At 57.6% G+C, this 114,423-nt stretch carries 106 protein-coding genes, 4 tRNA genes and 3 pseudogenes (2 of these 113 running past the window's edge); 35 read left to right on the top strand and 78 right to left on the bottom strand.

The window, feature by feature from the left end; genetic code table 11:
- The 5 genes from urtC to deoR all read left to right on the top strand — a co-directional run.
- Positions 1–456 carry the 3' end of an urea ABC transporter permease subunit UrtC gene (urtC, locus tag K6L24_RS18080; RefSeq protein WP_191927748.1) on the top strand. Its footprint begins 621 nt before the window's first position, so only the last 456 of its 1,077 coding nucleotides appear in the window; its start codon lies beyond the left edge, outside the window; its stop codon occupies positions 454–456.
- Entirely contained in the window at positions 449–1,240 is a 792-nt protein-coding gene (gene urtD, locus K6L24_RS18085; protein WP_062747383.1) for an urea ABC transporter ATP-binding protein UrtD, read from the top strand. The genes urtC and urtD overlap by 8 nt, the downstream gene beginning before the upstream one ends.
- A 1-nt stretch (position 1,241) precedes the next feature.
- Positions 1,242–1,940 (top strand): urea ABC transporter ATP-binding subunit UrtE, encoded by a 699-nt coding sequence (gene urtE, locus K6L24_RS18090; protein ID WP_062747381.1) that lies wholly within the window; start codon positions 1,242–1,244, stop codon positions 1,938–1,940.
- Between the two features lie 386 nt (positions 1,941–2,326).
- Complete coding sequence (locus K6L24_RS18095) at positions 2,327–6,265, top strand: non-ribosomal peptide synthetase (protein WP_222681696.1); 3,939 nt, start codon at positions 2,327–2,329, stop codon at positions 6,263–6,265.
- Between the two features lie 138 nt (positions 6,266–6,403).
- Entirely contained in the window at positions 6,404–7,147 is a 744-nt protein-coding gene (deoR, locus tag K6L24_RS18100; RefSeq protein ID WP_222681697.1) for a DNA-binding transcriptional repressor DeoR, read from the top strand.
- A 47-nt stretch (positions 7,148–7,194) separates the two neighbouring features.
- Here the strand turns inward: deoR and K6L24_RS18105 are convergent, their stop codons facing one another.
- Complete coding sequence (locus tag K6L24_RS18105; protein WP_118664700.1) at positions 7,195–8,139, bottom strand: 2-hydroxyacid dehydrogenase; 945 nt, start codon at positions 8,137–8,139, stop codon at positions 7,195–7,197.
- Positions 8,140–8,345: 206 nt separating this feature from the next.
- Here K6L24_RS18105 and ettA point away from each other — a divergent pair, with 206 nt between their 5' ends.
- The gene (gene ettA / locus K6L24_RS18110) at positions 8,346–10,013 is read left to right on the top strand and encodes an energy-dependent translational throttle protein EttA (RefSeq protein WP_062747373.1); all 1,668 of its coding nucleotides are present in this window, start codon (positions 8,346–8,348) and stop codon (positions 10,011–10,013) included.
- A gap of 59 nt (positions 10,014–10,072) precedes the next feature.
- Here ettA and K6L24_RS18115 read toward each other — a convergent pair whose 3' ends face one another.
- Entirely contained in the window at positions 10,073–10,969 is an 897-nt protein-coding gene (locus K6L24_RS18115) for a LysR family transcriptional regulator (RefSeq protein WP_062747370.1), read from the bottom strand.
- Between the two features lie 96 nt (positions 10,970–11,065).
- On the opposite strand from K6L24_RS18115, the gene K6L24_RS18120 reads away from it, so the two are divergent.
- Positions 11,066–12,067 (top strand): zinc-binding alcohol dehydrogenase family protein, encoded by a 1,002-nt coding sequence (locus K6L24_RS18120; protein ID WP_118664702.1) that lies wholly within the window; start codon positions 11,066–11,068, stop codon positions 12,065–12,067.
- Positions 12,068–12,185: 118 nt separating this feature from the next.
- Here the strand turns inward: K6L24_RS18120 and nadR are convergent, their stop codons facing one another.
- From nadR to serB, 3 genes are read right to left on the bottom strand one after another with little or no spacing between them, the layout of a single operon-like run.
- Positions 12,186–13,418, bottom strand: coding sequence for a multifunctional transcriptional regulator/nicotinamide-nucleotide adenylyltransferase/ribosylnicotinamide kinase NadR (nadR, locus tag K6L24_RS18125; protein WP_062747365.1), 1,233 nt, complete (start codon positions 13,416–13,418; stop codon positions 12,186–12,188).
- Positions 13,419–13,431: 13 nt separating this feature from the next.
- A complete protein-coding gene (gene radA, locus K6L24_RS18130) occupies positions 13,432–14,814 on the bottom strand; it encodes a DNA repair protein RadA (protein ID WP_062747363.1) in 1,383 nt (460 codons plus the stop codon).
- Positions 14,815–14,823: 9 nt separating this feature from the next.
- Positions 14,824–15,801 carry a phosphoserine phosphatase gene (gene serB / locus K6L24_RS18135; RefSeq protein WP_062747361.1) on the bottom strand — a complete coding sequence of 326 codons (978 nt, stop codon included), beginning with the start codon at positions 15,799–15,801 and terminating at the stop codon, positions 14,824–14,826.
- 134 nt (positions 15,802–15,935) lie between these two features.
- Here serB and K6L24_RS18140 point away from each other — a divergent pair, with 134 nt between their 5' ends.
- Both K6L24_RS18140 and K6L24_RS18145 read left to right on the top strand, forming a co-directional pair.
- On the top strand, positions 15,936–16,625 hold the full coding sequence (locus tag K6L24_RS18140) for a YtjB family periplasmic protein (protein WP_062747359.1): 690 nt from the start codon (positions 15,936–15,938) through the stop codon (positions 16,623–16,625).
- Between the two features lie 132 nt (positions 16,626–16,757).
- Positions 16,758–17,144 (top strand): DUF4354 family protein, encoded by a 387-nt coding sequence (locus K6L24_RS18145; RefSeq protein ID WP_062747357.1) that lies wholly within the window; start codon positions 16,758–16,760, stop codon positions 17,142–17,144.
- A 147-nt stretch (positions 17,145–17,291) separates the two neighbouring features.
- On the opposite strand, the gene deoD is transcribed toward K6L24_RS18145, so the two are convergent.
- The 10 genes from deoD to K6L24_RS18195 all read right to left on the bottom strand — a co-directional run bounded on the left by deoD (position 17,292) and on the right by K6L24_RS18195 (position 27,378).
- The gene (deoD, locus tag K6L24_RS18150) at positions 17,292–18,011 is read right to left on the bottom strand and encodes a purine-nucleoside phosphorylase (RefSeq protein ID WP_062747355.1); all 720 of its coding nucleotides are present in this window, start codon (positions 18,009–18,011) and stop codon (positions 17,292–17,294) included.
- A 42-nt stretch (positions 18,012–18,053) separates the two neighbouring features.
- The gene (gene deoB / locus K6L24_RS18155) at positions 18,054–19,277 is read right to left on the bottom strand and encodes a phosphopentomutase (RefSeq protein ID WP_062747353.1); all 1,224 of its coding nucleotides are present in this window, start codon (positions 19,275–19,277) and stop codon (positions 18,054–18,056) included.
- A 66-nt stretch (positions 19,278–19,343) separates the two neighbouring features.
- Complete coding sequence (gene deoA, locus K6L24_RS18160) at positions 19,344–20,663, bottom strand: thymidine phosphorylase (RefSeq protein ID WP_222681698.1); 1,320 nt, start codon at positions 20,661–20,663, stop codon at positions 19,344–19,346.
- 106 nt (positions 20,664–20,769) lie between these two features.
- A complete protein-coding gene (deoC, locus tag K6L24_RS18165) occupies positions 20,770–21,549 on the bottom strand; it encodes a deoxyribose-phosphate aldolase (protein WP_191934227.1) in 780 nt (259 codons plus the stop codon).
- A gap of 272 nt (positions 21,550–21,821) precedes the next feature.
- Positions 21,822–22,598, bottom strand: a complete 777-nt coding sequence (locus K6L24_RS18170; RefSeq protein WP_118664710.1) for a TatD family hydrolase — start codon at positions 22,596–22,598, stop codon at positions 21,822–21,824.
- A complete protein-coding gene (locus K6L24_RS18175; protein WP_062747342.1) occupies positions 22,595–23,647 on the bottom strand; it encodes a patatin-like phospholipase family protein in 1,053 nt (350 codons plus the stop codon). Before K6L24_RS18175 ends, K6L24_RS18170 begins: the two co-directional genes overlap by 4 nt.
- A 96-nt stretch (positions 23,648–23,743) precedes the next feature.
- On the bottom strand, positions 23,744–23,905 hold the full coding sequence (locus tag K6L24_RS18180; RefSeq protein ID WP_013200641.1) for a DUF1328 domain-containing protein: 162 nt from the start codon (positions 23,903–23,905) through the stop codon (positions 23,744–23,746).
- Between the two features lie 126 nt (positions 23,906–24,031).
- Positions 24,032–24,643 (bottom strand): molecular chaperone OsmY, encoded by a 612-nt coding sequence (osmY, locus tag K6L24_RS18185; RefSeq protein WP_062747340.1) that lies wholly within the window; start codon positions 24,641–24,643, stop codon positions 24,032–24,034.
- A gap of 328 nt (positions 24,644–24,971) precedes the next feature.
- Positions 24,972–26,561, bottom strand: coding sequence for a peptide chain release factor 3 (gene prfC, locus K6L24_RS18190; protein WP_062747338.1), 1,590 nt, complete (start codon positions 26,559–26,561; stop codon positions 24,972–24,974).
- 169 nt (positions 26,562–26,730) lie between these two features.
- Positions 26,731–27,378 carry a DNA-3-methyladenine glycosylase I gene (locus K6L24_RS18195; protein ID WP_062747336.1) on the bottom strand — a complete coding sequence of 216 codons (648 nt, stop codon included), beginning with the start codon at positions 27,376–27,378 and terminating at the stop codon, positions 26,731–26,733.
- Positions 27,379–27,521: 143 nt separating this feature from the next.
- Between K6L24_RS18195 and yghU the strand changes: the two genes are divergently transcribed.
- Positions 27,522–28,373, top strand: coding sequence for a glutathione-dependent disulfide-bond oxidoreductase (gene yghU / locus K6L24_RS18200; RefSeq protein WP_137269099.1), 852 nt, complete (start codon positions 27,522–27,524; stop codon positions 28,371–28,373).
- Between the two features lie 92 nt (positions 28,374–28,465).
- Here yghU and yjjG read toward each other — a convergent pair whose 3' ends face one another.
- From yjjG to K6L24_RS18215, 3 genes are all read right to left on the bottom strand, one after another.
- Positions 28,466–29,146, bottom strand: a complete 681-nt coding sequence (gene yjjG, locus K6L24_RS18205) for a pyrimidine 5'-nucleotidase (RefSeq protein ID WP_062747331.1) — start codon at positions 29,144–29,146, stop codon at positions 28,466–28,468.
- 112 nt (positions 29,147–29,258) lie between these two features.
- Positions 29,259–29,702, bottom strand: a complete 444-nt coding sequence (gene rimI, locus K6L24_RS18210; protein ID WP_062747329.1) for a ribosomal protein S18-alanine N-acetyltransferase — start codon at positions 29,700–29,702, stop codon at positions 29,259–29,261.
- Positions 29,665–30,084: a DNA polymerase III subunit psi gene (locus K6L24_RS18215; RefSeq protein ID WP_222681699.1), complete on the bottom strand. Its 420-nt coding sequence runs from the start codon at positions 30,082–30,084 to the stop codon at positions 29,665–29,667. The genes rimI and K6L24_RS18215 overlap by 38 nt, the downstream gene beginning before the upstream one ends.
- A gap of 142 nt (positions 30,085–30,226) precedes the next feature.
- Here K6L24_RS18215 and rsmC point away from each other — a divergent pair, with 142 nt between their 5' ends.
- The 4 genes from rsmC (at position 30,227) to K6L24_RS18235 (ending at position 31,759) form a co-directional block, all read left to right on the top strand.
- Entirely contained in the window at positions 30,227–31,255 is a 1,029-nt protein-coding gene (gene rsmC / locus K6L24_RS18220; RefSeq protein ID WP_062747325.1) for a 16S rRNA (guanine(1207)-N(2))-methyltransferase RsmC, read from the top strand.
- A gap of 175 nt (positions 31,256–31,430) precedes the next feature.
- Positions 31,431–31,517, top strand: a tRNA-Leu gene (locus tag K6L24_RS18225).
- Positions 31,518–31,550: 33 nt separating this feature from the next.
- Positions 31,551–31,637, top strand: a tRNA-Leu gene (locus K6L24_RS18230).
- 35 nt (positions 31,638–31,672) lie between these two features.
- Positions 31,673–31,759: transfer RNA gene (locus tag K6L24_RS18235), tRNA-Leu, on the top strand.
- Positions 31,760–31,870: 111 nt separating this feature from the next.
- On the opposite strand, the gene K6L24_RS18240 is transcribed toward K6L24_RS18235, so the two are convergent.
- Positions 31,871–32,107, bottom strand: coding sequence for a DUF1435 domain-containing protein (locus K6L24_RS18240; protein ID WP_072277449.1), 237 nt, complete (start codon positions 32,105–32,107; stop codon positions 31,871–31,873).
- A gap of 296 nt (positions 32,108–32,403) precedes the next feature.
- Here K6L24_RS18240 and K6L24_RS18245 point away from each other — a divergent pair, with 296 nt between their 5' ends.
- Positions 32,404–33,501 carry a diguanylate cyclase gene (locus K6L24_RS18245; protein WP_137269102.1) on the top strand — a complete coding sequence of 366 codons (1,098 nt, stop codon included), beginning with the start codon at positions 32,404–32,406 and terminating at the stop codon, positions 33,499–33,501.
- 224 nt (positions 33,502–33,725) lie between these two features.
- Positions 33,726–34,205: a YbaK/EbsC family protein gene (locus tag K6L24_RS18250; protein ID WP_062745398.1), complete on the top strand. Its 480-nt coding sequence runs from the start codon at positions 33,726–33,728 to the stop codon at positions 34,203–34,205.
- Between the two features lie 17 nt (positions 34,206–34,222).
- Here K6L24_RS18250 and K6L24_RS18255 read toward each other — a convergent pair whose 3' ends face one another.
- The 9 genes from K6L24_RS18255 to K6L24_RS18295 form a co-directional block, all read right to left on the bottom strand.
- On the bottom strand, positions 34,223–35,428 hold the full coding sequence (locus tag K6L24_RS18255) for an MFS transporter (protein WP_062745400.1): 1,206 nt from the start codon (positions 35,426–35,428) through the stop codon (positions 34,223–34,225).
- Positions 35,429–35,596: 168 nt separating this feature from the next.
- Positions 35,597–36,034 (bottom strand): VOC family protein, encoded by a 438-nt coding sequence (locus K6L24_RS18260; protein ID WP_222681700.1) that lies wholly within the window; start codon positions 36,032–36,034, stop codon positions 35,597–35,599.
- Between the two features lie 247 nt (positions 36,035–36,281).
- The gene (locus K6L24_RS18265; RefSeq protein WP_191927743.1) at positions 36,282–36,878 is read right to left on the bottom strand and encodes a hypothetical protein; all 597 of its coding nucleotides are present in this window, start codon (positions 36,876–36,878) and stop codon (positions 36,282–36,284) included.
- Positions 36,875–37,204 carry a hypothetical protein gene (locus K6L24_RS18270; protein WP_198427162.1) on the bottom strand — a complete coding sequence of 110 codons (330 nt, stop codon included), beginning with the start codon at positions 37,202–37,204 and terminating at the stop codon, positions 36,875–36,877. Before K6L24_RS18270 ends, K6L24_RS18265 begins: the two co-directional genes overlap by 4 nt.
- Complete coding sequence (locus K6L24_RS18275; RefSeq protein ID WP_137269105.1) at positions 37,188–37,754, bottom strand: hypothetical protein; 567 nt, start codon at positions 37,752–37,754, stop codon at positions 37,188–37,190. Before K6L24_RS18275 ends, K6L24_RS18270 begins: the two co-directional genes overlap by 17 nt.
- A 17-nt stretch (positions 37,755–37,771) precedes the next feature.
- Positions 37,772–38,134, bottom strand: a complete 363-nt coding sequence (locus K6L24_RS18280) for a DUF596 domain-containing protein (protein ID WP_240043779.1) — start codon at positions 38,132–38,134, stop codon at positions 37,772–37,774.
- Positions 38,131–46,107 carry a two-partner secretion domain-containing protein gene (locus K6L24_RS18285; protein WP_222681701.1) on the bottom strand — a complete coding sequence of 2,659 codons (7,977 nt, stop codon included), beginning with the start codon at positions 46,105–46,107 and terminating at the stop codon, positions 38,131–38,133. Before K6L24_RS18285 ends, K6L24_RS18280 begins: the two co-directional genes overlap by 4 nt.
- Positions 46,108–46,126: 19 nt before the next feature.
- Positions 46,127–46,645 carry a toxin-activating lysine-acyltransferase gene (locus tag K6L24_RS18290; RefSeq protein ID WP_062745415.1) on the bottom strand — a complete coding sequence of 173 codons (519 nt, stop codon included), beginning with the start codon at positions 46,643–46,645 and terminating at the stop codon, positions 46,127–46,129.
- 1 nt (position 46,646) lies between these two features.
- A complete protein-coding gene (locus K6L24_RS18295) occupies positions 46,647–48,350 on the bottom strand; it encodes a ShlB/FhaC/HecB family hemolysin secretion/activation protein (protein ID WP_222681702.1) in 1,704 nt (567 codons plus the stop codon).
- Between the two features lie 421 nt (positions 48,351–48,771).
- Between K6L24_RS18295 and K6L24_RS18300 the strand changes: the two genes are divergently transcribed.
- Both K6L24_RS18300 and K6L24_RS18305 read left to right on the top strand, forming a co-directional pair.
- Positions 48,772–49,212, top strand: a complete 441-nt coding sequence (locus K6L24_RS18300) for a DUF2946 family protein (protein ID WP_062745420.1) — start codon at positions 48,772–48,774, stop codon at positions 49,210–49,212.
- A gap of 51 nt (positions 49,213–49,263) precedes the next feature.
- Complete coding sequence (locus K6L24_RS18305) at positions 49,264–50,703, top strand: PepSY-associated TM helix domain-containing protein (protein WP_062745421.1); 1,440 nt, start codon at positions 49,264–49,266, stop codon at positions 50,701–50,703.
- Between the two features lie 86 nt (positions 50,704–50,789).
- Here K6L24_RS18305 and K6L24_RS18310 read toward each other — a convergent pair whose 3' ends face one another.
- The 3 genes and pseudogenes from K6L24_RS18310 to K6L24_RS18320 all read right to left on the bottom strand — a co-directional run bounded on the left by K6L24_RS18310 (position 50,790) and on the right by K6L24_RS18320 (position 54,304).
- On the bottom strand, positions 50,790–51,776 hold the full coding sequence (locus K6L24_RS18310) for a nucleoside hydrolase (RefSeq protein WP_191927739.1): 987 nt from the start codon (positions 51,774–51,776) through the stop codon (positions 50,790–50,792).
- Between the two features lie 12 nt (positions 51,777–51,788).
- Positions 51,789–52,783: pseudogene (locus K6L24_RS18315) on the bottom strand (LacI family DNA-binding transcriptional regulator).
- 126 nt (positions 52,784–52,909) lie between these two features.
- Positions 52,910–54,304, bottom strand: coding sequence for an MFS transporter (locus tag K6L24_RS18320; RefSeq protein ID WP_222681703.1), 1,395 nt, complete (start codon positions 54,302–54,304; stop codon positions 52,910–52,912).
- 650 nt (positions 54,305–54,954) lie between these two features.
- Here K6L24_RS18320 and K6L24_RS18325 point away from each other — a divergent pair.
- A complete protein-coding gene (locus K6L24_RS18325) occupies positions 54,955–55,509 on the top strand; it encodes a histidine phosphatase family protein (RefSeq protein WP_062745429.1) in 555 nt (184 codons plus the stop codon).
- A 172-nt stretch (positions 55,510–55,681) separates the two neighbouring features.
- Positions 55,682–55,758: transfer RNA gene (locus K6L24_RS18330), tRNA-Ile, on the top strand.
- Between the two features lie 485 nt (positions 55,759–56,243).
- On the opposite strand, the gene K6L24_RS18335 is transcribed toward K6L24_RS18330, so the two are convergent.
- A complete protein-coding gene (locus tag K6L24_RS18335) occupies positions 56,244–57,245 on the bottom strand; it encodes an NADP-dependent oxidoreductase (protein ID WP_222681704.1) in 1,002 nt (333 codons plus the stop codon).
- A gap of 81 nt (positions 57,246–57,326) precedes the next feature.
- Positions 57,327–58,139 (bottom strand): oxidoreductase, encoded by an 813-nt coding sequence (locus K6L24_RS18340; protein ID WP_222681705.1) that lies wholly within the window; start codon positions 58,137–58,139, stop codon positions 57,327–57,329.
- A gap of 180 nt (positions 58,140–58,319) precedes the next feature.
- Here K6L24_RS18340 and K6L24_RS18345 point away from each other — a divergent pair, with 180 nt between their 5' ends.
- Both K6L24_RS18345 and K6L24_RS18350 read left to right on the top strand, forming a co-directional pair.
- Positions 58,320–59,363: an aldo/keto reductase gene (locus tag K6L24_RS18345; RefSeq protein ID WP_222681706.1), complete on the top strand. Its 1,044-nt coding sequence runs from the start codon at positions 58,320–58,322 to the stop codon at positions 59,361–59,363.
- An 82-nt stretch (positions 59,364–59,445) separates the two neighbouring features.
- Positions 59,446–60,024 (top strand): TetR family transcriptional regulator, encoded by a 579-nt coding sequence (locus K6L24_RS18350; protein WP_222681707.1) that lies wholly within the window; start codon positions 59,446–59,448, stop codon positions 60,022–60,024.
- Positions 60,025–60,027: 3 nt separating this feature from the next.
- Here the strand turns inward: K6L24_RS18350 and pqqF are convergent, their stop codons facing one another.
- From pqqF to lysC, 23 genes and pseudogenes are all read right to left on the bottom strand, one after another.
- Positions 60,028–62,406: a pyrroloquinoline quinone biosynthesis protein PqqF gene (gene pqqF / locus K6L24_RS18355; RefSeq protein WP_222681708.1), complete on the bottom strand. Its 2,379-nt coding sequence runs from the start codon at positions 62,404–62,406 to the stop codon at positions 60,028–60,030.
- Positions 62,407–62,409: 3 nt separating this feature from the next.
- Positions 62,410–63,558 carry a pyrroloquinoline quinone biosynthesis protein PqqE gene (gene pqqE / locus K6L24_RS18360; RefSeq protein WP_062745442.1) on the bottom strand — a complete coding sequence of 383 codons (1,149 nt, stop codon included), beginning with the start codon at positions 63,556–63,558 and terminating at the stop codon, positions 62,410–62,412.
- A complete protein-coding gene (pqqD, locus tag K6L24_RS18365) occupies positions 63,545–63,802 on the bottom strand; it encodes a pyrroloquinoline quinone biosynthesis peptide chaperone PqqD (RefSeq protein ID WP_062745778.1) in 258 nt (85 codons plus the stop codon). Before pqqD ends, pqqE begins: the two co-directional genes overlap by 14 nt.
- A 20-nt stretch (positions 63,803–63,822) precedes the next feature.
- Positions 63,823–64,578: a pyrroloquinoline-quinone synthase PqqC gene (gene pqqC, locus K6L24_RS18370; RefSeq protein WP_062745444.1), complete on the bottom strand. Its 756-nt coding sequence runs from the start codon at positions 64,576–64,578 to the stop codon at positions 63,823–63,825.
- A complete protein-coding gene (gene pqqB / locus K6L24_RS18375; RefSeq protein ID WP_062745446.1) occupies positions 64,575–65,486 on the bottom strand; it encodes a pyrroloquinoline quinone biosynthesis protein PqqB in 912 nt (303 codons plus the stop codon). Before pqqB ends, pqqC begins: the two co-directional genes overlap by 4 nt.
- Positions 65,487–65,722: 236 nt before the next feature.
- Complete coding sequence (pqqA, locus tag K6L24_RS18380) at positions 65,723–65,794, bottom strand: pyrroloquinoline quinone precursor peptide PqqA (RefSeq protein ID WP_072166356.1); 72 nt, start codon at positions 65,792–65,794, stop codon at positions 65,723–65,725.
- Between the two features lie 181 nt (positions 65,795–65,975).
- On the bottom strand, positions 65,976–67,013 hold the full coding sequence (locus K6L24_RS18385) for a dipeptidase (protein WP_222681709.1): 1,038 nt from the start codon (positions 67,011–67,013) through the stop codon (positions 65,976–65,978).
- A gap of 100 nt (positions 67,014–67,113) precedes the next feature.
- The gene (locus K6L24_RS18390) at positions 67,114–67,332 is read right to left on the bottom strand and encodes an ogr/Delta-like zinc finger family protein (protein ID WP_062745453.1); all 219 of its coding nucleotides are present in this window, start codon (positions 67,330–67,332) and stop codon (positions 67,114–67,116) included.
- Positions 67,333–67,407: 75 nt separating this feature from the next.
- Positions 67,408–68,547, bottom strand: a complete 1,140-nt coding sequence (locus tag K6L24_RS18395) for a contractile injection system protein, VgrG/Pvc8 family (protein ID WP_062745457.1) — start codon at positions 68,545–68,547, stop codon at positions 67,408–67,410.
- On the bottom strand, positions 68,544–69,017 hold the full coding sequence (locus K6L24_RS18400) for a phage tail protein (RefSeq protein ID WP_222681710.1): 474 nt from the start codon (positions 69,015–69,017) through the stop codon (positions 68,544–68,546). Before K6L24_RS18400 ends, K6L24_RS18395 begins: the two co-directional genes overlap by 4 nt.
- A gap of 3 nt (positions 69,018–69,020) precedes the next feature.
- Positions 69,021–70,547: a phage tail tape measure protein gene (locus K6L24_RS18405; protein ID WP_222681711.1), complete on the bottom strand. Its 1,527-nt coding sequence runs from the start codon at positions 70,545–70,547 to the stop codon at positions 69,021–69,023.
- Positions 70,547–70,672, bottom strand: coding sequence for a GpE family phage tail protein (locus tag K6L24_RS18410; RefSeq protein WP_062745465.1), 126 nt, complete (start codon positions 70,670–70,672; stop codon positions 70,547–70,549). The genes K6L24_RS18405 and K6L24_RS18410 overlap by 1 nt, the downstream gene beginning before the upstream one ends.
- A gap of 14 nt (positions 70,673–70,686) precedes the next feature.
- Complete coding sequence (locus K6L24_RS18415) at positions 70,687–70,983, bottom strand: phage tail assembly protein (protein WP_062745467.1); 297 nt, start codon at positions 70,981–70,983, stop codon at positions 70,687–70,689.
- Positions 70,984–71,090: 107 nt separating this feature from the next.
- On the bottom strand, positions 71,091–71,600 hold the full coding sequence (locus K6L24_RS18420) for a phage major tail tube protein (RefSeq protein ID WP_062745469.1): 510 nt from the start codon (positions 71,598–71,600) through the stop codon (positions 71,091–71,093).
- Between the two features lie 12 nt (positions 71,601–71,612).
- Positions 71,613–72,782, bottom strand: coding sequence for a phage tail sheath protein (locus K6L24_RS18425; RefSeq protein ID WP_118664754.1), 1,170 nt, complete (start codon positions 72,780–72,782; stop codon positions 71,613–71,615).
- Positions 72,783–73,021: 239 nt separating this feature from the next.
- On the bottom strand, positions 73,022–73,579 hold the full coding sequence (locus K6L24_RS22505; RefSeq protein ID WP_425333076.1) for a phage baseplate protein: 558 nt from the start codon (positions 73,577–73,579) through the stop codon (positions 73,022–73,024).
- Positions 73,553–74,416, bottom strand: a pseudogene (locus K6L24_RS18430) (phage tail-collar fiber domain-containing protein); the annotation flags it as partial. The pseudogene K6L24_RS18430 and the gene K6L24_RS22505, both read right to left, overlap by 27 nt.
- Before the next feature lie 10 nt (positions 74,417–74,426).
- Positions 74,427–74,954: a phage tail protein I gene (locus K6L24_RS18435; protein WP_222681712.1), complete on the bottom strand. Its 528-nt coding sequence runs from the start codon at positions 74,952–74,954 to the stop codon at positions 74,427–74,429.
- A complete protein-coding gene (locus K6L24_RS18440; protein ID WP_222681713.1) occupies positions 74,947–75,855 on the bottom strand; it encodes a baseplate assembly protein in 909 nt (302 codons plus the stop codon). The genes K6L24_RS18435 and K6L24_RS18440 overlap by 8 nt, the downstream gene beginning before the upstream one ends.
- 5 nt (positions 75,856–75,860) lie before the next feature.
- Positions 75,861–76,205, bottom strand: a complete 345-nt coding sequence (locus tag K6L24_RS18445) for a GPW/gp25 family protein (RefSeq protein WP_062745478.1) — start codon at positions 76,203–76,205, stop codon at positions 75,861–75,863.
- Positions 76,205–76,795 carry a phage baseplate assembly protein V gene (locus K6L24_RS18450; protein ID WP_062745480.1) on the bottom strand — a complete coding sequence of 197 codons (591 nt, stop codon included), beginning with the start codon at positions 76,793–76,795 and terminating at the stop codon, positions 76,205–76,207. Before K6L24_RS18450 ends, K6L24_RS18445 begins: the two co-directional genes overlap by 1 nt.
- A gap of 19 nt (positions 76,796–76,814) precedes the next feature.
- Positions 76,815–77,273 carry a phage tail protein gene (locus K6L24_RS18455; protein WP_222682341.1) on the bottom strand — a complete coding sequence of 153 codons (459 nt, stop codon included), beginning with the start codon at positions 77,271–77,273 and terminating at the stop codon, positions 76,815–76,817.
- Positions 77,206–77,520, bottom strand: coding sequence for an Rz1-like lysis system protein LysC (gene lysC / locus K6L24_RS18460; RefSeq protein ID WP_222681714.1), 315 nt, complete (start codon positions 77,518–77,520; stop codon positions 77,206–77,208). Before lysC ends, K6L24_RS18455 begins: the two co-directional genes overlap by 68 nt.
- Before the next feature lie 4 nt (positions 77,521–77,524).
- On the opposite strand from lysC, the gene K6L24_RS18465 reads away from it, so the two are divergent.
- Positions 77,525–77,788, top strand: coding sequence for a hypothetical protein (locus K6L24_RS18465; protein WP_137269144.1), 264 nt, complete (start codon positions 77,525–77,527; stop codon positions 77,786–77,788).
- 5 nt (positions 77,789–77,793) lie between these two features.
- Here K6L24_RS18465 and K6L24_RS18470 read toward each other — a convergent pair whose 3' ends face one another.
- The 4 genes from K6L24_RS18470 to K6L24_RS18485 all read right to left on the bottom strand — a co-directional run bounded on the left by K6L24_RS18470 (position 77,794) and on the right by K6L24_RS18485 (position 79,268).
- Positions 77,794–78,303 carry a lysozyme gene (locus K6L24_RS18470; protein ID WP_118664768.1) on the bottom strand — a complete coding sequence of 170 codons (510 nt, stop codon included), beginning with the start codon at positions 78,301–78,303 and terminating at the stop codon, positions 77,794–77,796.
- Complete coding sequence (locus K6L24_RS18475) at positions 78,287–78,514, bottom strand: phage holin family protein (protein WP_062745487.1); 228 nt, start codon at positions 78,512–78,514, stop codon at positions 78,287–78,289. Before K6L24_RS18475 ends, K6L24_RS18470 begins: the two co-directional genes overlap by 17 nt.
- A 3-nt stretch (positions 78,515–78,517) precedes the next feature.
- Positions 78,518–78,721 (bottom strand): tail protein X, encoded by a 204-nt coding sequence (locus K6L24_RS18480; RefSeq protein WP_062745489.1) that lies wholly within the window; start codon positions 78,719–78,721, stop codon positions 78,518–78,520.
- A gap of 355 nt (positions 78,722–79,076) precedes the next feature.
- Positions 79,077–79,268 (bottom strand): hypothetical protein, encoded by a 192-nt coding sequence (locus tag K6L24_RS18485; protein WP_062745491.1) that lies wholly within the window; start codon positions 79,266–79,268, stop codon positions 79,077–79,079.
- 455 nt (positions 79,269–79,723) lie between these two features.
- Here K6L24_RS18485 and K6L24_RS18490 point away from each other — a divergent pair, with 455 nt between their 5' ends.
- Entirely contained in the window at positions 79,724–80,338 is a 615-nt protein-coding gene (locus K6L24_RS18490) for a phage repressor protein CI (protein WP_118664770.1), read from the top strand.
- Positions 80,339–80,383: 45 nt separating this feature from the next.
- Here K6L24_RS18490 and K6L24_RS18495 read toward each other — a convergent pair whose 3' ends face one another.
- The 6 genes from K6L24_RS18495 to idnD all read right to left on the bottom strand — a co-directional run bounded on the left by K6L24_RS18495 (position 80,384) and on the right by idnD (position 87,329).
- Positions 80,384–81,874 (bottom strand): SulP family inorganic anion transporter, encoded by a 1,491-nt coding sequence (locus K6L24_RS18495; protein ID WP_118664772.1) that lies wholly within the window; start codon positions 81,872–81,874, stop codon positions 80,384–80,386.
- The gene (locus tag K6L24_RS18500; RefSeq protein ID WP_062745496.1) at positions 81,871–82,494 is read right to left on the bottom strand and encodes a carbonic anhydrase; all 624 of its coding nucleotides are present in this window, start codon (positions 82,492–82,494) and stop codon (positions 81,871–81,873) included. Before K6L24_RS18500 ends, K6L24_RS18495 begins: the two co-directional genes overlap by 4 nt.
- A 493-nt stretch (positions 82,495–82,987) precedes the next feature.
- Positions 82,988–83,983: a DNA-binding transcriptional regulator IdnR gene (idnR, locus tag K6L24_RS18505; protein WP_062745498.1), complete on the bottom strand. Its 996-nt coding sequence runs from the start codon at positions 83,981–83,983 to the stop codon at positions 82,988–82,990.
- Between the two features lie 63 nt (positions 83,984–84,046).
- Entirely contained in the window at positions 84,047–85,366 is a 1,320-nt protein-coding gene (locus K6L24_RS18510; protein WP_062745501.1) for a gluconate:H+ symporter, read from the bottom strand.
- Between the two features lie 157 nt (positions 85,367–85,523).
- On the bottom strand, positions 85,524–86,288 hold the full coding sequence (gene idnO, locus K6L24_RS18515) for a gluconate 5-dehydrogenase (RefSeq protein WP_062745504.1): 765 nt from the start codon (positions 86,286–86,288) through the stop codon (positions 85,524–85,526).
- 9 nt (positions 86,289–86,297) lie between these two features.
- Entirely contained in the window at positions 86,298–87,329 is a 1,032-nt protein-coding gene (gene idnD, locus K6L24_RS18520; protein ID WP_222681715.1) for an L-idonate 5-dehydrogenase, read from the bottom strand.
- A gap of 241 nt (positions 87,330–87,570) precedes the next feature.
- On the opposite strand from idnD, the gene K6L24_RS18525 reads away from it, so the two are divergent.
- Positions 87,571–89,568, top strand: a complete 1,998-nt coding sequence (locus tag K6L24_RS18525) for an oxidoreductase (protein ID WP_222681716.1) — start codon at positions 87,571–87,573, stop codon at positions 89,566–89,568.
- A gap of 4 nt (positions 89,569–89,572) precedes the next feature.
- On the opposite strand, the gene K6L24_RS18530 is transcribed toward K6L24_RS18525, so the two are convergent.
- Complete coding sequence (locus tag K6L24_RS18530) at positions 89,573–90,100, bottom strand: YagU family protein (protein WP_062745511.1); 528 nt, start codon at positions 90,098–90,100, stop codon at positions 89,573–89,575.
- Between the two features lie 174 nt (positions 90,101–90,274).
- Here K6L24_RS18530 and K6L24_RS18535 point away from each other — a divergent pair, with 174 nt between their 5' ends.
- Positions 90,275–90,988, top strand: a complete 714-nt coding sequence (locus K6L24_RS18535) for a purine nucleoside phosphorylase YfiH/LACC1 family protein (RefSeq protein WP_222681717.1) — start codon at positions 90,275–90,277, stop codon at positions 90,986–90,988.
- Between the two features lie 75 nt (positions 90,989–91,063).
- Here the strand turns inward: K6L24_RS18535 and rlmG are convergent, their stop codons facing one another.
- Positions 91,064–92,191, bottom strand: a complete 1,128-nt coding sequence (gene rlmG / locus K6L24_RS18540; protein WP_062745516.1) for a 23S rRNA (guanine(1835)-N(2))-methyltransferase RlmG — start codon at positions 92,189–92,191, stop codon at positions 91,064–91,066.
- An 82-nt stretch (positions 92,192–92,273) separates the two neighbouring features.
- On the opposite strand from rlmG, the gene K6L24_RS18545 reads away from it, so the two are divergent.
- On the top strand, positions 92,274–92,777 hold the full coding sequence (locus K6L24_RS18545) for a M48 metallopeptidase family protein (RefSeq protein WP_062745518.1): 504 nt from the start codon (positions 92,274–92,276) through the stop codon (positions 92,775–92,777).
- A 21-nt stretch (positions 92,778–92,798) separates the two neighbouring features.
- On the opposite strand, the gene K6L24_RS18550 is transcribed toward K6L24_RS18545, so the two are convergent.
- From K6L24_RS18550 to K6L24_RS18565, 4 genes are all read right to left on the bottom strand, one after another.
- Positions 92,799–94,043, bottom strand: coding sequence for a hypothetical protein (locus tag K6L24_RS18550; protein ID WP_137269151.1), 1,245 nt, complete (start codon positions 94,041–94,043; stop codon positions 92,799–92,801).
- The gene (locus K6L24_RS18555) at positions 93,958–94,893 is read right to left on the bottom strand and encodes a TPM domain-containing protein (RefSeq protein WP_222681718.1); all 936 of its coding nucleotides are present in this window, start codon (positions 94,891–94,893) and stop codon (positions 93,958–93,960) included. The genes K6L24_RS18550 and K6L24_RS18555 overlap by 86 nt, the downstream gene beginning before the upstream one ends.
- Before the next feature lie 9 nt (positions 94,894–94,902).
- Positions 94,903–95,517, bottom strand: a complete 615-nt coding sequence (locus K6L24_RS18560; protein WP_062745780.1) for a LemA family protein — start codon at positions 95,515–95,517, stop codon at positions 94,903–94,905.
- A gap of 71 nt (positions 95,518–95,588) precedes the next feature.
- Positions 95,589–97,289, bottom strand: a complete 1,701-nt coding sequence (locus K6L24_RS18565) for a chloride channel protein (RefSeq protein ID WP_062745525.1) — start codon at positions 97,287–97,289, stop codon at positions 95,589–95,591.
- Positions 97,290–97,422: 133 nt separating this feature from the next.
- On the opposite strand from K6L24_RS18565, the gene K6L24_RS18570 reads away from it, so the two are divergent.
- The 3 genes from K6L24_RS18570 to sstT all read left to right on the top strand — a co-directional run bounded on the left by K6L24_RS18570 (position 97,423) and on the right by sstT (position 101,219).
- On the top strand, positions 97,423–98,409 hold the full coding sequence (locus K6L24_RS18570; protein WP_062745527.1) for a Gfo/Idh/MocA family protein: 987 nt from the start codon (positions 97,423–97,425) through the stop codon (positions 98,407–98,409).
- Positions 98,410–98,784: 375 nt separating this feature from the next.
- Positions 98,785–99,747 carry a TerC family protein gene (locus K6L24_RS18575; protein ID WP_062745529.1) on the top strand — a complete coding sequence of 321 codons (963 nt, stop codon included), beginning with the start codon at positions 98,785–98,787 and terminating at the stop codon, positions 99,745–99,747.
- Positions 99,748–99,980: 233 nt separating this feature from the next.
- Complete coding sequence (gene sstT / locus K6L24_RS18580) at positions 99,981–101,219, top strand: serine/threonine transporter SstT (RefSeq protein ID WP_118664784.1); 1,239 nt, start codon at positions 99,981–99,983, stop codon at positions 101,217–101,219.
- Positions 101,220–101,291: 72 nt separating this feature from the next.
- Here sstT and K6L24_RS18585 read toward each other — a convergent pair whose 3' ends face one another.
- The 3 genes from K6L24_RS18585 to uxaC (K6L24_RS18595) are packed head-to-tail and all read right to left on the bottom strand — an operon-like array spanning position 101,292 to position 105,673.
- Positions 101,292–102,782: a UxaA family hydrolase gene (locus K6L24_RS18585; RefSeq protein ID WP_222681719.1), complete on the bottom strand. Its 1,491-nt coding sequence runs from the start codon at positions 102,780–102,782 to the stop codon at positions 101,292–101,294.
- Entirely contained in the window at positions 102,766–104,241 is a 1,476-nt protein-coding gene (locus tag K6L24_RS18590; protein ID WP_222681720.1) for a tagaturonate reductase, read from the bottom strand. Before K6L24_RS18590 ends, K6L24_RS18585 begins: the two co-directional genes overlap by 17 nt.
- Before the next feature lie 22 nt (positions 104,242–104,263).
- Positions 104,264–105,673 (bottom strand): glucuronate isomerase, encoded by a 1,410-nt coding sequence (gene uxaC / locus K6L24_RS18595; RefSeq protein ID WP_222681721.1) that lies wholly within the window; start codon positions 105,671–105,673, stop codon positions 104,264–104,266.
- Between the two features lie 371 nt (positions 105,674–106,044).
- On the opposite strand from uxaC (K6L24_RS18595), the gene K6L24_RS18600 reads away from it, so the two are divergent.
- From K6L24_RS18600 to K6L24_RS22335, 5 genes are all read left to right on the top strand, one after another.
- Positions 106,045–107,358: an MFS transporter gene (locus K6L24_RS18600; RefSeq protein WP_062745541.1), complete on the top strand. Its 1,314-nt coding sequence runs from the start codon at positions 106,045–106,047 to the stop codon at positions 107,356–107,358.
- Between the two features lie 259 nt (positions 107,359–107,617).
- Positions 107,618–108,394 (top strand): transcriptional regulator ExuR, encoded by a 777-nt coding sequence (exuR, locus tag K6L24_RS18605; RefSeq protein ID WP_062745544.1) that lies wholly within the window; start codon positions 107,618–107,620, stop codon positions 108,392–108,394.
- Between the two features lie 315 nt (positions 108,395–108,709).
- Positions 108,710–109,384: a DedA family protein gene (locus tag K6L24_RS18610; RefSeq protein WP_062745547.1), complete on the top strand. Its 675-nt coding sequence runs from the start codon at positions 108,710–108,712 to the stop codon at positions 109,382–109,384.
- Positions 109,384–109,764 (top strand): EnvZ/OmpR regulon moderator MzrA, encoded by a 381-nt coding sequence (mzrA, locus tag K6L24_RS18615; protein WP_240043785.1) that lies wholly within the window; start codon positions 109,384–109,386, stop codon positions 109,762–109,764. The genes K6L24_RS18610 and mzrA overlap by 1 nt, the downstream gene beginning before the upstream one ends.
- A 159-nt stretch (positions 109,765–109,923) precedes the next feature.
- Positions 109,924–110,295, top strand: a complete 372-nt coding sequence (locus tag K6L24_RS22335) for a DUF1090 domain-containing protein (protein WP_118664794.1) — start codon at positions 109,924–109,926, stop codon at positions 110,293–110,295.
- An 8-nt stretch (positions 110,296–110,303) separates the two neighbouring features.
- Here the strand turns inward: K6L24_RS22335 and K6L24_RS18620 are convergent.
- The 3 genes and pseudogenes from K6L24_RS18620 to uxaC (K6L24_RS18630) all read right to left on the bottom strand — a co-directional run.
- Positions 110,304–111,631, bottom strand: a pseudogene (locus K6L24_RS18620) (UxaA family hydrolase); the annotation flags it as partial.
- A complete protein-coding gene (locus tag K6L24_RS18625) occupies positions 111,615–113,090 on the bottom strand; it encodes a tagaturonate reductase (RefSeq protein WP_222681720.1) in 1,476 nt (491 codons plus the stop codon). The pseudogene K6L24_RS18620 and the gene K6L24_RS18625, both read right to left, overlap by 17 nt.
- A gap of 22 nt (positions 113,091–113,112) precedes the next feature.
- Positions 113,113–114,423, bottom strand: the 3' portion of a protein-coding gene (gene uxaC / locus K6L24_RS18630) for a glucuronate isomerase (RefSeq protein ID WP_222681721.1). It continues 99 nt past the right edge of the window; the window shows 1,311 of its 1,410 coding nt (coding positions 100–1,410); its start codon lies beyond the right edge, outside the window; the stop codon is at positions 113,113–113,115.

Raw genomic sequence — 114,423 nt, forward strand, 5'->3', positions numbered from 1 at the left:
ATCGCCACCGTGCTGCTGCTGGCAGGCAGCCTGGCCGTGGGCCTGATGCTGGCGCGCAGCAAGTTTGGCCGCGTGCTGACGGCGGTGCGCGACGCGGAAAATCGCCTCGCTTTCTGTGGCTACGATCCGCGCGGCTTTAAGCTGTTTGTCTGGACGCTTTCCGCCGTGCTGTGCGGGCTGGCCGGGGCGCTGTACGTCCCACAGGTCGGGATTATTAACCCCGGCGAGATGTCACCCACCAACTCCATTGAGGCCGCCATCTGGGTGGCGCTGGGCGGGCGCGGGACGCTGATCGGCCCGCTGCTGGGGGCCGGCATTGTTAACGGGGCCAAAAGCTGGTTTACCGTCGCCTTCCCGGAATACTGGCTGTTTTTCTTAGGGCTGATGTTTATCCTCGTCACGCTGTTTCTGCCAAACGGGGTGATTGGCCTGCTGCGCAGGAGGAAAGATGACTGAGCACCTGTTTACCCAGCCCCACCGGGCCGATCGCCACCGCGAACAAACCGACCCGGTGTTACAGCTGGAGAATATTACCGTGGCGTTCGACGGCTTTAAGGCCCTGAATGACCTCTCTTTGCAGATCGGCGTCGGCGAACTACGCTGTATCATCGGCCCCAACGGCGCGGGAAAAACCACGCTGATGGATGTGATCACCGGCAAAACCCGCCCGGACAGTGGCCGGGTGTTCTATGACCAGAGCACCGATCTCACCACGCTTTCCCCGGTGGACATTGCCCGAATCGGCATCGGACGCAAATTTCAGAAACCCACGGTGTTCGAGGCGCTGACGGTGTTTGAGAATCTGGAAATTGCCCTGAAAACCGATAAGTCGGTGTGGGCCTGCCTGCGGGCCAGGCTGAACAGTGAGCAGCAGGATCGCATTACCGGGGTGCTGGCGTTGCTGCGTCTTGACAGCCAGCGTCAGCGTCCCGCCGGAATGTTGTCTCACGGGCAGAAGCAGTTTCTGGAGATCGGCATGCTGCTGGTGCAGGATCCGCACCTGCTGCTGCTGGATGAGCCCGCCGCCGGCATGACCGACGCAGAAACCGACTATACCGCCGAGCTGTTTCGCACGCTGGCCGGGAAGCATTCGCTGATGGTAGTGGAACACGATATGGGCTTTGTCGAAACCATTGCTGACCATGTCACGGTACTTCATCAGGGCCAGGTGCTGGCGGAAGGTTCGCTGCGCGAGGTACAGGCTAACGAGCAGGTCATTGAAGTCTATCTGGGGCGATAATATGTTACAGGTCACTGAACTCCATCAATATTACGGCGGCAGCCATATTCTTCGCGGGCTGTCATTTGACACTCAACCGGGTGAAATTACCTGCCTGCTGGGGCGTAACGGCGTGGGGAAAACGACCCTGCTGAAGTGCCTGATGGGGCTGATCCCGGCGAAGTCCGGCAGCATCCACTGGCAGGGGCAGCCGATTAACCACCGCAAACCGCACCAGCGCGTGCAGGCGGGGATCGCCTATGTGCCACAGGGTCGGGAGATCTTCCCGCGGCTGACTGTGGAAGAAAATTTGCTGATGGGCCTGGCCCGTTTTTCCGGCGCTCAGGCAACCCGGGTACCGGAAGAGATCTGGCAGCTGTTTCCGGTGCTGTGGCAGATGAAGCAGCGGCGCGGCGGGGATCTCTCCGGCGGCCAGCAGCAGCAGCTGGCTATAGGGCGGGCGCTGGCCTGCAGGCCGCAACTGTTGATCCTGGATGAGCCGACCGAAGGTATTCAACCCTCGGTGATCAAAGAGATCGGGTCGGTGATCCGCCAGCTTGCCGCACGCGGCGATATGGCGATCCTGCTGGTTGAGCAGTTCTATGATTTTGCCGCCGGACTGGCCGACAGCTATCTGGTGATGTCGCGCGGTGAGATCGTGCAGCGCGGGGCCGGCAATGAAATGGAAGCCGACGGCGTGCGCGGACTAGTGACGATTTAGTGCCGCCACCGCGATAAATCACCGGCCCGGGGCGACCAGAAAACAACGTCGCCCCGGCGGAATAATATGCCGGGGCAGATCTTATTTTTCGCCCCAGCTCAGTGAACCTTATTATCCCGTAACCGGTAAAAATTACCGACTCCCAGCCATCGTCTTTCCCTTCATTCTTACTCTTTCCAGCCAGGTTAATTAATGCAATTAAATAAATGGCCATCTCATTAATAGATTAATATCTCCGACCGTTATATTACAATTACCCGTCGTTACTGAATATTCTTCATAAAGAAATAAATTTAATTTCATTTCATATTTCGGAAATATTCATATACTACTTTCCTGTATTGTTATGAATTTTAATTTACCGATCCTTTAATGGAGGTACTCGCGTGGCTATTTATCCCTTAACCAGCGTACAGCAGGCCGTATGGCTCGATCAGCTTCTGACGCCCTCCACGCCCTGCTACAACGTGGGCGCGCTGTGGCGCATCGAAAGGGATATTGATATCCCACTGTTAAATCGGGCAATAAAAGAAATATTCAGTCAGCATGATGCACTTAAATTAACGTTAGAAGACAGCGAACAGGGTGTCATTCAGACGACCGTATCGAATAGAGACCTGACTCTCGAATACCACGATTTTAGTCTGGATAAAAATGCCCGCCAGAAAGCTTTGTACTATTTCCGTGAAAAACTCAATCAACCCTTTAAACTGTATGAAGAATTACTCTGGCGCTGTGTTTTTATCAAAATAAGTGCAACGACGGGTTACTGGCTGATTAATGCCCATCATATTATTGTCGACGGTACCTCCGTTTCCCTGCTCAGCGGCATGATCATGGATCGTTATAAGCAGCTGAAAAGCGGGCAGATCCCCTCCCCCGTGGCGGTGTATAATTACCGGGACTTTATCGCCAATGATCAGGCGTATATGCACTCCACCCGCTATGAGCATGACCGGGCCTTCTGGCTGGATCGCTTTGCGGATGCCGGGCCGGCGGGCATGGATCGCCGCCCGGGTTTTGCCGCCGATCAGGTATGGCCAAGCCAGCAGATTACCCGTCAGTTGCCTTCCGAACGCTATCAACAGCTCTGCACGCTGGCGGCAGCGCACCAGTGCTCACCCATGCACCTGATGACCGCCCTGCTCGCCTGCTGGTACAGCCGCCTGTGGCAGGTTGAACAGGTGACAGTAGGCGTACCGGTGCATAACCGCAGCAGCGCCCGGTATAAGCAAACCCTGGGCATGTTCTCCTCCATGATCCCGGTGAAGCTGCATATTGACCACCGCCAGCCTTTCAGCGCGCTGATGGTGCAGATCGCTGCAGAGCTGCGTCGTTGCTACCGTCACCAGCGCTTCCCGATTGCCGAGCTGAACCGTCATCTGCGCCTGGGACAGCAGGGACGTCGCCAGCTGTATGACCTGAGTTTTTCACTGGAAACCTTCCCGACCGACATTGAGCTGGAAGGCCACCCGCTGAAAGTCGAAACGCTGCATCACGGCTTTGAACAGATGCCGCTGGCGCTCTATCTCCGTCACTATCACCCTGGCGATCCCCCGCTGCTGGAGTTCAACATGAACCAGGCCTGGTTCAGCGCTGAGGAGGCCCGGCGCACCGCCGATCGCCTGCTGCAGATGCTGGATCATCTGCTCGATCACGGGGTACAGCAGCCGCTGGCCAACCTTCCTCTGCTGCTGGCCGACGAGCGGCAGAAGATCCTCGGCAGCTGGAACGATACGGAACGGACGTGGCCGCTGCCGGAAGGCATTCATCGCTGGTTTGAACAACAGGCCGATCGCACCCCTCAGGCCATCGCACTCTGCGGCCACGGCGGCAGCGTCAGCTATCAGCAGCTGAATCAGCGTGCTAACCGCCTGGCGGCACAGCTGCGTCAGGCAGGGATCGGCCCCGACGACCGTGTGGCACTGTGTGCAGCCCGCAGCAGCGAGATGGTGACTGCCCTGCTCGCCATCCTCAAAGCCGGCGGCGCCTATGTCCCCCTCGATCCGGACTACCCGACCGATCGTCTGAGCCATATGCTGGAAGACTGCGGGGCCAGACTGGTGCTGCTGGACGATGCGGGGAAACAGGCGCTGGCTCCCCTGCTGAGTGATGCACACCGGGTTTGGCACCTGCATGACGATCGCGCGTGCTGGCAAACGCAGCGTGATCGTAACCTGCCGTCACTGTCGGCCAGCCCGCAGCGATCGCTGGCGTATGTGATTTACACCTCCGGCTCCACCGGGAAGCCGAAAGGGGTGATGAATGAGCACCTCGGCGTAATGAACCGCCTGCAGTGGATGCAGGAAGAATATGCCCTTACGCCTCAGGATACCGTACTGCAGAAAACGCCGTTCAGCTTCGATGTTTCTGTCTGGGAGTTCTTCTGGCCACTGATGGTCGGCGCGCGGCTGGCAATAGCACAACCCGGCGGCCATCAGGATCCGGAGTATCTCAGCCAGCTGATCGCCCGTGAGCAGGTCACGACCCTGCATTTTGTTCCTTCCATGCTGCAGCTGTTCCTGCGCCACGGCAACATGGCGCAGTGCGCCAGCCTGCGTCGGGTGATGTGCAGTGGCGAAGCGCTGCCGCTGGCGGCAGTACAGCGTTTCCACCAGCAGCTAGCGCAGGCAGAACTGCATAATCTGTACGGGCCGACCGAAGCGGCAGTGGATGTCTCTTACTGGCACTGCCAGCGCGATGATACGCGCGGGATTGTCCCCATCGGCAGACCGGTTGCCAATACCCAACTGCATATTCTTGATGCCCATCTGCAACCGCTACCGCCAGGCGTCAGCGGTGAACTGCATATCGGCGGCGTTCAGGTGGCGCGCGGTTACCTTAACCGTGCGGCGTTAAACGCCGAACGTTTTATTCCCGACCCGTTCAGTGACGAAGCGACGGCGCGCCTGTACAAAACCGGCGATCTGGCACGCTGGCTGGAGGATGGCAGCATTGAGTATCTGGGCCGTAACGATTTCCAGGTCAAAATTCACGGCCTGCGTATTGAATTGGGTGAAATTGAACAGCAGATCGCCCACTTTGACGGCGTCGAGGATGTCGTGGTGATGGCCTGCGATGACGGCCAGGGGGATAAAAGGCTGATCGCGTGGCTGGTCGCCCCGCCCATCCCCGCTCTGCGCGAGTCGCTGCGTCTGCACCTGCAATCCACCCTGCCGGACTTTATGATCCCCTGTGCGTTTGTGCGTATGGAGGCCTTCCCGCTGTCGCCGAACGGCAAGCTCGACCGTAAAGCCCTGCCCGCGCCGGAGCGGCTGACGGAAGCCTGTGCATACCGCGCGCCGCAAAGCGAAGGTGAGCGCAAGCTGGCAGCATGGTGGCGCGAACTGTTGCAGGTCGAACAGATTGGCTGCGACGATGACTTTTTCGCCCTCGGCGGTCACTCGCTGCATGCCATCCAGCTGATGGTGAAACTGAAGCGCGAGGGCATAGCGCTGGAAATGAAAACGCTGTTTGCCCACAGCACCCTGAGCGCGCAGGCGCTGGCCATCGCCGGGCAGGCGGCACAGAACACGACGCCACACGCGCCTTTACCCCTGCACAACCTGCTACTGCAGCTCAACCAGCCTGCCCCTCATTTCCGGCTGACCCAGCGGCTGAACGCACCCGCGACGGCGGAGGAGGTATGGATGGTGCACCCTGCCGTGGTCGGCTGTGAGATTTACCGCGATCTGGCAGCGTCGTTCGAAGGGCAGTTAAATGCCATTGGCATCAATAATTACAACCTGTTCAACCAGCCACGTATTTCCTCGCTGTCGGCGCTGGCCAGCTATTATCTGCAACATATGGTCAGCCAGGGCCTGACACGTCAGCAGCCGGTGCGCCTGCTGGGCTGGTCGCTGGGCGGGATTATTGCGCTGGAGATCGCCGCTCAGCTGGAACAGCTCGGCTATCGCGATATTCATCTCTGCCTGCTCGACAGCCTCTACCAGACCGAATTCCAGCAGCGTATTGCGGCCGGAATGCTCGCCCCGATTCTGGCAATGATCGGCATTGAAGGCGAGGCTGCAGCACGTGCGCTGCGCATCGAACAGCTGGAGCTGGAAATGAACAACCAGCCGTTGAGCGCCCCGCTCAGCCACAGCCGCGTGACGCTTTTTAAAGCCACCGAATTTGCCGACCTCAGCATGGAGGGCGTGGACGGCGCAGAGATGCTGGCGCTGGCCGATAACGGCCTGGGTCAAGTCTGTCCGCATCTGGAGATTATCCCGCTGGCGGCGAATCACCATTCGATTATTCTGTGCCACAAGGCAATCGGGGCGGCACTGATTTCGGGAGCGAAAATTCGCAGCAGCGCGGCGTAAAAGCCCTTGGGGCGAAACAGGATCGCCCCGGGGATGATCGAATAAGGGTCGGCCTTTCTGACGGGCCGGCCCTTGTTGTTTGCAGCACTATCCTGTTGAAGGTAAACTGCAAATTCCGCGACAACTGGAAGAAAACCCATGGAAACCCGGCGCGCAGAGCGTATCAACAAGCTGGTCCAGGCGCTGAAAGGCACCGACAAGATCCATCTGAAAGAGGCGGCGCATCTGCTCGGGGTCTCTGAAATGACCATCCGCCGCGATCTGAATGAGGGGCCGGGTATGGTGCTGCTGCTGGGGGGATATATTGTCAGCGATCCCCTGCGGCATCAGCTGCACTATTTTGTCTCCGACCAGCAGGAACAAAATGTCGACCGTAAACGACGGCTCGGACAGCATGCCGCCACGCTGATCCAGCCCGGGGAGATGGTCTGGTTCGACTGTGGCACGACCGTGCCGTGGATTATTGATGCGATTGACGGCGATCTGCCGTTTACCGCTGTCTGCTGCGCGATGAATACCTTCCTGGCGCTGAAAGAAAAAACCGCCTGTCGCGTGATCCTCTGCGGCGGCGAATTCCACCCGGATAACGCTATCTTTACCCCGCTCGGGCAGCTGTCGGTGATGGACAGCCTGTGCCCGGATAAAGCGTTTATTTCGGCGGCAGGTATCGATGTTGATCAGGGCGCCAGCTGCTATAACCTGAACGAGCTGCCGCTCAAACGGCTGGCCTTACAGCGTGCACGCACCCGCCTGCTGGTGGGCGACAGCAGCAAGTTTGGTAAAGTGCTGCCTGCGCGAATTGCCGATCTCTGCGCCTTTGACGGGCTGGTCAGCGACGCCGCGCCGCTGCAGGATATCGGTATTGACATTATTACCCCGTAACCGGGGTATCCCCTGTCGGGTGGGCCCCATCGGGACGGTGCGACCGCTCACCAGCGGTTTAAAATCGCTTCCCCGTCGCGCAGACGGCGCAGGTTTTCACAGACCCCGGTGACGTTGCCCTCCAGTGAGATATCGGTAACGCCACCAATATGCGGGGTGGCGATCACGTTAAGGGCAAACAGCGGATCCTGCGGATCGGGCGGCTCCTGCCAGAACACATCCAGCCCGGCCCCGGCCAGCGCCCCACTCTCCAGCGCCGCCATCAGCGCGGGTTTCTCAATCAGACCACCGCGACCGAGATTGATCAGGAAACTGCCCGGCTTCATCCTCGCCAGCGCCGGTTCATCAATAATGTGATGTGTTTCCGCATTGTCAGGCAGACTCAGCACAACAAAATCTGCTTCGCGCAGCAGGTGTGGAAGACGCTCCATTCCCCCCACCCAGTCCAGACGGTGCTGGCGCGCAAAATCATCGGAGGCCTGGCGCTTGACGCCAATCATCCGCATGCCGAACGCTGACAGCCGCTCCGCCAGTGCTTTACCAATGCCGCCCAGCCCGACCAGCCCGACGGTTTTTCCCTTCAGCCCCATGCCCACCGGCAGACCCAGCTGGCGGGTAGCGAGCATCTGCGGCACCTCGCTGACCCGGCGCGCCAGGCCGGTCATCATCCAGATCCCCAGTTCGGCAACGGAGTCCGCATTACCGGAACGATCCGACGGTACATTCGCCACCGCAACGCCGCGCGACCGCGCCGCGTCGACATCCACCCCTTCCAGGCCCGTGCCAGCCTGCTGGATCAGCTTCAGGCGATCGGCCGTCTGCAACAGCCGGCGATCAACCTTCGCCATACCCGGGATCAGTGCATCAAATCCCGCCAGACTTTCTGCGGCATGACCAGCAGAGGCAATAAATTCGACATCGGGTAGCCTCTGACGAAACTGCTGGATCATGCCTCCCCAGGCATTTTCTTCCGCTGCTATCAGAACGCGCATCGATATCCCCCTAATTTATAAGACAAAAAAACAGCATAGTTGCCGCTGATTATAAATCAAACAAAAATCAGGCCGTTGCGCTGATATCGGGATAATCGTCTGCCTGGCGGCTGTGATTAAGGGGGGAAAACAGCTAAACTCCGCTATCTGAGTGGGCACTTCTTTTGCCCCAATTAAAACCCAGACCCTAAGAGGCTCAACCCAACGTGGCTCAATTCGTCTATAGCATGCATCGCGTCGGCAAAGTCGTTCCGCCGAAGCGTCATATTTTAAAAAACATCTCCCTCAGCTTCTTCCCGGGCGCCAAGATCGGCGTACTGGGTCTGAACGGTGCGGGTAAATCCACTCTGCTGCGCATCATGGCGGGCATCGATAAAGATATCGAAGGGGAAGCGCGTCCGCAGCCAGGCCTGAAAATTGGCTATCTGGAACAGGAACCGAAGCTGAACCTGGAACACACCGTGCGTGAATCGGTAGAAGAAGCCGTTGCCGAAGTCGTTAACGCGCTGAAAGGTCTGGACGAGGTGTACGCGAAATACGCCGAGCCGGATGCTGACTTCGATAAACTCGCCGCGCAGCAGGGCAAGTTTGAAGAGATCATCCAGGCGCACGACGGCCACAACCTGAATACCCAGTTGGAACGTGCGGCCGATGCCCTGCGTCTGCCGGACTGGGAGGCGAAGATCGGTAATCTGTCCGGGGGGGAGCGCCGTCGCGTCGCACTGTGCCGCCTGCTGCTGGAAAAACCCGACATGCTGCTGCTCGACGAACCGACGAACCACCTGGATGCAGAATCCGTCGCCTGGCTGGAACGCTTCCTGCACGACTTCGAAGGCACCGTGGTGGCGATTACGCACGACCGTTACTTCCTCGATAACGTGGCGGGCTGGATCCTGGAGCTGGACCGCGGTGAAGGTATTCCATGGGAAGGAAACTACTCTTCCTGGCTGGAGCAGAAAGATGCCCGCCTGGCACAGGAAGCCTCTTCAGAAGCCGCTCGTCGCAAGTCGATTGAGAAAGAGCTGGAGTGGGTGCGCAAAGGAGCGAAAGGCCAGCAATCCAAAGGTAAGGCTCGTCTGAACCGCTTTGAAGAGCTGAACAACGCCGAATACCAGAAGCGTAACGAGACCAACGAACTGTTTATTCCACCTGGCGCACGCCTGGGCGATAAAGTGGTCGAGGTCAGCAACCTGAGCAAGTCTTACGGCGACCGTCTGCTGATTGACGATCTCTCCTTCTCCGTACCGAAAGGGGCAATTGTCGGCATTATCGGGCCGAACGGCGCGGGTAAATCGACCCTGTTCCGCATGATGTCGGGTCAGGAACAGCCGGACTCCGGCAGCATCGTGCTGGGCGAGACCGTAAAACTGGCGTCGGTTGATCAGTTCCGCGACAGTATGGATGGGTCAAAAACCGTGTGGGAAGAAGTGTCCGGTGGTCAGGACATCATGCGTATCGGCAACACCGAGATGCCAAGCCGCGCCTACGTCGGCCGCTTTAACTTTAAAGGGGTTGATCAGGGCAAGCGCGTCGGGGAATTGTCCGGGGGTGAGCGTGGTCGTCTGCACCTGGCGAAGCTGTTACAGGTGGGCGGCAACATGCTGCTGCTGGATGAACCGACCAACGACCTGGACATTGAAACCCTGCGCGCGCTGGAAAACGCCCTGCTGGAATTCCCGGGCTGTGCGATGGTGATCTCGCATGACCGCTGGTTCCTTGACCGTATTGCCACACACATTCTGGACTACCAGGATGAAGGCAAAATCGAGTTCTTTGAAGGTAACTTTACTGAATACGAAGAGTACAAGAAACGTACGCTGGGTGCAGAAGCGCTGGAGCCAAAACGTATCAAGTACAAACGTATGATCAAGTAAGGACTGACCTCCTGTTCCGGTCGGCCCGTAACGGGGCGACCGGAAAACGCGATCGCCCCCTATGTGTAGAATTCCCGGAATATCGGGGACTGTATCGCAAAATCAATAAACCGCATCAGCGCAGGGGAATTCAGCTTACGGCCTGGATACACCAGCCACAGCTCATTGCCTTCCATTTCCCACTCCGGTAGCACCCTCAACAACCTTCCCTGCAACAACCCGTCTTCAGTTAAGAAGCGCGGTAACAGTGTGATCCCGGCATTGCCCAGCGCGCATTCGCGTGCATAGACCAGATTATCCGTGACATGAGCAGGCGGCAGCAGCCAGCGGTAATACTCCTCCCCCCGTTTCAGTACCCATTCATTCCACGCGCGATGGGCAATGGAACGGTGCTCAGACAGCTGGCCGGGATGGGCCAGCGGTGGATGGGCTGCCAGATAGTCCGGTGAAGCTACCAGCAGTCTTTCACAGTAGCCAATACGGCGACCGATCAGCGAGGAATCCTGCGGTCTGCCGGTGCGCAGCGCCACGTCATACCCGCCCTGCACCAGATCGCAGATCTCATCGGAAACCGACACATCCAGCGTGACGTCCGGGTATTCCTGCTGAAAAGCGGTATTGAGCCGTGCCAGTAACGTCGCACCAATGCCGGCCGGTGAGGTGATACGCAAACGGCCGCTGGGATTATCACGCAGCCGTTCAATGGCCGTCGCCGCCCTCTCACTGGCCTGCAGCATCTCCTGGCAATGGACCAGATAGCGTTCACCAGCAAAGGTCAGGTTAAGCTGGCGCGTCGTACGATTGATCAGCCGCAGGCCCAGCGCCAGCTCCAACTGGCCAACGCGCTGGCTGACGCTGGATTTCGGTAATCCTGCGCGATTCGCTGCGGCGGTAAAGCTACCGCATTCTGCGACCAGCGCAAACAGGGCCATATCCTGCAACTGTTTAAACATTATTGTTCATCCCTCGCGAACACTGAGTGCGTTATTGTCCATCTTATCATCAGGGTTTATTTTCCCTACACTGATAGCACATCATTCAGGAGAAATGCTATGACCACCAAAGCGATTGCGATCAATCCAGAAAATCCGCAGCAGTTTATTGCTATTGAGTACCCTCAGCCGGTCGCGGGTGACTATGACCTGCTGGTTGAGGTGAAAGCCGCTTCCGTCAACCCGGTGGACACCAAGGTTCACAAAGGCGCACAGAAAAATGGCCTTGAACAGCCGCGCGTGCTCGGCTGGGATGCCAGCGGCGTGGTGCTGGCCACCGGCAGTAAAGTGACCGGTTTTAAAGCCGGTGACGAAGTCTATTATGCCGGTGACATCACCCGCTCCGGCAGCAATGCCAGCCAGCAGCTGATCGATGCCCGCATTACCGGCCATAAACCCCGCACCCTGGACTGGGCTGAAGCCGCAGCGATCCCGCTGACCGCTCTCACGGCATGGGAAGGCCTGTTCGATCGCCTGCAGCTGGATAAGGCAGCAGCGGGCAAAACCCTGCTGATCGTTGGCGGTGCGGGCGGCGTGGGATCGCTGGCTATCCCCCTGGCTAAACTGCACAGCAAGGTAACGGTCATTGCGACCGCCTCACGCCCGGATTCTGCCCAGTGGTGCCGGGAACGCGGGGCTGACCTGGTGATTGATTATCGAGATATGGCGGGTGAGCTGGAGCAACAGGGCATCAAACAGGTCGACTATATTTTCTGCCTGAACGATACCGATGGCCACTGGGAGGCAATGAGCCAGCTGATCGCCCCGCAGGGTCATATCTGCACCATTGTTGAAAATGAAAAACCGCTGAATATGGATCAGCTGAAGCTGAAGAGTGCCGCGCTGCACTTCGAGTTTATGTATACACGCAGCATGTTCACCACAGCGGATATTGCGCGGCAGGGGGAGATTCTGCAAGCGACAGCAGCGCTGCTGGACGAAGGCAAGCTGGCGGGTTCACTGAGCAAAACCCTGCAGGGTCTGAGCGTGGAGACGCTGACGGAAGCCCACCAGCTGGTGCTGGACGGCCATATGCGCGGTAAAGTCGTTATTGTTTATTGATCATCGCCAGGGCGGCGGCCTTGATTGCCGTTGCGGGGCGCGTATCGCTGCCGGGGACTCACAAGCCGTCCCCCGGCAGCGATACGCGGAATTACGGCATCCGCGTTAATAAGGGCGACTATTTCTGATCGCCCAGCATCTGTTTAACCAGATCCACACAGCGCAGGAAGCGCTCGTCGTAGCTGTCCTGTTCCACGTGGACGTACTTGATGTTGTTTTCATCCAGCATGGCGATCAGTAGCGACTGAAATTCTTTGCGATCAACAGAGCTACCCAGGCTGCGCAGGCCATCGGCCACCCACGGCACGTTGTTCTCTACCAGGATCACCAGGTCGAAGCGATACTCATCGATCAGTGCCTGCACAAACGGATGCTCACGCCCCTCATACTTCTTACAGAATGCCTGGGTGGTCACAAAGTCGGTGTCGATAAAGGCCACTTTGTTGGCGTACTTCACCGCAAAATCGATGTACTGTGCCTGCCCCAGCGCGATCTTATCGTAATCCGAATATTGCAACGCCATCTCGTCCCCGCCCAGATGCGAAAAGACATAATCGCGGCCAAATTCCCAGGCGCTAGTGGTGTTAAAGATGTTGGCCAGCTTGTTGACCAGCGTGGACTTACCGCTCGATTCGCCGCCGAGGATCGCCACCGTTCGTACGAAAAAGGGCTTCACTTCGGTGGGAATGTATTCCCAGTAGCGGAACGGATCCTGACGGATCTGGCCACCGCTGATATTCATAAAGGAGCGACGGGGATCGATAACGATGGTTTCCACCCCCAGATGCGCGGTGAACTGTTTCGCATCGCCCTCCTCGCTGGTGTAAATACGGTTCGGGAGAATACCCTGCTCGTCCATAAACGCCTTTACGCCGTCGCTCCAGACATTCCAGCCGTAGGGATAAGGCTCCATTCCCTCTTCGTTAAACGAGTGAATGCGAATGTTTTTCTGATATTTAAAGGTCTGCAACAGCCAGCGCAGGCGGTCGCTGACCGTCGGTTGCTGTGACATCGCGCTGTCTTCAAACAGCTGGCGGTCGCGCGGTTCATCGAAGCACATAATGATGTGCAGTTCGTCAACCTGGCTGCAGGCACGCTGGATCAGATAGATATGGCCGGTGTGCAGCGGGTAAAACTTACCAAACACGACGCCAATGGTTTTCTCCCGACGTGGAAATTCAAGGCCGAGAAAACGGTGCAGTGCTTCCAGCTTCTGAGCGCTGGGGCTTTTGATTTTCGCATTCAGTAACTGACTGAGGTAACCCTTGGTCATACCGCTGGCGTCAGAGACCTGCTGCAGGGTACACCCCTGCTGGCGAATCGCGGTCTTAAGGTAGTCAAACGATGACATGCACTAGCTCCCTTTAAAGTTCGTCGAGTATAGACAACGCGTCAGCCAGTTTTTTCACCCCGTAGACTTTCATGTTTTCCGGCGGTTTTTTGGGCACATTGGCCATCGGCACAATGGCCCGGCGGAAGCCATGCTTCGCCGCTTCCGAGATACGCTCCTGCCCGCTGGGCACCGGACGGATCTCGCCCGCCAGCCCGACTTCGCCAAACACCACCAGATCCTGCGGTAACGGACGGTCACGCAGGCTGGACACCATTGACAGCATCAGTGCCAGGTCGGCACTGGTTTCCGTGACCTTCACGCCGCCGACCACGTTAACAAACACGTCCTGATCGGCCATCTGCAGGCCGCCGTGGCGGTGCAGCACCGCCAGCAGGATCGCCAGACGGTTTTGTTCCAGCCCCACGGCAACGCGGCGGGGATTCCCCATCATTGAATGATCGACCAGCGCCTGAATCTCCACCAGCAGCGGGCGCGTTCCTTCCCACAGCACCATCACCGAACTGCCTGACGTCACTTCATCCCCCCGGCTGAGGAAAATCGCTGACGGGTTGCTGACTTCACGCAGCCCCTGCTCGGTCATGGCGAACACCCCCAGCTCATTGACCGCCCCAAAGCGGTTTTTATGGCTGCGCAAGGTGCGGAAGCGGGAGTCGGCATCGCCGTCCAGCAGCACCGAACAGTCAATACAGTGCTCCAGCACCTTCGGGCCGGCCAGCGAGCCGTCTTTGGTGACGTGGCCCACCATCACAATGGCCACACCTTTGGTCTTGGCAAAACGGGTCAGATAGGCGGCCGTTTCACGCACCTGTGCCACGCTGCCCGGCGATGACTGGATATCTGCCATATGCATCACCTGAATCGAGTCGATCACCATCAGTTTAGGCTGTTCCTGCTCGGCGATCAGGCAGATCTGCTCAATGCTGGTTTCGGACAGCATATTCAGATTTTCGGTAGGTAAACCCAGACGATGGGCGCGCATGGCCACCTGTTGCAGCGACTCCTCCCCGGTGACGTACAGGGTTTTCATCCCTTCCGCCAGCTTGCACAGGGTTTGCAGGAGCAGTGTACTTTTCCCTGCACCAGGATTCCCCCCGATCAGGATCGCACTGCCCGGCACAACGCCGCCGCCGAGTACGCGGTCAAACTCCTTAAAACCGGTGGAGAAACGCGGCAGCTCATCCAGACTGATGTCCGACAGTTTCTGCACCCGGCTCGGACCCGCGCTGCCGGCGTAGCCCGTCAGGCGTTCATTGCGTGCTACCGTCGGCGAGGCTGCCAGCCGCACCTCGGTAATCGTGTTCCACGCATGGCAGGCACTGCATTGGCCCTGCCAGCGAGGATAATCTGCGCCACATTCATTACAAACAAAGGCACGCTTTACCGCTTTAGCCAAGTCTACCCCTTAACGCTCTTCATGGATCAGGCTGCCGCTGAGAATGCAGAACACGCCCATCAGGTCAGCATGACGAATAATCACTTCGGTCTGTTCGTTCACTTTCGGCTTGGCATGATAAGCAATGCCCAGCGCCGAGGCTTTGATCATCGGCAGGTCATTGGCACCGTCTCCGACGGCTACCGTCTGTGCCGGGTCGATCTCAAAGCGGGCGGCCAGTTTGCGCAGGGTATCCGCTTTGTACTGCGCATCAACGATATCACCCAGCACTTCCCCGGTAAGCCTGCCGTCGCGAATTTCCAGCTCGTTGGCGGCAATCGCCGACAGATGCAGGGTATCGCGCAGATATTCAGCAAAATAGGTAAAGCCGCCGGAGGCGATCGCCACCTGCCAGCCCAGCGCCTGCAGCTTCGCCACCAGCGAGGTCAGCCCCGGCATCAGCGGCAGTGCATCACGCACCGTTTTCAGGATAGTCGCATCCGCATCTTTCAACGTGGCCACACGCTGGCGCAGGCTGGCCGCGAAGTCCAGCTCGCCGCGCATTGCGCGTTCGGTCACTTCCGCCACCTGCTCTCCGCAGCCCGCCAGTTTGGCAATTTCATCAATGCATTCGATCTCAATCGCCGTCGAATCCATATCCATCACCAGCAGGCCCGGTGTTTTCAGATGCGGAATGCGTCCTAACGGCGCGACGTCCATGCCGGCCTCATGCGCCAGCTTCATGGCGCGCGGCGTCAGGGAACCGGCCAGCCGCACCACCTGATAGTCTTCCACTACCCAGGCGCTGACAATCACCATGGCCGCGCCCAGCTGGCGCTGAAATTCGGTCAGACGGGCTTTATCAAGTTGACGTCCATACAGTAACCAGCCGGTACGGCCAGCGCGGTAGTCCAGCGGCATCACTTCATCACCGCTTAAAGAGAGTGGCAACCCCGGCCAGAGAGGGACTTCGGCAGGCAGGTCGCACCAGGTAAGGCTATTTGGCATTACAGCTCCTGTAGGGACATTCAACACGCAATTCTGCGCAAAATAATCCAAGAGGCTACCTTGTTACAGCGGGTTCTGGCAACATAAAGCTCATGACCGAAAACCGGTTTGTCCACCACGATTGAAGGGTTGAGATGGCTAAAGCCAAACTGAAGTTTCGCCTGCACCGTACGGTGATCGTCCTGATTTGCCTGACGCTGCTGGTTGTCCTGATGCAGGGCGCCTCCTGGTTCAGTCTTGGTCATCAGATGGCACGCTCTGAACAGGTCGAGGAACTGGCACATACGTTAACGCGCCAGGTCGCCTGGAGCCTGACACCGCTGATGGAAAACCCGGATGATAACCATCAGCGGATCATCGATTCGCTTAACCAGATGACCCATGAAAGCCGCATTCTGGATGCCTCGTTATATGACAGCTCCGGCAGCCTGGTGGCTCACAGCGGGGAAAATATTAACGTCCGTGACCGCCTGGCGCTCGACGGCCAGCGTGCCGGCAGCTACTTCAACCATCAGATTGTCGAACCGCTGGCCAGTAAAGATGGCCCGCGCGGATTTTTACGCGTGACGCTCGATACCCACGTGCTGGTCACCGAATCCAAACAGGTGGATAACACCACCAACATTCTGCGTCTGATGATGCTGCTGGCGCTGGCGATTGGCATCATTCTTTCGCGGACGCTGCTGCGCTCCCGCCGAACCCGCTGGCAGCAGTCGCCGTTCCTGCTCACCGCCAATAATCCGGTGAAAGAGGACGATGAGGAAGACGAAGAAAAAAGTCCCGATGCCCCGGCAATGAGTGAAACGGCCGCAAAAACCGACTGACCCCTCCGGCAAAGAGAGCTATTCCTGCGGAATAGCTCTTGATGTTCTGTACGCTGCTTCTTATCCCCTGCATTTTATTGATTCACCAGCGCAACATGCGCTTTCTGACACATTCGAATCAAGGAGAACAGGATGAAATGGAACGCACTTCTGGCCACGATCGCAGCAGCAAGCCTGACTTTTTCTGCGGCGACACTGGCGGCCGACGTATCAGGCATCACCGTGTATGCGACGCAAAAGGAGATGAAATCGAGATCGGCAGGGGATCTGAATAATTATGGAAAAACCTTCGATGTGACGCTGGAAAACACCACCTCCACCGCCGTCGACCTGAAGCGCTATTGCCTGAAGGGTTATACCAGTGACAACAGGGTGTTTCCTGTCGATCGCGTGGCGACCCATCTGGCCAGTGGCAAGCTGAAACCCCTGGGCAAAGTGAGCGGTCTGGTGATTTTCTCTGCCGCTGATGACAGCGTGTTCAATATTGATCAGGTAAAAATTAGCGATACCTGTAAATAAAAGTGCTCACCAATGACTGATGTACGCCCGTCATCAAGGTGCTGCGGCCTTCAGCATCGGATGGCGGCAAAAAAAGAGGGCGACCCGGAACGGGTCGCCCTCTGGGCACAGCAGATTGCACCGGTAATGCAGGGCTGACCTTATGTGTCAGGCCTTGTCGCCCAGCAGTACCGACTCCAGCGCGATTTCAATCATCTCGCTGAAGGTGGTCTGGCGTTCGGCAGCGGTGGTCTGCTCGCCGGAACGGATGTGGTCAGAGACGGTGCAGATCGCCAGGGCTTTCGCTCCAAACTCTGCCGCCACGCCGTAGATACCTGCGGCTTCCATCTCCACGCCCAGGATGCCGTATTTTTCCATCACATCAAACATCTGCGGGTCCGGGGTATAGAACAGATCGGCAGAGAAGATGTTACCGACGCGGGCATCAACACCCAGCGCTTTCGCAGCGTCAACCGCGTTGCGCACCATCTCAAAGTCAGCAATCGCCGCAAAATCATGGTCTTTGAAACGCATACGGTTCACTTTGGAATCGGTACTCGCTCCCATGCCGATCACCACGTCACGCAGTTTCACATCGGCACGTACCGCACCGCAGGAACCCACGCGGATGATTTTTTTCACGCCGAAATCGGTAATCAGCTCTTTCGCGTAGATTGAGCAGGACGGAATACCCATACCGTGGCCCATCACCGAGATTTTGCGGCCTTTATAGGTGCCGGTGTAGCCCAGCATCCCGCGGACGTTGTTGACCTCTACCGCGTCCTGCAGGAAGGTTTCCGCGATGTGTTTCGCGCGCAGCGGATCGCCCGGCATCAGCACGACGTCAGCGAAATCACCCATCTCAGCGTTAATATGTGGCGTAGCCATGTTTAATCCTTATTCAAATAATGAGTTACTGCGCTTTTCCCTTCAGAATAACGATTTACCGTATTCCATCGGTGAAAGACCAAAATAGTGGGCAACCGTCTGGCCGATATCGGCAAAGGTTTCGCGATAGCCATAGTCGCCCGGCTTCACGCCCGGGCCGTAAATCAGCACCGGGATATGCTCACGGGTATGCTCGGTGCCCGGCCAGCTTGGATCACAGCCATGGTCAGCGGTGAGGATCAGGATATCGCCCTCTTTCACCTGCGCCATCAGCTCTGGCAGGCGGCGGTCAAACAACTCCAGCCCACCGGCATAGCCCGGAATATCGCGACGGTGGCCCCAAGTGGAGTCGAAGTCAACAAAGTTGGTGAACACGATGCTGTTATCCGGTGCGATTTTCATCTCTTCAACCGTCGCATCAAACAGCGCGTCCAGACCTGTTGCCTTCACTTTTTTCGTGATGCCAACATGTGCATAGATATCGGCAATTTTGCCCACAGAGATCACTTCTCCGCCCTGCTCGTCGACCAGCTTTTTCAGCACGGTCGGCGCAGGTGGCTCTACCGCCAGATCGTGACGGTTACCGGTACGTTCAAAGCTGCCCGGCTTATCACCAATAAACGGACGCGCAATGACGCGACCAATATTGTAACCGCCTTCGGTCAGCGCTTCGCGCGCAATTTCACACAGCTCGTAGAGACGATCGAGGCCGAATGTCTCTTCATGGCAGGCAATCTGGAACACCGAGTCAGCAGAGGTGTAGAAGATCGGCTTACCGGTTTTCATATGCTCTTCACCCAGCTGGTCAAGGATCACGGTACCAGAGGAGTGGCAGTTACCGAGGTAGCCCGGCAGGTTGGCTTTTTCCACCAGCAGATCGAGCAGCTCCTGCGGGAAGCTGTTTTCCAGATCGCTGAAGTAGCCCCAGTCAAACAGCACCGGTACCCCGGCAATTTCCCAGTGCCCGGACGGCGTATCTTTACCGGAAGAGAGTTCGCTGGCGTAGGCATATGCCCCGATGATCTCCGCCTCTTTGTCCAGGCCGGGCGGGAACTTACCGCTGGAGGCTTCCGCCGCTTTGCCTAACCCCAGTGCCGTCAGATTCGGCAGATGAAGCGGACCTTTGCGTCCTTTGTCTGCTTCACCCCTGAAGCACGCCTCGGCAATATGTCCGAGGGTATCCGAGCCTTTATCGCCAAATTTGTCGGCGTCTTTGCTGTGCCCGATTCCAAAGGAATCAAGCACCATGATAAATGCACGTTTCATCCTGATCTCCTGCGCGATTTTCGCGATGAGCGTTAAAAAAATGCGATCAGAACAGAATACCCCTAATTACGATATTCTGCGATAAATAACTGGCGTTGACTCGGGTTTCACGTCGCTGAGGGCAATGGCCTTTTTCACGGCGGTGGCGGCTTCCTGCCAGCTGGCTTCACTGGTGGCATGGATCACCGCCAGTGGACGCTGGCCGTCCACGGCATCCCCTAACTGCGCCATCTCACTGAAGCCGACGCTGTAGTCAATGCTGTCACTGGCGCGGCGACGGCCACCGCCCATCGATACCACGGCCATCCCCAGCGCACGGGTGTCCATGGCGCTGACGATGCCATCCCGGTCGGCGTAGACGGCCTTACTCAGCATCGGCGCTGGCAGATAGCTGTCCATGCGTTCGATAAAGTCGGCCGGGCCCTTCTGCGCCGCAACCATACGGGCAAACACCTCAGCCGCACGACCGTTGTCCAGCACGGCCTGAAGTTTCGCCCTGGCCTCTTCATCACTCTTAGCCAGACCACCGGAGAGCAGCATTTCACTACACAGCGCGAGGGTGACTTCCAGCAGACGTGGGTTGCGGTACGCCCCCGTCAGGAACTGAACGGCCTCGCGGACTTCAAGCGCATTACCTGCGCTGGAGGCCAGCACCTGATTCATGTCGGTCAGCAGCGCGGTGGTTTTGCATCCGGCCCCGTTGGCTACGCCGACAATCGCCTGCGCCAGCGCTTCTGACTGTTCAAAAGTCGGCATAAAGGCGCCTGAACCCACTTTGACATCCATCACCAGCGCATCCAGTCCTTCCGCCAGTTTCTTGGCGAGGATCGACGCAGTGATCAGCGGAATAGAGTCCACCGTCGCGGTAATATCACGCGTGGCGTAAAAACGTTTATCCGCCGGTGCCAGTGAGCTGGTCTGGCCGATAATGGCCACACCCACGTCTTTAATAATCTGACGGAAACGATCGTCCTGTGGGAAAATATCGAATCCGGGGATAGCCTCAAGTTTGTCCAGCGTGCCGCCGGTATGACCCAGCCCACGACCGGAAATCATCGGCACGAAGCCACCGCAGGCTGCCACCATCGGGCCCAGCATCAGGGAGGTAACATCCCCCACGCCACCGGTGGAGTGTTTATCCACCACCGGGCCATTCAGGTTAAGCGCCTTCCAGTTCAGCACCGAACCGGAGTCCCGCATCGCCATGGTCAGGGCCACACGCTCTGGCAGTGACATATCGTGGAAATAGATGGTCATCGCCAGCGCAGCAATCTGCCCTTCAGATACCGTGTTGTCTCGCACGCCGTTGATAAAAAAGCGGATCTCTTCTTCACTCAGCGCCAGTCCATCACGTTTCTTACGGATAATTTCTTGTGGCAGGAACACGGTAACCCCCGGTATTTCAATGAATTAAAGTGCAAAACGGGCGTGATCAGTACAGCCCGTTTAGCTGCGGCCGGCGCGGGTTCAACATGGCGAACCCACCCGCCTGTTAATATTTGCTGTCGCTGGTCGCGCCACTAAAACCGGCGGTATTCAGCAGGCTGGCGAGCAGGCTGGAGGCACCAAAGCGGAAATGACGCGCATCCGCCCAGTCGCTGCCCAGAATATCATCGGCCAGCTTCAGGTAGATCGCTGCATCGTCAGCGGTACGGACGCCGCCAGCAGGCTTAAAGCCGACCTGCGCTTTCACCCCTTTTTCAGCGATAACGCGCATCATGATTTCCGCGACTTCCGGGGTGGCATTCACCGGCACTTTACCGGTAGAGGTTTTGATAAAGTCAGCGCCGGCATCAATCGCAATCTCTGAGGCTTTGCGGATCAGCGCTTCTTCTTTCAACTCACCGGTTTCAATGATCACTTTCAGCAGCACGTTGGCTTCAGCACAAGCGGTTTTACAGGCTTTTACCAGCTCGAAGCCGACCGTTTCATTGCCGGCAATCAGCGCCCGGTAAGGGAACACCACATCGACCTCATCGGCGCCGTAGGCAATGGCCGCGCGGGTTTCGGCCAGCGCAATGGCAATATCATCATTGCCGTGCGGGAAGTTAGTCACCGTGGCGATACGAATATCGGGGGTGCCCTGTTCACGCAGCGTTTTACGTGCAATCGGGATAAAACGTGGGTAAATACAGATGGCCGCCGTATTCCCCGCCGGGGATTTCGCCTGATGACACAGGGCGATGACCTTTGCATCGGTATCGTCGTCATTCAGGGTGGTCAAATCCATCAGTTGCAGCGCACGCAGCGCCTGAGTTTTTACATCGGACATGGTTTATCTCCAGATCGTTATCAGTCAGGGCACGATCGCCAGGCTGGCAGCCTGAAATGCCCTGTAATGTTAGAATTATAACAGCGGGATCCCCGGCATGTTGTGGCGATCCTCACAATAAAAAGATGACAGTTTCATGATTATTACATTAAAGGTGATTTAAATCACCTCTGATGGCCGCTGCTGGCGCAGGGACAGCCAGGTGGGGCCAGAGGAAAATGTTATAATAATAACATTACGGGATCGGACAGGATCAGGCAAGTCGGGTGTGTTCAAAGACCAAAGAGGATGCGGGTGTTTTCACGCAGCGTTTCAGCAATCTGTTGTGGGGGTTCAGCACGCAGTTCACACAGCGTCTGCCAGACATTTTTTACCCGCTCAGGGCGGTTAGGCTCCCCCTGGAATCCCTGCAAAGGCATATCGGGTGAGTCCGTCTCCAGTAACAGTGACGTCAGCGGCAGCCGGGATATCGCCCGGCGGGTTTTGCTGGCGCGCTCGTAGGTGATGGTTCCGCCCACGCCGATGGCATACCCGGCGCGGATGAAGGCCAGCGCCTGCTGTTCACTGCCGGCAAAACCGTGCACCACGCCACGGCGTGGCAGATCGATACGCCGCAGATGCTGAACCAGCTTGTCATGCGTGCGGCGCGAATGCAGGATCACCGGCAGGTCGTACTCACGCGCCAGCCGCAGCTGTGCGTCCAGCAGCGTCTGCTGGCGGTCAAACTGCGGATTATCGATATAGAGATCGAGGCCAATTTCACCCACGGCCACCAGCTTATTGCGCCGGCGCTGCAGGTGCTGTTCCAGCGTTACCAGATCCTGCGGCTGGTGCTCTGCAATCGCCATCGGATGCACGCCCAGTGCTGCGTAAACAGCCTGATACTGTTCTGCCAGCGCCAGTACACCTTCAAAGCGCGAAGCCGACACCCCCACGGCAATGATCTTCTCTACTCCCGCCGCCGCGGCGCGGGCAATACTGGCCGCTTCATCGCCGGCAAATGGGGCAAAATCAAAGTGACAGTGGGTATCAACGAAGCGCAGCGTCATGCCAGCGATCCTTTATCAAAGCCAACATCATTGCCTGACAGCGGACCAGGCAGGATCCCCTGCCGGTCAGACTCATTGGCCACAGCAGCGGGCGGCACCACCGTACGGAAGCGGGTCAGGCTGCTGCCTTCGCTCAGGAACTGCCCCAGTGTGGCAAGGAAATAACGGCCGCAGCGCCTGCCCAGGTGGTAATCCTGATTCAGCGAAGCGATCCGGCTGCCGAGCGCCGAACTGGCCAGCGGGCGGGGCGGGTAAATTTCAATGATCCGCAGTTTCCCCGGCGGCTTATCAATAAAGCGCTGGATCTCGCCGTAGCTCTCTTCATGCACCTGCATAATATTGATCAGCGGCTGCAGCGCTCCGTCACTCAGCCAGCGTTCCACGCGTTTCAGCCACTGAGGAGTATAGGTCATCTGCGACGGTACCGTGCGGATCACCACGATGGTTTCCGCGCCGCGCCGGGCGGCCTCGCGGACCGGGATGGCATCGCGGATCCCGCCGTCAAGATAGCTGACCCCATCCAGCAGCACGCCCGGCCGGTAAAAACCCGGTATCGCGCTGGAGGCTCTGATAATGTCATGCCAGGTGTCCGGCGTAGGCGAAAAGTAGCCGGGGGTATAGTCATCGCTGCGACAGGCGCACATATAAAACTCGCGCCCACTGGAGAACAGCTTGTCAGCCGACGCCATCGCCAGCGGAAACTCCCTGCGGGTAATATCTATCAGCCAGTCGAGATCGATAAGATGCCCCCCGCGCACAAAGCGCAGCGGATCGAAAAACTGTTTGCTGGTGGTGTAACGGGTAATGACGCGGCGGGCATAACCTGGCTGGGCGCAGACAAAAGCCGACAGATTTTGTGCCCCGGCAGAGGTGCCGAGCATCAGATCAAAGGGATTAAAGTGAGCCTGCTGGAAACTGTCCAGCACACCAGCGGTGAAGATACCGCGTTGCCCACCGCCTTCACAGACCAGGGCAAGTTTGCCTGGGTGGAAGGGTTTTAACGCCAGCGGCGCAATATTGCCGAGGGTTATCGGGATGCGTATGCCCAAGCCAGGTATCCTCTCAAGGTAAAGAAAGAGAGGATACCTGTTCTCAGTCACGTGCGTGAGGCGCTTATTGCTTAATTAACGACTTAGGCTGTTGTACTAGAGTTTTTTACGTCCGGTAAACAGGCTGATAAGGAAGATAATAATACCGACGACAAAGACGATTTTTGCAGCCCATGCCGCTGTACCCGCCAAACCACCGAAACCTAACGCCGCAGCAATCAGCGCAATAATCAGAAAGATAATACCCCAACGAAACATATGCCTCTCCTTACCAGTAGTGAAATCGAACAGTTTTTATCATTCACATCACCTGCACAGCAGGGGCGAACGTTTTTTCTTTGCGGGTGAATCGACTGGCGGCCCCTGATACGGGCCGCCGGGCCATTACTTAACGGTCAAATCGTTTTTAACGCTTTTCACGCCTTCAATGGCTTTGGCAATACCTTCAGCGCGCTCGGACTGCGCCTGCGTCTTCACCGCACCGGACAGCTGAACCACACCGTTGGTGGTTTCCACTTTCACATTACGTGAAGGTACGATGTCGTCTGCTAACAGTTTAGCCTTAATTTCGCTGGTCGTTGCAGTATCGCCTGCATAACCGCTTACTGACTGTTTTGTGCTGTCTTTTACGTGTAGTTTATCGCTCACGGATTTCACGCCTTCCACTTTCTTAGCGGCGGCAACGGCCAGTTCAGCCTGATCCTGCGAAGTCACAAAGCCGTTCAACGTCACAACACCTTCGTGCGTTTCAACGGAAATATCGGTGCTTTTGATGGCATCGTTGTCCACCAGCGCGGCTTTCACTTTTGCCGTCACGCCGCTGTCATCCATATAGCCGCCGACTTTTTTCATAGAGCTATCGATTTTTGAACCCGCGCTGTCTGCCGTAGACTCCGCTTTGCCCGTCATGGTGCCTTCTGCCAGCGCAGAACCGCTTACCAGAGCAGAACCTACCATCAGGGCCATCAGCGTTTTTGCCATTTTAGTCTTCATCATCGATTCGTTCCTTTTGTCTTTTGCACTCACAACGGTGAGCTTTTCAGTCACAAACGGCGTGACTGTAGTTGTTGGCAAGATGGTACTTTTGCCGTTGAACGTTGCAGCCATCGCGCCGCGTATTTTTCGTCCTGTAGAAATGAATATAGTCGGTAATGAGGATTTCACCGGGGATGACGGATGATTTGTTGGATAAAGCAGCAAAAAAGAGGGGTTTTAGGAGGAGTCTGTACGGTAAGGGGGGCGACCCTGTGTTGCGGCCGCCTTTCAACCTGAACGCGCACTGCGCGGTGGACGGCCTCCAAACACAGAGTCCGTCCCTGGAGGATTAATGTTCGCGCGTTTTACGGAATACCACGTCAGGATAACGTTCCTGAGTAATATTCAGATTCACCATGGTCGGCGCGATATAGGTGAGGTTATCACCGCCATCAAGCGCCAGGTTCACTTCGTTCTTACGCTGGAATTCATCAAACTTCTTCGCGTCACTGCACTCTACCCAGCGGGCGGTGGCGACGTTGATCGCTTCGTAGATGGCTTCGACGTTGTACTCGCTTTTCAGACGGGCCACGACCACGTCGAACTGCAGCACACCGACAGCCCCAACGATAAGATCGTTGTTGTGTACCGGACGGAACACCTGCACGGCACCCTCTTCCGACAGCTGCACCAGCCCTTTCAGCAGCTGTTTCTGCTTCAGCGGGTCGCGCAGGCGAATGCGGCGGAACAGTTCCGGCGCGAAGTTCGGAATACCGGTGAACTTCATGTTCTCACCCTGGGTAAAGGTGTCGCCGATCTGAATAGTGCCGTGGTTATGCAGGCCGATAATATCGCCCGGATACGCTTCTTCCACGTGCGAACGGTCACCGGCCATAAAGGTCAGTGCATCCGCGATCACCACGTCTTTCCCGGTACGCACCTGACGTAGCTTCATGCCTTTTTCATACTTGCCGGAAACCACGCGCATAAAGGCCACGCGGTCACGGTGTTTCGGATCCATGTTCGCCTGGATCTTGAAGACAAAGCCGGTAAATTTCTCGTCCGTCGCGGTAACAGTACGGACATCGGTGTTACGCGGCATCGGTGACGGTGCCCACTCGACCAGCCCGTCGAGCATATGGTCTACGCCGAAGTTGCCCAGCGCCGTCCCAAAGAATACCGGGCTTAACTTTCCGTTGAGGAAGGCTTCACGGTCAAACTCGTGCGATGCACCCTGCACCAGCTCAAGCTCGTCACGCAGCTGTGCAGCAAGATCTTCACCAATCGCTGCATCCAGCTCCGGGTTATCCAGCCCTTTAACAATGCGCACTTCCTGGATGGTATGGCCCTTACCGGTCTGATACAGGTAGGTTTCATTTTTGTACAGGTGGTACACGCCTTTGAACAGCTTGCCGCAGCCCACAGGCCAGGTGATAGGCGCGCAGGCAATTTTCAGCTCGCTTTCCACTTCATCCATCACTTCCATGGGATCGCGGATGTCACGGTCAAGTTTGTTCATAAAGGTCAGGATCGGGGTGTCACGCAGACGGGTCACTTCCATCAGCTTACGGGTACGATCCTCAACGCCCTTGGCGGCGTCGATCACCATCAGACAGCAGTCGACGGCGGTCAGGGTACGATAGGTATCTTCCGAGAAGTCTTCGTGCCCCGGGGTATCCAGCAGGTTGACCAGGCTACCGCGATACGGAAACTGCATCACCGAGGTGGTAATGGAGATCCCACGCTGTTTTTCCATCTCCATCCAGTCTGATTTAGCATGCTGGTTGGAGCCACGGCCTTTTACTGTACCGGCGGTCTGGATAGCCTGTCCGAACAGCAGCACTTTTTCAGTGATGGTGGTTTTACCGGCATCCGGGTGAGAAATGATGGCAAAAGTGCGGCGACGGGCCACCTCCTGCATAAAGGGTGCATTTGACATGACGCTTCTTCTGGTTTGACGCTGCGCCGCCGTGCGACGGAGCGCGCGCAACGGGAACCACAGCCGATTAATCGATAATGGGCGGCATTTTCGCTTATCCCGGCGTTATACACAATGACTGACCGGCGCTTATTCAACCGAAAGTGCGACAGTCAGCCCCGGTAGCGGGTCAGCGCGGACGGATTAACCGCGCGCGTTCCGCCTCACACTCCGCCCGGCAGCAGCACCCCTCCAGGTGATCGTTCACCAGCCCCAGCGCCTGCATAAGCGAATAGGTGGCCACCGGCCCCACCCAGGTCCAGCCGCGTTTTTTCAGCGCTTTTGACATCGCTTCGGCTTCCGGGCAGGTTTTTACCGTTTGCCAGAACGGCAGATCAATTTTTGCCGGACGCCTCTCCGGAGCTGGCTCAAACTGCCAGAACCAGGCAGCAAGCGAACCCGCCTCCTCCACCAGCGCCAGCGCCCGCTGGGCATTGTTGATAGCAGAAACGATTTTGGCGCGATTACGCACAATGCTTTTATCCGCCATCAGCCGTGCAATATCGTCCTCACCGAACCGTGCCACAAGCCGAAAGTCGAAGCCGGCAAAGGCACGGCGGAAATTATCGCGCTTGTTATAGATCATCTTCCATGACATGCCGGAGAGAAACCCCTCCAGACACACTTTTTCATACAACATTATGTCATCGACCACCACGCGCCCCCACTCGCTGTCGTGGTAAGCCGGCATGGCAGACTGCCACGCACAACAGATGCGGCCATCGGCCGTCACGGCCAGCCCGGCGGCATGTAGCGTGGTGAGATCCGTTGAATTCATTTCAGACTCTCCTTGTGTCATTGTGCTCTTTGAAGGTAAACGTGCTCGCCTGCGTAATGCTATACCTGATCGCGTTTATCACCCTGTTCCACTATGTTTAGTTCATTACCTGCCATTTATTTTGCAAAAGGGCCCGTTGAATTATGAGCGATAAAGAGTATCAACCTGCGAAAGTCTGGAGCGAAAATAAAGGTCTGGGCGGCACCTGGGGCAGCATCAACCGTCCGACAGCTGGCGCACGCTTTGAGGCCGATCTGCCGGTTGGCAAACACCCGCTGCAGCTTTATTCGATGGGGACGCCGAACGGACAGAAGGTCACCATCCTGCTGGAAGAGCTGCTGGCGCTGAACGTGCAGGAGGCGGAGTATGATGCGCATCTGATCCGCATTGGCGACAGCGAACAGTTCTCTTCCGGTTTTGTGGCCGTCAATCCCAACTCCAAGATCCCGGCCCTGCTTGATAACAGCACCGTGCCGGGTACCCGCGTATTTGAGTCAGGTGCCATTCTGCTCTATCTGGCCGAAAAAATGGGTCACTTCCTGCCAAAAGATCCGGCTGGCCGTACGGAAACGCTGAACTGGCTGTTCTGGCTGCAGGGTGCGGCACCCTACCTGGGTGGCGGGTTTGGCCATTTCTATCATTATGCCCCGGTGAAGATCGAGTACGCCATCGACCGCTTTACGATGGAAGCCAAACGTCAGCTCGACCTGCTTGACCAGCAGCTGGCGAAACACCGGTATATTGCCGGGGAAAACTACACTATTGCCGATATGGCGGTGTGGCCGTGGTACGGCACGCTGGTGAAGGGACTGGCCTACGACGCGGCGGAGTTCCTTGATGCCGGTTCCTATAAAAATCTGCTGCGCTGGACCGATGAAGTTGCTGCCCGTCCGGCAGTAAAACGCGGCCGCGTCGTTAACCGCACCTGGGGGCCGGAAAACGAACAGCTGCCAGAGCGTCACGACGCGTCCGATTTCGACAAACTGGGGCTGTAATCCCCCGCCCTGGTACGTGGCGGGTGGACGTTTTTTGCCGTCCACCCGCCCGGTAAACCCTCGCCGTCCTGGTCGCGGATGGTCTGTTTCGATCAGCCGACTAACTTATTCTGTAACGCTTTCAGAGACGTGACCTCCCAGGTGGGGGTAATGCCTTCCGGCCGTGGACGGCTATCCGCATTCAGCCAGCAGGTCGCCATACCGGCGTTGATCCCACCTAAAATATCCGAATCCGGGTTATCACCGACCATCAGCACCCGTTCGCGCAGCGGGTTGCCCATCTGGTTTAACGCATAGTCAAAGATGGCCGGATGCGGCTTGGCATGGCCCACCTGCTCTGAGATCACCAGTACATCGAACACCCCCAGAAAGCCGGTGCGTTCCAGGCGTGCCTGCTGCAGCGCAGTAAAGCCGTTGGTGATAATGCCCATTTTCACCCGCCCCTTCAGCGCAGTCAGCAGTTCGACGGCCCCGTCGAGCGGCGTACAGATCTCCGCCATGGCGCCCAGAAATCCGGTGTTCAGATCGCCGGCCGTGACATCCAGCCTTGCCGCCCAGCCCTCAAAACGCTGATGTTGAAGCTGCAGGGCGCTGATGGCTCCATTCTGGTAGTCCACCCACAGCGGCTTATTAATTGCCTGATAGTCGTCATAGTCAGCGCGGCTGAACGGCACATCGTACTGCTGAAACAGACGCTGCAAACCGGCAAACGCATCGAAGTGGAACAGCGTCTCGTCAGCGTCAAATAAAACCCAGTCCCAGTTGTTGAGCATCGTCATTCCTTAAATCCATGGCCTTCAATATTCAGGCGTTCTCGTCATCGGCAAGGTGTGAGCACAGCCTGATCCCGCAAGGGCAGGTCAGAGAGCCTGTGCTATGCCCCCTTTAAATCGTCAGGGCCATCATGATCGCATCTTCTTTGCCCCCGTCTGCCGCCGGGTAATAGTTGCGGCGGATGGAGACTTCATTGAAATCAAGCTGCTCATACAGCGCTATCGCCGCGTGATTAGAGGCCCGGACCTCCAGCCACAGCGTCACTATGCCGCGCTGCTCCAGCTCGCTAATCAGGTGCTGTAACAGCTCGCGGCCGAGGCCCCGGCGCTGAAAGGCCGGGTCGACGGCCAGATTAAACAACGTGGCTTCATCCAGTACTACCTGAGTAATGGCAAACGCCGCCAGCGTCTCATCCACCGTCAGGCGATAATTCAGGTAACGTTCACCCTGATTGCTGGTAAAGGTTTTTTCAGTCCAGGGAAAAGCGTGGCTGCGCTGCTCAATGGCATACGCCTGTTCAAGATCGTGCGCTGTGAGTAAGGAAATCTGATTCATTTTGACAAATCTGCAGCCAGAGCGCCCGTTTGGCGGCGGCATTGTGATAGAGCTCCGCCAGTAACGGCGAAGCCAGTTGGGTTCCGGCCAATGGCACCGGGGCATCAAGTCCTAAGCACCAGCTGTTGCAGCGGGCATCATCCGGCAGCATTTCCAGCTGGTCTGGCGTCAACGCCTGTACCTGTGGCACCTGCAGATTCAGGGCGCGCAGGACATCGTTTACCAGCGGATCGTGCAGCGCCGGAGGGGTTTCCGCCACAATCACCAGGCGGGTCTCTGCGGGCAACGTCACCGCGATTTCGCCCTGCAGGGCGCGCGGACGCCGCAGCGTATACTGCGTGATGCCCATTTGCTCTAATAACCAGTCACGTCTGGAAGACATCTTATTATCCTGTCTGGTCGCCTGAATGCGCCGCCATGCTAGCAAATTCGTCGAAACGGTGCCAATAAACGACGCAGCTAACGCAGTTGCAGCTTCAGGTATGCAGGGTATAATCGCCGCTCTGATTTATAAGGAGCCATCGATGTCCGCATTTACCCCGGCCAGTGAAGTGATACTGCGCCATAGTGATGAGTTTACTGAACGCCGCGTGCTGTTTGCTGGTGACCTGCAGGATGACCTGCCCGCCCAGCTGGAAACGGCGCTGAGCCGGGTACATACCCAGCAATACCATCACTGGCAGATCCTCAGCCGTGCCCTTGGGGAAAACGCCCATTATGGTCTGGTTGCCACCCCCGAGGTGGTCGCAGACTGCGACACCCTGGTCTACTACTGGACAAAAAACAAACCTGAAGTTCAGTTCCAGCTACAGAACCTGCTGTCCCTGCTGCCGGTCGGCTGCGATATTTTCGTTATCGGTGAAAACCGCAGCGGCGTACGTAGTGCGGAACAGATGCTGGAAGGCTGGGCGACCGTCACCAAGATCGACAGCGCCCGCCGCTGTGGACTGTATCACGGCAGGCTGGATAAGCAGCCGACCTTTGCGGTCGACACCTTCTGGGATGAATACCCGCTGGGCGACCTCACCATCAAAACGCTGCCCGGCGTGTTCAGCCGCGATGCGCTCGATATCGGCAGTCAGCTGTTGCTCTCCACCCTCAAGCCTCACACCAAAGGCAAAGTGCTGGATATGGGCTGCGGCGCAGGCGTCATTGCCGCCCTGCTGGCCACCCACTCACCGAAGGTGCGTCTGACGCTGACCGACGTGAATGCAGCGGCCATTGAAGCCAGTAAAGCCACGCTGGCCGCCAACCAGCTGGAAGGTGAAGTGTTTGCCAGTAATGTCTACTCAGACATCCCCGGCCGCTTTGATATGATCCTGTCTAACCCGCCGTTCCATGATGGTGTACAGACCAGCCTTGATGCCGCGCAGACGCTGATCCGTGGGGCAATCACGCACCTGAACACCGGCGGAGAGCTGCGTATCGTGGCGAATGCCTTCCTGCCTTATCCGCAGGTGCTGGACGAAACCTTCGGCAGCCATGAAGTGCTGTTGCAGAACGGCCGCTTTAAGGTGTACCGCGCCGTCAAAGGCCGTCCACCGAAGAAATAACGCCGCTGATGTCCGTTTCTGGCAGGGGTCGACTGTTTTACGGCCGCCCCTCTGCCCCTGGCGATTCTTTTCCAGGCGATTGTTTCAACAATAAGAAATAACTGTTGACGTAGCGGGTAAAATCTCTAGAATGCGCCTCCGTGGTTGCGATATAACATTGTTATGTTGCGGGTATGCGAAGGTGGCGGAATTGGTAGACGCGCTAGCTTCAGGTGTTAGTGTCTTAACGGACGTGAGGGTTCAAGTCCCTCTCTTCGCACCAAAAACCACGTTGTTCATATTACGCAGCATCTGCGCGAAGGTGGCGGAATTGGTAGACGCGCTAGCTTCAGGTGTTAGTGTCTTAACGGACGTGAGGGTTCAAGTCCCTCTCTTCGCACCAAATGCGGTGATATGAATAAAAAAGTTCAACAGGACGCGAAGGTGGCGGAATTGGTAGACGCGCTAGCTTCAGGTGTTAGTGTCTTAACGGACGTGAGGGTTCAAGTCCCTCTCTTCGCACCATGTTGAATACGTTGCATCCCCTGGTATTCCCCTCTTTCTGACCTCAGCATTATCCCAGCACACTCTCTTTCGATAATAAACCTCCCTGTTTTACTGCCCGATCTCGCTGAACTACATCCCGGAATAATTCACCGACAGTGCGACCAGTCCAGCGGCCAGTGCAATACAGGAGGGCAGCAGCATATAGTGGCGCAGACGCTTATGATACAGCATCACCACGGTTGCCAGGAAAGCCACCACCATCAGCACCCGCCACTCACTGAATGACAACTCCATTAGCGCCACCAGCGGCATCATCGCACAAGGCACCAGCACGCCCCAGCCGCTATCCAGTTTTTTGCCTGTCATCCCGCTTCCCCCCTATAAGCCGCACGCGGACACGACGCCCGTCAGCCTTGCAGTGTCCACACAATCGCAAATGATAATGATTACCAATATCATATGATAGTTTTTATCACTTTGCAGCATATTGTTGTTGAAACTTTATCCCGCCAGATGACAGCTTCGCGTTTAAGTGGTAGATTGGCAGCGATCAATATTCAGAAAAATCTAATAATAACGGCTCTAAACTATTCCAATTACGAAATATCAGCGATTTAATAAGGTCGTGTTTAGGTATTTCAGGGCAGTCACGAGTAATCATAATGAAATTACAAAGCTACGATGAATTGCTTAACAGCAAGCATCGGCTATCGTTGATGCTATTTCTTTTTTTAAACACAGCGACTGCCGTATTTTCCATGCTCAATGTTAATCGTCTTTCCGCCCCGATGGTGACCCTACCTACGGCGACCATTATAATATTGAGCATCATGTTACTCATCTGGATGGTTTTAAAACCGCTGGGGACATTCCCACTATTAAATAGTGCGGCCCTGATCACCGGCGTACTTTGGGCCTGGCAAATTGGGCTGAAGTATCAGCAAAATTTTTATTTTGAAAACAGCTTCCTGCTGATCTCACTGGTAAGTGTGTTTTTTATCAGTGCCATCGCGCTGGGCGATCACCTGCTCGCGTTCTGTCTGCACACGGCCCCTGCCTCCGCAACAGTGCTGATACTGGACCATGGCCAGAATACCTTTGTGCTGCTGTTTACCATTATCCTGCCGCTGTTCGGTTTTACCCTGCATCACCTGATGCTGCGGCGGCGTGATAACTTTACCCGGCGTCTGGTGAGCCAGCTCTATGAAGAGAAAGAGACCTACAGCGACCTGAGTATGCTGGATCCGCTAACCGGGTTGTATAACCGGCGCGGGCTGAAAAACCGGCTGGAGAATATTCTGGATAACCATGCGGGCAGCCATTTTGTCCTGCTGCTGGATATTGATAACTTCAAAGCTTATAACGATAACTATGGTCATGCGATGGGGGATCAGGCACTGGCACGCGTCTCGGTCGCCATCCGCGATGCGGTACGCTCACGTGATATTGTGACGCGCTACGGTGGGGAAGAATTTCTGGTATTACTGACCAACGTAAATGAATCTATTGCCCTGAAACTGGCCGAGCGCATCCGTCAATATGTACTGGACCTGGAAATCCCTCACCGCTTCAATGATCGGGTTGCCACCCATGTGACCATTAGTGCCGGCATTGCCCCGCTGCTGGGCGAAGATTTTGACAATGCACTGGCAAATGCCGATCGGGCGTTATATCTGGCTAAAAACCAGGGGCGTAATACTATTCTCTCCCATCATGACCTGGTAAAAAAACACTTAAGCCAGGCTGCCGATGCGTTATAAAAAATGAAGGCGGCCTTATTTAAGGCCCATTCATTTTAAAAGCTTAACCTTTTCTTTAATACAAATCCCCGTCCAGCCCGCTAAAAATAAGATATTGCTGCGAATTAAGTTTTTAAATGATTAACGATGGTGTTTGTTTCTTACCGGGCAAGAGCCATTTTTTTGACGTTTACAGATCGTGGACAATATGGCAATTTTATCTCTTCATCACGCAGGAGATAAGCATGAGTCTGGAGTCAGTACGGCAGTTTTTTGCCGATCGCGCACCCGAAATTGACATCATTGAACTGTCAGAAAGCACCGCCACCGTCGCCCTTGCTGCCGCCGCTCATCAGGTTGAGCCGGGGCAGATTGCCAAGACCCTGTCGTTAAAAGTGAAGGATCGTGTGGTTCTGATTGTCACGCGAGGTGACGCACGGCTGGATAACCGCAAACTGAAAGAGGCGCTCGGGGCAAAAGCCAGAATGCTGAATACCGATGAAGTGGTGAGCTGGACCGGTCATCCGGTGGGCGGCGTCTGCCCCTTTGGTCTGGAAAACCCGCTGACCGTCTACTGCGACGTGTCGCTCAGGGACTATCAGGAAGTGCTGCCGGCTGCCGGGGCCATTCACAGCGCGGTCCGCATTGCCCCTGAATATATGGCGCAGCTGACCGGGGCGCAGTGGATCGATGTCTGCCAGCCCCCCCTCCAGCAGGCAGGCTGACACGACGCCGGGGTGCGTTACGACTGACCCGAAATAATCGCCCCCCGCGTTTCCCGGCCAAAGGCGACAATCACACAAATCAACACCGCCACAGTACCGGCCACTATCGCCATCGCCAGCGCGTAATTGTTGCCGTTGGCAATGGCGATTTTTGACTGCAGCGTGGCGTTGACCGACGCCACCAGATTTCCTAACTGATAGACAAACCCCGGCAGAACCGCGCGCGCCCCGGCAGGCACCAGCTCCGTCAGCCAGCCCGGCACCACCCCCCATGCGCCCTGCACCATAAACTGCATCAGAAACGCGCCTGCACCCACCGCCCAGGATCCGCTGGAAAAAGCCCACAGCGGCAGCACCGGCAGCGCCAGGAAAGCTGCGATGATTATCGCCTTCTTACGGCCTGTTTTTTCCGACAGCGCCCCAAACAGAATGCCGCCAAGGATCGCCGCAATGTTGTAGAAAATGGCAATAATGCTGATGGTATGAGGTGCAAACCCCTGCTGCACTTTCAGATAGGTCGGGTAGAGATCCTGCGTACCGTGGCTGAAGAAGTTAAAGCAGGCCATCAGCAGCACCAGATAGACGCAGAGCTTCCAGTGGCTTTTCAGCACCGGCAGCAGCGCCACCGTCTCTTTGCGCTCGCGCGCTGCCAGCCACACCGGCGACTCGGGGACTTTAAAGTAGATGAACGGCAGCAGTAACACCGGCAGCGCACCAATCAGGAACATCCCGCGCCAGCCTACCAGGCTGTAAAACAGACCAAACACCACGGAGGCCAGCAGATAGCCAAAGGGATAACCCGCCTGAAATACGCCTGACATCAGCCCCCGCGAGCGGTCAGGGATGGTTTCCATCGCCAGGGAAGAGGCGACTCCCCAGACGCCGCCCATCGCCACCCCGTAAATCACGCGGAAGGCCAGGAACCACAGTAGCGAGGGAGACCAGGCGGAGAGCAGCTCAAAAATCGTAAAGGCGATAATGTTGGCCATCAGCACAGGCCGGCGACCGAATTTTTCTGCCAGCCGGCCAAACAGCAGCGCGCCCAGTGGTCGCACCGCCAGCGTCAGCATAATCGCCAGTGATACATCGGTGATGCTGACGTGAAAATTATCCGCGATATCACTGAGCACGAAGACCAGGATAAAAAAGTCAAACGCATCCAGCGTCCAGCTGCCGAAACAGGCGAAAGCGACATTGCGCTGAGTCGAAGTCCAGTTAAGCATAGAGAGGGTCCTGTCTTAGAGGCTCACAAGAATGTTAATAACTTGTTTATATCATGTAAGACAGAAGTGGATTCTGGCGGTTTTGTCAGGCTTATCACCAGACTGTAAAAGGGGATGTCATTGTGTTACCAGGCTAATAATTAGCCTGGTAATCAGCATTATCAGACGTTACAGATCACGGGTAATCATCGCCTGCAACCCCACCTGCTGGCCGTAAGAGAGTTCCAGCGTGTTGCCATCGGGATCGGCAAAGAAAGCCCAGTAGCCCACGGGCTCAGGGAACTGAACCGGCGCTTTGCGCAGCACGCCCTCTTTTTCTGCCAGCGCGACTTTACGGTCAATCTCTTCGCGGGTGGCGCAGGCAACGCCAAGGTGGCCGAACGGCCCGAGGGGCGTATCCCTTCTGACCGCAGTCTGCACCAGCACCAGCGCAAACGGTCGGGTCAGGTCAGAAAGCCAGGCCACTTTTTCGGCCTCCGGCACCCCCGGCTCGCGCTGGTGCACCACCTGCATCCCGGCATAGCGCTGATAGAAATCGATACTTTTTTGTAAGTCCTGCACTTCAAACGCTACGTGGGTGAACCCCACATCCACTTCACTACTCATCGCCCGCTCCTTGATTTATCGTCAGAGCCGTTATCATGGCGCGTTTGCGGCAAGGCAGGTGATCGTCAGTGCGGGCGGCGGGTATCAGGGCACAGATTGTGCTATTCGTGTTCAGTACGTGACCCGCGGCACCATCGTCTGCCAGCCGCCATCCTGCGGCAGGTATTTATTGCCGTAAGACACACTGGTAATGGGTTTCAGACCCCACCGCTGCTTTGCAGCTCTGATGGCGTGAGGGTCTCAGGGCTCATCGCAGGTCAACAGGGGGAGACGGGGGCACCAGCCTGTCCGGCATCTTTTTCCAGTTAGCATCTTCATGGCCATATTGCCCGCCCCAGGTGACATCACTGATGCGTTCCAGCTGCCACTGTCCCGCAGCATTCTGCTTCAACTCGTACGGCAAACCGCGGCACTGGCGCAGACGTACGTCAACCTGCAACCCGAACTGATAGTTGTGCCCCTTCTTCGGTACAAAGCTCATGGTACTGCTGCACTGGTTGTTGCCGCCGTCATAGGCCAGACCGATGATAGTTTTCTGACCTGCCACCACCGGGGTTTCGTAATAGTCGCTCCAGGACGATTTGTCCTGATCGCTGGCCACCGGCATCCCGCGATCCTGAATATGGGTCAGGACAAACTCACTGCTGCGCACCAGCCCTCCCGTCCTCTGGCCGTTGACTTCCTGCTCAATGGAGGCCTGCTCAGTGCCGCCGACAATACGCACCGAGGCGGTATTCTCACCCGCGGCAGGCGGAGTGAAAAAGGTATTATGCGGAAACTGGCTACAACCGCTGATGGAGGCCAGCAGCAGGGACAGGGACAGCGCTGTTTGACGATACCTCAATGTGCCTCCCTGTTGGTATCAGGCAGGATCAGAGCCAGTAGCTCAGTTGCCAGCGACCTGGCTTCCTGTTGATAATTTTCACGCCAGCTTGCCAATCCATGGACGGGACGCCCCTGTTCATCCCACTCCGCCAGCGCCAGGCCATTGACGATCTCCAGTTCAAACCACAGGCTCTGCCAGGCGTCGGTATCCGCTACCAGGGCGCGGTCCTGCCACAACAACTCGGTATACGCGACAAAACGGGCCCAACTGAAGAGGTCTTCACTGGCCCGCATACCCGACACGGCCAGCCACTGACGCGCGTCAGGCTTACTCTTCGGTGACAAGCCGCACCATTTTCTGCCAGCCGCCATCCTGCGGCAGATATTTATTGCCGTAAGTGACGTTGGCAATGGGTTTCAACACCCATTGTCCGCCCGCGTCTTTGACCAGTTCATTCGGCCAGGCACGGCAGCGATACATTTTCAGATCGACCGCCTGACTCAACTGATAATAATGTCCTTTCTCCGGGACAAAGCTAACGATATTCATGCAGCGGTTCTTACCGCGATTGTAACTGTGATACACCGTGGTTTTTCGGCCCGCATAAACCGGCGTTTCAAAATAATCACTGGTGTAGGTCGCTTCCTTACCGCTCACCCTGGGCATGCCCTGATCCTGCGTATTACGCAACACCAGACTGCTTTCACGGATGAGCCCCCCGCGCAGTTTACCGTTGTCCATTTGATACAGCGCATTACTCTCCGTGCTGCCCATAATGCGCAGCATGGCGACTTCCGCACCCGCTGGAGGCGGAGTAAAGAACTCCTGCTGTGGCAGCAGGCTACAGCCGCTGAGCAGAAACGCAGCCAGCGGCAAGATACGTTGATAAGGCATCGTCTCACTCCGCAGTATCATGTCCAGACTTCCTGCCCCTCAGGGGTGATCCACACCAGCCCCGCCGGCGCTTTCGCCAGGAACCAGAAGCCGGTTTCATCCAAATCGTCTAACTCATCGTCAGAGTCCGCCTGTGGCCAGGCATCTTTCAGGCACTGAAGCTGTTCCTCAACCGTACCCGTCAGGTAGACGCCATTACAGGCCAGGCGAACCTGACCAGCCGTCATCAGCTGTTGCAACAGTTCAAAGAAAAGTGCTTTTCTCAGGGCGCTGTTATCAGCCATGCCACGACATTCGACCTCAAGATGCTGCCAGACAGCGCCGAGCGACAGACCCCGGGCGCTGGCGATCACCGCCTGATAAATGCTCTCTCTGTTCACTGGAATTTCATCTCCACTTTTTTCCCTTTATTAATGGACGGCGTAATTACGTCAATGGTCCATTTAGCCCCGGTCTGCTCGGTGGAATTCGAGAAATCTCTCAGCGTCATGGTACTCCCGGCATTGGCACCACTGGTCACTTTAACGGAGTAAAGCGTTCCTTTACCGGGGATGGCTTTTGCCGCCGGCAGCACTTCCGCGCCTGAAATCTGCTGGAAGTAGGTCTTCACATCAGCCTCAGAGGCCCCTTTAAATACCGGCGCACCGATACTGGTCGTTGGATCAGCCATTAACGTTTTCCCGTTTATCGACAGTGAGAAGTCTTTCGGTGGCAGAGAGGCGTCATTATACATTGCTGCCAGATCATTGATCTTCTTTTGCGCCTGCTGCTGGAACACCATTCCCGTCGTTTTGCTACTCAGATCGGTTGCCGTTGTATTGTTATCGGCAATGCGCTTCAGGGCCGCCGCTTCTTCCATTATATTGGCGTTAGTGGATGTTTTTGGCGATACGGCAGGCGTTTTTACACTCCCCGGCATATACACGCTGGCGAGTGATACCGTAATAGCGTGCAGCTGCATCACCGTATCGTAGCGTTCCGCAATTTCATCCCAGCTTTTACCCGAATCCCTGGCGATAGCCGTAATCGCTCTGTCACGCGTGACGCTTCCGGCATCGACGCCTGACATAATGGCACTGGCATTAGCCGCATCCTGAGGATACAGCTCGCTGTACAGCATACGTACGCTGACGCTTTCCCCGTAGGTATCCAGCGCCTGTTGTGCCTTGCTTACCAGCGCAGTACACGCCGCACCACCTTTATTTCCGTTAGTACAAACGTCTTTGATTGCCTGATCGCGGGCTTTATCAACCGTGCGGGTCGCATTCAGCTCACTGGACTCCGCAGCGGTTAACGTCCCCAACCGCTCTTTACGCTCCAGTACCGCTTTGCGTTCCGCTTCGCCGGCACTGAGGTAATTATGCTCAATCGCATTATTACCGTTCGCGTACCCTTCTGCGGCACCTACGCTATCGCCACTACCGATGGCACCGGCAATGCTGGACGCGATCAACGCCAGGTTTTTAATCGTGCCCTTCTGCTGATCGTTAAGATCGCTGGTGGCCACTTCCGGATAGAGCGCGTTATGAATCGTGCGGATCGCCAGTTCACCGCCTCCAGCGCCCAGCGCACCGGCCGCCACATTTTGTCCGCTCATTTCTGCCACCACACCACCGAGGATTGCATGGGCAAAGGCATTGGTGGCGATCTCTTCTGCCGTTGGATTTTTCGGATCCGAAAGGGTCAGATCTTTAATGACACCGGCCATATAAGGAGCAGACGCCTGGGCCAGCGCTTTACTGGCATCCCCACCCGCCAGCGCAGTAATGGCGGTCACGGCGGCATCTGCGGCCATCTTGATTTTGCCGTCGTCCTTGTAGTCGGCCATCATATCTTTGTAGGTGTCGCTACCCCGCACCCGATTCCAGTAAGCCTCGCGATCTTTGATAGTGGCATCCGCACCCGGCGCTTCACCCGCTTCTTTAATTCCGGCTTCCAGCGCCCAGTATTCGCGCTCGGCGATCGCCGCACTGACGGTCTGGCTGGCAACCTGACCAATCAACTGCACTTTCTGCAGGCGCTTCTGCTCTTTTGCCTTATCAAAGATCGGGCTAAGCGTCTGATTGGCATGCTCAACATCGCGGCTCAGGGTGGCGACATCCTGCTGCTGCGCCTCCGGATTCCGCACAATCAGCGTGCCGTCAGATACCGCCGAGTAAGTTGTGCTCTCGCCGCTGCCGCTGGAACGGGATGCCGACATCGAATTCGGCGCCAGGTTATCGCCAAGCTGCTCCGTGACAGTACGTTTCACCGGTTGCTGGTCAGCCGGGAGCGATTCATCTGTTTTATCTTTGGTGGAGAAGGAGCTCGACATCCCCAGGCTGACGCCCGAAGCCGAATAATCGGCCTGGTTTTGAATATCGCTGAAACCAAGCGTGCCGGTATCCAGGCGATTCTTCGCCGCATCGGCGGTGCTGCCAATCACCGCCCCGTTAAGCTGGGTGTGATTGCCGACCGTCACGTCATAGCCGCCGTCCCCCGCGAAGATGCCGCTCTGTTCCTGCACGCTTTCGTAATTACTGGTTAACTTATTGTTGGTGATCGACAGGCTGCCGCTGGCCGTCATCGTGCCAAAGGTGAAGCTCAGGCCGCCGCTGATATTCTGATCTTTCGACTTGTAGTTATTGCTGTCCTGCTCGCTGGTGATGGTCAGATCGCGCCCGACATCCGCCACGATGCGATCGGCGCTGACCTGCGCCCCGGTCAGGGTAGTATCGCGGCCGCTGAGCAGCGTGATTTTGTTACCCGCATCCAGCGTGGTTTCGTTATGGGTCAGACCGTCGCCGTTTTCGCTACCTTTTCCTTTGTTTCCATTAGCAAAAATACTGAGCCCGGCACCACCGGACCCCACGCCAAGGCTGGCACCAATCGCCCCCCCACCGCTACTCTTGTCGCCGCTGGAGACCTGGCTGTTTTCTGCCGACCGCAGGTTGATATCGCGCGCAGCGGATAACAGCATCTCATTCCCCGCCTGCAGCTGGCTGCCCTGCACCAGAATATCGCCATCCTGAGCCGGACTGTCGCTGCCGGTCGCGAAGATATTCAGATTTTTTGCCGCCTGAATCGCGCTGCCTGCCGATGTCATCTGGTCGCTCTGGCTTTCACTCTGCGCTTTTTGCATGCCCAGAGACAGGCTGATGCCGACAAAACTGGTGTTAGTCGGATCCTGAACCGCGCCGCGTACAGCCTGGGCCGCCTGATAACCGTCCAGGCCCGCTTTGACCAGCTGCAAACGTGCCACGCGGTCATCCTGCTTATCGGTTTCCATCTCGGAAATCGTTTTCGCCGTATTCAGTGCGGTACCCACCGCACCGGACAGGGCCAGCGTCAGTCCGCTGGAACTCGATTCAGTCGTGGAATGTTTGCTGGCGCGATTCTCTGCCGAACTGATTTCCACGTTTTTGCCAACCAGGTTGATATCATTCCCGGCGATCACTTCTGAACCTTTAACCTGCAGATCGTTACCGGCCATCAGCGTGGTATCACCACTGACCGATCCCAGCTGACTGCCCTGCGACGTCAGTCCGGTGGTTTCATCGGTGGATTTATTCATCATGGAGCCGGCAGTGAAGCCAATGCCACCGGTGCTCAACAGGCCTGACTTGGTTTTCTTCGTCATTGCCCAGCCGTCGCGGCTCTCCTGAGCCGTGCCCACCGTCAGATTGTTACCTGCTTTCATCGTCAGTGAATCATCTGCGGCAACATTACTGCCGCTGACGCCCAGGTCATGCCCGGCCGACAGCGTAATGTTGTCCCCACCCAGACTGCTGGCAGCGGCGCTCTGCTGGTTAAACCCGGCGCGAGTAGTGGTGGTATTGCTCGACAGGAAGCCTGATCCCTTAACCTTCGACGCCATATCCAGCGACGACTGCTCAACTGCCGTACCGATGCTGATGTCGTTACCGGCGCTCAGGTTAAGCGCGTTGCCCGCATTCAGCCTGGCGGCCGCTGTGGTAATATTATTGGCCGCCTGCATCAGCACATTGCCCGCGCCGGTGATCTCACTGCCCTGTGCGGTGGTGGTACTCTGGCTCAGGTGATTGTCTTTATTCCAGACGATGTTGTCACTGCTGCCAGAATTCACCGCCGTCAGATTAATATCGCGCCCGGCGACCACGGTGGTCTGGCTGTTTTCCCCGGCGTTGACCACTTTCGCTCCCTGCAGATTGACGTCGCGTGCCGCCTGCAGCGCCAGTTTGCCGTCATCCTGCTGCACGTACATGCCAGCCACGCGCGACACCGTGTCGCGACTAAAGCGGTTGCTGCCGTTGGTGCTTTCCGTATGGGTGGTCTGCGATACGAGGTTAAGATCGCGTCCCGCGCTGGCTACCAGCGAATTCTGCGCCTGGATCAGCCCGCCGTTATTGGTCAGATCCGTGTTGGCCAGCAGCTGCACGCTGCCGCCACTGATAATACCGCCGACGTTGGTGATCGTATCCCCGCTGATACTCAACAGCTGGCTGGCATTGACCCGTCCGGTATTGAGCATGTTACCGCTGACGCCGATGGCAATGTTGCGTCCGGCAAGCAGTGCGCCGCTGCCGTCCATGTCGCCCTGTTTAACCTGCGCATAGACCTGCGGCACCAGCACGCTCTGACGGCTGCCATCGGCCAGCGTGACATCGCGCGCCACCAGCCACACCATATCGCTGGTCACGTTGGCCATCTGACTGGCGGTCAGCGCCACGCCTGGTACCAGACCAAAGGCTTTACCGAAGGCCACGCCAGATTCCATCAGCGCCTTGTACTGCTCTTCATCACTCTGATAGCCCGCCAGATAGCGATCGCCGGTCAGTTCCACCAGCTGCTCGCGCACCAGGCGCTGTTCATAGAAGCCGTCGCCCAGGCGTTTCTGGGTGATATCCGGATCGGACTGTAACTGCGACAGCATAAAGTCGGAACTGAGCCAGGTTTTCTGGTTGGTATAGCGCGGATCGGTCTCGATCAGGTAGCTGCTGGAGGCGGAGGGTAGCTGACTGAACAGGCTGTTTTCCGGCAGCGTGGTGTCCGGTACCTGCGAACGGATGACCGTCGCATCCGTTTGGCCCGCAATTTCAATACGCTGGCCACCCGGCAGGGAAGCCAGATCGCCGCCGTTCAGCAGGCCCAGGCTGTAGCCATCTAACGTCGGGGCACTGCTCTGTACCTGGGTATTGCCTTTGACAACGCCCGGTGACAGAGAAATAGACTGGATTTCATCCGGCGGCGTATAAGGTGAAGCATCGCGTTTCTGTTTATCATGCCCTTTCTTGTGGATGCGATCCCATTCGATCACCTGTCCCACTTTCTGCACCAGTAATGTGCCAGCCACTTCCACGTTTTTCAGGTTGGCATTGCTGATCAGCAGATCGCCCCCGGCGATAATACGGCTCTTATCGTTCAGGGTACTGTCGGCGTTGATCCCCAGGCTGCCGCCCGCAATGATCTGGGCAGGATCGGATTCGGTGACCTGTTCCTGCCAGGTATTCTGCGTATAGGCATACTGATAGTAGTGATCCTGTTTGCACACGACACCGTTAATGCAGATGTGCTGCACTTCATTGTGCGAGAAGGTAATGTCGTAGTCGTTGGTGCCGTAATGGACGCCGTTGTTCAGCGACGGCACCATATATTCTTCTTTCTGCTCCTCCGAGATGTGTACCATCTGGGTGGCAAAATGGTCATTGATGTTGTTCAGCGTGCCGGTATTGATCAGCATATTACCGGCGGATTCAATGGTAGCGCTGTGGTTGTTGAGGGTGGTGGCACGCCCTGCGGCGGCATCATTCTCATCCAGCTGACCGCCAATCGACATCTCACCACCGCTGTAGATCAGGCTGTGGGCCGTGTTGTTCAGTGTGCCGACGCCCAGATCCAGACGCTGACGGGCGGCGATTGTCGCCGCACTTTCGCCTTCGGTCAGGTTATTCAGTTCCCCGGCCTGAATCGCCAGGTGATCGCCGTAAATGCGGCCGGTGCCGATATTATTCACCGTCCCCGCCTTCAGCACGGTTTCGACACCATCAATAATGCCCCGGTTGGTCAGGCTGCCGGCCATATTCAGATCGGTGCTCTGTCCGCTGATGTCACCGCTCTGCTGATTATTCAGGTTGGCCGCCGTCACTGCTAACTGCTGGCCCGCGCCCAGCTGACCGGCATTATCCAGCGAGCCCTGCACACTGAGGTCGAGGTTGCCATTGGCCAGCGTACTGCCGGTATGGGTGAAGTCGCCGTTAACGCCCAGCTGCATATCGCCCAGAGACAGCAGTTGCCCGCTGCCGTTCACCGACTGGAGGCTGGCATTGAGGTTTTTCCCGGCAATGATTTTGCCGCCCTCGTTATTCAGCGCGCCCGCCGTCAGCGTTGCGTTCTCCACGGCGGCAATACCGCCATTCTGGTTGTTCAGCGCCAGGCCGCCCGTTTCCAGCGTCAACTGCTGGCCGACCACCGTTCCGCCGACGTTATTGAGGCCTGCGCTACGTACCTGCACATTCCCTGCGGACTCCAGCCGTCCACCGTTATTGTCGAGCTGGGCACCATTCAGCGAGAGATCGCCACTCAGCGCGGAGATCATGCCGCGATCGTTATTGATCGCTCCCGGTGTTGTCACCGTCACCGCCGAACCCGCGCTGCGGCTGCCGCTCAGGTCAATGTCTGCGGCCTGTACGTTGAGCTTGCCCGCCGCCAGATTCTGCCCGTGGCTGGCCAGTTTACCGCTGCTGGTCAGCGTCAGATCGCCGCTTTGTCTCACGCTACCGTCAGCGTTAATACCGCCGCCAAAGACCGAATTTATTCCGCTGCTTATCTCTCCGGCGCGGGCGTGCGTATCGCGACCGGCAGCAATCAGCCCGTCATTACTCAGCTGCCCGCTGACGCTGGCGCTCACATCACGTCCGGCATAAACCGAGCCCCCGCTGTTGGTTAACTGGCCGCTGGTCAGCGTCAGATCGCCCCGGGTGGCAGAGATTGCGCCGCGATCGTTGTTCAGCACGCCCCCGGCTGTCACCGCCACCTCCGCCCCGCTGCTCTGGCTGTCGCTGAGATCAATATCTGTCCCCGTCACCGCCAGTTTGCCTGCCGCCAGGTTCTGTCCATGGCTGGCCAGTTTTCCGCTGCTGGCGAGGGTCAGATCGCCGCTTTCCCCCAGGCTGCCCGCGTTCTTCACCCCGGCACCAAACACGCCTTTTTTGCTGCTGTCGATCTCGCCTGCGCCGACGCTGGTGTGCCGCGCCGCCACAATCATACCCGCATTGTTCAACTGACCGCTGACGGTGGCCTTCATGTCGCGCTGGGCATACAGCGTACCGCTGTTACTCAACCCGCTGCCGCTGACCTGAATATCATCGCTGGCATTCACGGTGCCGCTGTTTTCAATATGTCCGTCAGCGCTGATAGTGACGCTGCCGGCCTGGGCACCGAGGGTCCCGGCGTTACGCACGCCGACACCGCGCTCCGTACCGATCAGTCGGATCTTTCCGGCGTACATGCCACCCAGTTCGGACACATCCAGTGCCACCACCGGCTTCACCGCGTTATCATCGGTTGTCCCGGCATTTTTGCTGACGCTCTCCCCGTCGGCGCTGACACGGTTTTTGCCGGTCGTCACCTTCAGGTCTTTCGCCCAGACACCGCTGTTCACTTTGACCGTTTGCGCAATCAGGTCGGTGTAATCCTGGCGACTGCTGTCCAGACCGGCCCCCTTGACCACAATCTCGCCGCCATTGACCTGATAACCGGCAATCTGGCCGTTCTGCATAATCGCTTTACCGGTGGTCATCGTCGCGCGGTTGGCATTGATAAAGCCGCAGCCTTCACAGGTGATCCCGGCAGGGTTAGCAATCACCACCTGGGCTTTTTTACCGGCCACTTCGATATAGCCATTCAGCTTGCTGGGGTCGCGTGAGTTCACCTCATTCAGAATGACTTTTGCCTCACCGCGCGCCAGGTAAGGGTTACCCGATACCCAGCCTCCCTGCTGCGACTGCACGTTTCGGTGGGAGTTGTTCAGCACCACGCCTTTTTTATCCACGTCGAACTGGCTGTAGGTGTTACGCGACACGCCACCCGCGCTCGGGGCCTGAATATTGACCTGCGGCGTCCCGTTGGCCGTCTTGCCGACCATCGGCTGCTGGCCGGCAGGCGCCTTACCGTCTGCGGCGATCCCTGCCGCCTGCGCCTGGGGCTGCAGCGCTACCATGCCCAGCACGCCCAGAGTGAAGAACGCCAGCGGTGACAACTGCCCAATCAGCTGACTGAGCGTATGCCCTTCGCCGCTGGCCGCCGGACCCTTGCCGTGACCACGACCGTTTTCAGCCACCACCATCAACAGGCCGCGTGCCTTGTTGAAAATTACGCGATAAAGATTCTTATTCACCGGGGTTCATCCCTTCCAGTTAACGGCTTGCCAGCGGCGTTTCGCGCTGCCAGCGTGCAAATTCCTGATGCGTGACCGCATCGCCACGGAAATTCATAACGCGCAAACCACGCTGTTCGCCTTTGTGATACAGCGAACGTACGCAGTGGTGCGGAAACAGCGTGCCGCCGACCAGCCGGCGCAGCGCCTGCTGATCTCCGAACGGCGCAATCCAGTCGCGGATCCACAGGCGGTCACCGCTGTTCCAGTCCCGTTCCTGTACGTGGATGCCGGACTGCGTGAGATAACGCTGCTCCGCCTCTTCATCCATCCACGCCCAGCTGAGGAAAAACACCGGCCTGCCGTCACGTATCGCCAGCGCAAACTGCTGGTGCTTGATGGCGGGCAGCAGCAGCGTCGGCAGCGCGCTGAGCGGAATGTCACGATGCTGCGCCGAGTGCATCCACAGCCAGACGCTGGTCCCCAGCACTTCGGACTCGCTGAAGGTGTCACTCAGCAGCGGGGAAATAACCTGAAAACCCTTCACCGGGATCGCCATATCAGTATTGCCAGCTCAGATTGAAACCAAGGGTGACCGGGCTGGTACTGAAACCGTCCGGTTTAGAGAACGGCACCCCGGCGAACAGGTCATAGCCGGTATTAAAGGCATTACCGCGCAGGCCAATCACGCCGCCCGCCAGATGACGCCCAACCTGATAATCAATACCGCCCTTCACTTCGCCATAGTCCGCACCCAGGTAAATTTCCTGATTCGGTAACGGGGTTCGCCACGCGATGTCATTACGCACGTACCAGCCTTCGTCGCCGTTCAGGGTAAATTCCCCGTCAAAACCACGCACCGTCCAGCGGTTACCAATGGACATCTGATCCTGCGGCGTCAGCCGGGAGTGGGTCATCTGACGCTGGAACTGGCCGTTATAGCGGAAGGACTGCCCCCACAGTTCGAACGGTGCATCCAGCTGCAGGGAGAGTTGAATAATCTTCGCCAGCCCGGTGCCTTCATCAAAATTCTCTTCCGGAGCAGGCTGGGCACCAAACCAGCGGGTACCGCGCTGATAGCTGACACCCGCATCCAGCGTGGCCTGACCGATATAGTGGCGATGCTGTAAGCCCAGGCGCCAGGCAGAGGTCTGACGCCGCTGCTGCTCAATCTCTGTGTCGTTAATGTAGTTACTGGATTCGCGTGTCATCACCTCATAAGTAAAAGAGGTTTTCTGGCTGCCGCTGCGGTGCAGAACGCGTCCCAGCTGGAAATTAAGGTTCTTGCTCTTGCCGCTGTAGCGGTAGTCGAAGCCGGTTCCCAGCCCCGACTGACGATAGTCGTAGTCACTGAAGGTGACGCCGGTCGTCCAGTAACCGAAGGGGACGGAGTAGTGGATCAGGGTATTTTTACTGTCGCGGTCGCTTTTCGGCTGCAAAGCCTGACCGGCTGAAACATAGAACAGGTCGCTGAGTGACAGCGGGTTATCCACGGAGAGCGTCACGCCGCCCTGATAGCGTCCGGTGCTTCTGCTGCCGGAATCATCCAGCGACGCGCCCAGCCGCCAGTGGCGGGCCTGTTTCCAACTGACGTTGATATCGCTTTCCCCCGGCTGCTCACCGGGAACAATCTGCATATCCGCCTGTACGGTCGGCAGGCGCTGCAGATTTTCCAGTCCCTGTTCAATATCGCGCAGATCCAGCAACTCTCCGGAACGGGAAGGCAGAGCGGTATAAAGCTGGATGTAGCGATCGCTGTCCGGCGTCAGGCGGATGTTGCGCACCTTTCCGGGTACCAGCATCAGCTTCAGCGTGCCGCTGTTAATATCCTGCGGCGGTGCCAGCACGCGGGCGGTGACATAACCATGATCCACCAGGCGATTCTGCAGGGCGCTCATCAGCAGGTTGATCCCCTTCCCGCCGAGGCACTGCCCCTGCGCCTGATCGGCCAGCTTTTGCAGTGGCATCCAGTGCGGGAAGGCATCCCGGCCCTGCAACTCAATGTGTTGCAGCGGGAAACAGGGCTGTTCGCTGGGGAACTGAAGGCGGCTGAAGAAGCTGCCTGGTGCCTGTAAACGCACGTCCGGGGCGGGCGGCGTCAGCTGACGTTCCGCAGCACGCTGACGTTCCTGCTGATTAATCAGCTGCTGATCGCCAGCCGTGGCAGCGGCCACGCTTCCTGCGTGAAATAAACTAATAATAACGGCCAGACTACTGAGACGTGCAGGGGTTACCCCGTCTTTTCCAGACGCAATCCGTAGCATAGTGTTGCCCTGAGCAAGGTTTATTATTTATACGATGTTGATGCCAGGTACTTTAACGATTTCTCTTCCAGGATTGTTCCTAAACTTACATTAAACTTACATTTGACTGACATTTTTGAATACAAAAGCACCAGGCAAAAGGGAATGCACTTCGGTAAAACTCATAATTAATTCGTTAACAATCAATGCATTATTCTATATTTAAGAAAAAATACATAAATCACCATAAGTCAAATTACCCCACTGGAATTAACCAGAAACAAGTAGAAATAGTTAAGATAATACCCCAAGTATATAGTCGCCACTGGTACGGAAAAATACCCCGCTTTATTACGCCAGGCCGCCAGAAAAGAGATTACTTTTACCTACGGCTGCAAATTCAAGTACACTCCCGCCGGGTATTCCTGCTTAAAGAAAAGACGTGTCACTGATCTCATTTTCTGCCACCCGCAGCCGTCCTGCCGCCTGGCTGGCCCTGCTGGCTATTTTGCTGCTGTTCGTTGCACCGGTGATCTCTAAATCACTGGCGCAGGTGCGTGGCGGTGAAAGCAGGATGATGATGCATCATGGCATGATGATGGACATGTCTGAGATGCCCGCTGTACATCATGAGATGGCGGACACCGGCGATGCGGAGGCCCTGCCCCGACACCATCCGATGTCCATGATGGATGACAATGCCTGCGGCTACTGCGTTCTGCTGGTTCATCTGCCCCTCGATCTGATGACGCTGCCACTGCTGTGGTCTTCATTACAGGCTGCCACGCTGCCGGACGTGCCGCTGTTCCAGCCGGTCGTCGCCCGCTTTGTTCCTCACTGCTTCCATCCCCGCGCCCCGCCGCTGGCGCTCGCCTCACGTTAATTTAACCTGCGGGCCCGCCGCAGACCCCGTGAATACCTGCAAAACAGGTGGATGGAAGAGACTATGTCAGAGAATATCCGACGTGCGGCTGCGCACGTCACCCACACCCGCAGCGCGCTGATTGCGCTGCTGCGTCGACTGCATTTCTATATCGGGCTGTTTATCGCACCGTTTATCTTTATCGCGGCACTGACCGGCACGCTGTATGTGATGACGCCACAGCTGGAAAACCGGCTGTATCATTCGCAGCTGTTTACCACCGCAACCGGGCCGGACCAGCCGCTGTCCTCACAGGTTGCCAAAGCGGTCAGCGTGATGGGCACGGACGCCAGGATCGCTGCCGTGCGCCCGGCACCGCATGAGGGAGAGACGACCCGCGTGATGTTTGCCAGCGCCGATCTCGGTCCGTCGGAAACCCGGGCGGTGTTTATTGACCCGAAAACGCTGGACGTCACGGGGGTGATAACGGTATACGGCACCAGCGGCGTGCTGCCGTTGCGCACGTGGCTGGACTATCTGCACCGCAATCTGCTGCTGGGGGATATTGGCCGCAACTACAGTGAGCTGGCAGCCAGCTGGCTGTGGATTGCCGCGCTTGGTGGCGCGCTGCTGTGGGCCACTCAGCGCGCACCGCGCCGTAAACCTCTGCGGGGAGCGCCGACGCGGGCACAGCGTCTGGCCGGTCATCGCCACTGGCACACCACGCTGGGTATTACCCTGCTGCTGGGACTGGTATTCTTCTCCGCGACGGGACTGACCTGGTCACGCTGGGCCGGGGACAATATCGCCCTGATGCGCAGCCACTTTGGCTGGATGACGCCCGCGGTGAACACCGCTCTGCAGCCTGACCCCGCCCTGAAAATGGCGATGCCGGCGGATGAACATGCGGAGCATTACGGCCATATGAACGTTCACCCTCATGCTGCACCGCCAGCCCACCCGGTTACCGTCAGTCCGGCGCAGTTTGATGGCGTGCTCAACGCGGCGCGTGCCGCAGGGATCGACGCGGCGAAGCTGGAAATCCGCCCCTCCTACCTGGCGGATAAAGCCTGGACCGTGAATGAAATCGACCGCCGCTGGCCGACGCAGGTTGACAGCGTGGCAGTGGATGCGCAGAACAACAGCGTGATCGATAAAGTGGCGTTCGCCGACTTTGGCCTGCTGGCCAAACTGACGCGCTGGGGAGTGGATGCGCACATGGGCGTGCTGTTCGGCGTAGCAAACCAGCTGGTACTGGTGCTGTCTGGTGGTGGGCTGTGCGTGATGATTGTGATGGGTTATCGCATGTGGTGGCTGCGCCGGCCGCAGAGTGGCCAGATTTCCCCGCTGGATACCCTGCTGGGCTGCTGGCAGCCGTTGTCGATCAGCGCGCGCTTTCTGCTGCTGGTGGTAACGGCGGTGGCGGCGGTCTGCCTGCCGGTGATGGGGGTCAGTCTGCTGGTGCTGCTGGCAATTGATATCTGGCGCTGGCGGCGCGCCGTGCACGCCTGATCATCCATACGGCACCGGGATATCTGTAAGGGCTGACCGTTTGTTCCGGTCAGCCCGTTCGGATCGCGCAATCCACGGGTTGGACGTTACGCTAATGGCTTCGCCAGATAATGCTCCAGCATGGCCAGCAGCAACTGATTATCCACCGTCTGCAGGACATGCACCTGCCCGCCTGTCGGCTCACCAATAGCCACATCCACCCGCAGCGGCTGGCGAAAACGCCATGACTTGCCGCGGGTCATTCCCGGGCGCAGCTCCACATCGACAAAATAGTCTGCCGCTGTCGCCACCCGCTGATTCAGCAGCCAGGCCACCACCAGCGCATCGTGGATCCAGCAGCCCGGCAGATGACGGGTCTGAATGGAATAATCAATCCACGGACGCAGCGTCTCGGTGACGAAACGCGCCAGCGGGGTATCAATTTGCGCTATACGGTTCAGATCCTGATGCGTCATCAGCGTCTGGCTGGTGACATCCATCGGCACCAGGGTGATATTGGCCCCGCTGGTCAGCACCCGGTGCGCGGCCTCCGGGTCAATACCGAAGTTGGTGTCTTTAATAAAATCATCCAGCGCAAAAACGCCGCCCATAATGGCGATTTCCTGAACCGCGTCGGCCATCTCCGGGTAGCGCTCCAGCGCCAGTGCGACGTTAGTCAGCGGGCCGATCGCCACCAGAGTAATTTTTCCCGGATTGGCACAAATCAGCTGCCCCATTGCGTCTGCCGCCTCGACCGCAGGCGCAGGAAATGACTGAGGCTGACGCACCCCGCGCCACAGGTGTGCCAGCTGGTTGCTGTGGACGCGCTTATCCAACGCGTCACGCCACGGAGCCGCTGGCTCTGACAGCGCTGCCTCTGCCCCTTTCGCTACCGTTACCGGCAGTCCGAGGCGCGCCATCAGATCCTTCACCACGCTGTATCCCACCTGGCTGGGGGTGTTTCCCGCCACGGTGGTGATCAGCTCCAGTGAAATTTCCGGCGCGGCCAGCGCCAGAGCAAGGGCCAGTCCGTCGTCGACGTTAGCTCCCGTAATTCCGTTCCCCGGATCACAATCAATAATCAATCTTTTCATGGTTTTATCTTATTATTTTTCCGGCTTACAGCCGCAGGACTCACCCAGTTCGAGGTGGTGAGAGAATTCAGTTAACGTCTCCTCCCCTCTCCATGCCGCCAGCATTTGAATGGCGGTCTCTGCCATTTTGCGCACCGGCTGACGCACGGTGGTCAGCGAGGGCACGTGATAGGCCGACTGATCGGTACCGTTAAAGCAGACCAGCGCCAGTTGATCCGGCACGCGGATCGCCTGTTCCGCCAGCGCCCGTATACAGCCGACGGCCTGGGCTTCATTCGAGGCAAACAGCGCGCGCGGGCGCGTTGCCCCCTGCATCATTCGCTGTGCCGCCTGATAGCCCCCATCGCGGGTATAAGGGGTATGGAATATCCACTCCGGGCGTTCTTCCACGCCGTACTCCGCCAGCGCATCGCGCCAGCCGCGCAGACGATCCTGCGTGTTCAGCATCTCTGCCGGGCCGCAGATGATCCCCACCTCCTGATAGCCGTGACTTAACAGATGGGCGGTGACCTGATGCGACGCCGCCCGCTCGTCAACACGGATCACGCTCACCGGCAGCCCGGGGTCAACCCTGTCCAGCATGACAAACGGCGTACCGCTGGACTTCAGGACATCAATGTAGGGATGACGATCGACGCTGATATAGAACAGGCCGTTCACCTGCTGGCTTAACAGATTATTGATCAGCTGCAGTTCACGCTTGCGGCTGTCACCGGCATCGCCCAGCAGCATCACCATGTCGTTGGCCAGCGCCTGCTGTTGCAGCTCATGGGCCAGCGAAGCAATAAACGCATTGCCGATATTGGGTACCACCAGGCCGTAGGTTTTAGTCGTCCCGGAAGCCAGCGCACGCGCCACGCTATTGGGACGGTAGCCGGTCGTTCGCGGGTGGCGGGCGCAACCGGACGCGGACCGTTGTTAACCACATAGCTCACCACGGCAACCGACGTTCCGGCTTCTTTCGCCACGTCGGCACGGGTAGCACGGTGATGAATGGTTTTTGCCACAGGCACTCTCCTCACCAATAAATAGCTTCAGGCCGGATAAAAATCCGGCCTGCGAGTTCCTTAAGATTGCCCCTGCACGTCAATATGTGGGCCGCAGCCCACACGATTTAATGCTGTCTTCCGTGGTTAAATCGCATCTTCCGGTGCATTCAGATCGCGGCCACGGGTTTCCGGGGCCACAAACGTGGTCAGGAAGCCGATACCCGCCATCACGGCAAAATAGGTCGCAATTGGCCACCAGTGGCCGGTCCAGGCCAGCAGCGCAGAGGCCACCAGCGGTGCCGTACCGCCGGAGAGGATTGATCCCAGCTCTTTCGCGGTGGCCATTTTAGTATAGCGATGATGGATGCCAAACATCTCCACGCCCCAGGCCGCCTGCACGCCGAAGATACCCAGCGATGCCAGCCCCATACCTGTCACAATAGTCGCCATCACAATGGCCGGCTCACGCGAGTCAAGCAACATAAAGGCCGGGAACGCGTAGATAATCAGCAGCAGGCAGAAGCAGCGATAGGTAATACGCCGCCCAAAGCGGTCTGACAGCCAGCCGGCCAGCGGGATGATCAGGAAGCCGAGCAGCGACGCAATAAACACTGCCGTGGTCGCCACGGATTTATCCACTGCCAGTACTTTCACCACATAACCGATAATAAAGCCCTGCGCCAGATACGACGGGCCGTTTTCACCGATGCGCAGTCCGACCATGGTCAGGAAGGCACGGCTGCGACGCCAGAATCCACGGGTGTCCTGCACAGGCGGCTCGGCGGCCAGTACCTGCTCACGTTGCGCTTCCAGCTCGGCTTTTTTGCGTTCAAATACCGGCGTTTCCCGCAGGTGACGGCGGATCCACAGCGCCACCAGCGCAATCAGCGAACTGCACAGGAACGGAATACGCCAGCCCCATTCCTGGAGTGACTGCTGGTCCATCTGAACCACGGCCAGCCATACCAGGGATGCCAGCAGCGTGCCGCTGTTTGAACCCAGGGCGATAATTGAAGAGACCAGCCCGCGACGCTGCGCCGGAGCGTATTCACCCAGCATCACCGTACCGCCGGACAGCTCTGCACCCGCACCAAAGCCCTGACTAAAGCGTAGCAGCACCAGACATGCCGGTGCCCATACGCCAATCGAGGCATAGCTGGGGATCAGACCAATCAGCGTGGTGGAGGCCCCCATCAGGATGATGGTCGAGACCATGACGACTTTCCGACCTTTACGGTCGCCCAGCCAGCCAAAGAAGAGCGCGCCAATGGGACGGGCAATAAAGCCAACCGACCAGGTCGCAAACGTAGAGAGGAGTGCCATTGACGGGGTGGCTTCAGGGAAGAAAACATCGCCAAAAATAATACCAGCTGCCAGACCATACAACGCAAAATCGGCGTATTCCATTGCCGTGCCCAGCCAGCAGGAGAGCGTCGCACGCCAGAAATCCTTGCGCCCTTCCGGGGTGGCCAGACGTTCATCAGCCGCCGAGTCGGCTTGCATTGCCATATCCTGTGCAACGCGTTGAGGTGTAGACATGAAAAATTCCCTGAATGAAGAGTTCTGATCGTTACCTTCCCTGGCACGCACTCCTCCTGCGGAGGAAAATTCGCCAGTGAAGATGCCGTGTTACAAAGCATGACGAAAGGTCGATCTGCCCTGAATGAGGGGGTGCTGGAAAATAGGGTCAACCCTGGAGAGGGGAGAGATCTTTTTCTGGTCACCCCGCATCTGGCGGGCAGTAAGGTTCCCTGGTGTTGGAACGCATCTATTCGCTTTGCGCCGACGGCCTAAAATTGACCGGTCGTATAAGTTACGCGAAACAAACATTGACCTTCAGGACGCTGATAACCATCAAGCACCGTGAATTTTCACTACACAGCTATTGTATCTACACGCGTAGATAAATCAAGGAAGCCTGATGACATTAATTAGATTTTCTTGACATTCACCTGTTGGGAGTTGTCAGAAAACCAAATAAAATCAATGAAATAATTAGCCTGAAAAATAGCCGATTTTTTTCACCGTTCAAACATCACGCGCTCTTAATACAAATGCGCGTTGCGCCGTTGAGCGTATCGTTTTAGCGCAACACTGTGACGGGGAGATGACAGGGCGAGCGCCCCGGAAGTTTGTGTTTCGCCGGGGGGGTGAGTAAGCTGAAACGCGAACTTCACAGGTGAACAATAATGACCATTACATTGATGCGCCACGGCAAGCCTGACCACCACCTGCCCGGTCGCCGTTCTGCGCTGGCGATGGCTGAGTGGTGTGAGGCTTACGATCTGGCCGAGATCTGCGACCTGCCGCCCGAACGCAGTCTGCGGCTGGCTGCGGAAGCGGCGGTGATCGTCACCAGTACGCTGCCGCGTGCACGCTCATCGCTGGCAAAACTCGGTAAACCCGCCAGCCATATCGATGAGCTGTACTGTGAGGTGGCAATGCCCGTCATGCCGCTGACTTTCCCCGCCCTGCCGCCCTTGTTCTGGCTGCCGGTACTGCGGTGTTTGTGGCTGTTTGGTTATGCCGGGAAGGTCGAATCCTGTACTCAGGCCAGGCAGCGGGCAATACTGGCCGCCGATCGGCTGATCGCGCTTTCTGCCGAGGGAAATGTGCTGCTGGTGGGGCACGGTATTATGAACAAGCTGATTGCGCGCAGGCTGCGGCACCTTGGCTGGCTGGGAGAAAAACACGCCAGTAGCCGCTACTGGAGCAGCGCAATCTATCATCCGCCGGTGATTTAACCCCCCTCTGATGTGACTGACCCGGGTCGTGCAGGCCGCATGGGCGCAGTGACGGAGAGATTACGGTTATTTTTCAATCAGTTCGGAAAAATGCTATTTTGCCTGGAAATGCAGCAGACGCAAGTTAAGCGCTGGATCGCGCCGCTGAGTTACATTATAATCCTGCGCCTCAGGCCCCATAGCTCAGTTGGTTAGAGCACGCGACTCATAATCGCTTGGTCGCTGGTTCAAGTCCAGCTGGGGCCACCAGATTTTACCTGTTCAATCAGGACACTAAGCCACTTCGAAAGGAGTGGCTTTTTTATTTCTCGCTTTCTTAGTGGCGATGAAATGGCGATGGAATTTTAACGCCACGCCTTACCACCTGGCGATGGTGCTCATCATAAGATCGTTTATCAATCTTCCTTACCCATTCCCCTGCAACAGCTCGCACTCCCCCTCTGAAAAGACGACAAGTGACAGGCCAATTGATGAAATATCTATTCACTTATCTATTCATTCAGTGATTCAACATTAAGCCTGATCGCTTCGACACGATACGCCTGCCGCTCAGTCAGAGGTCAAAAAACTACGATAACTCATTGAAAAAATGAAAATTACCCAACCAACACTGTCTCGCCCTTTTAGGGGATCTGGTGATGATCTTGTTAGAATCCAGGCAAGCTCATCTATTCAAAATAGTGGACTCAACGTTATTGAGCGGTTCATTTTTTCGCTCAACCAACTTCAGTTTGCTACTCCACCCGCACCACCACCTTCCCCTTCGCTCGCCCGGTTTCGACATACGCCAGCGCCTCCCGGGTTTCGGCGAAGGGAAACACCCGGTCGATCACGGGCCGGATCGCCCCCGATTCCACCAGGGTGCCGATCTCAGCGAGCTGCTCGCCGCTGGCGCGCATAAAGACAAACGAATAGCGTATGCCGCGCCGTTTAGCCTGCCTCCGGATGCGGTAACTCAGCAGGCGCATCACCTGCTTCAGCCCCCAGGAGAGACCCTGTTCCGTGGCAAATACCGGGGTTGGCGGGCCGGAGATGGAGATCAGCTGGCCGCCGGGTTTCAGCACCTGCAGCGATTTTGCCAGCACATCAGCGCCCAGGCTGTTCAGCACCACGTCGTAATCGTGCAGCAGGGTAGAGAAATCCTCCGTTTTATAGTCGATCACCACATCCGCCCCCAGCGCTTTGACCCACGCCGCACTGGCGGCACTGGTGGTGGTCGCCACATACGCCCCCAGGTGTTTCGCCAGTTGAATGGCCACGGTGCCGACGCCACCGGACCCGGCGTGGATCAGTACCTTCTGTCCCCGCTCAAGCTTTGCCGTCTCTACCAGCACCTGCCAGGCGGTCAGGCTGACCAGCGGCAGGGAAGCGGCCTCTTCCATACTGAGACTGGCAGGTTTTAACGCCAGATCGCGCTCACTGAGCGCAATAAATTCAGCAAAGGTGCCCATACGTCGTGCGTCAGGTCGTGCATACACCTCGTCCCCGGGGCGGAAGCGCTGCACCTCCGCGCCGACCCGCACCACCACGCCCGCGAGGTCGTTACCGAGGATCAGGGGCAGAGGATACGGCAGGATCATTTTGAATTCCCCCTGGCGAATTTTGGCGTCCAGCACGTTGATGCTGGCCGCCTTTACCTGCACCAGCACGTCGTCGCCCCGCAGCACGGGCTCCGGCATCTCAGCTATTCGTCCGCCGTTTTGACGGCCATAACCGTCAATGATATACGCCTGCATAATCTGTCTCCCGCCATTGATTCAGTGCTGTGTCTGTTCGCCCCTGAGCCTTCAGGGGCAACCGTGCAATAACGCCTCGCGCTAGGCCAGCTTCAGGTTTTTACGAATGCCCGCGTCCAGCACGCTGTCCGGCGCAAAATGACGTAACAACCGCAGCCGGGCAGCGGCCTTACCGGCGGTATAACGGCGTTGAGGCCTGGCGGCACGCGCGGCTTTCAGCACCACAGCGGCGACCACAGAGGGGGCGTCAGCGCTGGCCATCGCCTGACCGACCGCAAGGCTGACCGTCTCCCGCTCGCCGGCATACTCTGTCAGCAGCGCATCCGCCATCAGGTTATTCGCCTCAAACGGGGTGCGGATATAGGCCGGTTCGATGACCGACACCCGGATCCCCCGATTGCGCAGCTCATGATCCAGCGCTTCCGAATACCCCGCCACCGCATGTTTACTGGCGACATACAGCGCCACGTACGGCACGGGTACCAGCCCGAGGATGGAGCCAATATTGATGATCCGCCCGCTGCCCTGCTGCCGCATATGGGGAACCACCGCACGGATCATCCGCACCATGCCAAAGAAATTGATATCAAACAGCGCCTGCGCCTGCAGCACAGAGCTCTCTTCCGCACCCGCCGGGCTGAGGCCGACCCCGGCATTGTTCACCAGCAGGTCGATACGACCTTCACGCTGCATCAGCTCGCTGACGGCCTCTGCCACTGATGCCTCCCGGGTGACGTCCAGCGCCAGCATCGGCAGCGATCCGGGCGCAGTGTCGGCAGCGCGTCTGCTGGTGCCGTAGACGGTGTAACCGGCCTGCAACAGCGCCTCCGCCGTCGCTTTGCCTATGCCGGACGACGCGCCGGTGACCAGTGCAACGGGTTTAGTGGATGTCATGGGCACGATCTCCGGTCAGGAGGGTGAACAGGCCGGTGTCGGGCTGTAAGCAAGTCAGTCTCATGGCGGCGCTCTCTTTAATCGGGTTTATAGATGATGGTTATCATCATTGCGTTTTTAGATGATGTATGACATATATAATAAATGTCAATCAACATTTAAAAACAACGAGGCATCCGCATGAAATACACCACGTTTGGCCGTAACACCGGTTTACGCGTCTCTGAGCTGGCGCTCGGCACCGGTAACTTTGGTACCGGCTGGGGCTATGGTTCGGAAAGGGAAGAAGCAAAGCAGGTCTTTGACGGCTACGCCGAAGCTGGCGGTAACTTTATTGATACCGCCGATGCCTATCAGTTTGGCCAGTCCGAACAGCTGGTCGGGGAGTTTATCGCCGCAGAGCGCGATCACTTTGTGGTCGCGACAAAATACACCCTGGGTGCCTCCCCCGCAGGCGGGATCTCACGCACCGGTAACAGCCGGAAGAATATGATCCAGTCGGTGGAGAGCAGCCTTAAGCGGCTGAAAACCGATCGTATCGATCTGCTGTGGGCGCACTTCGATGACCAGCTAACGCCGCTGGAGGAGATCGTGCGTGCTTTCGACGATCTGGTGCGGGCCGGTAAGATCCAGTATGCCGGATTATCAAACTTCCCCGCCTGGCGTGTGGCCCGCGCAGATACCCTCGCAGAGCTGCGCGGCTGGTCGCGCATTGCCGGGATCCAGGTAGAATACAGCCTGGTGCAGCGCACCGCCGAGCGCGATATGCTGCCGATGGCCGAAGCCCTGGGCATGGCGGCAACGCTGTGGTCACCGCTGGGTGGTGGCCTGCTTACCGGCAAATATCGTCAGAGCAACGAAGGTCGTCTGACCGGCTTCGGCGGGCGGCTGGTGCATACCGAGCAGGACACCACCCTGCTGGATACAGTGATTGCCATTGCCGGGGAGCTGCAGATCCTGCCGCTGCAGGTCGCCATCGCCTGGCTGCAGCATAAAGCCGCCCGCGCCAGCACCAGCCTGATCCCGATCCTGGGTTCACGGCACCAGGGGCAGTTAAACGATACCCTGCAGGCCCTGACGGTCAGACTGGAGGCGGCCCAGGTCGAACGGCTGGATGCCGTCAGCGCAATCCCGGCCGGCACCCCGCATGAGCAGATTGCCGGAACATTACCCTCGACCCGGGGCGGCATGGACCTGGCGTCAGGCTGGCCGCCGCGCGGCTGAGTCCGTGAGTGAAGTGGCATCACCGGTTGAGTCAGTGAGACGCATCCCCTAAGATGAGGCCCCGATAAAGCAGGAGAAGACAATGGCGCGGGTATCAAAACAGCAGATGGAACGTCACCGCGAGGAGATTATCAGCGTCTCCTCGGCGCTCTTTCGTGAGCGGGGTCTGAACGGCGTCAGCGTCAACGATCTGATGGCCGCCGCCGGGTTAACGCACGGCGGTTTTTATGGTCACTTTAACTCCAAAGACGATCTGGCGGCCATCGCCAGCCGCAAGGCCTTTGACGACTCGCGGGCGCGCTGGGAGGCGATGCCGGGCCATCGGGATCTGCACGCGCTGGTGGAACACTATCTCTCCCCTGACCACCGTGACGGCGTTCAGGGCGGCTGTGCGATCGCGGCGTTAGCCAGCGATATCGCAAGGGAAAGCCCGGATAAACCGGTGCGCAACGTCTGGCTTGAGGGCGTAGAAGGGATGCTGGCGATGCTGGAGTCGGTCTCTGACTGCGGGGATGAGGCGCAGCGCCGTCAGCAGGCTCTGATGCAGCTTGCGCTGCTGACCGGGGCACTGACGCTGGCCCGGGCCACGTCCGGGGACGGCCTGTCCGATGAATTCCTGACCGCCGCAAAAGACGCATTGCTGGCAGAGAAGAAGATCTAGCGATCAAAAAAGGGAGTGGTTAACCAGATTGAAGGCGCGCTGACCGTCGGCCAGCAGGCGCTGATGGAACGCCAGCACGCTGTCAGGCGTCAGCGCCTGCAAGTCGGTGATACCAGGCTGAGAAATCATCTGTTGTGCCTGCAGCCAGCGATCGCGACTGGCTTCCAGCGCCCCGCCCGGCACCTGCTGCTGTTCCTTCAGCAAAATCTGGCATGTTTCCCACAGGGCCTGCGGGCTGAGCGTCGCCAGCTCGGTATTCATCTGCACTAAAAAGTGGTCAATGTATGCCGCCAGCTCCGCCGTCGTGAGATGCGGGGATTGCAGCGCAAACAGGATACCCGATCGCCCCGCCACCTGATAAAAACGACAGCTCACCACATAGCCAATATTCTGTTCCACGCGCAGGCGCTGGAAAAACAGCGGCTGATAAATCATCGCCAGCAGCTGCCAGGCGGCCAGGCACGCCGTACTCTCCTCCACCAACGGGCAGAAGCGCAGCAGGGCGGCCTCCGGGCTGCGTGTTGCCACCCGGTATTCAGGCTGTGGCGTTAAAGCCTCAGGCAGCGCACGTTTCGCCGGGTTAATGGCAGCCGGAAAGGCACTCAGCAGGCAGGCGAGCTGCCGGTGCAGCGCGTGATCGCCGCCTTCCAGTACCGCACGCCAGGGGAGGTTGAGCGGCGTCTGGGCGTCTGCGGGAGGGTGCAGCGGCTGCAACTTTTCCGGCAGCGCACCGAGTAATGCCCGCACGGCAATATCATCGTGCAGCGCCTGACGCTGGCGCAGAAACTCCCGCTCACCGCGTGCTATCACCCCAGGCGGAATAGCCGCCAGCAGTGCATTTAGCGATGCCAGCGTGCTGACCATCAGCCCCGCCTCCCCCTGTAACTGGACAAGCCAGCGTCCCTGCGGGCAACCGATCGCCAGTTCGCCCCCGCGATGGGCACAACCCGCCGCCAGCGCCCGCAGACGGGCCTGCACGATCTGCCCCCAGGGGGCTGGCAGGTTGCATTCAGGACTGAGCAGCAGCACAGCGGGCGATTCATCGCGGCGATGATGGGCCAGCGTTGCCTGACGCACAGGCAACGTGGGGATGGCAGGCGGCAGGGTGTGTGGGAAGAACACGAACGCCTCGCCTGAGGTATCAGGCTGTACCGGTGCCCGAACGCCCGGCTGGCAGGCCAGCGTCCAGCCCTGCACCTCGAGCTGATCCAACGGGGTGCTGTCAGCAATCCTCAGCCGAGATAAGGGCGCGGCAGCGAGCAGTGGGAACAGTATCGCGCCCTCGTCGTCCCCGGCCGGAGCAAAACCAAAGGCACGTTCGCGCAACTGATCCATCACCGGCAACTGCGCGAAGCGACGGCTGGCCAGCTGCGCGTAATGAGCGCGCTGCGCGGGCGTCAGTCGGCCCAGCTGTGCCAGCCAGCGATGGACGCACGCTTCAGCCCGATCGGCATCCCCGGCGTCCACCAGAACCAGTTCAAGGGTGATCACCGCCTGCTGTGCGCTGCGATACGGTAACAACAAGCGGGCAGCATCGCACAGTGCCTGCTCGCGCAGCGTGGCCATCAGGCTGCCCGCCGCTTCGTCCAGCAGCAGCTGGCGCAGCACTGTCAGCCCGCCGTCGATACGTTGGTTCAGCAAAAAGGAGAGACGCAGGCGCGGCGCACCGGTCAGTTGCAGGGCGATATCACGCTCAGCAGCGAGCGTTAATGCAGGCAACGCGGGGGGAAGCGCCACGCCCGCCGGGAAGACTTCGGCGGCCTGTTGGGCCAGTGACCACAGCGCCGCGATCGGCTGCGGTCCCTGCACCCACAGCGTCACCGTATCCGCATGGTAATAACGCTGATGGAACTGCTGCAGCGCCGCACGCAGCGCAGTGTGATCGTCGCCAAAGCCCGCTGCATGACCCGTCTGAAAGCGGTGCCACAGATGGGAAACGAAGGCTGTGCTCAGCGCCGCATCACACAGCGTGTCCTGATGGTCGGCCAGCAGGCGGTATTCGGCATCAATAGTCGCGACCTCCTGGCGGATCGCGCTGGCAGACAACAGCGGTGCCACCAGCATATCCGTCAGTCGGGGCAGCGCATCGGCCAGTTGTTCGGGGGCGCACTCGAAAAAGTACGCCGTGCTGCTGCCGAGCGTGGTGGCGTTCAGCCGTCCGCCGCGTGCGGGCAGCCAGGCCATCAGCCGCTGGTCATCCTGAAAAGCCTGGCTGCCGGCAAACAGCAGGTGCTCCAGCAGATGGGCCAGCCCCGGCCACGCGTCCGGTTCATGATGGCTGCCCACCTCCACCTGCAGCAGCGCGGCGGCGCGTGTGGCCTGCGGATCGTGGATCAGCTCAACCCGTAAACCGTTGCTTAAGCGTCGCGGCAGATGCTGCATCCGTTACCCTTTAAAGATCAGCTGAGCGTTGACCCGCTGTGAGTTCGCGCGGTTGCGGAACTGGAGCTGGCTCACCTGAATATTGGTACAGTTGGCCTGCTCACGCGCCTCAAGGATCATACCGTGATGCTCTGATTTACTGCACACCGGGTCAGCATTATCCGCATTGCCGGTCAGCATAAAGGCCTGACAGCGGCAGCCGCCAAAGTCCTTCTCTTTTTCTGAACAGGAACGACAGGGTTCCGGCATCCAGTCAAAGCCGCGATAGCGGTTAAAGCCGAAAGAGTGAAACCAGATATCTTCCAGGCTCTGTTCCAGCACCGACGGAAACTGCACGGGCAGCTGGCGCGCGCTGTGGCACGGCAGCGCCATGCCTTCCGGCGTGACGCTGAGAAAGATCGCCCCCCAGCCGCCCATGCAGCCCTTAGGCCGCTCTTCGTAATAATCGGGCGTGACAAACAGCAGGTTAGCCAGGTTATCGCTGGCGGCCATTTTCTCGCGATAGCGATGCACCACCGCTTCCGCCCGCTCGATCTGCTCACGCGTGGGCAGCAGCCCTTCGCGGTTGAGCTGGGCCCAGCCGTAAAACTGGCAGGTGGCCAGTTCGACATCGTCCGCTTCCAGCTCAATACAGAGTTCGATGATACGGTCGATCTGGTCGATATTATGGCGGTGCAGCACGAAATTCAGCACCATCGGGTAACCGTGTGCCTTCACCGCCCGCGCCATCTCCAGCTTCTGCTGAAACGCTTTCTTTGATCCGGCCAGGGCCGCATTCAGCACTTCATCACTGGCCTGGAAGCTGATCTGGATATGATCCAGCCCGGCTTCCGCAAAGGCGTCGATCTTCTTCTGCGTCAGGCCGATGCCGGAGGTGATCAGATTGGTGTAAAAACCCAGATCGCGGGCGGCCTTGATCAGCTCAGGCAGATCCTTACGCACCAGCGGTTCCCCACCGGAGAAACCGATCTGCACTGCGCCCATCGCCCGCGCCTGTTTAAACACCTCGATCCACTGCGCGGTGGTCAGCTCTTTTTCCTGCTGCGCAAAGTCCAGCGGGTTAGAGCAGTACGGGCACTGCAGCGGACAGCGGTAGGTCAGCTCGGCCAGCAGCCAGAGCGGCGGTTTAACGGCTGGGTTAAGCGGGTTCACGGAAGATAATCCACTTCTGTTCGCGGGCTGCCGCGAAGAACTCTTTCACGTCATCATCCACGCCGCCCGCTTCCGGGAAACGCGTGTTCAGCACCGCGATAATGTCGGCCAGCGTGCGCTGCCCATCGACCAGTTCGAGGATCAGGGTGGCACTGTCGTTCAGTTTTGCCATGCCTTCCGGGTAGAGGATCACATGGCAGTTCTGTACTTCTTCCCACTGCAGGCGGTAGCCACGGCGGAACATCGGGGTGGTTTGCTCATTGATCACAGCAGTTTTCCTCTGTGCCAGACCGCCTGGTCCGTCACGGTATGGTACGGCGGGCGGTTGAGGACGTAAGCCAGGGTCATGGCGTCCAGCATGGTCCACAGGATATCGAGTTTGAACTGTAAAATTTCCAGCATCCGCTGCTGTTTTTCCACGGTGTTACAGTATTCCAGCGCCAGCTGTAAACCATGCTCTACGTCGCGGCGCGCCTGGCTCAGACGGCCACGGAAATAACCGTATCCCTCTTCTTCAATCCAGGTGTAGTGCTGTGGCCAGCTGTCGAGCCGCGACTGGTGGATCTGCGGTGCAAACAGCTCGGTCAGCGAGCTACAGGCCGCTTCCTGCCACACCGCGCGGCGGGCAAAGTTAACGTAAGCATCCACGGCGAAACGCACGCCGGGTAAGACCATCCGCTCAGAAAGCAGCACCTCACGATCCAGCCCTACGGCTTCCCCCAGCCGCAGCCAGGCTTCGATGCCGCCATCACTGTCGCCCTGCCCGTCATGGTCGAGAATGCGTTGCACCCACTTACGCCGCGTCAGCGGATCCGGGCAGTTCGCCATGATCGCCGCATCTTTCAGCGGGATGCGGGTCTGGTAATAAAAACGGTTCGCCACCCAACCCTGGATCTGTTCGCGCGTGGCCTCACCGTTATGCATGGCAATATGGAACGGATGGTGGATATGGTAAAAAGCACCGCGATCGCGCAGCGCCTGTTCAAACTGTTCCGGGGTCATCAGCGTCGGTTGGGTCATAGTTCAATACTCATGCCATCATAACTGACCTCAATGCCCCGCGCAGTCAGCGCCTGGCGCTCGGCAGAGGATTCATCAAGGATCGGGTTAGTGTTATTAATATGGATCAGGATTTTACGTTTTGCCGGCAGACGGCTCAGCACCGTCATCAGGCCCTGCTCTTCACCCAGCGCCAGGTGGCCCATGTCGCGGCCCGTATTGCGTCCGACGCCGGTATTCGCCAGCTCGTTGTCCTGCCACAGCGTGCCATCAATCAGCAGGCAGTCGGCCTGCGCCATTAACGCCAGCAGCGGCGCATCGGGCTCACCTAAGCCTGGCGCATACAGCAGCTTACTGCCGCTGGTGGTATTTTCGATCATCAGCGCTATGTTGTGGCCAGGGAGCGGTCGCCCGCGATACGGTGAATAGGGGGGCGCATTGCTGAGGATCGGGATCGCGGTAAAGGTTAACGCCGGGCAGACCGCCACAGAGAAAGGCTGCGCGGGCGCAATGGCGTGGTGGATCAGTCCGCCGTTCCAGTGCTTTAGCATGGTAAAGATCGGGAAGCCGCTGGTCAGATCCGCGTGCACTTCCGGGGTACACCACACCGGATGCGGGCAACCTTCACGCAGGTTAAGTAAACCGGTGCAGTGGTCGATCTGGCTGTCGGTCAGAATGATCGATCCTATCGCCGTGCCGCGCAGCACGCCCTGCCTGTGCAGCTCCGGGTTGGCGGCAATCTGGTGGCAAATATCCGGCGAGGCATTACACAGCACCCAGTCGGTACCGTTATCGCTGACGGCAATCGAGGACTGCGTCCGCGCGGTGGCGGGGATAGTGCCGTCACGTACGCCCTGGCAGTTGTGACAGTGACAGTTCCATTGTGGGAAACCACCGCCAGCCGCAGAGCCGAGAACTTTGATTTTCATGGGTCAACCAGCAGAAGAAATAAAAATGCCTGCTACAGCGCAGGCATCCACATGACTTACCTGAATAATTCGTGCTGTCGCAGTGACAGTGCGAAGTAGGGAGATCAGGCATTAGCCTAAATAATTCGAGTTGCAGCAAGGCGGCAAGTGTGAGAATCCCCGGGAGCTTACTCAGGTAAGTGACCGGGGTGAGCACACGCAGCCAACGCAGTTGCAGCTTGAAGTATGACGGCGAATTAGCGGTTGGAGATGTACAGAGTCACTTCCAGGCCCAGACGCATATCGATAAAGGTCGGTTTAGTCCACATAGTCATTTCCTCAGGTGTTTAAAAAACGGCCGCACTGTATTCAGTGTCGGCAAATGATCGGCATGTTGTCAAATTACAGGAATTTGGCGGCACAGATGTTGCGCCTATGATAAATCGATATCAACCCTAAAATCTGCGCGGTTTATGCTGTTTTTGAACTATTTGGTTCAAAACTCAGATCTTATTCACCCCAGGTTTTTTTCAGTACCCGCAGCCAGTTGGTTCGACAGAGTTTAGCCAGCAGCGGTTCCCCGTAACCCGCTTCACGCAGCGCATCCAGCAGGCGCGGCAGCCCGGTCACATCCCCGATCTCGTTGGGCAGGTTGATGCCATCAAAGTCCGAGCCAAAAGCAACGCGGTCTTCCCCCAGCTTTTCCAGCAGATAGTCGAGGTGCTGCACCATCACACTGAGCGGCATATCGCCGTCACGTTTGCCGTCAGGGCGCAGAAACGCCGTACCGAAGTTCAGCCCCACCAGCCCGTCGCTTTCTGCAATAGCGGCCAGCTGGCTGTCGGTCAGATTGCGCGGTTGCGGGCATAAGGCGTGGACATTTGAGTGGCTGGCCACCAGCGGCGCTTCGCTCAGGCGCGCCGTGTCCCAAAAGGCTTTTTCATTCATGTGCGACAGGTCGATCATCAGGCGGCGCTGATTGCAGGCGCGGATCAGACGCTTACCTGCGGCGGTCAGCCCGTCTCCGGTATCCGGTGAACCCGGGAAGCTGCCGCTGATCCCCGTACCAAAGCGGTTCGGCAGATTCCAGAAGGGCCCGATGCTGCGCAACCCGGCCTGCTGCCAGCTTTCCAGCTGGCTGAGATCCTCATCCAGCGCGTCTGCACCTTCCATATGCATCACCATCGCCAGCACGCCGTTTGCCATACACTGCTCGATGTCGCTGACGCGGCGGCAGATTTTCGCCTGGCCTGCCGACTGCGCCTCCAGCTGGTGCAGGATGGCGATCTGCTCTCCGGTGATGGTCAGCGCATCGAACGGCTCTGCCTGACGCGTGGGGAACTTCGCCACGTAATCCGCTGGCGGCACAAAAATTGCAAACAGACCGCCGGCAAAGCCGCCTTCGCGCATCCGCGTCAGGTCAAGATGGCCACTGAGGCGCTGATGCAGGAAAGCCTGCGCCGGATCCTGCGCATGGTGCAGCCAGAGATGCAGTAACACATCGTTATGACCGTCAAAGAGGGGAGCGTTCGGAGAAGAGTTTGTCATGGTTGCGCCAGCGTTCGCCTGAGAAGCAGAACAGGATAGCGCAGTTTGGCGGGATGGGGGACAGGCAAAAACCAGGGCGGGCACAAACCCGCCGCTGGGGTTAGCTGCCAAGACGGCTGGTACGAGTTTTCACCGCTGCCGGTGGCGGCGTGGTGGCCTCCACCGGCCGGGCCACAATTCCGGTAATACTCTCCATCGATTTAAAGGTACAACTGCAGTTCAGATTCTGGCACTGGTGATAGCGTTCCTTGGTCTCACTGCTGAGGATCCGGCTGGAACGGGCATGGCTGTTATGCTGGCAAATCGGGCAAGGCATCATGGCTGACCTCCACTGGTCATCAGTTAAACTCACACATTGTGAATAAAACTAATTATATTCACTTTAAGTGAATCATCAAGTGGTTTTTTCACTTCCCGTGACATTATTCGGTTTAACGTCAATGTCCCAGGTTTCACCACCCACCGATTTTTCCAGGTTCACCGTTGTACGAAATCCATTATTATCAATCACATGATTCACTTTGATTATTGTCCACTGTTGGGCATCAATCATCGTTTTGAACCCGCTCAACCGTATCGGTGTTTCCGGTATCAACACTGGCATTCCCTGAGCAATCACAAAACTCATGCTCGCGGTCATCGCCTGGCGTTTCTTCCAGTCAGCCTTCGCGGCGTCCATCGCCTCTTCCTGGGTTTTAAATACCCCAGGTATCTGAGCATAACGTTCATAAAGCGGCTGCGGGATGTCCTGTCTGGCCGTGCCGGGAAAACGCTCGGGTTGGTTTTCAGGGATGACTCGGAACACTCTCACCGTGCCACTGCTGGCTTTATCGAGCTGCATCCATTTGGCCTTAACGCCACTAAAATGCATCTGTGATACCACCTGATAATCATGCTTATCACCGTCTTTACGTGTGAGCAGGAGTTGTGGGATCGCCTGCCCACTGACGGTTTTGTTCGCCCCCCGTACCAGCATCAACACTTTGTCCTTCTTGATCGTGACCGTTGCACCATATTTTGTTGCCATGGTGGTCAGAAACTGCGCGTCGGTAAGACCACTCTGATCTTCATGAACAATCTCAATTGAGGCCAGTTCACCAGCAACTTCTGCCCCAAGTTCATTGCGTTTCGCAATCTGCAATACCATGGCCCCCAGCGTGGTCTTATCGTATGAATGGTTTCCCTTTTCCATTAACGAATCACTCAGATTGGCGCTGCGCCCGACCAGCTTCAACTGATCGGGAGCACCGCTGTGATGCAACTCATCAATAACAAAATCCCCTTTGCAGAACAGTGGCCTGCCCTGCCAGCCGATATACACCCGCAGGATAGCGCCACGCTGCGGCATCATGAGCCTGCCATCACTGTCATCCAGTAACAGCGTCAGCGCGTCAGCTTCTAAACCGCGAGCATCATCAATGGTCATACTCAGCAGGCGTGGCCGCAGATTCTCAGTGATATCCAGATTATTGAGTTGAATCAGATAGTCAGGTGCCAACGGCGCACCGATATCCACCGGTAAACTGTTATTCATACGATGCTCCCTGCCAGGGTTGAGACCTGGGAACTCACATTGCCGTAAATTCGCTCCGCCTGCTGCTTGAGATCACCGAACATGGCACTTCTCGATTCATCGACTCGTTTCAGTTTTAGCGTAAAATTGATCTTCCGAGCCGTGCCGTTTTCCAGTAAGTCAGCATGCACACCGTTGATATTTTCAATGACAAACATGCCATAAAGAAATCCTTCACCATTGAGTAAAGGCCATGCCTGCCCCGCTTCTGCTATATCCATCAGCGCCGCCAACGCAGGAGCTCCCCCGGTGATTTCCGGGCGCAACTCGCCCTGCAACGTGATGTTTTCTTCGCCGACACCCAGAAACTGTTGTGCCGGGCGAGTACCAATACGGCTGCCCGCTGTCCAACGATACGCACTTTCCTGCGTCATCGTCTGAAATGGCAAAGTGCGACGTTTAAAAATAAACATACCGAGTATCATCATCATGGTTTATTGCCCCCAGAAGCTGCTGCGTTGGTTGATAGCAGCACGCGCCTGCGTTTGCTGCTGATGGTTGTCGATCATCGTGCGAACCTCCGCTTCCCCCATACCTGTAGGAACGTTGATCACATAGCTGCTGTTAAAGGTGTTCTGCTGGCTGTTGCTGGTGCTGGACGCTGTAACGGGTTGATAGCGGGCACCGCCAAAGGCGACAGGTGCGGGAGTATCCGGCGCAGCGAAGTCTGCGCCCCCCAGGGCGACCGAGGGACGCTGTGCTGACGGATCGTCACTCAGCGAGGTTTCTGCATCGGCCGCTTTTTTATCGGCTAACCCAAGCTTTTCCAGCAGCCAGGTGACTTTTCCACCGAGCGTACGTAAAATCGTCAGGGGCAAACTCAATCCATTTACCAAAGCCTCACCGACAAAACGCCCAAGATTCCCCAGCTGCTCCAGCTTCTGCGCCGTCATTTCAATCGGTGAGAAAAACGCCTTTATACTGTCAAAAGCACTATCAATCTGCTTACCTGCCTCATCAAAAATGACCGTTAACGGTTTAAATGCGTCGAATAGTGGCGTCAGCACAGCGCTGATCCCTTCAACCACCCCGCCAAAGAACGCGCTGAGCGGCTCCCAGTACTGGTAAATCAACGCAGCAGCGCCGACGATAGCGGCAATGGCTATACCGACAGGCAACGTGATCGCCCCCAGCGCCGCAGCGATCGCCCCACCAGCAAAAGTAAACACGCTACTCAGGATCCCAGCGCCCGCCATCAACAGATTCAGCCCACTGAGCACCGGTACCACCACCGAGCCGATCGCCCCCAGCGCACCGACGAGGATCACCCCGGCCGCCACCAGTTGGGTGATCCCGCCCGCCAGCGCGGGGTTGTCCTGGATCCATTGATCAACGCCGGTTAATAGCCCGGTGGCGGTCTGCGTCAGGGAACGCAGCGTACCGTCCAGTTGGGTAAACACTGTCAGGCTGATGCTGTCGATCGCCGCATTAAGCTGGCCGATATCCCCCGCGAGGTTATCGGCGGCGGGCATGGCGATGGCGGACGGCGGGCGGACATCAGACGATGTTGCCGCCTCCTTTGGCGGCGCGCCCGACCGTGCCGCCATCACCTGATAGCCCGGCTGCAGCAGCTTCGCCCCCTGGCGCGCCACGCCCATCGCCTGGCTGCTGACCGCACCGATTTTATCCACCACGCCCTGCCCGGTCTGAAAGCGCTGCTGCACCTTGCCTTGCCCGAGCTGAAAGCGCTGCTGTGCTTTATTAAGGTTATTTCTGACACGCTGCGGGCGCTCATGCGCCTCGGTCACGCGGATCACCTGCAGGCGTTCCCTGCTGGCGTCGAGTGCGGATTTACTGTTGCGCGTTGCTGCCCGGGTACGTTCGGCGCTGGCCCTCAGCGCCACGCGCTGCTGAAACATCGCAAGGCCGAGGGACTGGGTTTCCCCCGGCAGATCGTTTAAAAACAGGTTCGCCCGGATCACCGCTTTGCGCAGCCCATCCAGACCGAGGTTAATACTCATCACGACTCTCCACTCTGTGTACCGCTACGCACAATGGCCTTATGCCGCCAGTCGAGCAGTTCTGCCAGCGACATGGCGTTCATTTCCGACGGCGGCCAGTGAAAGATGGCGGCGATATCCGCCATCAGATCCTCTACCGTCAGGCCGTTGGGCCAGCGGACGTGTCCGGTTTCGCGGACAAAAAACCGATCACCCGCCCGCCCAGCTCAATCAGATCGACCGGGTCAAGATTGAGGCATTCCGATTTGGTCAGGTTCGGCAGCGTGATGCGCGGCAGAACGGTGATCAGCGCGTCGACGTCCGATCCGGCGAGATCGACCAGCCGCGTACCGCGCAGCGTGCCGGCGTTGGGTTTAATCAGTTCCACGCTGTTAATCACGGTGTCGCCACGCACGATCGGCGTGACCAGCTGGAGGGTATTTTCTGCTTGTGACATAAGCGTTCCTTTACGGGTAAAGCGGGTCGGATATGCCCGACTCCTGCGGGGTGTGCAATAAGGGGCGGGTCTGCCCACCCCCTGCGGTTACGTCATTACGGGACGGGTTACACCAGACCGATGTTTTTACGGTGCCCGGCCAGGCGGTCGACACCATTCACTATCTCGACCATGTTCACGGTGTCGATCTCGATCAGCGGTTTACCGTTCCAGGTCAGCTTGTAATAGGTGCATTTGGTGGTGATTTTGGTTTCACTCTCCTCACCCTGCTTACTTTCACCAAAATCGAACTGCTGATGCTTGCCGCGCAGTTCCACCTCCACTGCGATGGTCTCGTCGGTGTCGTCACGCTGGTAAGATCCCATAAAGCGCAGCGGCACCGTGGCCCCGCCCCACTGGGTAAGGATGCGATCGTCGAGTCCGGCAAGGGTCCATTCAAGATCCAGCGCATCGTCTTCCAGACCGTTATCAATGTGCGCCACGCCGTTCATGCCGCCGCCGCGATAGGGATCCAGCTTGCGCGCCAGTTTCGGCAGCGTCAGCGAGGTCACCACGCCCTGGTAGCTGTTAGCATCGTTGAATAAATTCAGGTATTTCAGTTTCTTGGGCATTGCCATGGGGTTTTCTCCTTAGCGGTTCACAGAAGCGGCGAAGTTCGCCAGGTAGCTGTCGGTAATACGCTGACGCAGCGTCAGATCTTCCAGCGGCGGCACCGGGGTGTAGTCGTAGTCGATATACAGCTTGCCGGCTTTCAGGCTCTCCTGATTATTGGCGCTTTCGTCGTACCAGCAGTTGGCGCCCAGCAGGTAACCGGCGTTGATCAGCTCGCGGAATTTCGCGTTGATGCCGGCGATGATTTCGCGCACCAGCGTGGGCGTCAGCGGTTTGTCGTTGGCCCACATATGCGCATCGGCCATGGTGTCGGCAATCACCTGCGCCGAGCGGGTGTAGTTCTCGAAGGCGAACAGCGGGTCATCGCTACAGGTGCGGTTGCCCCAGAAGCGGAAGCCGTCTTTGCGGACCAGGGTGGTCACGCCGGCTTCGTTCAGCAGGTCGGCATCGGTACCGGTCTGCTGCAGATCCCAGAACACCGAGGCGGAAACGCCAGTGACGCCGTTAACGCCAACGTTGGACAGGGTCTTATGCCAGCCGGTGTCGTTGTCAATTTTGGCGCGCAGTCCGAGCGCCCGCGCCGTCGCCCAGGCGGTGTCGGCCTCGCTGGTACGGGTGTTCCAGGCCACAAAATCTGGCCAGATCACCATCAGCTCGCGCTGGCTGAAGTTATCGCGATACTTGATGGCTTCCGTCAGGGTTTTACAGCCATACGCCGAGATATAACCGAACGCACGCAGCTGCTGGCACACCGAGGCCAGGGCGGTGGCAACCTCCAGCGAGTCCAGCCCTGGCACGCCAAGAATGCGCGGTTTTACGCCGAGATCGGTCTGCGCACTCAGTAGCGCCTTCATCCCGGTATAACGCCCGTTCTCGTCAGTGCCGCCGATAATGTTGCTGGTTGTCTCAGCGGCGTCTTTACCTTCCGCTACGCGCACCACAACGGTCACCGGCTTGCTCTGGTCGGCAATCGCACGCAGTGACTGCGCCAGGGTACCCTGGGTACCGGCTTTACCCAGCGCGGCCAGGACATCGGTGATCAATACCGCCGTATTCAGCGGGAAGGTGGTGGCATCGGCATCTTCTGCAGTACAGATCATGCCGACGATGGAAGTGGAAACCGCTGAGATGCTGCGGGTTCCGTCATTCACTTCTACGACGCGTACGCCGTGGTGGTAATTTGCCATCTTTGTTGCACTCCTTTGTTGGGGTGAGGTCATGATGACAAGAAATTAACGGGCGGGCATGCGATGGGCGTTGTGGGGCGGAGGGGACAACGTGGAATTTAAAAATAACTTAAAAACATAAAGTTACATCAATAGAAAATAAATAAAGATCGGCTTTTACACGCCAAAAACCAATAAAAAGGCTCCCCTGTGTTGCCAGCAGGGGAGCCGTAATTAAATAACAAGTTTTAGGTAAGAGATTATGCGCTGCGGTACCAGCCCATCAGTTTAATAAATGAGTTAGTAATATCCATGGCCGTACCAGATCCGGTATTTGCTGTGGTGCCGGAAAGAGTGTGGGTATGCGCGGCAGAAGCACTAATCGAAACCGTATGCGTGTGCGCGCCAGCAGAATCCGTAGCCCCCAGGTTTTGGTAGTTAAACCGTGTCCAGTTGCTACCCCCAATCTCCCATGGTCCTGTCCTGGACGGTACTCCACCATGTGTATGCGCTCCCGCAGAGTTGGTACTACCGGTATGCGTATGTTGACCGTTGCTACTGGTCGTCCCCGAAAACGTATGACCATGCGCAGGCAAATTCGCCACCGACAGGCTGACCGCATCCGCGCCACCAGTGGTGAAAATATCGCTTCCGTTCGCTTTTGCCAGGCGAATGGTTCTGTTTTCACCAATATATTTCCACGTCGTGCCGGGGAATAACGTATTCGGGTTTTTATTCTGGGCAAACCAGGTGACGATCCCAACTGGATAGATCTCGTTCAGAACGTTGCGGTTAGCCAGATCGTATGCGGCTTTCACCGCTTTTGGCGTTGCGGCCTGCGTTTCACTGCTACTGTTGGTGGCGCTACTCAGCATCACCACCCCTTTTGCGCTGAGCGTCGCATCAGGCTGAGTGCGGTTAGCCAGATCGTAAGCCGCTTTTACCGCTTTTGGTGTCGCAGCCTGCGTTTCACTGCTGCTGTTGGTGGCGCTGCTCAGCATCACCACCCCCTTTGCCGCGAGCGTCGCATCAGGCTGAGTGCGGTTAGCCAGGTCGTAAGCCGCTTTCACCGCTTTTGGCGTCGCGGCCTGCGTTTCACTGCTGCTATTGATAGCGCTGCTCAGCATCACCATTCCCTTCGCCGCCAGCGTGGCATCAGGATGATTACGGCTCTGTTCATGGCTGGCAATGCGCAGATTGACATACTCTTCGGTAGCAAAGATCAGGCTGTCATCCAGCGTCAGGGCAATCGCTTCACTGCTGCTGACCGCCAGCACCATACGCAGGGTCTGCGTTCGTCCCGAACCCTCCTCCAGCGCTGGCTTATAAGTCTCGGCCATATTACTTACCGCCAGCAGCGTGCCGTCTCCCGCCAGAAGGCCCAGCTCACGCATCCAGAACCCACCAGCGCTGGCCGGGATAATCGTTTCAATCACCAGCCAGTTTTTATGGCTGCTCTCCACCTTGACCGAATTGACAGCCTGACGGTACACCTCATGCACCAGTCCGGTCTGCCCCGGCAACGGCGTGGTCGGCTGGCCGCTGCCGTCACCGACTACCATGGTTTTGATATCGACCTGAGTACCACCCTGCATCGCTGCGGCGATGCGCGCCTGTCCTGCCGTGGTCACGACAGATTTAAATTTTAACGCCATGTAAAACCTCTCACGCGGGGAAAATCGTTACCGTTTCAGCGTCATACTGAACGGCACCTGTCCAGACAATGCCCTGAATATCCTGGGTGATCGTCAGGGCGGTTAAATGACGGCTGACGGCTTTTGCATCCGCAATCAGCCGCTCCATCTCGTTAAACATCGCTTCATCAATACCCGACTCCAGCACGCCAATTTCCAGGCGAAACGTGCCCGCCGGCTCCTGGTTCTGCCACCATTCGGTGATGTTGATGACATACCCCAGCGGCTCGACCACGCGCCGGATCGCGGCGATGGTGCCCTTTCGGCGGTGAACGAACTGTGCGGACGCCACCACGGCACGCTTTGTCTCCTCCGGCCAGGTCTGATCCCAGCGGTCAACGGACCAGGCCCAGGCCAGATAGGGCAACAGCGTGACCGGACAGGTCTGCGGGTTCCACAGGGTGCGCAGCGGCACCGGTAACTGCTGAAGATGGGCGCAGGCTTCGGCGGCAGCCACCTCCAGTGGCGACGATCCGGCGGGCAGCAGACGATCACTCATCGGAGCCTCCCACACGGATCCGGTGGCCGGTACACCAGCCTGCCTGGGTTTTATCCAGCACCACGTCGCGTGCGGGCTGAGTCAGCTCCACTCGTTGCACCCCTTCAACGTGCAGCGCAGCAAACAGCGCCGACTGGCGGATATCGCGCCCCAGACGGCTCTGGGCGGTGACAAAGGCAGCCAGCCGCGCTTCTGCCGCCGCGCGGATGGGTTCCGCTTCCGGGCCGGGATAGAGGTACAGCGTGGCATCCACGCTGTACTCCACGATAGCCGCCGACCGCACGCTGACGCGGTCAGCGACCGGGCGGACATTTTCATCATTCAGCGCGATATTGACCGCCGCCAGCACCTCCGCACTGGCCTCGCCACGACCTTCGCGTGACAGCACAGTGATCAGCACTTCTGCCGGGGCCGGACTGGTCGCACTGACATCAGCCACCCGCCCGTCAGCGCTGCGGGCGTGGTACTCATAGGCCCCACCCGGACCGGCCACGCTCAGTCCCTCAAAAGCCTGAGCGATACGCAGACGGAAATCGTCGTCGCTCTCAAGTAACGCGGGTAAGGGTGGCCGGGTGCTGTTATCAGCGGGCCTCAGGACCAGACGGGTCACGCCATTGTTGATACCGAGCTGGTCGAGATCGCTTCCCGTCGCGAAGGCCACCATCGTGCCTTTCGCGGCCTCATTAATCCGCTGCCGCAGGATCAGTTCGCGATAGGCATTCTCCTCCAGCAGCTTAACAATGGGCTCAGACTCCAGTTCAAGAGTGCGGGTGATGACCGCCTGCTGATCGGCCGGATAGAGCGCAATCAGACGGGTTTTACGCGCCTGAAGCAGCGTTTCAAAATCCAGCGCTTCGACGATGTTCGGCGCAGGTAACTGACTTAAATCAATTGTGGCCATAGTAGTTAACTCACTGGAATGGATAAGGAAAAAGTGGACTGATTGCTGGTACCGCTCAACGCGACCTCCATGCGGCCGTCAAGACCCGGCTGGTAGCTGATGCTGTCGAGGGTGATGCGCGGCTCCCAGCGCAGCAGCGCCATGTAGCAGGCTGACATAATCTGCAGACGCAGCGTCTCGTTCTGCGGCTGGTCGATCAGCGCCGACAGCAGCGATCCGTAGTCGCGGCGCATCACCCGTGATCCCTGCGGGGTCAGCAGAATATCGCGCACCGACTGGCGAACATGATCGATATCCGCCAGCTGCAGGCCGCTGTCGCGCTGCATGCCTGACCAGGTTGCTGTATTCATCACTGTGGCCCCGCTGTTTTGCTGCCACCGCTCTCGACACCCGCGTGAACGTGGCTGTGGACGACGATACCGTTCGAAGAGAAGCTGCCGCCGCTGTGGCTGATCGTGCCCTGTAGCGTGCCCCCCTCGCTGAGCACAAAAGTTTTCGCCTTCAGCTGCTGAGTGCACTCCACCAGCGGGCTGTCGAGGGTGATTTTTACCGCCGCCCGGATGCTGGCCGACTGGATACCGCTGGCTGTCAGCGCACCGCTCTGCGGTTCGTAGGCGATCTGCGCCCCGTCCGGGAACTGCCAGCACACCGCATCCTGCGATGCCGAAGGCGGCGGGAAAGCATCAGAGAAGATCCCCGGCAGCACAAAGGCGGTGGTCAGTTCACCGCTCAGCGCCAGCAGCAGCACCTGCTCACCCGGTGAGGGCGCATGCCAGCTGCGAACCTGGCCCGCGCTGCTGCTCAGCCACGGCAGCCAGCCGGTGAGGTTGCCGTCGCTCTTTACCCGGCATCGCGCCCGGGGAAGATCGACCTCGCTGACCGTACCGATGCGCAACAGGTTGTTGAGCTGGCGGCGGGTTTCCACGACAAATTCATTCATTGCGTACTCCTTCTGGCTTTCAGACTGCAGGCCATTCACTGACCAGCTGATGGTTGATATAGAGCTGCCACGGGCGGGACACGGCTTCCGACACCGCCGGCTCCGGCAAATGGGTCACACTCAGGGCCCCGTCGCTTTCGCTGACCAGCACGCGCTCGGTCAGCGGGATCACCAGGCTGAAGTCGCCGTTAACGCTGCTGCTGAACACCATGCCGTTTTCACGCCTGGCCGCCGTGGTCATCAGGTCGGGTTGATTTTCCCGCAGCCACAGCAGCAGGGAGACCACCAGGGCATCCCGGTCGTCGCCGGCGTCGCTGACGGTAATGCGCAGCGGGTACTGGTATTCAAAACTCAGTGAGGCAGCGGGCGTACAGACCACCCTGCCCTGCTCCAGCGAAAGGGTCAGCCGTTCAGGGTGATTCTGCAGATCGGGTACGCGGGCCAGTAAGGCCTCGCGCAGTCGTTTGGGTTTTAACATCATGTTGCTCCTGACACTGTTTAAGGGTTTCGACTTGCAGGCCGCACGTCAGTAGCGCCTGCTCCAGCTGGCGGATCGCCGTCAGCAGATCCCCCTGCGTCTCTGGCTGAACCGCCGGTACCGGACAACTGCTGATGACGGGACAACCACGCCAGATAATCACTGGCGGTGGCGAAAGCGGGGTGCTGCTGCAGCCGGATAATCCCGTCAGGCAGAGCAGCATGGCTCCAGTTTTGTAGTGCCTCATTGCTGTGCAGGACCCTCTGATCGTTGACATATTGTTTCAGGGTGATATCGCCGGCCCTGAGCAGGGACTGGCGCAGCGTGCGCTCGGCCTCGGCCTGGCGGGAGATATCCGCTTTCAATTGCCTGATGACGGCGTTTCGCTGATCCACCCCCGCGTGGAGCACGGCGTTACGCTGCTGCAGTTCGATGCGCTCACGGTAAAGAATGGCCAGCCAGCGCCCGCCGCCACCCAGCGCGATCAGCAGCGTCAGCACCAGGGTTATCCATAATCGGGTCATCCCACCCCCTTCAGGCACAGGGCGCGTTCAGCGCTTCTTCGCGCCTCAATTCCCTTATTACGTACGCCCGCGACATACACCCAGCGCATCAGCTGATCGCAGGCTGCCCGCCACTGCTGCTGATTGATCAGCCGGGCATAGGTGGAGCGACAGACCGCGCTCACGCCGACGTTAAAGGCAAAGGAGACCGTGGCATCCCAGACCCCCTGCGGCATCGTCACCTGCAGGCAGCGGGCGATACCGCGCTCTACCCGCTGCACGTCATCAATCAGATTGACCGCTACCTGACGCTCACTGACCGCCGTCACGGGCGTCACCCCCCGGGTATGGCCGATACCGTTCGTCCAGACACCCGCACTGCACTGATACGGTGAAGTCCGGCAGCCCTCGGCACTGGCCAGCAGCTGCAGGCCCTCGCCGGAGATCTGCAGCGTGGAGAACGACGGCAGCGTGACGGCCAGCGCCAGTACAATCAGCACCGCACATTTTTTAGCGGGTGAATTCATCTTCGCTCCCGTTTCTCTGTCGCTGTTGCCACAACCGCCAGGTCTTACGGCGGTAATGCCAGTTGATAAAGAAGTTCGCGATGTTGATGCACAGCGTCACCACAGCCACCAGCGCACCCACCATAAAGGCGATGTCCTGTACGGTGTGCCGGCTGGCCCACATCATCATCACACTGGTGAAATAGCCGATCAGTGAGCTGCTTTTCTCCATCGGTCAGCTCCACAGATTGAGCGTTTCGTGGGTGGCAGAAAGGGAGAGCGACGGAAGCTCAATCGGATAACCGTGAGGCAACCGGGCTCCCTGTTCAGCCAGTCCGCGATTCGCGGCATAAACGGCTTCCACCACCTGCCGCGTGCGGCCATAGTGGCGAAAACAGATCTCATCGACGCAGTCATCCTGCAGGGCATAAATTTTCATTTTTCACTCCCCCGTAGCGGGTATTACGCTGACAGAAACGGCCGGGAAAGAGGTTGGGGTGATGACTTCCGCTTCCCAGTGCCGGGTAATCTCAACCAGTGTGCGTTCTCAACTTATGGCGCTCAATTGGGGGGTGTTGTAGGACAGGTGTGACAACGTGACCCCCCCTGTCCGGGACGAATACGGGCGGTATTCAGCCACCGGCGGCGGTAAGATGGGGGCAACAGACATAAAAAAAGCCCCCATAAAGGGAGCTTGAGCAGAACAGAATGCAGGAGGATATTTCAGGGACGGGCACGCAGTGAACAGAACGCCCGGACGGCAAATAACACGCGGATCGCGTGCTTAAAAAGCGTTAACGTTCGGTATTAGGGGGGGAAAAGACAACGGAGAACTGGCCATTTTTCAGCTCTATACCGCTGGCAAGATCCGCGATCAAATGCAGCGCAATCTCACGATCCCGCTCCCTGCAAACCCCTTCAGAGGTTAATCTTGCTATCAGTTCTACGCGCTCCAGAATCACGCTTTCGGCTAATTCTTTGTCCACAACTCCCCCTCCTTTTCACTGTACATACATACAGTATCATAGCACTTACCAATAAGAAAAGTTTTTTACGTGTACCTGCAACAATGTTTATCACACTGATAATTATAAAAATAATAAATTTCCTCCACCTTGTCCTGCCTGCAGGGATTGAGGCGTTGCCACTCTTTTTTGAGAGGACAGAGAAGAGATGTGACGGTGAAAAACGGGGATTAACGGGCGCTTAATTAATTAGCGACACTCATATTCAGGCCGCGCTGGCCGTGGATGGAGAGGTGCATTCACTTAAGATGAATTGCCGGGCTGGGGAAGGAAAACCGATGGTGTTACGGGTTGTAAAAATGGCCTCCATCGGGCAAAATCTCATAGAATTCCTGTTCTCTCTATCCTGATGTGCCCTTAAAGCTACAATAATAAATTGCGCACTCCCCAAAAATGAAATCACCAGGAGTATGAGAGTGAGCCTAAAAATCGACTTTCAGAATGGCGCAAAAGAGGTGCTGGATCGCGTACTCCAGGCCTACGGATTTTCGACGAAACTGGCGCTGGCTGAACACCTCGGCATTGCCAGTAGCAGCCTGGCTAATCGCTATTCGCGCGGTCATTTTCCCTCTGACATCGTGATCCGCTGCATGGCCGATACGCAGGCCTCATTACAGTGGCTGGCAACCGGTGAGGGAGAGTCTCCGTCGGCCACCTCAGTAACGGATGCTCCACAGGCATCGCCGTCAGCGCATCTCCTGTCGCTCCCCCGCCAGCGTCTGGACGGCGGGAAACTTACCGATCTGACCGACATGACGCTGGAAGCGGCCTTCTTTGAAGGCTGGTCCATCATCCCCGAACGGCCGCTACTGGTGATTGATGGCCAGCAACAGTTCATCGCCGAGCAGCTGTTCAGCGAGATCCAGGACGGTGACTGGCTGGTGTCGCTGGAGGGCCAGGTCAGCGTCCGCAGTCTCACCCGTATTCCTCCGGGACGGGTGCGGGTGGCCAACGGCCAGCAGCAGTTCGAGTGTGGACTGAATGAGATCATCCCCCTGGCCCGCATGGTGATTGCCTGCCGCCCGGTGTAATAACGATAAAGTACAAGGCCACGTCCTGTGGCCTGACGAACGGCGTTATCCCTGTGTCAGTGTCCCCTGCCATGGCCACTGATTGAGCTGAATTCCCCGTTTTTTCGCGCCTTCACCAAAATCATGCAGCAACGCTTTGACGTCCGGGTCGATATATTCTGCGCTATCGTGATCCACAATCACCACGCTGTTCTCCGGGATCTCCGCCAGCAGCCCCTTCAGGCGCGGATTGTGCATAAAGGTCAGGTTCTGCTGGAAGCGCAGAACATAATGGTCATCGTAGCGCGTCAGCAGCATGGCATTACGGTGGCTTTTATAGATGCTGAACAGGATCTGCGTCGCCAGGCCGATACCAATTCCCGCCAGCATACCGAACATCAGAATACCGCCAATCGTGGCAAGGAACGGCACCGACTGCGGCGCGCCCTGCCGGATCTGCGAGACAAACAGTCCCGGCGTGGCCAGCTTGTAGCCGGTATACAACAGAACGGCGGCAAGGCTCGCCAGCGGGATAGCATTCAGCACCCCGCTAAACCACAGGCCACACACCAGCAGCAGCGCGCCATGAAGCAGGATCGACAGCTTGCTCTGCGCGCCCGCGCTGACGTTGACCGAACTGCGCACGATCACCGCAGTAATGGGCAGGCCACCGAGAAAACCGGACAAGGCATTACCGATCCCCTGGGCGCGCATCTCTTTATCCGGTGACGGGGCCGGATGCTGCGGGCGCAGCTTTTTTAGCGCTTCCTGACTGAGCAGGGTTTCCAGGCTGGCCACAATCGCCAGCGTGGCGGCAATCAGATAAACCGCTGGGTTCTGCCATGCCTGCCAGTCCGGCCGCTCCAGCTCGCTGGTCAGAGCCGCAACGCTGTCAAAGGTGGGCAGAGAGATTCGCGGCAGACCGGACGCGAGGTCGGGGAAAAAGCGCCCCCCCAGCACCGTGGCCAGGCAGCCCAGCAACACCGCCATCAGCGGGCCCGGCATCCAGCCCAGCCAGCGGTTATTTTTGACGGTTTTAGTGGTCCACAGCCAGAGTACCAGCAGCCCGGCAGACGCCACGGCGATCGCGGGCAGAGAGATATTCAGCGACCCGCCGTTCAGCAGTGAGGTCAAATCGCTTTCACCTGCCGCCCCAAGGGCAACCGGGATTTGCTGAATGATCAGCAGGATGCCGATCGCGGCCAGCATCCCCTTGATCACACTGCCCGGTACCAGGGTAATAAAACGTCCGGCACGCAGCGCCCCCATCAGGAACTGCAACACACCGGCTATCATCAGCGCCAGCAGCAGGGCTGAAAAGGATCCCAGCGTCTCGATAGCCCCGGTAACAATCGTGACCAGCCCGGCAGCCGGGCCGCTGACCGCAAATTTTGACGGGCTGAAGGTGGTGACCACCAGCCCCCCTATCACCCCGGTCAGCAGGCCGACAAACGGCGGCAGCCCGCTGGCCTGAGCAATCCCCAGGCATAAAGGGAGCGCCACCAGAAACACCACCAGCCCGGCGGGAATATCCTGACGTAAGGTCTTCATATTCATACGATCCCCTCTTCTGTCTGCTGGACAAGCTCTTTCAGATGCCCGCTGTGCAGATCGTACACGCAGCCAAACACCTCCAGCGCCACACCTTCACGCCAGGCCTTCAGCACCGGGTCGGTTTTCACCAGCTGGCTGAACTGCGCCAGCACATTCGCTTCCACCAGGCGATTGAGGTGCGCGCCCGGTTCCTCATCGCCCGCCTGCGTTGCCAGGGCGGGTGACAGGGCATTTCTCAGTTGGGTGATACGCCGTGCCAGCGGAGAGTTTTCATCCCCCAGGGGGATGTCCGGCAGGGTCAGCGCCGCCTGCACGCCCCCACAGCCGTAATGCCCACAAAGCACAATGCTGGAAACCTTCAAATATTCAAGGGCATACTGCAATACGCTCATAAAGTTATCGTCATGACTCACGACCATATTGGCGATATTACGATGTACAAAGAGCTCCCCGGGGTGCGCACCGGTCAGCACCTCCGCCGGGACGCGGCTGTCAGAACACCCGATCCATAAAGCATGGGGCTGCTGCCCGTCCACATTTTGCCGGAAATAGTGCGGATTACGTTGGCGTCGCTGTAAGGCCCAACTGCGGTTTTTCGCTAACAGGGGTTTTAGGGTCGTCAAAATAGAATCTCTCTTCCGGGAAGCTGGGAAATAAGTTCTAACATCTTAGCGAATAGAAAGTGATTAAGATTAATCTTAACTGACGATAAATAACGGAAATGTAAACTTGCTTAAAGTTACTTTATTTACACCGATTATGCAGGCATGGGGTAAATATAAGAAAAGCTTATACCCGGTCAGAATTAATATTGCATTTATTTAATATGCCATATAAATCAATGAATTAAATAATAATACCAACAAGGGAAAATAGAGGATATTTTAGATGAGGATGTTTTTTAAATACTCTCATCTCTTTAATTAACTAATAAAAGCAAAATACTTTTTTCTTCCACGTCGGGTTGAATTCGTATCTTATTGCTCAGGCTGAATTTATTATTTAGTTACCCGGGTTATCAATTATTGTCAGTAAATGCGCCATAATTTAAGCGCATTTACATTTTACAGTCTGCCAGGAAAGACCCGTCGCGGCGGGGATCCTGCTTTGCCCGCGTCAGATTGTCTCCCCCATAAAGATCTGATAGCTCAGATCGATAGAGTCTGCCGAGAAGCGGCTGTCACCGATCTTTTTCAGCAGCAGTTCAGCGGCGGTATAACCGATAGCGTAACGAGGCGTGATCACGCTGGCCATGGTCGGGTACATCTCGCGGCTGATATCCAGTCCGTGGAAACCGGCAATCGCGATGCGGCCCGGTACGGCAATGCCGTGGCGCTGGCAGTGCAGCAGGGCGCCCAGCGACAGATCGTCGTTGGTGCAGAACACGGCATCCAGATCGGGAAACTGTTCCAGCGCGCTGGCCAGCATCGCGGCCCCCAGTTTCTGTGAGGAGATCGCTTTCGGGTTAACCCGGTTACCCACGCCGCCGCGTTCCTCCATCGCCTGACAGTAACCGCGATAGCGAAACTCATCCCGGCGGTCATCCTGGGAACCGAAGTAGATCACCCGCCTGCGCCCCTGATCGAGCAGCGTGCGCGTCATATCGTAACCGGCGCTGAAGTTGTTAAACCCCACCTGCATGTCCAGGCAGGAGCCCTGGGTATCCATCACTTCAACAATCGGGATCTGCGCCGCCCGCAGGTACTTTACCGCGCGCAGGGTGTGATCTTTTTCACTGAGGATAATGCCGTCAATGTTGTACGACAGCAGATTAATGATCTGCTCCTCTTCGGTCTGTTTGTCGTAGTTGTAGTTGGCAATCAGCGTCTGGTAGCGCCCCTCCTGGGTCGCCGCTTCGATACCGCTGAGAAGGTCAGCAAAGATCTGATTTTTAAACGAGGGGATCAGCACGCCGAGGGTATAGCTCTTCGAACTGAGGAGCATCTCCGGCGCACGGTTAGGAATGTAGTTAATTTCTTCGATAATCTGCGCGATCTTCGCCCCGGTTTCCGGTGATACCCGGTCAGGCGTGCGCAGGTAACGGCTGACCGTCATTTTCGTCACGCCAGCCAGCGTGGCGATGTCCTGTAGCGATATGCGGTGCGATCTCATGCGTTTCCAGCGTTCAAAAGAAAAAAGGGCCAGGCACCTGCCTGACCCTGTGTCGCCGCCAGGTTAATGGATGATGGCGTTTAGAATCAGCACACCGGCCAGGCCGAGGAAGGAGATCAGCGTTTCCATCACCGTCCAGGTTTTCAGCGTCTCAATCACGCTCAGGTTGAAATAGCCTTTAAACAGCCAGAAGCCCGGGTCATTAACGTGTGAAGCAATGACGCTACCGGAACCCACGGCCAGCACCATCAGCGCCGGGTCGGCGTGGGTAATGGCAATAATGGGCGTAACGATACCGGCGGTGGTAATAGCCGCCACGGTGGCAGAACCCAGCGCAATACGCAGCATTGCCGCTACCGTCCAGCACATCAGCAACGGAGAGAGCGATGAACCCTTCATCATGTTAGCAATGTAGTCACCCACGCCGCTGTCCACCAGCACCTGCTTAAAGGCACCGCCGCCCGCAATAATAAAGACGATCATGGCGATAGCCGCAATGGATGAACTGCACATCTCCATCACTTCTTCCATTTTACGCCCGTTGCGCAGACCCAGCGTAAACACCGCAATCACCACTGAGATAAACAGCGCGACCGCCGGATTCCCCACAAATTCGAAGAACTGGCGCAGCACGTTCTCTTTCGGCGTGGTCAGCTCAAATACTGCCGCCACGGCCATCAGGATCACCGGGATCACGGCAGCAAAGATGCTGGTCCAGAACCCTGGCATTTCGTGATCTTCAAAGATTTTCGGGTTATACAGGCCTTCCGGCGGCGACTTCTCGAAGCCTTTGAGGAATTTGGAGAAGATCGGCCCGGCGATAATCACGGTAGGAATGGTGATGATCATGCCATAGAGCAGCGTGGTGCCGAGATTTGCGCCAAAGATGGTGGCAATGGCCGTAGGCCCCGGATGCGGCGGCAGGAAGCAGTGCGTCACGGACAGCGCGGCAACCATCGGCAGCCCCACGTACAGCATCGGCATGCCCGAGGCGGCGACCACGGTAAACACCAGCGGCAGCAGCAGCACAAAGCCGATTTCGTAGAACATCGCCAGCCCGACGATCAGGCCGGTGACCATCAGCGCCCACTGCACGCGCTGTTTGCCGAAGGAGGCAATCAGCGTGGTGGCGACGCGCTGCGCGGCCCCGGTATCTGACACCAGCTTACCCAGCATCGCCCCGAAGCCGAGGATCAGCGCCAGGCTGCCGAGCGTACCGCCGACCCCTTTCTGAATGGAGGCGATCACCGCCAGCGGTGTCATCCCCTCTGCCACACCAACCACGGCAGAGACAAATATCAGCGCAATAAAGCCGTTGACCTTGAAGACGATCATCAGCACCAGCAGCAGGATTACGCCAATAGCTATTATTGTAATGGGCATAAAGCACTTCCTTTAAAAGTAGAGGTACAGTTCTGATAAGCGTGCTTATCCGGAAGGTTTCAGGTTGCAACAGGGCGGCGACTCAGCAGCGCCCTGGAGCGTAACCAGGTCGCGCGCAGAAGCCGACACCGCTGCCACCTGAAAGATAAAGGATAAACTACACCGCGACGCGCATCCCACCATCGACAAAAAGTAGGTGCCCGTTCACAAAATCAGACGCTTTCGAGGCGAGGAACACCGCCGCGCCGATCAACTCCTCCGGGTTACCCCAGCGTGCGGCAGGCGTACGTTTGCATAACCAGGCAGTGAAGGCTTCATCGTCGGCCAGCGCCTGGGTCATCTCGGTTTTGAAGTAACCCGGGGCAATACCGTTAACCTGAATGTTGTGGCGCGCCAGCTCAACGCACATACCGCGCGTCAGCATGGTGACGGCCCCTTTCGATGCGGCATAGGGGGTAATCGTGTCACGCCCCAGTTCGCTCTGCATGGAGCCGATATTGATAATTTTGCCTTTCTGGCGCGTTACCATCTTTCGGGCAACGGCCTGGGAGACCAGGAATACGGCCGTCTGATTGACCGCGATCACGTCGTTCCAGTCCTGCTCCGGGAACTCGAGAAACGGGCGACGGCGCTGAATACCGGCGTTGTTGACCAGAACATCAATCGGGCCAATCTCAGCCTCAATTTTCTCGACTGCCGCATTCACTTCGGCGGACTGCGTCACATTAAACGCTACTGCGTGGGCCCTGAATCCCTGCTGACGCAGGTCGTCGGCAGCCTTATCGGCCCCCTGCTGGGTGGTGGCGTTAATAATCACCTCCGCCCCGGCTTCAGCCAGTCCTCTGGCCATCAGGAAACCAATACCGCGGCCGGAACCGGTGATCAGCACACGTTTATTATCGAGCGAAAAAAGCGTTGTCATGGTCATCCTTTAAAAAGTCAGCTGCACTTTGGCAGCCCGGCTCTTGTCACCGGCAAACTGCAGTGCCGCATCAATATTCTGGTAGTCATATTCGCCGCTGAACAGCGGCAGCGGGTTAACGGTGCCGTTACCCAGCCACTCCACCGCCGTGTTGAATTCGGTGGTAAAGCGGAACGAGCCCACCAGACTGATCTCTTTAGCGATCAGCATCATGATCGGGAAGGCTGGTACGTCACCGCCCATGCCCACCTGCACCAGGGTGCCTTTCGCCCGCGTGACTTCCAGGCAGCGCGTCAGTGAGGAGGGATGGCCCGAGGCTTCAAACGCCACGTCAAAGTAGCCTTTGTCTGCCAGGTACGGGGTGAAGTCCCCGCTGGCGGCATGAACAGTGGCGGTTGCCCCCATCGCAACAGCCATTTCCAGCGAGCGCTCGCTGACGTCGGCACAAACCACTTCTGCCGCCCCTTTGGCCCTTGCGGCGGCGGCAATCAGGCATCCGATCGGGCCCACGCCAGAGATAAAGACCTTTTTGCCGTGCAATTCGCCACCCTGATTGGCGGCGTGGATGCAGACCGCCAGCGGCTCGGCAAACACCATCACTTTATCGTCTGCGGCATTGTCGTAAGGGATGCACTGGCTGCTGTCGACGACTTTGAACTGGGTGAAGCCACCGTCCACGTGCGGGTAGTACATTGCACTGCCGAAGAAGCGCATGGTGGTGCACTGGTTATCTTCACCGGCCAGGCAGTATTTACAGCTGCCGCAGGGTTTTGACGGATTGACCGCCACTTTCTGGCCCTCGTGCAGCGCCGGATTGTCGCTTTTTACCACCTGCCCAATCACTTCGTGACCGAGGATCATCGGCATTTTTACGGCAAAACTGCCGACTTTACCGTGCTGATAGTAGTGCAGGTCGGAGCCGCAGATGCCGCCACGGGTGATGCGAACCAGCGTGCCTTCGCCCAGGTAATTCACCTGCTGGCTGATAACTTCAACCTGCTCTTTGCCGTTGATCATGCAGGATTGTGTGAGGGTGCTCATGGTCGTCTCCAGTACGTATCGGGTCATGGCGCCTATCAAATCGATGTTTAACTTGTAATTCTGTGAATCAGATCACCAAAATTCATGTTACTAAATCAATGTTACGCATAACGTGAAGCACGTTGCCCTTTCTCTGCGAGATATTCAGTGGCATTCATCACAAAGCGATTAACTGCACTTTCATCGCGGTCATTTGACCGCTACAGTGAAACTCATCCGACCACTTCAGGAATCACTGACGATGAGCGTGTCACTGTTCTCCCCGCTGGACCTGGGATTCACCCAGCTTAAAAACCGTTTTCTGATGGGATCGATGCATACCGGGCTGGAAGAACATCCGGATGGCCCGGCGCGGCTTGCCGCCTTCTATGCAGAGCGCGCCCGCGCCGGGGTGGCGCTGATTGTGACTGGCGGTATTGCGCCTTCGCCAGAGGGCGTGGTCAGCGCCGGAGCATCGGTGCTGAATGATGAGGCACAGCTCCCTCATCATCGGCAGGTGACGGATGCGGTACACGAGGCGGGGGGTAAAATTGCCCTGCAAATCCTGCACGCCGGGCGCTACAGCTATCAGTCCGCGCTGGTCGCCCCTTCCGCTCTCCAGGCCCCGATTAACCCCTTTACCCCACGGGCGTTAAGCCATGATGAGATTCTGCAACTGATTGCCAGTTACGCGCGCTGTGCGCGCCTGGCGCAGCAGGCAGGCTATGATGGCGTGGAGATTATGGCGTCGGAAGGCTATCTGATTAATCAGTTTCTGGTGGCGCACACCAACCAGCGTGACGATGAGTGGGGAGGCGATGAGCCCCGCCGCCAGCGGTTTGCACTGGATATTCTCAGGGCGGTGCGGGCCGCCGTTGGCGCGGAGTTTATTATTATCTTCCGTCTGTCGATGCTCGATCTGGTGGAACAAGGCAGCACGCTTGAGCAGACCGTCCGGCTGGCGCAGGCGGTTGAGCAGGCGGGGGCAACGCTGATTAACACCGGTATCGGCTGGCATGAGACGCGTATTCCTACCATCGCCACCGCCGTACCGCGTGCGGCCTTCGCCTGGGTCACGCAGGCGCTCCGGCAGCACGTCACGATCCCGCTGATCGCCACTAACCGAATTAACCATCCTGACGTCGCCCAGCGCGTACTGGATGAAGGCTGCGCCGATATGGTGTCCATGGCCCGCCCCTTTCTGGCCGACGCTGAATTTGTGCTGAAAGCCCGTGAGGGGCGCAGCGATGAGATCAACACCTGCATCGCCTGCAATCAGGCCTGCCTCGATCAGATCTTCGTGGGTAAGCTCACCTCCTGTCTGGTGAATCCCCGCGCCTGCCATGAAACGCTGATGGTCATGACGCCTGCCGTGCAGAGCAAATCGCTGGCGGTGGTCGGGGCCGGCCCTGCCGGGCTGGCGTTTGCGGTCAACGCCGCACAGCGTGGCCACCGGGTGACGCTGTTTGATGCACTGCCGGAAACCGGCGGCCAGTTCACTATCGCCCGGCAGATCCCCGGTAAAGAAGAGTTCAGTGAAACGCTGCGCTACTTCCGCCGTCAGCTTGCGCTGCACCGGGTGACGCTGCGGCTGAATCATCGCGCAACACCGGATGATGTCGCCGCATTTGATGAGGTGATACTGGCTACCGGCATCGTGCCGCGTGTGCCGCCCATACCGGGTATCGACCACCCTTCCGTGCTGAGTTATCTCGATGTCATTCGCGACCGGAAACCCGTCGGGCAGCGTGTGGCGATTATTGGCGCGGGCGGCATCGGTTTTGATACGGCTGAATATCTGGTGGCGGGCGGGCAGGATATCAGTGCATTCTGCCGGGAATGGGGCATTGACCGCACGCTCTCCCAGCCTGGCGGGCTGTTACCGCCGGAAAGACCGCATGCCGCACGGCAGGTGTGGTTGCTCCAGCGCAAGCCGGGTAAACCCGGTGCCGGGCTGGCGAAAACCACCGGATGGATCCACCGCGCCAGCCTGCAGATGCACGGCGTGCAGATGTGGGGCAGCGTAGAATATCTGCGGATTGACGATGAGGGGCTGCATATCCTGCGCGACGGCGAACCGCAGACACTGCGCGTGGATAACGTGGTGATCTGCGCCGGTCAGGAGCCGGAGCGATCCCTGGCCGACGCGCTGGCCGCCCGGGGGATCGTGGCCCACATTATCGGCGGTGCCGACGTGGCGAAAGAGCTGGATGCCCGTCGCGCCATTAAACAGGGGACGCTGCTGGCGCTGGCGATTTAAGGCATTATCCTGTGACTGCCCCGCTGGTTTGCACGCAGCGGCGGCGCAGTTCACGACGGAAAATCTCTATCGTCCACATCCACAGGATATGCCCGAAGGTTTCGGAAAAAATCTCTTCCACCGGCAAGTGCCAGATCGGGGGCGCCCATCCCCCCACGGGCAGCACCACACCGTGGAAAACGACGGTGATAGCCAGCGCAAAGCCCACGCCCTGCCACAGCGTTATTTTTGGGAAAATCTCTGCCAGCCAGCAGTAGATCATGGCAAAAAAGAGGGAAAACAGGTGATGCACACCCGCCACACCCCAGTTTACGAGGTGGCCGGAATAGTGATAAACCATATTATTCACAGTAAAGCCAAAGTCACTGAGCATCTCAGCCGGAGGAATGGCCCGGTCAGGGGTTCGCGGCGGGAAGGGATTTTCGGTTCCCCATTTTACAAAGCTGGCGACATTCCCCCCCATAAAACCGGCGAAAAGTGCTGCAGCAACGTGACGTGGTGGTGCAGGATGGCTAACGGCCAGGGTGTTCATAGGATGTCCTTCCATTGACAGTGATTTAATCCAATCGTCCCCAAAGGATACCCTGTTTCCCGTCCCCGGTTCACAGCAGGAATGGCGAAAAATGCGCACTGAATAAAACATTAAAAATGTCGCATCGCACCTGTAGTATCACTGCAACGCCTCCGAGATAAAAAGGAACCTACGATGCCGCACTCCTGTCATTCTGCCCTGCTCTCCAGCCTGAGCTGGCTTGACTACGCGTTTATGTCCGCAGGCGAACGCCCCCCTGAAGCAACGCTGTATAACCAGCAGCGCCACAGTGCCCGCGTCATTTCCGATGTGGAGGCCCGGCCGGTGAAAAGTCAGGAAGCCGACGGTTTGATAGGTACCGGCAGCACGCCCGTGGCGATCTACACCGCTGACTGCCTGCCGGTGCTGATTGCCGATACGCGTCAGCGACAGGTGGCAGCGGTACATGGGGGATTAAAAGGCATACTGAGCGGGGTGATGGGTAACGCCATCGCGCAGCTGTGTGAACGCGGAGCCACGCCGGACAGCCTGTTTATTGCCATCGGCCCGGCTATCGGCCCCTGCTGCTATGAGCTCGGTCAGGATGTGATTGCCCGGGCGCAGCAGGATGACCCGCATCACCTGGCAGAGCTGATGTCATGGTCTTCCACTCCCTTCCCTAACCCGGCGGCCGTGCGCCCACAGGCGCGGGGAACCACCGATGGCGTCTGGTTTGACCTGCCACTGCTGGCAAAACGTATTGCGCTACGCGCCGGGGTGCCGGAAAACCAGATTGAGCTGTCGCAGGTGTGTACCTACTGTATGGCTGAGGATCAGGCGAGTTACCGCCGTAACAGCCACGTCCAGCAGGGCTATCAGCAGCGCTTTTCGTGGATTGCGAAGCGATAACGCCAGGAACGAGGCGTGTCTTGCCCCCGGGAACCGTACCCGGGCCGATCGCTGCGCCGACCGGCCCGGCGCGGGTTACGGCATTTTTACCGAACGTAACACCACAAACTTCTGATTGCTCGCCACGGTGGTGCAGTTGCCAAACAGCTTCTTCATCTTGTGGTAGTTGTCGAGGTGACGGTTACCGACAATACGCAGTTCGCCGCCATCCTGCAGGCAGCGGCGCGCATCGCGCAGCATCTGCCAGGCAATATGGTCGGTCACCGCGCTCTGCTGGTGGAAGGGCGGATTGCACAGCACTGCGTGCAGACGGTCTGACGGGTAACCTGCCAGCGAATTATTGACGTGGAACGTACTGCGTTCCCTGTCCTGTGGGCAGTTCACTTCTATATTCATCCGGCTGGATGCCACTGCCATATATGACTCATCGACAAAATGGACCTGCGACAGCGGGTTCTGCTGCAGCGCCATCAGGCCAATCACGCCATTGCCACAGCCCAGGTCGACAATCTCACCTTCCAGATCGGAGGGCAGATGCTGTAAGAAGAAGCGCGCCCCCACATCCAGCCCGCCACGCGAAAAGACGTTAGCATGGTTGTGGATCTGGTACGGGGTGCCGTCCAGCTGCCAGCGGGCAATCACGTCGTCCGCTTTCAGCTCGGGCGCGCTGAAGGTGCAGTAAATCAGGCGGGCTTTTTTACGCGCCAGCGAGGTGGTGGTGGCCCCCAGAATTTTTTCAAACAGCTGCAGCGTGGAGGTATGGATATCTTTCGCTTTTCCGGCGGCCACAATCTGGGTGGCCGGGGTCACGACGTCGCGCAGTGCCCGCAGCTGATATTCCAGCAGCGCGAGGGTTTTTGGCACCTTAATCAGAACGCGGGCCGGGGCGGCGGGTAACGGGCTCAGGCTGTCGAGCAGCTGCACGTCCCCTTCATCCAGATGGTTCAGCGCCAGGTTCTGGCGCGTCGCCTGCTGGTTCAGCCAGGAGTCACTGATGCTGTATACGCCCTCACCGGCCAGCGCACAGGCCAGCGCACCGAAGGTGTCGTTAAAGATCAGCGTTGCGCCGCTGACCGGGGCATCGCCCAGATGCTGCAACAGATATTCGTCGGCCGCATCCCAGGCCTGCAACGGGCTTTCTTCGCGCATTTGGGGAAAACGATGCAGCGTCAGCATGCGGTTGCTTAGTTCGAGTTGGCTCATGGGATCACCTTAGTGGTAAAATTCCCGCGTTTTATCCCCTAAAACGGGCGCACAGTAAACGTTTTTCTTCACCGGAGTCAGTATGTCGTCGCTTATTTATCTGCAAGGTTACCCCGAATCGCTGCTGTCACAGGTGCGCACGCTGATTGAACAGCAGCGTCTGACGGAGGTGATCAATAAGCGTTATCCCTCCTCCCACAGCATTACCAGCGACAAAGCGCTGTATGACTACGCGCTGGATTTAAAAAATCAGTCGCTGCGCAACGCACCGCCGCTGAACAAAGTTCTCTACGACAGCAAGATTAAGGTGATGAAGCATGCGCTGGGATTACATACGGCCATTTCACGCGTGCAGGGCGGCAAGCTGAAGGCAAAAGCGGAGATCCGCGTGGCGACCATTTTTAAAAATGCCCCGGAAGCCTTTCTGCGGATGATCGTGGTACATGAGCTGGCGCATATTAAAGAAAAAGATCACAACAAGGCCTTTTATCAGCTCTGCTGCCATATGGAACCACAGTACCACCAGTTGGAGTTTGATACGCGCCTGTGGCTGACGGCACAGGCGCTGGAAGGACGTGAGGGATAATCGGCTGTACCGGCTGTCGCGTTAGCGGCTTTGCAGCGCTTTCACTTCGTTTTTGCTGAAAGGGATACAGTCCTGCGCCGCCGCAGCCAGCGCCTTGTTCAGTTGCTGATCGTACGCTCTGTCACCCGGCCTGAATGTCATACTGTTCACGTAAGCGTTAAGCACCTTAACCGGGCATATCAACCTGATATCACCAAACGAATACATCGTTACCCCATGAATAACATATCGCTCCTGGTTCTGTAGCGGGGTCAGCTTCCAGAGCACCTTATCAAGCAGTTCTGCAGGGTAGTCCTTATCCTGCACCAGATAAACATGGGGATGAAAGTCCGCTATGCCTGACAGTTTCATGGTGCCATTAATAATCAGTACCGGTATTGAGGTAATGATCCATGACATAAAAAACAGCCCTGCCAGCGCAGCGGAAATCACCTTCACTATTCTGACAGATAAACCTTCTGTTGATTTCCCTCTGAGATAAACCGTCACCGGAAGAAGAGAAAAGAGAATGACGACAAGGGAGGTCAGCGTGGCATACATCATCACTTTGAGGTCGCCCGCATGTTCAGGAGGGTGCAATTTCCCGAAAATCAGGCTTAAAGGATATGCATACATAAATGAAATTAAAAACAAGGAAACGGGAATAAAAAAGTAGAACTTCCTGTAATACTCTTTTTTGATCCTTTTATTTTTGAACTGCAATACCTCAGAAACGGCTTTGCGGTTAAAGAAATAGGCAATAATAAGTGTTATTAGCAACGCGCCACTGCCAGCCATCGTAAAGACCAGCCAGCCAGGGTATTTTTTAGCATCAACAAACCATACCGCAACGAAAAAAACCGTTATCGCCAGCAGGTAAATTATCAGTGACAGCCTGATTAAATTATCTTTAATTGTCTGGTAATTATAAAAAATCGTATTCTCTTTTTTTATAATAAGCGAAACCAACAATGAAGGAATATAAAAAACCAGACAGATCATCGCGACACTGCCGGCCAGGAACAGGGCGACAACAATAAATAAATCCTTGAAGCTGATGGACTCGAGAAACACATCAAGCCGGCCCATACGGCCCAGATAAAACCACAGCGTCCCCAGAGCCATAAACGCGCTGATAAAGGTGGGGGTCAACACAGACATCAAAGACCGTTTTATCATTGTCAGGCTCCCTGTCCCGTCTTTACCATTTGCCCGATGCGCCACCGCCACCGCTGCGGCCGCCGCCGCCGCTAAATCCGCCGCTGCTGCTGTCTGAATCATCGTCACGCGAAGGACCATCGTCGTCGCGGTCGTCAGAACGATCGCGACTCCAACCGCCCCCCCCGGTTAGCGTCCCGATCAGCGAGGAAATCAGCATCTGCATCATCAGGCTACCGCCAAACAGCAGGCCGAGATTATCACCGCTGACGCCCGCGATGCCGTCGTTTAGCAGCGTATTGACCAGGGAAACGCCGGTGACTATGGCGCTGACCAGCAGCCCCCTGAGCAGGGAATTACGACGCAGGAAGAAGAAAGGCAGAACAATCATGCCCAGCAGCCAGAGGCCAATGCTGCCCGCAGAGAGCGAAATGGCGTCATCGGATGATGACGGCAGCGGCGCAGCGACCGGGCGCGGCGCGACGGCCGGCGCATCCCCCTCTACCGGCACGCCAAGCTGGCGGGAGATAGCCTGAACGCCGGCCAACAGCCCCTGACCATAGTCCCCCTCCCTGAAGCGCGGAATAATGCTGCCATTAATCACCTGGCTGGCCTGCACGTCGGTAAAATCACCCTCCAGCCCGTAACCGACCTCAATTCGCACGGTGCGATCGGTCTTTGCCATGACCAGCAGCAGGCCGTCATCGCGGGCCTTATCACCCAGTTTCCAGGCGTCAAACACCCGGGTAGCGTACTGCTCAATGCTGTCATCCCCGGTGGTATCCACCGCCAGTACCGCCAGCTGATGGCCGGTTTTTTTTTCCAGGGTGACAATCTGGCGATTTATCTGCTCCACCTCTCGGGGACTCAGTACCCGCGCATCATCCGTCACGCGCTGCTGTAACGTCGGTACAGCGACCGTTGCGGCCATACTGGTGAAGGGCAGACAGAACAGCAGGATCAGGGTGAGATATCGCATGGCTGTCCCTTAATTTGCGCTGGCAGGCTTTGAGAAATCGACCTGAGGTGCCGTTGAGATCTGCTTTACATTCTCCGGCTGGAAGTTCTCTTTACGCTGATAGCCCATCACTCTGGCGGTCAGCGAACCGGGAAACTGGCGGATCAGCAGGTTGTAGTCCTGTACCGCGCGCACATAGCGCTGACGCGCCACGGTAATCCGGTTTTCAGTGCCTTCCAGCTGCACCATCAGCGTGCTGAACATTTTGTCGGCTTTCAAATCAGGGTAGCGTTCACTGATCACCAGCAGGCGGGACATGGCACTGCTCAGTTCCGACTGTGACTGCTGGAACGCCTGCATCGCCTGCGCATTGTCAGGGGCATTCTGCACCTGCGTCAGGCTGCCGATTTTAGCGCGGGCATCCGCAATGCTTTTAAAAACTTCGGCTTCATGGCTGGCGCTCGCCTTTGCGGTCGAGACCAGGTTGGGGATCAGATCGGCCCGGCGCTGGTACTGGTTCAGCACCTCGGACCATTCAGCAGAGACGGCTTCGTCGCGCTGTTGGATCTGGTTATAGTCGCAGCCGGAAAGCCAGAACATTACCGGCAGCAGCAGCAGCCAGCGAAAACGCGCAGAGAATGACATTATTTCGTCCTTAAAATGAAAATAGTGGCAGGAGGGCATCATACACATCTCTCCTGATATCGCTGTTTCGTTTATATAAAATCTTTTGCCTGCTGAATCAAACTGGTTTTTGTCAGCGCCCCGAGATATTTCCGCTCCAGCGGATTATTCAGCACCGGCAGACGTTCCAGCGTGACCCGGGCAAAGGCGTCCCAGCCCTCTTTTATTGTCTGATTTTCATAGATGGTCGGGAAGTTTGCATCCATGACACAGCTGACGGGCGAGGTCAGCGTGATCTCTTTATCCAGCACCTTGTGCGAGATATCGTGGATTGACACCGCGCCAAGAAATTCGCCCTGCTCACCAATGACATAAACAAAACGTTCGCGTTTCAGCGTGCTGACCGCCAGCGCTTTGCCGACGGAGTCCTGCGGGGTGAGTGCAGCCCCGGAGACAATAAACTGGGAGATGATGCCGTTATCAAAATCAAATTTGGCATCAGAGCGGCTGAAATGGCTGCTCATCATGGAATAGGCGCTGCGGACATGCAGACGATACACGGTCATTGAGGCCAGCACGCTGGCGATCATCGCCGGAAACAGCAGGCTGCTGTTGAGCGTCATCTCCAGCACCATCAGCATCGCCATTAAGGGAGCCTGGCTGACCGAGGCGAGGACCGCGCCCATGCCGACGGCAGCAAACACTTCGGCATTTCCCACCGGCATTCCGGCGGCTGCGGCCAGCAGGGCCACCATTTCCCCCATCAGCGCGCCGATCAGCAACGCCGGGGTAAACAGCCCCCCCACCGCGCTGGAGCCCACGGAAATGGCCGTTGCCAGCATTTTCAGCAGCAGCAGCGCCAGCAGCACGGGCAGAAGAAAATCGCCCGCCATAATGCGCACAATCACTTCGTAGCCGTTACCCAAGATCTGGGTACTGCCAATGGCCAGCGTGCCCACCAGCAGCCCCCCCAGCCCGAGGCGTAACGGCAGGTTGTTGATGCGGGTAAAGCAGCGCTTACTCTGCCCGATCAGCCAGAGCATTGCCCAGCCCAGCAGCCCTGCCAGCAGGCCGATGCCGACGGTCAGCGCAATGCTACCGGGCGTCAGGTCAAACTGGCTGTGGGAAAAGGGGTACATGGCGGAGCGGTGGCCGAGCGACCACATGGTCAGCACCGCCACCCCGGAGGAGATGATCAGCGGGATCAGCCGCTGCATCGCTGAGATGCCAAAGGCAATTTCCGCAACAAAAATCGCGGAGGCCAGCGGCGCATGATACACCGACGAGAGCCCCGCCGCCGCCGCCATGGCCACCACGTCGCTGTTTTTCAGCGGTAGCGACCGGAACCACCAGCGCCCCATCAGGCTGCCGGCCAGCGCCGACAGTTGCACCATCGGCCCCTCACGGCCGATAGACGCCCCGCTGCTGATACTCGCCAGCGATGACAGGCTGCGGAACAGCGAGGTACGGGCAGGCACCGCGTCCAGCTGTGCGTTGATCACCTCCAGATAGTCGGTACGCACCGTCTGTTTTTGTTCAATGGCCGTGGCATAGCGCAGCAGAAAACCCGCTATCAACCCGCCGCCGCCGACAATCAGCGGCCAGATATACCAGGGGTAAACCTGCATTGCCCGGGTAATATCGGTCTGGCCACGAAACAGCAGGCTATCGATCAGGTTAATCGCTTCACGAAAGCCCAGCGTCACCAGGGAAGCCACCAGCCCGACCGGGATCGCCACCAGAATACTGGTCCAGTTAAGTGCATGTTTACTCTGCGGGCTGCGAACGCTCATCGGGTTCCCTCGGGATGATTTTCTGTATGGTGCGAGAGGTGAGCTGAAAAATCAAATCACGCCTTTTAGTCATTGCCTGGCTGCACACAGATGGTAATCTGCTTTTTCGTTCACTCAGCCGCACAGGAACACTATGATTCGCTTTGCCGTCGTTGGAACCAACTGGATCACTCGTCAGTTTATCGATGCTGCCCATGAAACCGGAAAAATGAAGCTGACCGCCGTTTATTCACGCTCACTGGCGCAGGCAGAGACCTTCGCCAGCGACTATCCGGTCGAGCGGCTGTTTGACTCGCTGGAGGAGATGGCGGCATCGGATGCCCTCGATGCGGTGTATATCGCCAGCCCCAACGCGCTGCACTGCCCGCAGGCCCTGCTGTTCCTGCGCCATCGTAAACATGTAATCTGTGAGAAGCCGCTGGCCTCCAACCTGCGTGAAGTCGACGCGATGATCGCCTGTGCCGCCGAACATCAGGTGGTGCTGTTTGAAGCGTTTAAAACCGCCAGCCTGCCCAATTTCCTCGCACTGCAACAGGCGCTGCCAAAAGTGGGCCGGCTGCGTAAAGCCTTTATTAACTACTGCCAGTACTCTTCCCGCTATCAGCGTTACCTTGACGGGGAAAACCCCAACACGTTCAACCCCGCCTGGTCCAACGGCTCCATTATGGATATTGGCTACTACTGCCTGGGGACAGCGGTGAGCCTGTGGGGTGAACCGCACAGCATCGTCGCCAGCGCCAGCCTGCTGGACAGCGGCGTTGACGGTCACGGTACGGCGATCCTTAACTATGGCGATTTCGATGTCACGCTGCAGCACTCCAAAATCAGCCAGTCGACCCTGCCGAGTGAAATCCAGGGTGAAGACGGCTCGCTGGTGGTGGAGCAGGTTTCCGAATGTCAGCGTCTCAGCTTTGTCCCGCGCGGTGCTAAGGCGCAGGATCTGACGCAGCCGCAGCATATCAACACCATGCTGTACGAGGCAGAGGTGTTCGCCCGGTTGGTGGAAAATAATCAGGTCGATCACCCCGGGCTGTCGACCTCACGGATCACCGCAAAAGTGCTGACCGAAATCCGCCGTCAGACCGGCGTGGTGTTCCCAGCTGACGCAGCTGCTGTGTAAATATTTCTAAATATTACTGAAGAAGATTGACCTGCCGCAGCGGGCCGCCTATCTTTTGCCTCAGCAAAGGGGAGTAACTTCTTCGTCAGTTAATCGTCAATACGACATCCACATGATGTCCGGTTACTGAGCAACCTTATCCTGGTTGTAAGTGAGACCTTGCCGGGAGGCGAGGTTTGCTTACAGCATCAATAATATTGTGGCTGATGCCTTCCGATATACCCTACAGACGTCAGGTCGCAGACAGGCGGCAACTTAACAGTTCTCCACCCGCTTACATCAGTAAGTGACCGGGGTTCGTGAAGTCAGCCAACGTATCTGCAGCATGAAAGATGACGGGTAATTGGCCATTTTTTATTTTGCACGGGATGATATATGAACACTGTCGGCACACCGTTACTCTGGGGCAGCTTCGCTGTCGTCGTCGTGATAATGCTGGCGATTGACCTGCTGTTGCAGGGCCGTCGCGGCTCGCACACCATGACCATGAAACAGGCCGCTGCCTGGTCGCTGGTCTGGGTGACGCTCTCTCTGTTATTTAATGCTGCCTTCTGGTGGTACCTCAACGACACCGTCGGGCGCGAAGTGGCGGACACTCAGGCGCTGGCGTTCCTCACCGGTTATCTGATTGAAAAAGCGCTGGCCGTCGACAACGTGTTTGTCTGGCTGATGCTGTTCAGCTATTTTGCCGTACCGGCCGCGCTGCAGCGCCGGGTGCTGATTTACGGCGTGCTGGGTGCGATCGTCCTGCGTACCATCATGATCTTTGCCGGAAGCTGGCTGGTGACTCAGTTTAGCTGGCTGCTGTACATCTTCGGCGCCTTCCTGCTGTTCACCGGGATTAAAATGGCCCTGGCGAAGGAAGATGACAGCGCTATTGGCGACAAGCCGCTGGTACGCTGGCTGCGCAGCCGTATGCGTATGACCGACAAAATCGAAGGCGAGAAGTTCTTTGTGCGTAAAAACGGCGTGCTGTTTGCGACGCCGCTGCTGCTGGTGCTGATTATGGTGGAACTGAGCGACGTGATTTTCGCCGTTGACAGTATTCCGGCCATCTTTGCCGTGACCACCGATCCGTTTATCGTGCTGACCTCCAATCTGTTCGCCATCCTCGGCCTGCGTGCGATGTACTTCCTGCTGGCGAACGTGGCGGAGCGCTTCTCGATGCTGAAGTATGGCCTGTCGGTGATCCTGGTGTTTATCGGCGTGAAGATGTTAATCGTCGACTTCTTCCATATTCCGATTGCCATCTCGCTGGGCGTGGTGGGCGGTATTCTGGCCCTGACACTGATTATCAACGCGGTGGTCAATTACCGTAACGACCGTAAGGTATCCTGACGAGACGGGAGCGACTGGAAAAAGGTCGCCCCCACCGGGTAGGATCGCCAGGGGGCGATCATTTTTTCGATTGCCCCTGGCACATGACAACCACAATAACGGGTCTTCCCCTACAGATAACCCTGATATCCCTGTGCGGCCCCTCATTTTTCCCTTTCCCTGCCAGATGATTTCCTTATACTGCCCCACGCAAACACACTCCAATACATCGATAACGATAGCGATTTTAAACTATGCGTACTGAAAAAAGTGGCCACGGGCTGATTCGTCGCCTGATGCAGGGTAGCCTGGTAACACAAATCATGATCGGTCTGGTGGCAGGTATTGCCCTGGCCTGGTTTTCGAAAAGTAATGCGCTGGCGGTGGGCCTGCTCGGTGAGCTGTTTGTCAGCGCGCTGAAAGCGGTAGCGCCGCTGCTGGTGCTGGTGCTGGTGATCGCCTCGATTGCTAACCATCAGCAGGGACAGAAAACCAATATTCGCCCCATTATTATGCTTTATCTGCTCAGTACCTTCTGCGCGGCGATTGTCGCCGTGGTGGGCAGCCATCTGCTGCCGCAGAATCTGACATTAAAGGCGGCCAGCACTGAGATTGTGCCGCCGTCGGGGATCCTGGAGGTGCTGCGTGGCCTGCTGATGAGCATGGTGACCAACCCGGTTGAAGCCGTGATGAAAGCCAACTACATCGGTATTCTGGTCTGGGCGATTGGCCTGGGCTTTGCCTTCCGCCATAGCAGCGACAGCACCCGTACCTTCCTGAATGATGCCTCCGATGCCGTCACCCGCCTGGTGCGGATTGTGATCCGCTTCGCGCCGATCGGGATTTTTGGCCTGGTCGGGTCGATTCTGGCTTCTACCGGCTTTGATGCGCTGTGGGACTATGCCAGCCTGCTGGTGCTGCTGATTGGCTGTATGCTGCTGATGGCGCTGGTGTTTAACCCGCTGCTGGTGTGGTGGCAGATCCGCCGTAACCCGTATCCGCTGGTCTTCACCTGCCTGCGCGAAAGTGGCGTGACCGCCTTCTTTACCCGTAGCTCTGCCGCCAATATTCCGGTCAATATGGCACTGGCGAAAAAACTCGGTCTGAATGAGGATACTTATTCGGTCTCGATCCCGATTGGTGCCAATATCAGCATGGCGGGAGCGTCGATTACCATCACCGTGCTGACGCTGGCGGCCGTTAATACGCTGGGCATCCACGTTGACGTGCCGACCGCCATTCTGCTGAGTCTGGTCGCCTCGATTTGTGCCTGCGGGGCCTCGGGTGTGGCTGGCGGTTCCCTGCTGCTGATCCCGGTAGCCTGCAACATGTTCGGTATTCCGAATGAGGTCGCGATGCAGGTGGTGGCCGTGGGCTTTATCATCGGCGTATTACAGGATTCAGCGGAAACCGCACTGAACTCGTCGGCGGACATCCTGTTTACCGCTGCGGCCTGCATGGCCGACGATCGCCGCGCCGCAAAGAACGCGTAAATCGCAGCGGGCTGACCAAATGACCTGGTCAGCCCCTGCCCCCCGCTCACCCGCTACCGGTGACAGGCGGCATTACAGCGTGACCCCGCTTTTAAATATCGCCAGCTCGCGAAAATCATTCTCTTCGTTACGTGTCTGCCGCCCGTTAGCAATGGCCACGATGGTATCGACAAACTGCGCCAGCAGCGCAGGCATCTCCACGCCGTGGATCAGTTGTCCGGCATCGAAATCAATCCAGTGGGGCTTTTTCGCTGCCAGCTCGCTGTTGGTAGCGAGTTTCACCGTTGGCACAAAGCCCCCGTAAGGCGTACCGCGTCCGGTACTGAACAGCACCATATGGCAGCCTGCCCCGGCCAGGGCGCTGGTGGCAACGGCATCGTTACCCGGTGCGCTGAGTAAATTCAGCCCCGGCTGCGTCAGGCGCTGCCCGTACTTCAGCACGTCCACCACCTGGCTCTGTCCGGCTTTCTGGGTGCAGCCCAGCGACTTCTCTTCCAGCGTAGTGATGCCTCCGGCTTTATTGCCCGGGGACGGATTTTCATAAATCGGCTGGTTGTGGGCGATAAAATACTGCTTGAAGTCGTTGATCAGGGTGACGGTTTTTTCAAAGGTCGCCGCATCGCGACAGCGGCTCATCAGAATACGTTCCGCGCCGAACATCTCCGGCACCTCGGTCAGCACCGTGGTGCCGCCGTTAGCAATCATCTGGTCAGAGAAACGTCCAAGCAGCGGATTGGCGGTGATCCCCGACAGGCCGTCCGATCCTCCGCACTCCAGACCGAACTTCAGTTCGCTGAGTCGGCCCGGCTGGCGGCGATCGTGGCGCATCGCCTCATACAGCGGGTGCAGTAACGCCAGGCCGGCTTCCACTTCATCGTCCTGCTGCTGGCAGACCATAAACTTCACCCGCTGAGGGTCAACGTGACCCAGCGTCTCGCGGAACACGTCCACCTGATTGTTTTCGCAGCCGAGGCCTATCACCAGCACGGCACCGGCGTTAGGGTGTCGCACCATATTTTGCAACATGGTGCGGGTATTCTCATGATCCTGGCCGAGCTGCGAACAGCCGAAAGGATGGCTGAACAGATGGACGCCATCAATACCGGGCGCCCCGGCGGTCTCTTTCAGGAAACGCTGCAGGATCTGGCGGGCAATACCGTTGACACAGCCCACGGTGGGCAGGATCCACAGCTCATTGCGAATGCCCACTTCACCGCTGCTGCGACGATAGATCTGTATCTCACGGTCGGCGGCCTGTTCAGGCAGCGTAACGTAATCGGGCTGATACTGGTATTCATTCAGGTCGCTGAGGTTGGTACGCGCGTTGTTCGAGTGGATCATCTCCCCTGCAGCGATCGCCTGGGTTGCATGGCCAATGGGCAGGCCATACTTCACGACCTGCGCGCCTTCTGACAGAGGCTGCAGGGCAAATTTGTGTCCACGGCCGACCGGCTGTTTCAGCACCAGCGACAGCCCGCCCTCGTGGATGTGCTCGCCTTCTTCCAGGTCACGCAGCGCGACGGCGACATTATCCAGACTGTGTATTTTAATGATGCTTTGCATGTTTCCCGCCTTGTGTGATCTGTGCCAGTGCGGCGCGCATCCCGCTTGAGGTGATCTGCTGCAGTTGCGCCGTCACGCACTCAGCCAGGCCGGACAGCCCGGTGAGATCCTGCCCCCAGTGCCCGGTGTCACTCAGCACCTCGTCCACCAGCTGCCGCAGGGTGATAACGCGGTCATCCACCTGTGGCCACAGCACGGCAAAGCGTGCCAGCCAGTGAGCGTCATCCTGCAACGGGTAGCACTCACCGTCACGTTCGCCCCGGTAGTACGCCAGCAGCGCGGCCAGCGCAAAGCTCAGATAAGGTGGCGGCGTGCCGTGCTGCGCCTGCTGCCACAGCAGAGCCGGCAGCAGCCGGGTACGGAATTTCGTCATGCCGTTCAGGGCGATGCTACTGAGCTGATGGCGGATAAACGGATTACGAAAACGGGTCAGCACCGCATCCGCAAAAGCGTTCAGCTCCGCCACCGGCTGTGCCAGTGTCGGAATGATTTCGTGACGCAGCATCTCATCGACAAAGCCGGCAACCGCCGGATCGTCCATCGCGTCGCCCACGGCGTTCAGACCGGCGAGAAAAGCCACCGGTACCATCGCTGTATGTGCCCCATTGAGGATGGCCACTTTGCGCGCTTTATAGGGTTTGATGTCGTCCACCAGACGGATATTCAGATCCAGCTTGTTCAGCCGCAGCACCTCCGCGACAGAAGAGGGTCCCTGGATCACCAGTTGGTAATACACTTCGCCTGCCACCAGATAGTCATCCTGATAGCCCAGCCCGGCTGCCAGTTCGCGGGCATCCTGCGGATAGCCTGTGACAATGCGATCCACCAGCGTTGAACAGAACGTGTTGTGCTGGCTGACCCACTGCATAAAGTCTGCCGGCAGCTGCCAGCGCTGCGCCGTCTGTAACACGCACGACCGCAACGCCTCTCCGTTATCGTCAATCAGCTCGCACGGCAGCATAATCCAGCCTTTGTCTGCCGCGCCGTTAAAGTGCTGCCAGCGCGCCAGCAGCAGGCGCGTTAACTTAGCCGGGAAGCTGACAGGCGGCGCAGACGCCAGCGTATCTGCCGGGTCAACGTAGATCCCTGCCTCGGTGGTATTGGACACCACAATGCGCAGCCGGGGATCGTGTGCCAGCGCCATAAAAGCGGCAAAATCCTCTGTGGGCTGGATTTCGCGGTTCACCGAGCGGATCAGGCGTGCCTCACTGACCACCTCGCCCCCCGCAGTGAGCCCCCGGATCAGGGTGGTGTAAAGCCCGTCCTGACTGTTCAGACTGCGGGGACTGCTGCCGCCGCGCGGCCTGACCACCACCACACCGGCCGCCAGGTCGGTATGCTCATTGAGCTGGTCGACCTGCCAGTCGATGAAGGCACGCAGGAAATTGCCCTCTCCGAACTGGATAATGCGCTCAGGATAGCGCGGCCCCGGAAAATCGTGTCGGTTCAGCTTACGCATTTTCTCTTCCTTCATTACCCGGCTACAGCTCAATGGCGAAGTAATCGCGGGCGTTGTTAAAGCAGATGTTCTGTACCATTTCGCCCAGCAGCGCGATATCCCCCGGTGCTTCGCCTTTCTCTACCCAGCGGCCAATCATCTGGCACAGCAGGCGGCGGAAATATTCGTGGCGGGTGTAAGAGAGGAAGCTGCGGCTGTCGGTCAGCATACCGACGAAGCGGCTTAACAGACCCATCTGCGCCAGTTGGGTCATCTGCCGTTCCATGCCATCTTTCTGATCGTTAAACCACCAGGCTGAACCAAACTGCATTTTGCCCGGCTGCCCTTCCCCCTGGAAATTCCCGACCATTGTCGCCAGCACTTCGTTATCGCGCGGGTTCAGGCAGTAGAGGATGGTTTTGGGCAGCGCATTATCGCGGTTCTGCGCATCCAGCAGTTTCGACAGCGGTTCCGCCAGCGGGCGATCGTTAATCGAGTCAAAGCCGACATCCGGCCCCAGAAGCTGTAGCTGGCGGCGATTGTTATTGCGCAGTGCGCCAATGTGGTACTGCTGCACCCAACCCCGGCGGGCATATTCGGCCCCCAGCCACACCAGCACGGCGGTCTTGAACTGGGCGATCTCACTTTCCGGCGGGATCTGCCCACCGAGGCGGCGCGCCAGGATGGCATCCAGCGTCGCATCATCCGCCTCGCCATACAGCACCACATCCAGCGCATGGTCAGACACCTTACAGCCGTGGGCGGCAAAGTGGTCAAGCCGCACGCTCAGTGCACGCCGCAGGTCATCAAAGCGGGTGACGGCGACATCGGCTACCGCAGACAGGGTGTGCAAATAGTCGGTGAAACCTTCCGCCTCGATATTGAACGCCTTATCCGGACGCCAGCTCGGCAGCACTTTTGTGGCAAAGCTGCTGTCTTCGGCCAGTGCACGGTGATGGCGCAGGTCATCCACCGGGTCATCAGTGGTGCCGACCATTTTCACCTTCATCTGCTGCATGATGCCACGCGCGCTGAACGCCTCCTGCGCCAGCATTTCATTGCACTGGTGCCAGATGGCATCAGCCGTCGCGGGCGACAACAGCGTATTGGTGATACCAAACGGCCGGCGCAGCTCCAGATGTGTCCAGTGGTACAGGGGATTCCCAATGGTGTCCGGCACCGTGCGCGCCCAGGCATCAAACTTCGCCCGGTCGCTGGCCTCTCCGGTACACAGGGCTTCTGCGACGCCGTTGGCACGCATCGCCCGCCATTTGTAGTGGTCGCCCTTCAGCCAGATGTCGTAGAGATTGTTAAAACGATAGTTTTCAGCAATTTGCTGCGGCGGCAGGTGGCAGTGATAGTCAAAGATCGGCTGATCAGCGGCGTAATCATGGTAAAGCCGGCGGGCAAATTCACTGTCGAGTAGAAAGTCTTCACTCATAAAGCGTGACATGGGGTCTCTCCTGCTGGGTCTGATGCCAGTAAAGTTATCATACCAATTATGATTGCCGCTGAAATAATAGTGCGAATGCGATCACAAAAACACCACTATTTATCCGTGAATCAGACTGCCTTTCACGCCTTCAGAAGCTATCCTCCTGTGTTTTCAGTGGTTTTATTATCCCTCATTGCAAAAATGGTTTTTGTGATGGCTCTCAACTTTTAAATCTGTATGACAAGTTATCGTGTCGGCGTTTCATATTGAGCAGGCAAGGTTGTCGTGAAATTACCGTGCGGGTGCTGTACGCAGCAGGCCGTCCCGCCCCTTACAGGTGCACGTCCCCCTGACGTGACATCAACAATAATTACGGGAAGAGGTTTTAAATGCGTAAAATTAAAGGGTTACGCTGGTACATGATCGGTCTGGTGACCATCGGTACCATCCTGGGTTACCTGACGCGTAACGCCATCGCCGTGGCGGCCCCCACGCTGGAGACAGAGCTGCATATCACCACACAACAATATTCCTATATTGTTGCCGCCTATTCAGCCTGTTACACCATCATGCAGCCTGTGGCTGGCTATATCCTCGATGTGCTGGGTACCAAAATCGGCTATGCCCTGTTCGCCATTCTCTGGGCGGTGTTCTGCGCCGCCACCGCGCTGGCAGGCAGCTGGGGCGGGCTGGCGATAGCCAGGGGGGCAGTGGGGGCCGCTGAGGCAGCCATGATCCCCGCCGGGCTAAAGGCCAGCAGCGAATGGTTCCCCGCTAAGGAGCGTTCAATTGCCGTCGGCTATTTCAATGTCGGGTCGTCCATTGGTGCCATGCTGGCGCCCCCGCTGGTCGTGTGGGCTATCGTGGCACACAGCTGGCAGATGGCGTTTATCATTACCGGCGTGTTGAGCATGATCTGGGCACTGTGCTGGCTGGTGTTCTATAAGCATCCGAAAGATCAGAAGAAACTGGATCCCGAAGAGCGCGAATACATCCTTTCCGGCCAGGAAGCCCAGCATCAGACCCATAACGGCAAAAAAATGTCCGCCTGGCAGATTGTACGTAACCGTCAGTTCTGGGGCATTGCCCTGCCGCGCTTTCTGGCGGAGCCCGCCTGGGGCACATTCAACGCCTGGATCCCGCTGTTTATGTTCAAGGCGTACGGTTTCAATCTTAAAGAAATTGCCATGTTCGCCTGGATGCCGATGCTGTTTGCTGACCTCGGCTGTATTGTCGGAGGCTATCTGCCGCCGTTCTTCCAGCGCGTGTTTGGCGTTAACCTGATCGTCTCGCGCAAGCTGGTGGTCACCATGGGAGCAGTCCTGATGATTGGCCCGGGCACCATCGGGCTGTTTACCAGTCCTTATGCCGCTATTGCTCTGCTGTGCGTCGGCGGTTTTGCCCATCAGGCGCTTTCCGGTTCGCTGATCACGCTCTCTTCTGACGTTTTCGGTCGCAATGAAGTGGCCACCGCAAACGGGCTGACCGGCATGGCAGCCTGGACCGCCAGTACCATGTTCGCCCTCGTTGTCGGCGCGCTGGCCGATACCATGGGGTTCAGCCCGCTGTTTGCCGCGCTGGCGGTGTTTGACCTGTTAGGGGCGGTCGCCATCTGGACGCTGCTGAAAAATAAACCCATTTCAGAGCTGGAGCAGGAGAAAAAAGAGAAAATGGCCGGGGTGGTGACCCAGCATTCCGCATAATACTGCGGGCGCCCCCTGCAGTATTCTCACTGAGATGGCCGACCTTCTGTTTTGGTCGGCCAGTCGCGCAGAGCGGCCCCGTGGAGCAAAGCATGAGCGAGGGTGACCGCAATAACAGGTCAGCCCTGCAGGACACCGCGATGTCGCGTCGGATTTGATCTCACAACGAGTACCGTTTTTGCAGGAGGGTCGACCCGTCACCGTGAAAAGTGGTATAACAAATTCCATTATCAGTGTGACCTGAAGGGGAACGTGGAGCATGGAATTAACTGAGTCGCGCCGTCTCTATCAACAGCTGGCCGCCGAACTGAAAAGACGCCTGGAGCAGGGCCTGTATCAGGTTGGCGAAAAATTACCTGCGGAGCGTTTTATCGCAGAAGAGATGGGCGTCAGCCGAACCGTGGTACGGGAAGCGATCATCATGCTGGAAGTGGAAGGCTACGTCGAAGTGCGGAAAGGTTCCGGCATCCATGTCGTTTCCCTGAGCCAGCAAAATCGCATCGCCACCAGCAGTCAGCTGGAGTTTGCCAACTTCGGACCTTTTGAGCTACTGCAGGCCCGTCAGTTGATTGAAAGCAACGTCGCCGAGTTTGCCGCCACCCAGGTGACACGCCAGGATATCCTGCAGTTAATGGCGATCCAGACTCAGGCGCGAAAAGAAGATCGTTTCCGCGATTCCGAGTGGGATATGAAATTCCACGTACAGATTGCGCTGGCGACGCAAAACAGTGCGCTGGCGGCTATTGTAGAAAAAATGTGGCTACATCGTCTGCATAACCCGTACTGGCTGAAATTGCATGAACATATTGATGAAAAGTCGATTGAGAGCTGGTGCGAGGATCACGATAATATCCTGAAAGCCCTGATGCGCAAGGACCCGGCGGCCAGTAAGCTGGCCATGTGGCAGCACCTTGAGAACACCAAACAGATGTTGTTTCATGCCACCACAGATGACTTCGAATTTAACGTCGACCGTTACATGTTTGCCGAAAACCCGGTCGTCATACCGGAATCAGTGGCAAACAGCGAAAAATAGCACTCTTCCTCCAGGCTGAGCTGACTCTTTGAGTCAAAAAACCTTCAATAGTGTCAGCCTGTGTAAAACTCCTTCCAGACAACGCAGTACAACGGTAAAACATCGTTAGGCCTGTGTTTCTTCCTGTCCAGGCTTGCGTAATTTTGTTACAGTTATCCGTCTTTTTTACCCGTTCCTGCACGGGATAAAAGGCGAGGTCATATTCACCAGCCATGCTGTTCCGCCGCCCGTTTTATGCTAATCAGCACCGATATAACGATGAATTAAGTGTGCAAAAAAGATGAAACAGGCCAACTATGACGTTCAGGACTATTAATGGATATTTTCAAATCTCTGGTGCACGCTCTCTGGCAACAGGATTATGCCACCCTGGCTGACCCGACGCTGGTATGGGCGATTTACTTTGTTCTGTTTATGATTTTGTTCCTCGAAAATGGATTGCTGCCCGCCGCCTTTCTTCCGGGTGACAGCCTGCTGATTCTGGTCGGCGTACTGATAGCTAAAGGAACCATGAATTTTGCCCTGACAGTGTGTGTCCTGACCACGGCGGCCAGTCTCGGCTGCTGGGTAAGTTATATACAGGGCCGGTGGCTGGGAAATACGGTTACGGTGCAAAAATGGCTGTCCCATCTGCCTGCGCAATATCATCAGCGTGCCCATCAGATGTTCCACCGCCACGGTCTCTCTGCGCTGCTGGTCGGCCGCTTTATCGCCTTTGTCCGCACGCTGCTGCCCACCATTGCCGGCCTTTCTGGTCTGAGCAATGCCCGTTTTCAGTTTTTCAACTGGATGAGCGCCCTGCTGTGGGTGCTGATTTTGACCGTGATGGGATACGCGCTGGGTAAAACACCGATTTTCCTGAAATATGAAGATCAGCTGATGTTCTGCCTGATGTTACTGCCCCTGTTTTTACTGGTGTTTGGCCTGTGCGGCTCACTGTATGTCCTGTGGCGTAAGAAGCAATCCACAAATGAGAAAGGAAACTCATGATGTCCGGTTTGATGAAATTACCGACGCGTCTCCTGCGGCTGTTGCCGCTGATGGCCATCGCCCTGTTAGCACTGGTGCTAATGCCCAGCCTGTTTCGCAGTGAAAATGCCCTGCAAATCCGGGCTTCCCGTCAGGGAATCAGCCTGCCGGATGGCTTTTATGTCTATCAGACGCTCAATGCCCAGGGTATTCAGATCAAAAGTATTACGCCGGAACAGAACGCGCTGATTATCAAATTTGACTCCATGGAGCAGAGCGCAGCGGCTGAGAAAGTGCTGCGTAAACTGTTGCCCTACGGGTTCGATATTGCACGGCATGATAACAATGATGCGGCTAACTGGATAAACCGCATCAGCCTGCGGCCGCAATCTGTCGGCTGATCCCCTCCCTTTTCATCGGGTTTATCCTTAAGAATGCTCTCTGTTTTTGAGATTTTGCTATTTTCTGTCTATGCTTCATAAGCAGTAAAATGCGATACACCTGTTTCAGGACAACGATATCTGTCACTTGATATCTCGCAAAGGAAGGTCACAATCACGATGAAAAACCATTTTATTCTTGGCGCGAGCCTGCTTATGTTTGCCACTTTCTCGCAGGCAGATACGCTCTGTCAGCAGAAAGAGCAGTCTATCCAGCATGAAATCGACATGGCGAAAAAACACGACAATCAGCGTCGGGTTAACGGTCTTGAACGTGCGTTAACGGAGACCCACGCGAACTGTAGTGATGCCAGTCTGAAAGCAGCCCATCAGGATAAGATCAGGCAGCACGAGAAAAAAGTGGCCGAGCGGGAACAGGAACTGAAGCAGGAAAAAGCGGAAGGAAACGACCGCGATAAGATTGCCAAACGCGAACAGAAACTGGCTGATGCCCGACATGAGCTGAAGGAAGTGCAGGCTGCGCCCTGGTAACGGGCACACGGCATGGGGCTTTTTCGCTGCCAGCTCGCTGTTGGTAGCGAGTTTCACCGTTGGCACAAAGCCCCGTAAGGCGTACCGCGTCCGGTACTGAACAGCACCATATGGCAGCCTGCCCCGGCCAGGGCGCTGGTGGCAACGGCATCGTTACCCGGTGCGCTGAGTAAATTCAGCCCCGGCTGCGTCAGGCGCTGCCCGTACTTCAGCACGTCCACCACCTGGCTCTGTCCGGCTTTCTGGGTGCAGCCCAGCGACTTCTCTTCCAGCGTAGTGATGCCTCCGGCTTTATTGCCCGGGGACGGATTTTCATAAATCGGCTGGTTGTGGGCGATAAAATACTGCTTGAAGTCGTTGATCAGGGTGACGGTTTTTTCAAAGGTCGCCGCATCGCGACAGCGGCTCATCAGAATACGTTCCGCGCCGAACATCTCCGGCACCTCGGTCAGCACCGTGGTGCCGCCGTTAGCAATCATCTGGTCAGAGAAACGTCCAAGCAGCGGATTGGCGGTGATCCCCGACAGGCCGTCCGATCCTCCGCACTCCAGACCGAACTTCAGTTCGCTGAGTCGGCCCGGCTGGCGGCGATCGTGGCGCATCGCCTCATACAGCGGGTGCAGTAACGCCAGGCCGGCTTCCACTTCATCGTCCTGCTGCTGGCAGACCATAAACTTCACCCGCTGAGGGTCAACGTGACCCAGCGTCTCGCGGAACACGTCCACCTGATTGTTTTCGCAGCCGAGGCCTATCACCAGCACGGCACCGGCGTTAGGGTGTCGCACCATATTTTGCAACATGGTGCGGGTATTCTCATGATCCTGGCCGAGCTGCGAACAGCCGAAAGGATGGCTGAACAGATGGACGCCATCAATACCGGGCGCCCCGGCGGTCTCTTTCAGGAAACGCTGCAGGATCTGGCGGGCAATACCGTTGACACAGCCCACGGTGGGCAGGATCCACAGCTCATTGCGAATGCCCACTTCACCGCTGCTGCGACGATAGATCTGTATCTCACGGTCGGCGGCCTGTTCAGGCAGCGTAACGTAATCGGCTGATACTGGTATTCATTCAGGTCGCTGAGGTTGGTACGCGCGTTGTTCGAGTGGATCATCTCCCCTGCAGCGATCGCCTGGGTTGCATGGCCAATGGGCAGGCCATACTTCACGACCTGCGCGCCTTCTGACAGAGGCTGCAGGGCAAATTTGTGTCCACGGCCGACCGGCTGTTTCAGCACCAGCGACAGCCCGCCCTCGTGGATGTGCTCGCCTTCTTCCAGGTCACGCAGCGCGACGGCGACATTATCCAGACTGTGTATTTTAATGATGCTTTGCATGTTTCCCGCCTTGTGTGATCTGTGCCAGTGCGGCGCGCATCCCGCTTGAGGTGATCTGCTGCAGTTGCGCCGTCACGCACTCAGCCAGGCCGGACAGCCCGGTGAGATCCTGCCCCCAGTGCCCGGTGTCACTCAGCACCTCGTCCACCAGCTGCCGCAGGGTGATAACGCGGTCATCCACCTGTGGCCACAGCACGGCAAAGCGTGCCAGCCAGTGAGCGTCATCCTGCAACGGGTAGCACTCACCGTCACGTTCGCCCCGGTAGTACGCCAGCAGCGCGGCCAGCGCAAAGCTCAGATAAGGTGGCGGCGTGCCGTGCTGCGCCTGCTGCCACAGCAGAGCCGGCAGCAGCCGGGTACGGAATTTCGTCATGCCGTTCAGGGCGATGCTACTGAGCTGATGGCGGATAAACGGATTACGAAAACGGGTCAGCACCGCATCCGCAAAAGCGTTCAGCTCCGCCACCGGCTGTGCCAGTGTCGGAATGATTTCGTGACGCAGCATCTCATCGACAAAGCCGGCAACCGCCGGATCGTCCATCGCGTCGCCCACGGCGTTCAGACCGGCGAGAAAAGCCACCGGTACCATCGCTGTATGTGCCCCATTGAGGATGGCCACTTTGCGCGCTTTATAGGGTTTGATGTCGTCCACCAGACGGATATTCAGATCCAGCTTGTTCAGCCGCAGCACCTCCGCGACAGAAGAGGGTCCCTGGATCACCAGTTGGTAATACACTTCGCCTGCCACCAGATAGTCATCCTGATAGCCCAGCCCGGCTGCCAGTTCGCGGGCATCCTGCGGATAGCCTGTGACAATGCGATCCACCAGCGTTGAACAGAACGTGTTGTGCTGGCTGACCCACTGCATAAAGTCTGCCGGCAGCTGCCAGCGCTGCGCCGTCTGTAACACGCACGACCGCAACGCCTCTCCGTTATCGTCAATCAGCTCGCACGGCAGCATAATCCAGCCTTTGTCTGCCGCGCCGTTAAAGTGCTGCCAGCGCGCCAGCAGCAGGCGCGTTAACTTAGCCGGGAAGCTGACAGGCGGCGCAGACGCCAGCGTATCTGCCGGGTCAACGTAGATCCCTGCCTCGGTGGTATTGGACACCACAATGCGCAGCCGGGGATCGTGTGCCAGCGCCATAAAAGCGGCAAAATCCTCTGTGGGCTGGATTTCGCGGTTCACCGAGCGGATCAGGCGTGCCTCACTGACCACCTCGCCCCCCGCAGTGAGCCCCCGGATCAGGGTGGTGTAAAGCCCGTCCTGACTGTTCAGACTGCGGGGACTGCTGCCGCCGCGCGGCCTGACCACCACCACACCGGCCGCCAGGTCGGTATGCTCATTGAGCTGGTCGACCTGCCAGTCGATGAAGGCACGCAGGAAATTGCCCTCTCCGAACTGGATAATGCGCTCAGGATAGCGCGGCCCCGGAAAATCGTGTCGGTTCAGCTTACGCATTTTCTCTTCCTTCATTACCCGGCTACAGCTCAATGGCGAAGTAATCGCGGGCGTTGTTAAAGCAGATGTTCTGTACCATTTCGCCCAGCAGCGCGATATCCCCCGGTGCTTCGCCTTTCTCTACCCAGCGGCCAATCATCTGGCACAGCAGGCGGCGGAAATATTCGTGGCGGGTGTAAGAGAGGAAGCTGCGGCTGTCGGTCAGCATACCGACGAAGCGGCTTAACAGACCCATCTGCGCCAGTTGGGTCATCTGCCGTTCCATGCCATCTTTCTGATCGTTAAACCACCAGGCTGAACCAAACTGCATTTTGCCCGGCTGCCCTTCCCCCTGGAAATTCCCGACCATTGTCGCCAGCACTTCGTTATCGCGCGGGTTCAGGCAGTAGAGGATGGTTTTGGGCAGCGCATTATCGCGGTTCTGCGCATCCAGCAGTTTCGACAGCGGTTCCGCCAGCGGGCGATCGTTAATCGAGTCAAAGCCGACATCCGGCCCCAGAAGCTGTAGCTGGCGGCGATTGTTATTGCGCAGTGCGCCAATGTGGTACTGCTGCACCCAACCCCGGCGGGCATATTCGGCCCCCAGCCACACCAGCACGGCGGTCTTGAACTGGGCGATCTCACTTTCCGGCGGGATCTGCCCACCGAGGCGGCGCGCCAGGATGGCATCCAGCGTCGCATCATCCGCCTCGCCATACAGCACCACATCCAGCGCATGGTCAGACACCTTACAGCCGTGGGCGGCAAAGTGGTCAAGCCGCACGCTCAGTGCACGCCGCAGGTCATCAAAGCGGGTGACGGCGACATCGGCTACCGCAGACAGGGTGTGCAAATAGTCGGTGAAACCTTCCGCCTCGATATTGAACGCCTTATCCGGACGCCAGCTCGGCAGCACTTTTGTGGCAAAGCTGCTGTCTTCGGCCAGTGCACGGTGATGGCGCAGGTCATCCACCGGGTCATCAGTGGTGCCGACCATTTTCACCTTCATCTGCTGCATGATGCCACGCGCGCTGAACGCCTCCTGCGCCAGCATTTCATTGCACTGGTGCCAGATGGCATCAGCCGTCGCGGGCGACAACAGCGTATTGGTGATACCAAACGGCCGGCGCAGCTCCAGATGTGTCCAGTGGTACAGGGGATTCCCAATGGTGTCCGGCACCGTGCGCGCCCAGGCATCAAACTTCGCCCGGTCGCTGGCCTCTCCGGTACACAGGGCTTCTGCGACGCCGTTGGCACGCATCGCCCGCCATTTGTAGTGGTCGCCCTTCAGCCAGATGTCGTAGAGATTGTTAAAACGATAGTTTTCAGCAATTTGCTGCGGCGGCAGGTGGCA

Source organism: Erwinia persicina, from assembly GCF_019844095.1.
GTDB lineage: Bacteria > Pseudomonadota > Gammaproteobacteria > Enterobacterales > Enterobacteriaceae > Erwinia > Erwinia persicina.

Excerpts from the sequence above, each read along its gene's own strand:
- urtD (WP_062747383.1), top strand. The coding sequence starts at position 449 with ATGACTGAGCACCTGTTTACCCAGCCCCACCGGGCCGATCGCCACCGC.
- urtE (WP_062747381.1), top strand. The coding sequence starts at position 1,242 with ATGTTACAGGTCACTGAACTCCATCAATATTACGGCGGCAGCCATATT.
- deoR (WP_222681697.1), top strand. The coding sequence starts at position 6,404 with ATGGAAACCCGGCGCGCAGAGCGTATCAACAAGCTGGTCCAGGCGCTG.
- K6L24_RS18105 (WP_118664700.1), bottom strand. The coding sequence starts at position 8,139 with ATGCGCGTTCTGATAGCAGCGGAAGAAAATGCCTGGGGAGGCATGATC.
- K6L24_RS18120 (WP_118664702.1), top strand. The coding sequence starts at position 11,066 with ATGACCACCAAAGCGATTGCGATCAATCCAGAAAATCCGCAGCAGTTT.
- nadR (WP_062747365.1), bottom strand. The coding sequence starts at position 13,418 with ATGTCATCGTTTGACTACCTTAAGACCGCGATTCGCCAGCAGGGGTGT.
- serB (WP_062747361.1), bottom strand. The coding sequence starts at position 15,801 with ATGCCAAATAGCCTTACCTGGTGCGACCTGCCTGCCGAAGTCCCTCTC.
- K6L24_RS18140 (WP_062747359.1), top strand. The coding sequence starts at position 15,936 with ATGGCTAAAGCCAAACTGAAGTTTCGCCTGCACCGTACGGTGATCGTC.
- K6L24_RS18145 (WP_062747357.1), top strand. The coding sequence starts at position 16,758 with ATGAAATGGAACGCACTTCTGGCCACGATCGCAGCAGCAAGCCTGACT.
- deoD (WP_062747355.1), bottom strand. The coding sequence starts at position 18,011 with ATGGCTACGCCACATATTAACGCTGAGATGGGTGATTTCGCTGACGTC.
- deoB (WP_062747353.1), bottom strand. The coding sequence starts at position 19,277 with ATGAAACGTGCATTTATCATGGTGCTTGATTCCTTTGGAATCGGGCAC.
- deoC (WP_191934227.1), bottom strand. The coding sequence starts at position 21,549 with ATGTCCGATGTAAAAACTCAGGCGCTGCGTGCGCTGCAACTGATGGAT.
- K6L24_RS18170 (WP_118664710.1), bottom strand. The coding sequence starts at position 22,598 with ATGACGCTGCGCTTCGTTGATACCCACTGTCACTTTGATTTTGCCCCA.
- K6L24_RS18180 (WP_013200641.1), bottom strand. The coding sequence starts at position 23,905 with ATGTTTCGTTGGGGTATTATCTTTCTGATTATTGCGCTGATTGCTGCG.
- osmY (WP_062747340.1), bottom strand. The coding sequence starts at position 24,643 with ATGATGAAGACTAAAATGGCAAAAACGCTGATGGCCCTGATGGTAGGT.
- prfC (WP_062747338.1), bottom strand. The coding sequence starts at position 26,561 with ATGTCAAATGCACCCTTTATGCAGGAGGTGGCCCGTCGCCGCACTTTT.
- K6L24_RS18195 (WP_062747336.1), bottom strand. The coding sequence starts at position 27,378 with ATGAATTCAACGGATCTCACCACGCTACATGCCGCCGGGCTGGCCGTG.
- yghU (WP_137269099.1), top strand. The coding sequence starts at position 27,522 with ATGAGCGATAAAGAGTATCAACCTGCGAAAGTCTGGAGCGAAAATAAA.
- yjjG (WP_062747331.1), bottom strand. The coding sequence starts at position 29,146 with ATGCTCAACAACTGGGACTGGGTTTTATTTGACGCTGACGAGACGCTG.
- rimI (WP_062747329.1), bottom strand. The coding sequence starts at position 29,702 with ATGAATCAGATTTCCTTACTCACAGCGCACGATCTTGAACAGGCGTAT.
- K6L24_RS18215 (WP_222681699.1), bottom strand. The coding sequence starts at position 30,084 with ATGTCTTCCAGACGTGACTGGTTATTAGAGCAAATGGGCATCACGCAG.
- rsmC (WP_062747325.1), top strand. The coding sequence starts at position 30,227 with ATGTCCGCATTTACCCCGGCCAGTGAAGTGATACTGCGCCATAGTGAT.
- K6L24_RS18240 (WP_072277449.1), bottom strand. The coding sequence starts at position 32,107 with ATGACAGGCAAAAAACTGGATAGCGGCTGGGGCGTGCTGGTGCCTTGT.
- K6L24_RS18245 (WP_137269102.1), top strand. The coding sequence starts at position 32,404 with ATGAAATTACAAAGCTACGATGAATTGCTTAACAGCAAGCATCGGCTA.
- K6L24_RS18250 (WP_062745398.1), top strand. The coding sequence starts at position 33,726 with ATGAGTCTGGAGTCAGTACGGCAGTTTTTTGCCGATCGCGCACCCGAA.
- K6L24_RS18255 (WP_062745400.1), bottom strand. The coding sequence starts at position 35,428 with ATGCTTAACTGGACTTCGACTCAGCGCAATGTCGCTTTCGCCTGTTTC.
- K6L24_RS18260 (WP_222681700.1), bottom strand. The coding sequence starts at position 36,034 with ATGAGTAGTGAAGTGGATGTGGGGTTCACCCACGTAGCGTTTGAAGTG.
- K6L24_RS18275 (WP_137269105.1), bottom strand. The coding sequence starts at position 37,754 with ATGCCTTATCAACGTATCTTGCCGCTGGCTGCGTTTCTGCTCAGCGGC.
- K6L24_RS18290 (WP_062745415.1), bottom strand. The coding sequence starts at position 46,645 with ATGGCGATCCCGGTGAAGGGTTTTCAGGTTATTTCCCCGCTGCTGAGT.
- K6L24_RS18295 (WP_222681702.1), bottom strand. The coding sequence starts at position 48,350 with ATGCTACGGATTGCGTCTGGAAAAGACGGGGTAACCCCTGCACGTCTC.
- K6L24_RS18305 (WP_062745421.1), top strand. The coding sequence starts at position 49,264 with ATGGAAGAGACTATGTCAGAGAATATCCGACGTGCGGCTGCGCACGTC.
- K6L24_RS18310 (WP_191927739.1), bottom strand. The coding sequence starts at position 51,776 with ATGAAAAGATTGATTATTGATTGTGATCCGGGGAACGGAATTACGGGA.
- K6L24_RS18320 (WP_222681703.1), bottom strand. The coding sequence starts at position 54,304 with ATGTCTACACCTCAACGCGTTGCACAGGATATGGCAATGCAAGCCGAC.
- K6L24_RS18325 (WP_062745429.1), top strand. The coding sequence starts at position 54,955 with ATGACCATTACATTGATGCGCCACGGCAAGCCTGACCACCACCTGCCC.
- K6L24_RS18335 (WP_222681704.1), bottom strand. The coding sequence starts at position 57,245 with ATGCAGGCGTATATCATTGACGGTTATGGCCGTCAAAACGGCGGACGA.
- K6L24_RS18340 (WP_222681705.1), bottom strand. The coding sequence starts at position 58,139 with ATGACATCCACTAAACCCGTTGCACTGGTCACCGGCGCGTCGTCCGGC.
- K6L24_RS18345 (WP_222681706.1), top strand. The coding sequence starts at position 58,320 with ATGAAATACACCACGTTTGGCCGTAACACCGGTTTACGCGTCTCTGAG.
- K6L24_RS18350 (WP_222681707.1), top strand. The coding sequence starts at position 59,446 with ATGGCGCGGGTATCAAAACAGCAGATGGAACGTCACCGCGAGGAGATT.
- pqqF (WP_222681708.1), bottom strand. The coding sequence starts at position 62,406 with ATGCAGCATCTGCCGCGACGCTTAAGCAACGGTTTACGGGTTGAGCTG.
- pqqD (WP_062745778.1), bottom strand. The coding sequence starts at position 63,802 with ATGTTCCGCCGTGGCTACCGCCTGCAGTGGGAAGAAGTACAGAACTGC.
- pqqC (WP_062745444.1), bottom strand. The coding sequence starts at position 64,578 with ATGACCCAACCGACGCTGATGACCCCGGAACAGTTTGAACAGGCGCTG.
- pqqB (WP_062745446.1), bottom strand. The coding sequence starts at position 65,486 with ATGAAAATCAAAGTTCTCGGCTCTGCGGCTGGCGGTGGTTTCCCACAA.
- K6L24_RS18385 (WP_222681709.1), bottom strand. The coding sequence starts at position 67,013 with ATGACAAACTCTTCTCCGAACGCTCCCCTCTTTGACGGTCATAACGAT.
- K6L24_RS18390 (WP_062745453.1), bottom strand. The coding sequence starts at position 67,332 with ATGATGCCTTGCCCGATTTGCCAGCATAACAGCCATGCCCGTTCCAGC.
- K6L24_RS18395 (WP_062745457.1), bottom strand. The coding sequence starts at position 68,547 with ATGAATAACAGTTTACCGGTGGATATCGGTGCGCCGTTGGCACCTGAC.
- K6L24_RS18400 (WP_222681710.1), bottom strand. The coding sequence starts at position 69,017 with ATGATGATGATACTCGGTATGTTTATTTTTAAACGTCGCACTTTGCCA.
- K6L24_RS18405 (WP_222681711.1), bottom strand. The coding sequence starts at position 70,547 with ATGAGTATTAACCTCGGTCTGGATGGGCTGCGCAAAGCGGTGATCCGG.
- K6L24_RS18410 (WP_062745465.1), bottom strand. The coding sequence starts at position 70,672 with ATGGCGGATATCGCCGCCATCTTTCACTGGCCGCCGTCGGAAATGAAC.
- K6L24_RS18415 (WP_062745467.1), bottom strand. The coding sequence starts at position 70,983 with ATGTCACAAGCAGAAAATACCCTCCAGCTGGTCACGCCGATCGTGCGT.
- K6L24_RS18420 (WP_062745469.1), bottom strand. The coding sequence starts at position 71,600 with ATGGCAATGCCCAAGAAACTGAAATACCTGAATTTATTCAACGATGCT.
- K6L24_RS18425 (WP_118664754.1), bottom strand. The coding sequence starts at position 72,782 with ATGGCAAATTACCACCACGGCGTACGCGTCGTAGAAGTGAATGACGGA.
- K6L24_RS18435 (WP_222681712.1), bottom strand. The coding sequence starts at position 74,954 with ATGAGTGATCGTCTGCTGCCCGCCGGATCGTCGCCACTGGAGGTGGCT.
- K6L24_RS18440 (WP_222681713.1), bottom strand. The coding sequence starts at position 75,855 with ATGGCCACAATTGATTTAAGTCAGTTACCTGCGCCGAACATCGTCGAA.
- K6L24_RS18445 (WP_062745478.1), bottom strand. The coding sequence starts at position 76,205 with ATGAATACAGCAACCTGGTCAGGCATGCAGCGCGACAGCGGCCTGCAG.
- K6L24_RS18450 (WP_062745480.1), bottom strand. The coding sequence starts at position 76,795 with ATGAATGAATTTGTCGTGGAAACCCGCCGCCAGCTCAACAACCTGTTG.
- K6L24_RS18455 (WP_222682341.1), bottom strand. The coding sequence starts at position 77,273 with ATGTTAAAACCCAAACGACTGCGCGAGGCCTTACTGGCCCGCGTACCC.
- lysC (WP_222681714.1), bottom strand. The coding sequence starts at position 77,520 with ATGAGGCACTACAAAACTGGAGCCATGCTGCTCTGCCTGACGGGATTA.
- K6L24_RS18470 (WP_118664768.1), bottom strand. The coding sequence starts at position 78,303 with ATGAATTCACCCGCTAAAAAATGTGCGGTGCTGATTGTACTGGCGCTG.
- K6L24_RS18475 (WP_062745487.1), bottom strand. The coding sequence starts at position 78,514 with ATGGAGAAAAGCAGCTCACTGATCGGCTATTTCACCAGTGTGATGATG.
- K6L24_RS18480 (WP_062745489.1), bottom strand. The coding sequence starts at position 78,721 with ATGAAAATTTATGCCCTGCAGGATGACTGCGTCGATGAGATCTGTTTT.
- K6L24_RS18495 (WP_118664772.1), bottom strand. The coding sequence starts at position 81,874 with ATGAATATGAAGACCTTACGTCAGGATATTCCCGCCGGGCTGGTGGTG.
- idnR (WP_062745498.1), bottom strand. The coding sequence starts at position 83,983 with ATGAGATCGCACCGCATATCGCTACAGGACATCGCCACGCTGGCTGGC.
- K6L24_RS18510 (WP_062745501.1), bottom strand. The coding sequence starts at position 85,366 with ATGCCCATTACAATAATAGCTATTGGCGTAATCCTGCTGCTGGTGCTG.
- idnO (WP_062745504.1), bottom strand. The coding sequence starts at position 86,288 with ATGACAACGCTTTTTTCGCTCGATAATAAACGTGTGCTGATCACCGGT.
- idnD (WP_222681715.1), bottom strand. The coding sequence starts at position 87,329 with ATGAGCACCCTCACACAATCCTGCATGATCAACGGCAAAGAGCAGGTT.
- K6L24_RS18525 (WP_222681716.1), top strand. The coding sequence starts at position 87,571 with ATGAGCGTGTCACTGTTCTCCCCGCTGGACCTGGGATTCACCCAGCTT.
- K6L24_RS18530 (WP_062745511.1), bottom strand. The coding sequence starts at position 90,100 with ATGAACACCCTGGCCGTTAGCCATCCTGCACCACCACGTCACGTTGCT.
- K6L24_RS18535 (WP_222681717.1), top strand. The coding sequence starts at position 90,275 with ATGCCGCACTCCTGTCATTCTGCCCTGCTCTCCAGCCTGAGCTGGCTT.
- rlmG (WP_062745516.1), bottom strand. The coding sequence starts at position 92,191 with ATGAGCCAACTCGAACTAAGCAACCGCATGCTGACGCTGCATCGTTTT.
- K6L24_RS18545 (WP_062745518.1), top strand. The coding sequence starts at position 92,274 with ATGTCGTCGCTTATTTATCTGCAAGGTTACCCCGAATCGCTGCTGTCA.
- K6L24_RS18555 (WP_222681718.1), bottom strand. The coding sequence starts at position 94,893 with ATGCGATATCTCACCCTGATCCTGCTGTTCTGTCTGCCCTTCACCAGT.
- K6L24_RS18560 (WP_062745780.1), bottom strand. The coding sequence starts at position 95,517 with ATGTCATTCTCTGCGCGTTTTCGCTGGCTGCTGCTGCTGCCGGTAATG.
- K6L24_RS18565 (WP_062745525.1), bottom strand. The coding sequence starts at position 97,289 with ATGAGCGTTCGCAGCCCGCAGAGTAAACATGCACTTAACTGGACCAGT.
- K6L24_RS18570 (WP_062745527.1), top strand. The coding sequence starts at position 97,423 with ATGATTCGCTTTGCCGTCGTTGGAACCAACTGGATCACTCGTCAGTTT.
- K6L24_RS18575 (WP_062745529.1), top strand. The coding sequence starts at position 98,785 with ATGAACACTGTCGGCACACCGTTACTCTGGGGCAGCTTCGCTGTCGTC.
- sstT (WP_118664784.1), top strand. The coding sequence starts at position 99,981 with ATGCGTACTGAAAAAAGTGGCCACGGGCTGATTCGTCGCCTGATGCAG.
- K6L24_RS18585 (WP_222681719.1), bottom strand. The coding sequence starts at position 102,782 with ATGCAAAGCATCATTAAAATACACAGTCTGGATAATGTCGCCGTCGCG.
- K6L24_RS18590 (WP_222681720.1), bottom strand. The coding sequence starts at position 104,241 with ATGCGTAAGCTGAACCGACACGATTTTCCGGGGCCGCGCTATCCTGAG.
- uxaC (WP_222681721.1), bottom strand. The coding sequence starts at position 105,673 with ATGTCACGCTTTATGAGTGAAGACTTTCTACTCGACAGTGAATTTGCC.
- K6L24_RS18600 (WP_062745541.1), top strand. The coding sequence starts at position 106,045 with ATGCGTAAAATTAAAGGGTTACGCTGGTACATGATCGGTCTGGTGACC.
- exuR (WP_062745544.1), top strand. The coding sequence starts at position 107,618 with ATGGAATTAACTGAGTCGCGCCGTCTCTATCAACAGCTGGCCGCCGAA.
- K6L24_RS18610 (WP_062745547.1), top strand. The coding sequence starts at position 108,710 with ATGGATATTTTCAAATCTCTGGTGCACGCTCTCTGGCAACAGGATTAT.
- mzrA (WP_240043785.1), top strand. The coding sequence starts at position 109,384 with ATGTCCGGTTTGATGAAATTACCGACGCGTCTCCTGCGGCTGTTGCCG.
- K6L24_RS22335 (WP_118664794.1), top strand. The coding sequence starts at position 109,924 with ATGAAAAACCATTTTATTCTTGGCGCGAGCCTGCTTATGTTTGCCACT.
- K6L24_RS18625 (WP_222681720.1), bottom strand. The coding sequence starts at position 113,090 with ATGCGTAAGCTGAACCGACACGATTTTCCGGGGCCGCGCTATCCTGAG.